The 115,343-nt window shown below is 40.8% G+C and carries 112 protein-coding genes, 1 tRNA gene and 1 pseudogene (1 of these 114 running past the window's edge); 40 read left to right on the top strand and 74 right to left on the bottom strand.

What is annotated here, in order from left to right; translation table 11 throughout:
• Together M9899_06305 and dnaK are read right to left on the bottom strand one after the other, a co-directional pair.
• Nucleotides 1–227: the 5' end (the start) of a GNAT family N-acetyltransferase gene (locus tag M9899_06305; GenBank protein ID MCO5113769.1), read on the bottom strand. The gene continues 262 nt to the left of window position 1, outside the view; only the first 227 of its 489 coding nucleotides appear in the window; it begins with the start codon at nucleotides 225–227; the stop codon falls past the left edge of the window.
• 77 nt (nucleotides 228–304) lie between these two features.
• Nucleotides 305–2,218: a molecular chaperone DnaK gene (gene dnaK, locus M9899_06300; protein MCO5113768.1), complete on the bottom strand. Its 1,914-nt coding sequence runs from the start codon at nucleotides 2,216–2,218 to the stop codon at nucleotides 305–307.
• A gap of 281 nt (nucleotides 2,219–2,499) precedes the next feature.
• Between dnaK and dnaJ the strand changes: the two genes are divergently transcribed.
• A complete protein-coding gene (dnaJ, locus tag M9899_06295) occupies nucleotides 2,500–3,615 on the top strand; it encodes a molecular chaperone DnaJ (protein MCO5113767.1) in 1,116 nt (371 codons plus the stop codon).
• Between the two features lie 292 nt (nucleotides 3,616–3,907).
• Here the strand turns inward: dnaJ and M9899_06290 are convergent, their stop codons facing one another.
• Together M9899_06290 and M9899_06285 are read right to left on the bottom strand one after the other, a co-directional pair.
• Nucleotides 3,908–4,594: a hypothetical protein gene (locus M9899_06290; protein MCO5113766.1), complete on the bottom strand. Its 687-nt coding sequence runs from the start codon at nucleotides 4,592–4,594 to the stop codon at nucleotides 3,908–3,910.
• A 494-nt stretch (nucleotides 4,595–5,088) separates the two neighbouring features.
• A pseudogene (locus M9899_06285) lies at nucleotides 5,089–5,208 on the bottom strand (prepilin-type N-terminal cleavage/methylation domain-containing protein).
• Between the two features lie 235 nt (nucleotides 5,209–5,443).
• On the opposite strand from M9899_06285, the gene M9899_06280 reads away from it, so the two are divergent.
• The 5 genes from M9899_06280 to M9899_06260 all read left to right on the top strand — a co-directional run bounded on the left by M9899_06280 (nucleotide 5,444) and on the right by M9899_06260 (nucleotide 12,061).
• Complete coding sequence (locus M9899_06280) at nucleotides 5,444–5,758, top strand: ATP-dependent Clp protease adaptor ClpS (GenBank protein MCO5113765.1); 315 nt, start codon at nucleotides 5,444–5,446, stop codon at nucleotides 5,756–5,758.
• Entirely contained in the window at nucleotides 5,759–7,924 is a 2,166-nt protein-coding gene (locus M9899_06275) for an AAA family ATPase (GenBank protein ID MCO5113764.1), read from the top strand. It abuts the gene before it with no gap.
• Nucleotides 7,925–8,251: 327 nt separating this feature from the next.
• Complete coding sequence (htpX, locus tag M9899_06270; GenBank protein ID MCO5113763.1) at nucleotides 8,252–9,148, top strand: protease HtpX; 897 nt, start codon at nucleotides 8,252–8,254, stop codon at nucleotides 9,146–9,148.
• Between the two features lie 38 nt (nucleotides 9,149–9,186).
• Nucleotides 9,187–10,095: a DMT family transporter gene (locus tag M9899_06265; GenBank protein ID MCO5113762.1), complete on the top strand. Its 909-nt coding sequence runs from the start codon at nucleotides 9,187–9,189 to the stop codon at nucleotides 10,093–10,095.
• A gap of 7 nt (nucleotides 10,096–10,102) precedes the next feature.
• Nucleotides 10,103–12,061 (top strand): lytic transglycosylase domain-containing protein, encoded by a 1,959-nt coding sequence (locus M9899_06260; protein MCO5113761.1) that lies wholly within the window; start codon nucleotides 10,103–10,105, stop codon nucleotides 12,059–12,061.
• 11 nt (nucleotides 12,062–12,072) lie between these two features.
• Here the strand turns inward: M9899_06260 and M9899_06255 are convergent, their stop codons facing one another.
• Together M9899_06255 and M9899_06250 are read right to left on the bottom strand one after the other, a co-directional pair.
• A complete protein-coding gene (locus tag M9899_06255; protein ID MCO5113760.1) occupies nucleotides 12,073–13,359 on the bottom strand; it encodes a S8 family serine peptidase in 1,287 nt (428 codons plus the stop codon).
• A 468-nt stretch (nucleotides 13,360–13,827) separates the two neighbouring features.
• Nucleotides 13,828–14,778 (bottom strand): hypothetical protein, encoded by a 951-nt coding sequence (locus tag M9899_06250; protein ID MCO5113759.1) that lies wholly within the window; start codon nucleotides 14,776–14,778, stop codon nucleotides 13,828–13,830.
• A gap of 188 nt (nucleotides 14,779–14,966) precedes the next feature.
• On the opposite strand from M9899_06250, the gene lnt reads away from it, so the two are divergent.
• A complete protein-coding gene (gene lnt / locus M9899_06245) occupies nucleotides 14,967–16,511 on the top strand; it encodes an apolipoprotein N-acyltransferase (GenBank protein MCO5113758.1) in 1,545 nt (514 codons plus the stop codon).
• Nucleotides 16,498–18,843 (top strand): Smr/MutS family protein, encoded by a 2,346-nt coding sequence (locus M9899_06240; protein ID MCO5113757.1) that lies wholly within the window; start codon nucleotides 16,498–16,500, stop codon nucleotides 18,841–18,843. Before lnt ends, M9899_06240 begins: the two co-directional genes overlap by 14 nt.
• Before the next feature lie 25 nt (nucleotides 18,844–18,868).
• Here M9899_06240 and M9899_06235 read toward each other — a convergent pair whose 3' ends face one another.
• Both M9899_06235 and M9899_06230 read right to left on the bottom strand, forming a co-directional pair.
• Complete coding sequence (locus M9899_06235) at nucleotides 18,869–20,179, bottom strand: hypothetical protein (GenBank protein MCO5113756.1); 1,311 nt, start codon at nucleotides 20,177–20,179, stop codon at nucleotides 18,869–18,871.
• A gap of 60 nt (nucleotides 20,180–20,239) precedes the next feature.
• Nucleotides 20,240–21,301, bottom strand: coding sequence for a hypothetical protein (locus M9899_06230; protein ID MCO5113755.1), 1,062 nt, complete (start codon nucleotides 21,299–21,301; stop codon nucleotides 20,240–20,242).
• A 636-nt stretch (nucleotides 21,302–21,937) separates the two neighbouring features.
• Between M9899_06230 and M9899_06225 the strand changes: the two genes are divergently transcribed.
• Complete coding sequence (locus M9899_06225; GenBank protein ID MCO5113754.1) at nucleotides 21,938–22,777, top strand: hypothetical protein; 840 nt, start codon at nucleotides 21,938–21,940, stop codon at nucleotides 22,775–22,777.
• Between the two features lie 201 nt (nucleotides 22,778–22,978).
• Here the strand turns inward: M9899_06225 and M9899_06220 are convergent, their stop codons facing one another.
• The 7 genes from M9899_06220 to M9899_06190 all read right to left on the bottom strand — a co-directional run bounded on the left by M9899_06220 (nucleotide 22,979) and on the right by M9899_06190 (nucleotide 32,576).
• Nucleotides 22,979–23,863 carry an ABC transporter permease gene (locus M9899_06220; protein MCO5113753.1) on the bottom strand — a complete coding sequence of 295 codons (885 nt, stop codon included), beginning with the start codon at nucleotides 23,861–23,863 and terminating at the stop codon, nucleotides 22,979–22,981.
• Nucleotides 23,860–24,954 (bottom strand): ABC transporter permease, encoded by a 1,095-nt coding sequence (locus M9899_06215; protein ID MCO5113752.1) that lies wholly within the window; start codon nucleotides 24,952–24,954, stop codon nucleotides 23,860–23,862. The genes M9899_06220 and M9899_06215 overlap by 4 nt, the downstream gene beginning before the upstream one ends.
• A complete protein-coding gene (locus M9899_06210; protein ID MCO5113751.1) occupies nucleotides 24,941–26,533 on the bottom strand; it encodes a peptide ABC transporter substrate-binding protein in 1,593 nt (530 codons plus the stop codon). The genes M9899_06215 and M9899_06210 overlap by 14 nt, the downstream gene beginning before the upstream one ends.
• Nucleotides 26,534–26,596: 63 nt before the next feature.
• A complete protein-coding gene (locus M9899_06205) occupies nucleotides 26,597–29,128 on the bottom strand; it encodes a transglycosylase SLT domain-containing protein (GenBank protein ID MCO5113750.1) in 2,532 nt (843 codons plus the stop codon).
• 388 nt (nucleotides 29,129–29,516) lie between these two features.
• On the bottom strand, nucleotides 29,517–30,629 hold the full coding sequence (locus M9899_06200; GenBank protein ID MCO5113749.1) for a hypothetical protein: 1,113 nt from the start codon (nucleotides 30,627–30,629) through the stop codon (nucleotides 29,517–29,519).
• A 117-nt stretch (nucleotides 30,630–30,746) separates the two neighbouring features.
• Nucleotides 30,747–32,267, bottom strand: a complete 1,521-nt coding sequence (gene glpK, locus M9899_06195) for a glycerol kinase GlpK (GenBank protein ID MCO5113748.1) — start codon at nucleotides 32,265–32,267, stop codon at nucleotides 30,747–30,749.
• A 39-nt stretch (nucleotides 32,268–32,306) separates the two neighbouring features.
• Nucleotides 32,307–32,576 (bottom strand): hypothetical protein, encoded by a 270-nt coding sequence (locus tag M9899_06190; protein ID MCO5113747.1) that lies wholly within the window; start codon nucleotides 32,574–32,576, stop codon nucleotides 32,307–32,309.
• Here M9899_06190 and M9899_06185 point away from each other — a divergent pair.
• Complete coding sequence (locus tag M9899_06185) at nucleotides 32,570–33,103, top strand: TlpA family protein disulfide reductase (GenBank protein MCO5113746.1); 534 nt, start codon at nucleotides 32,570–32,572, stop codon at nucleotides 33,101–33,103. The genes M9899_06190 and M9899_06185 overlap by 7 nt on opposite strands.
• A 19-nt stretch (nucleotides 33,104–33,122) precedes the next feature.
• On the opposite strand, the gene M9899_06180 is transcribed toward M9899_06185, so the two are convergent.
• The 8 genes from M9899_06180 to M9899_06145 all read right to left on the bottom strand — a co-directional run bounded on the left by M9899_06180 (nucleotide 33,123) and on the right by M9899_06145 (nucleotide 41,605).
• The gene (locus M9899_06180) at nucleotides 33,123–34,559 is read right to left on the bottom strand and encodes a tetratricopeptide repeat protein (GenBank protein ID MCO5113745.1); all 1,437 of its coding nucleotides are present in this window, start codon (nucleotides 34,557–34,559) and stop codon (nucleotides 33,123–33,125) included.
• Nucleotides 34,559–35,227: an energy transducer TonB gene (locus M9899_06175; GenBank protein MCO5113744.1), complete on the bottom strand. Its 669-nt coding sequence runs from the start codon at nucleotides 35,225–35,227 to the stop codon at nucleotides 34,559–34,561. The genes M9899_06180 and M9899_06175 overlap by 1 nt, the downstream gene beginning before the upstream one ends.
• Before the next feature lie 8 nt (nucleotides 35,228–35,235).
• Nucleotides 35,236–35,655 (bottom strand): biopolymer transporter ExbD, encoded by a 420-nt coding sequence (locus M9899_06170; GenBank protein ID MCO5113743.1) that lies wholly within the window; start codon nucleotides 35,653–35,655, stop codon nucleotides 35,236–35,238.
• A 3-nt stretch (nucleotides 35,656–35,658) separates the two neighbouring features.
• Nucleotides 35,659–36,141 (bottom strand): MotA/TolQ/ExbB proton channel family protein, encoded by a 483-nt coding sequence (locus M9899_06165; GenBank protein ID MCO5113742.1) that lies wholly within the window; start codon nucleotides 36,139–36,141, stop codon nucleotides 35,659–35,661.
• A 56-nt stretch (nucleotides 36,142–36,197) separates the two neighbouring features.
• A complete protein-coding gene (locus tag M9899_06160; GenBank protein MCO5113741.1) occupies nucleotides 36,198–37,544 on the bottom strand; it encodes a MotA/TolQ/ExbB proton channel family protein in 1,347 nt (448 codons plus the stop codon).
• A complete protein-coding gene (locus tag M9899_06155) occupies nucleotides 37,544–38,371 on the bottom strand; it encodes a DUF3450 domain-containing protein (protein MCO5113740.1) in 828 nt (275 codons plus the stop codon). The genes M9899_06160 and M9899_06155 overlap by 1 nt, the downstream gene beginning before the upstream one ends.
• A 44-nt stretch (nucleotides 38,372–38,415) precedes the next feature.
• Nucleotides 38,416–40,914 carry a TonB-dependent receptor gene (locus tag M9899_06150; protein ID MCO5113739.1) on the bottom strand — a complete coding sequence of 833 codons (2,499 nt, stop codon included), beginning with the start codon at nucleotides 40,912–40,914 and terminating at the stop codon, nucleotides 38,416–38,418.
• Nucleotides 40,915–41,443: 529 nt separating this feature from the next.
• Nucleotides 41,444–41,605, bottom strand: a complete 162-nt coding sequence (locus M9899_06145) for a hypothetical protein (GenBank protein ID MCO5113738.1) — start codon at nucleotides 41,603–41,605, stop codon at nucleotides 41,444–41,446.
• A 61-nt stretch (nucleotides 41,606–41,666) separates the two neighbouring features.
• Here M9899_06145 and M9899_06140 point away from each other — a divergent pair, with 61 nt between their 5' ends.
• Nucleotides 41,667–42,140 carry a hypothetical protein gene (locus M9899_06140; GenBank protein ID MCO5113737.1) on the top strand — a complete coding sequence of 158 codons (474 nt, stop codon included), beginning with the start codon at nucleotides 41,667–41,669 and terminating at the stop codon, nucleotides 42,138–42,140.
• Between the two features lie 125 nt (nucleotides 42,141–42,265).
• On the opposite strand, the gene hutI is transcribed toward M9899_06140, so the two are convergent.
• The gene (gene hutI, locus M9899_06135) at nucleotides 42,266–43,510 is read right to left on the bottom strand and encodes an imidazolonepropionase (protein ID MCO5113736.1); all 1,245 of its coding nucleotides are present in this window, start codon (nucleotides 43,508–43,510) and stop codon (nucleotides 42,266–42,268) included.
• Nucleotides 43,511–43,688: 178 nt separating this feature from the next.
• Nucleotides 43,689–45,338, bottom strand: a complete 1,650-nt coding sequence (hutU, locus tag M9899_06130) for a urocanate hydratase (GenBank protein ID MCO5113735.1) — start codon at nucleotides 45,336–45,338, stop codon at nucleotides 43,689–43,691.
• A 1,409-nt stretch (nucleotides 45,339–46,747) separates the two neighbouring features.
• Here hutU and M9899_06125 point away from each other — a divergent pair.
• Both M9899_06125 and M9899_06120 read left to right on the top strand, forming a co-directional pair.
• The gene (locus tag M9899_06125; protein ID MCO5113734.1) at nucleotides 46,748–47,755 is read left to right on the top strand and encodes an HNH endonuclease; all 1,008 of its coding nucleotides are present in this window, start codon (nucleotides 46,748–46,750) and stop codon (nucleotides 47,753–47,755) included.
• Nucleotides 47,756–48,089: 334 nt separating this feature from the next.
• Nucleotides 48,090–48,650 (top strand): hypothetical protein, encoded by a 561-nt coding sequence (locus M9899_06120; protein MCO5113733.1) that lies wholly within the window; start codon nucleotides 48,090–48,092, stop codon nucleotides 48,648–48,650.
• Nucleotides 48,651–48,690: 40 nt separating this feature from the next.
• On the opposite strand, the gene hutH is transcribed toward M9899_06120, so the two are convergent.
• From hutH to M9899_06095, 5 genes are all read right to left on the bottom strand, one after another.
• Nucleotides 48,691–50,301, bottom strand: a complete 1,611-nt coding sequence (gene hutH / locus M9899_06115; protein MCO5113732.1) for a histidine ammonia-lyase — start codon at nucleotides 50,299–50,301, stop codon at nucleotides 48,691–48,693.
• A gap of 110 nt (nucleotides 50,302–50,411) precedes the next feature.
• The gene (rpe, locus tag M9899_06110) at nucleotides 50,412–51,065 is read right to left on the bottom strand and encodes a ribulose-phosphate 3-epimerase (protein ID MCO5113731.1); all 654 of its coding nucleotides are present in this window, start codon (nucleotides 51,063–51,065) and stop codon (nucleotides 50,412–50,414) included.
• Nucleotides 51,066–51,115: 50 nt separating this feature from the next.
• The gene (gene fmt, locus M9899_06105) at nucleotides 51,116–52,051 is read right to left on the bottom strand and encodes a methionyl-tRNA formyltransferase (protein MCO5113730.1); all 936 of its coding nucleotides are present in this window, start codon (nucleotides 52,049–52,051) and stop codon (nucleotides 51,116–51,118) included.
• Nucleotides 52,052–52,636 carry a peptide deformylase gene (gene def / locus M9899_06100; protein ID MCO5113729.1) on the bottom strand — a complete coding sequence of 195 codons (585 nt, stop codon included), beginning with the start codon at nucleotides 52,634–52,636 and terminating at the stop codon, nucleotides 52,052–52,054. It lies immediately after the preceding gene.
• A gap of 260 nt (nucleotides 52,637–52,896) precedes the next feature.
• On the bottom strand, nucleotides 52,897–53,976 hold the full coding sequence (locus M9899_06095; GenBank protein MCO5113728.1) for an LptF/LptG family permease: 1,080 nt from the start codon (nucleotides 53,974–53,976) through the stop codon (nucleotides 52,897–52,899).
• Nucleotides 53,977–54,051: 75 nt separating this feature from the next.
• Here M9899_06095 and M9899_06090 point away from each other — a divergent pair, with 75 nt between their 5' ends.
• From M9899_06090 to M9899_06075, 4 genes are read left to right on the top strand one after another with little or no spacing between them, the layout of a single operon-like run.
• On the top strand, nucleotides 54,052–55,365 hold the full coding sequence (locus M9899_06090) for a response regulator (GenBank protein ID MCO5113727.1): 1,314 nt from the start codon (nucleotides 54,052–54,054) through the stop codon (nucleotides 55,363–55,365).
• Between the two features lie 2 nt (nucleotides 55,366–55,367).
• Nucleotides 55,368–56,222, top strand: coding sequence for a carboxylating nicotinate-nucleotide diphosphorylase (nadC, locus tag M9899_06085; protein ID MCO5113726.1), 855 nt, complete (start codon nucleotides 55,368–55,370; stop codon nucleotides 56,220–56,222).
• 25 nt (nucleotides 56,223–56,247) lie between these two features.
• Nucleotides 56,248–56,961 carry a hypothetical protein gene (locus M9899_06080; protein ID MCO5113725.1) on the top strand — a complete coding sequence of 238 codons (714 nt, stop codon included), beginning with the start codon at nucleotides 56,248–56,250 and terminating at the stop codon, nucleotides 56,959–56,961.
• Complete coding sequence (locus M9899_06075) at nucleotides 56,958–57,542, top strand: hypothetical protein (GenBank protein MCO5113724.1); 585 nt, start codon at nucleotides 56,958–56,960, stop codon at nucleotides 57,540–57,542. Before M9899_06080 ends, M9899_06075 begins: the two co-directional genes overlap by 4 nt.
• 192 nt (nucleotides 57,543–57,734) lie before the next feature.
• Here the strand turns inward: M9899_06075 and M9899_06070 are convergent, their stop codons facing one another.
• From M9899_06070 to M9899_06055, 4 genes are all read right to left on the bottom strand, one after another.
• Nucleotides 57,735–59,762 carry a hypothetical protein gene (locus tag M9899_06070; GenBank protein ID MCO5113723.1) on the bottom strand — a complete coding sequence of 676 codons (2,028 nt, stop codon included), beginning with the start codon at nucleotides 59,760–59,762 and terminating at the stop codon, nucleotides 57,735–57,737.
• Nucleotides 59,763–59,927: 165 nt separating this feature from the next.
• Nucleotides 59,928–61,097, bottom strand: coding sequence for a DNA topoisomerase VI (locus tag M9899_06065; protein MCO5113722.1), 1,170 nt, complete (start codon nucleotides 61,095–61,097; stop codon nucleotides 59,928–59,930).
• A 17-nt stretch (nucleotides 61,098–61,114) separates the two neighbouring features.
• The gene (locus M9899_06060; protein MCO5113721.1) at nucleotides 61,115–62,944 is read right to left on the bottom strand and encodes a DNA topoisomerase VI subunit B; all 1,830 of its coding nucleotides are present in this window, start codon (nucleotides 62,942–62,944) and stop codon (nucleotides 61,115–61,117) included.
• 83 nt (nucleotides 62,945–63,027) lie between these two features.
• Nucleotides 63,028–63,306, bottom strand: a complete 279-nt coding sequence (locus M9899_06055) for an HNH endonuclease (protein MCO5113720.1) — start codon at nucleotides 63,304–63,306, stop codon at nucleotides 63,028–63,030.
• Nucleotides 63,307–63,410: 104 nt separating this feature from the next.
• Between M9899_06055 and M9899_06050 the strand changes: the two genes are divergently transcribed.
• Both M9899_06050 and grxD read left to right on the top strand, forming a co-directional pair.
• Nucleotides 63,411–63,641, top strand: coding sequence for a BolA/IbaG family iron-sulfur metabolism protein (locus tag M9899_06050; protein MCO5113719.1), 231 nt, complete (start codon nucleotides 63,411–63,413; stop codon nucleotides 63,639–63,641).
• Between the two features lie 117 nt (nucleotides 63,642–63,758).
• Nucleotides 63,759–64,088 carry a Grx4 family monothiol glutaredoxin gene (grxD, locus tag M9899_06045; protein MCO5113718.1) on the top strand — a complete coding sequence of 110 codons (330 nt, stop codon included), beginning with the start codon at nucleotides 63,759–63,761 and terminating at the stop codon, nucleotides 64,086–64,088.
• 11 nt (nucleotides 64,089–64,099) lie between these two features.
• On the opposite strand, the gene M9899_06040 is transcribed toward grxD, so the two are convergent.
• On the bottom strand, nucleotides 64,100–66,496 hold the full coding sequence (locus M9899_06040; GenBank protein MCO5113717.1) for an SH3 domain-containing protein: 2,397 nt from the start codon (nucleotides 66,494–66,496) through the stop codon (nucleotides 64,100–64,102).
• Nucleotides 66,497–66,548: 52 nt separating this feature from the next.
• On the bottom strand, nucleotides 66,549–67,523 hold the full coding sequence (locus tag M9899_06035; protein MCO5113716.1) for a nitronate monooxygenase: 975 nt from the start codon (nucleotides 67,521–67,523) through the stop codon (nucleotides 66,549–66,551).
• Between the two features lie 234 nt (nucleotides 67,524–67,757).
• Between M9899_06035 and M9899_06030 the strand changes: the two genes are divergently transcribed.
• The 4 genes from M9899_06030 to M9899_06015 are packed head-to-tail and all read left to right on the top strand — an operon-like array spanning nucleotide 67,758 to nucleotide 71,198.
• Nucleotides 67,758–68,126, top strand: a complete 369-nt coding sequence (locus tag M9899_06030; GenBank protein ID MCO5113715.1) for a response regulator — start codon at nucleotides 67,758–67,760, stop codon at nucleotides 68,124–68,126.
• Nucleotides 68,123–69,454: a HAMP domain-containing histidine kinase gene (locus M9899_06025; GenBank protein MCO5113714.1), complete on the top strand. Its 1,332-nt coding sequence runs from the start codon at nucleotides 68,123–68,125 to the stop codon at nucleotides 69,452–69,454. Before M9899_06030 ends, M9899_06025 begins: the two co-directional genes overlap by 4 nt.
• Nucleotides 69,451–69,810, top strand: a complete 360-nt coding sequence (locus tag M9899_06020; GenBank protein ID MCO5113713.1) for an Hpt domain-containing protein — start codon at nucleotides 69,451–69,453, stop codon at nucleotides 69,808–69,810. Before M9899_06025 ends, M9899_06020 begins: the two co-directional genes overlap by 4 nt.
• A 14-nt stretch (nucleotides 69,811–69,824) precedes the next feature.
• The gene (locus M9899_06015) at nucleotides 69,825–71,198 is read left to right on the top strand and encodes an FAD-binding oxidoreductase (protein ID MCO5113712.1); all 1,374 of its coding nucleotides are present in this window, start codon (nucleotides 69,825–69,827) and stop codon (nucleotides 71,196–71,198) included.
• Nucleotides 71,199–71,543: 345 nt separating this feature from the next.
• Here M9899_06015 and serA read toward each other — a convergent pair whose 3' ends face one another.
• Nucleotides 71,544–72,770: a phosphoglycerate dehydrogenase gene (gene serA, locus M9899_06010; GenBank protein ID MCO5113711.1), complete on the bottom strand. Its 1,227-nt coding sequence runs from the start codon at nucleotides 72,768–72,770 to the stop codon at nucleotides 71,544–71,546.
• A gap of 160 nt (nucleotides 72,771–72,930) precedes the next feature.
• Here serA and M9899_06005 point away from each other — a divergent pair, with 160 nt between their 5' ends.
• The 8 genes from M9899_06005 to M9899_05970 all read left to right on the top strand — a co-directional run bounded on the left by M9899_06005 (nucleotide 72,931) and on the right by M9899_05970 (nucleotide 81,352).
• Nucleotides 72,931–73,866 (top strand): phosphatidate cytidylyltransferase, encoded by a 936-nt coding sequence (locus tag M9899_06005; protein ID MCO5113710.1) that lies wholly within the window; start codon nucleotides 72,931–72,933, stop codon nucleotides 73,864–73,866.
• 141 nt (nucleotides 73,867–74,007) lie between these two features.
• On the top strand, nucleotides 74,008–74,766 hold the full coding sequence (locus M9899_06000; protein MCO5113709.1) for a 1-acyl-sn-glycerol-3-phosphate acyltransferase: 759 nt from the start codon (nucleotides 74,008–74,010) through the stop codon (nucleotides 74,764–74,766).
• Nucleotides 74,767–74,777: 11 nt separating this feature from the next.
• A complete protein-coding gene (locus M9899_05995; protein MCO5113708.1) occupies nucleotides 74,778–76,598 on the top strand; it encodes a 2-oxoacid:acceptor oxidoreductase family protein in 1,821 nt (606 codons plus the stop codon).
• Entirely contained in the window at nucleotides 76,595–77,788 is a 1,194-nt protein-coding gene (locus M9899_05990; protein MCO5113707.1) for a thiamine pyrophosphate-dependent enzyme, read from the top strand. Before M9899_05995 ends, M9899_05990 begins: the two co-directional genes overlap by 4 nt.
• Nucleotides 77,789–77,806: 18 nt before the next feature.
• Complete coding sequence (locus tag M9899_05985; GenBank protein MCO5113706.1) at nucleotides 77,807–78,904, top strand: CPBP family intramembrane metalloprotease; 1,098 nt, start codon at nucleotides 77,807–77,809, stop codon at nucleotides 78,902–78,904.
• Nucleotides 78,905–79,030: 126 nt separating this feature from the next.
• Nucleotides 79,031–79,933, top strand: a complete 903-nt coding sequence (locus tag M9899_05980) for an MBL fold metallo-hydrolase (GenBank protein ID MCO5113705.1) — start codon at nucleotides 79,031–79,033, stop codon at nucleotides 79,931–79,933.
• Nucleotides 79,934–80,181: 248 nt separating this feature from the next.
• Nucleotides 80,182–80,667: a helix-turn-helix domain-containing protein gene (locus tag M9899_05975; protein MCO5113704.1), complete on the top strand. Its 486-nt coding sequence runs from the start codon at nucleotides 80,182–80,184 to the stop codon at nucleotides 80,665–80,667.
• Nucleotides 80,660–81,352 carry a nucleotidyl transferase AbiEii/AbiGii toxin family protein gene (locus M9899_05970; GenBank protein MCO5113703.1) on the top strand — a complete coding sequence of 231 codons (693 nt, stop codon included), beginning with the start codon at nucleotides 80,660–80,662 and terminating at the stop codon, nucleotides 81,350–81,352. Before M9899_05975 ends, M9899_05970 begins: the two co-directional genes overlap by 8 nt.
• A gap of 3 nt (nucleotides 81,353–81,355) precedes the next feature.
• Here the strand turns inward: M9899_05970 and M9899_05965 are convergent, their stop codons facing one another.
• On the bottom strand, nucleotides 81,356–81,664 hold the full coding sequence (locus M9899_05965) for a helix-turn-helix transcriptional regulator (protein MCO5113702.1): 309 nt from the start codon (nucleotides 81,662–81,664) through the stop codon (nucleotides 81,356–81,358).
• 566 nt (nucleotides 81,665–82,230) lie between these two features.
• Between M9899_05965 and M9899_05960 the strand changes: the two genes are divergently transcribed.
• Nucleotides 82,231–83,367, top strand: coding sequence for an ATP-binding protein (locus M9899_05960; GenBank protein ID MCO5113701.1), 1,137 nt, complete (start codon nucleotides 82,231–82,233; stop codon nucleotides 83,365–83,367).
• Between the two features lie 47 nt (nucleotides 83,368–83,414).
• Here M9899_05960 and M9899_05955 read toward each other — a convergent pair whose 3' ends face one another.
• Complete coding sequence (locus M9899_05955) at nucleotides 83,415–83,663, bottom strand: BrnA antitoxin family protein (GenBank protein MCO5113700.1); 249 nt, start codon at nucleotides 83,661–83,663, stop codon at nucleotides 83,415–83,417.
• A gap of 394 nt (nucleotides 83,664–84,057) precedes the next feature.
• On the opposite strand from M9899_05955, the gene M9899_05950 reads away from it, so the two are divergent.
• Nucleotides 84,058–84,858: a LicD family protein gene (locus M9899_05950; protein ID MCO5113699.1), complete on the top strand. Its 801-nt coding sequence runs from the start codon at nucleotides 84,058–84,060 to the stop codon at nucleotides 84,856–84,858.
• 25 nt (nucleotides 84,859–84,883) lie between these two features.
• Here M9899_05950 and M9899_05945 read toward each other — a convergent pair whose 3' ends face one another.
• A complete protein-coding gene (locus M9899_05945) occupies nucleotides 84,884–85,921 on the bottom strand; it encodes a CDP-glycerol glycerophosphotransferase family protein (GenBank protein MCO5113698.1) in 1,038 nt (345 codons plus the stop codon).
• Between the two features lie 87 nt (nucleotides 85,922–86,008).
• Entirely contained in the window at nucleotides 86,009–87,403 is a 1,395-nt protein-coding gene (locus M9899_05940; GenBank protein ID MCO5113697.1) for a bifunctional cytidylyltransferase/SDR family oxidoreductase, read from the bottom strand.
• A gap of 250 nt (nucleotides 87,404–87,653) precedes the next feature.
• Here M9899_05940 and M9899_05935 point away from each other — a divergent pair, with 250 nt between their 5' ends.
• Genes M9899_05935 through M9899_05920 form a run of 4 tightly spaced genes read left to right on the top strand, consistent with a single transcriptional unit; the run spans nucleotide 87,654 to nucleotide 91,673 of the window.
• Nucleotides 87,654–88,700, top strand: a complete 1,047-nt coding sequence (locus M9899_05935; protein MCO5113696.1) for an N-acetylneuraminate synthase family protein — start codon at nucleotides 87,654–87,656, stop codon at nucleotides 88,698–88,700.
• A complete protein-coding gene (gene neuC / locus M9899_05930) occupies nucleotides 88,700–89,839 on the top strand; it encodes a UDP-N-acetylglucosamine 2-epimerase (protein ID MCO5113695.1) in 1,140 nt (379 codons plus the stop codon). The genes M9899_05935 and neuC overlap by 1 nt, the downstream gene beginning before the upstream one ends.
• Entirely contained in the window at nucleotides 89,832–90,536 is a 705-nt protein-coding gene (locus tag M9899_05925; GenBank protein ID MCO5113694.1) for an acylneuraminate cytidylyltransferase family protein, read from the top strand. The genes neuC and M9899_05925 overlap by 8 nt, the downstream gene beginning before the upstream one ends.
• Nucleotides 90,537–91,673, top strand: coding sequence for a polysaccharide pyruvyl transferase family protein (locus tag M9899_05920; protein MCO5113693.1), 1,137 nt, complete (start codon nucleotides 90,537–90,539; stop codon nucleotides 91,671–91,673).
• A gap of 15 nt (nucleotides 91,674–91,688) precedes the next feature.
• Here M9899_05920 and M9899_05915 read toward each other — a convergent pair whose 3' ends face one another.
• The 5 genes from M9899_05915 to M9899_05895 all read right to left on the bottom strand — a co-directional run bounded on the left by M9899_05915 (nucleotide 91,689) and on the right by M9899_05895 (nucleotide 97,330).
• Entirely contained in the window at nucleotides 91,689–93,116 is a 1,428-nt protein-coding gene (locus M9899_05915) for a hypothetical protein (protein ID MCO5113692.1), read from the bottom strand.
• Nucleotides 93,117–93,298: 182 nt separating this feature from the next.
• Complete coding sequence (locus M9899_05910) at nucleotides 93,299–94,333, bottom strand: hypothetical protein (protein MCO5113691.1); 1,035 nt, start codon at nucleotides 94,331–94,333, stop codon at nucleotides 93,299–93,301.
• A 69-nt stretch (nucleotides 94,334–94,402) separates the two neighbouring features.
• Nucleotides 94,403–95,857, bottom strand: a complete 1,455-nt coding sequence (locus M9899_05905; GenBank protein MCO5113690.1) for a hypothetical protein — start codon at nucleotides 95,855–95,857, stop codon at nucleotides 94,403–94,405.
• Between the two features lie 439 nt (nucleotides 95,858–96,296).
• Nucleotides 96,297–97,229: a hypothetical protein gene (locus M9899_05900; protein MCO5113689.1), complete on the bottom strand. Its 933-nt coding sequence runs from the start codon at nucleotides 97,227–97,229 to the stop codon at nucleotides 96,297–96,299.
• A gap of 24 nt (nucleotides 97,230–97,253) precedes the next feature.
• Nucleotides 97,254–97,330 (bottom strand) — tRNA-Arg (locus M9899_05895).
• Between the two features lie 233 nt (nucleotides 97,331–97,563).
• Between M9899_05895 and M9899_05890 the strand changes: the two genes are divergently transcribed.
• Together M9899_05890 and M9899_05885 are read left to right on the top strand one after the other, a co-directional pair.
• On the top strand, nucleotides 97,564–98,088 hold the full coding sequence (locus M9899_05890) for a TIGR03546 family protein (GenBank protein ID MCO5113688.1): 525 nt from the start codon (nucleotides 97,564–97,566) through the stop codon (nucleotides 98,086–98,088).
• A gap of 1 nt (nucleotide 98,089) precedes the next feature.
• Nucleotides 98,090–100,063, top strand: coding sequence for a TIGR03545 family protein (locus tag M9899_05885; protein MCO5113687.1), 1,974 nt, complete (start codon nucleotides 98,090–98,092; stop codon nucleotides 100,061–100,063).
• A gap of 26 nt (nucleotides 100,064–100,089) precedes the next feature.
• Here the strand turns inward: M9899_05885 and M9899_05880 are convergent, their stop codons facing one another.
• The 28 genes from M9899_05880 to rpsJ all read right to left on the bottom strand — a co-directional run bounded on the left by M9899_05880 (nucleotide 100,090) and on the right by rpsJ (nucleotide 114,421).
• Nucleotides 100,090–100,488, bottom strand: a complete 399-nt coding sequence (locus M9899_05880) for a hypothetical protein (GenBank protein MCO5113686.1) — start codon at nucleotides 100,486–100,488, stop codon at nucleotides 100,090–100,092.
• Nucleotides 100,489–100,604: 116 nt separating this feature from the next.
• The gene (locus tag M9899_05875; GenBank protein MCO5113685.1) at nucleotides 100,605–101,075 is read right to left on the bottom strand and encodes a TlpA family protein disulfide reductase; all 471 of its coding nucleotides are present in this window, start codon (nucleotides 101,073–101,075) and stop codon (nucleotides 100,605–100,607) included.
• 371 nt (nucleotides 101,076–101,446) lie between these two features.
• Nucleotides 101,447–101,923: a 50S ribosomal protein L17 gene (gene rplQ, locus M9899_05870; protein ID MCO5113684.1), complete on the bottom strand. Its 477-nt coding sequence runs from the start codon at nucleotides 101,921–101,923 to the stop codon at nucleotides 101,447–101,449.
• Nucleotides 101,924–101,935: 12 nt separating this feature from the next.
• Nucleotides 101,936–102,988 (bottom strand): DNA-directed RNA polymerase subunit alpha, encoded by a 1,053-nt coding sequence (locus tag M9899_05865; protein MCO5113683.1) that lies wholly within the window; start codon nucleotides 102,986–102,988, stop codon nucleotides 101,936–101,938.
• Between the two features lie 11 nt (nucleotides 102,989–102,999).
• Entirely contained in the window at nucleotides 103,000–103,392 is a 393-nt protein-coding gene (gene rpsK / locus M9899_05860) for a 30S ribosomal protein S11 (protein ID MCO5113682.1), read from the bottom strand.
• 15 nt (nucleotides 103,393–103,407) lie between these two features.
• A complete protein-coding gene (gene rpsM, locus M9899_05855) occupies nucleotides 103,408–103,782 on the bottom strand; it encodes a 30S ribosomal protein S13 (protein MCO5113681.1) in 375 nt (124 codons plus the stop codon).
• Nucleotides 103,783–103,785: 3 nt separating this feature from the next.
• The gene (gene rpmJ, locus M9899_05850; protein MCO5113680.1) at nucleotides 103,786–103,899 is read right to left on the bottom strand and encodes a 50S ribosomal protein L36; all 114 of its coding nucleotides are present in this window, start codon (nucleotides 103,897–103,899) and stop codon (nucleotides 103,786–103,788) included.
• A 72-nt stretch (nucleotides 103,900–103,971) separates the two neighbouring features.
• Nucleotides 103,972–104,646 (bottom strand): nucleoside monophosphate kinase, encoded by a 675-nt coding sequence (locus M9899_05845; GenBank protein ID MCO5113679.1) that lies wholly within the window; start codon nucleotides 104,644–104,646, stop codon nucleotides 103,972–103,974.
• A gap of 1 nt (nucleotide 104,647) precedes the next feature.
• Entirely contained in the window at nucleotides 104,648–105,973 is a 1,326-nt protein-coding gene (gene secY / locus M9899_05840; protein ID MCO5113678.1) for a preprotein translocase subunit SecY, read from the bottom strand.
• On the bottom strand, nucleotides 105,973–106,413 hold the full coding sequence (rplO, locus tag M9899_05835) for a 50S ribosomal protein L15 (GenBank protein MCO5113677.1): 441 nt from the start codon (nucleotides 106,411–106,413) through the stop codon (nucleotides 105,973–105,975). Before rplO ends, secY begins: the two co-directional genes overlap by 1 nt.
• 95 nt (nucleotides 106,414–106,508) lie before the next feature.
• Entirely contained in the window at nucleotides 106,509–106,691 is a 183-nt protein-coding gene (rpmD, locus tag M9899_05830) for a 50S ribosomal protein L30 (GenBank protein ID MCO5113676.1), read from the bottom strand.
• 1 nt (nucleotide 106,692) lies between these two features.
• On the bottom strand, nucleotides 106,693–107,166 hold the full coding sequence (gene rpsE / locus M9899_05825; protein ID MCO5113675.1) for a 30S ribosomal protein S5: 474 nt from the start codon (nucleotides 107,164–107,166) through the stop codon (nucleotides 106,693–106,695).
• Between the two features lie 15 nt (nucleotides 107,167–107,181).
• Nucleotides 107,182–107,532, bottom strand: a complete 351-nt coding sequence (gene rplR / locus M9899_05820) for a 50S ribosomal protein L18 (protein ID MCO5113674.1) — start codon at nucleotides 107,530–107,532, stop codon at nucleotides 107,182–107,184.
• Between the two features lie 38 nt (nucleotides 107,533–107,570).
• Nucleotides 107,571–108,110, bottom strand: a complete 540-nt coding sequence (rplF, locus tag M9899_05815) for a 50S ribosomal protein L6 (GenBank protein MCO5113673.1) — start codon at nucleotides 108,108–108,110, stop codon at nucleotides 107,571–107,573.
• A gap of 7 nt (nucleotides 108,111–108,117) precedes the next feature.
• Nucleotides 108,118–108,507: a 30S ribosomal protein S8 gene (gene rpsH / locus M9899_05810; GenBank protein MCO5113672.1), complete on the bottom strand. Its 390-nt coding sequence runs from the start codon at nucleotides 108,505–108,507 to the stop codon at nucleotides 108,118–108,120.
• Nucleotides 108,508–108,517: 10 nt separating this feature from the next.
• Complete coding sequence (gene rplE, locus M9899_05805) at nucleotides 108,518–109,060, bottom strand: 50S ribosomal protein L5 (protein ID MCO5113671.1); 543 nt, start codon at nucleotides 109,058–109,060, stop codon at nucleotides 108,518–108,520.
• 8 nt (nucleotides 109,061–109,068) lie between these two features.
• Nucleotides 109,069–109,437, bottom strand: a complete 369-nt coding sequence (gene rplN / locus M9899_05800) for a 50S ribosomal protein L14 (protein ID MCO5113670.1) — start codon at nucleotides 109,435–109,437, stop codon at nucleotides 109,069–109,071.
• Nucleotides 109,434–109,721 (bottom strand): 30S ribosomal protein S17, encoded by a 288-nt coding sequence (gene rpsQ / locus M9899_05795; GenBank protein MCO5113669.1) that lies wholly within the window; start codon nucleotides 109,719–109,721, stop codon nucleotides 109,434–109,436. The genes rplN and rpsQ overlap by 4 nt, the downstream gene beginning before the upstream one ends.
• A 9-nt stretch (nucleotides 109,722–109,730) precedes the next feature.
• A complete protein-coding gene (gene rpmC, locus M9899_05790; GenBank protein ID MCO5113668.1) occupies nucleotides 109,731–109,922 on the bottom strand; it encodes a 50S ribosomal protein L29 in 192 nt (63 codons plus the stop codon).
• Nucleotides 109,923–109,924: 2 nt separating this feature from the next.
• Nucleotides 109,925–110,338, bottom strand: a complete 414-nt coding sequence (rplP, locus tag M9899_05785; GenBank protein MCO5113667.1) for a 50S ribosomal protein L16 — start codon at nucleotides 110,336–110,338, stop codon at nucleotides 109,925–109,927.
• Nucleotides 110,325–110,990: a 30S ribosomal protein S3 gene (gene rpsC, locus M9899_05780; protein ID MCO5113666.1), complete on the bottom strand. Its 666-nt coding sequence runs from the start codon at nucleotides 110,988–110,990 to the stop codon at nucleotides 110,325–110,327. The genes rplP and rpsC overlap by 14 nt, the downstream gene beginning before the upstream one ends.
• A 15-nt stretch (nucleotides 110,991–111,005) precedes the next feature.
• The gene (gene rplV, locus M9899_05775) at nucleotides 111,006–111,338 is read right to left on the bottom strand and encodes a 50S ribosomal protein L22 (GenBank protein MCO5113665.1); all 333 of its coding nucleotides are present in this window, start codon (nucleotides 111,336–111,338) and stop codon (nucleotides 111,006–111,008) included.
• Nucleotides 111,339–111,351: 13 nt separating this feature from the next.
• Nucleotides 111,352–111,621, bottom strand: coding sequence for a 30S ribosomal protein S19 (gene rpsS / locus M9899_05770; protein MCO5113664.1), 270 nt, complete (start codon nucleotides 111,619–111,621; stop codon nucleotides 111,352–111,354).
• Between the two features lie 10 nt (nucleotides 111,622–111,631).
• Complete coding sequence (gene rplB / locus M9899_05765; GenBank protein ID MCO5113663.1) at nucleotides 111,632–112,453, bottom strand: 50S ribosomal protein L2; 822 nt, start codon at nucleotides 112,451–112,453, stop codon at nucleotides 111,632–111,634.
• A gap of 2 nt (nucleotides 112,454–112,455) precedes the next feature.
• A complete protein-coding gene (rplW, locus tag M9899_05760) occupies nucleotides 112,456–112,734 on the bottom strand; it encodes a 50S ribosomal protein L23 (protein MCO5113662.1) in 279 nt (92 codons plus the stop codon).
• 1 nt (nucleotide 112,735) lies between these two features.
• Entirely contained in the window at nucleotides 112,736–113,362 is a 627-nt protein-coding gene (gene rplD / locus M9899_05755; GenBank protein ID MCO5113661.1) for a 50S ribosomal protein L4, read from the bottom strand.
• Nucleotides 113,363–113,378: 16 nt separating this feature from the next.
• Nucleotides 113,379–114,089, bottom strand: coding sequence for a 50S ribosomal protein L3 (gene rplC, locus M9899_05750; protein ID MCO5113660.1), 711 nt, complete (start codon nucleotides 114,087–114,089; stop codon nucleotides 113,379–113,381).
• Between the two features lie 8 nt (nucleotides 114,090–114,097).
• Complete coding sequence (rpsJ, locus tag M9899_05745; protein ID MCO5113659.1) at nucleotides 114,098–114,421, bottom strand: 30S ribosomal protein S10; 324 nt, start codon at nucleotides 114,419–114,421, stop codon at nucleotides 114,098–114,100.
• 268 nt (nucleotides 114,422–114,689) lie between these two features.
• Between rpsJ and M9899_05740 the strand changes: the two genes are divergently transcribed.
• The coding region (locus M9899_05740) for a serine/threonine protein kinase (protein ID MCO5113658.1) at nucleotides 114,690–115,343 on the top strand (654 nt) is incomplete at its 3' end.

Below are 115,343 nucleotides of genomic sequence, written 5' to 3'. Positions count from 1 at the left end.
TTTAGAGCGCAAGTCCCAATACATTCCCCTGTTTCTGTTAGCGCAAAAAATATCTGTCCACCATCTTTTAAAATATGCTCTTCAGGCTGTGACAACATCTCTTCGTCAAGGGCTTCCATTTTAAAATACTTCTCAATCCATTGCTTATTGAGTCGCTCAAATTCTTTAGCCCACTTAGGGCTGTAAGTTACAATAGAATAATTTTTTATTTCTAATTCAGATGACAACTTTACTTCCTTTCATACAAAAAAAGGGAGCTTAGTATCTCCCTTTTTTATTTCGTAACCGATTCAATTTATAATATTTAGTCGTTCACATCTTTAAAGTCTGCATCAATGACGTTGTCGTCATCACCAGCAGAAGCATCGTCCGTAGCGGTCTCCACATCTACAGGTTCAGCCGCAGGAGCCTCTTGTTTATTTTGCTCATACAAAGCCGCAGTCAATTTATGACTTAAACCTGTGAGCTTTTCTTGAGACGCATTGATTTGACCCAAGTCATCTGGTGTATCAGCTAAGACTTTTTTAGCCTCTGCTACAGCGTCTTCGGTATCTTTAACTTCAGCGGCAGGCAATTTGTCTTTGTTGTCCTTAATTAACTTTTCAGTTTGGTAAACTAGGCCATCAAGATTGTTTCTAGCTGTGATGACTTCTTTTTTCTTTTTGTCTTCATCTGCATGCTCTTCAGCTTCTCGGACCATTCTTTTGATCTCTTCTTCAGATAGACCTGATTGTGCTGTGATCTTAATGGCGTGCTCTTTACCTGTTCCTAAATCTTTGGCAGACACATTTAAAATCCCGTTGGCATCAATATCAAACGTCACTTCGATCTGTGGCACGCCACGTGGTGCAGGTGGAATTCCTACCAATTCAAATCGTCCTAAAGATTTATTGTAAGCCGCCATTTCGCGTTCACCTTGGAGCACATGAATGTCCACACTGGGTTGGTTATCTGCCGCAGTGGAGAACACCTGTGACTTTTTCGTAGGAATCGTGGTGTTCTTTTCAATCAATTTAGTGAAAACTCCACCCATAGTTTCAAGTCCTAAAGAAAGTGGGGTCACATCCAAGAGTAAAATATCTTTCACTTCCCCTGTTAAAACTCCACCTTGAACCGCAGCACCTAAAGCCACTACTTCGTCAGGGTTTACAGATTTACTGGGCTCTCTACCAAAAAAATCCTTCACCGCTTTTTGCACAGCAGGGATACGAGTAGACCCCCCGACAAGAACCACTTCATCAATCTCTGTCTTTGAAAACTTAGAATCCGTAAGAGCAATACGACAGGGCTCTAAAGTGCGAGCTACTAAATCAGCTACGAGTTGCTCGAATTTAGCTCTGGTCAGTTTAAGCTGTAAGTGCTTAGGACCACTGGCATCAGCTGTGATAAAAGGTATGTTGATCTCACGTTCGTTTAAAGAACTGAGTTCTACTTTGGTTTTTTCCGCTTCTTCTTTCAAGCGCTGTAATGCCATTTTATCTTTAGAAAGATCAATGCCTTGGTCTTTTTTAAACTCGGCAATCATCCAGTCTAAGACCGCTTCGTCAAAGTTATCACCACCTAAAGTTGTGTCACCATTAGTGGCTTTGACTTCCACAACGCCGTCACCGACTTCAAGAATAGAAACATCAAAAGTTCCTCCTCCTAAGTCATAGACCACGATCTTTTGATCTTTCTTTTTATCTAAACCGTAAGCTAAAGCTGCTGCCGTAGGCTCGTTGATGATTCTTTTCACATCAAGACCCGCAATGCGACCCGCATCTTTGGTGGCCTGTCTTTGAGCATCGTTAAAATAAGCAGGAACTGTGATCACAGCCTCCGTCACTTCTTGCCCCAAATAATCCTCTGCCACTTTTTTAAGTTTCGTTAAAATTGAAGCCGAGATCTCTTCTGGAGAGTACTCTTTGCCTTGGATTTCAAAGGCACAGTCATTGCCTTTTTTAATCACTTTGTACGGAGCCTTTGAACGCTCCTTTTCTACCTCTTCAAAACGCCGTCCAATATATCTTTTTGCGGAAAAAATGGTGTTCTCAGGGTTAGTGACCGCTTGGCGTTTTGCCACTTGTCCCACTAATCTTTCACCATCCTTTGTGAAGGCCACAACCGAAGGTGTCGTTCTTGCGCCTTCTTCGTTGACGATCACTTCGGGATCACCACCTTGCATCACTGCGACCACTGAGTTTGTTGTTCCTAAATCTATTCCAATCACTTTACCCATTAAATCATCTCCTTAACGTTTCTTCTTTTGGCATTCATAGCGCCATCGCATTCGCATGTAAAAAGCCGTTATAACACAAACACTATAACGCCTAAAATCTGAACCTAAGCCGACAGTTGTCAAGGAAAGTCCCTGAAATTCTTGGAATTTATCCCATAAAGATCAGACATGTCTCATTTTTAAGCAAGTTCTAGTTCTTAGATTGCCTCTTCCCTATGCTAATATGCGCTTTTTTGTTTGAGCCCCTTGACCTTTTGCAGAAAAAACCCACATTTAGCCTTATGGCAAAAGAAGATTATTACCAAATTTTAGGCGTAGAGCGCACCGCAGACGCAAACACAATTAAAAAAGCTTATCGCCAGCAGGCAATGAAGTACCATCCTGATAAAAATCCTGGTGACAAAGCTGCAGAAGAAAAGTTCAAACAAGCAGCAGAAGCTTATGATGTTTTGAGCGATCCGCAAAAAAAAGCCCGTTATGATCAATATGGTCATGCAGGAATGGGCATGGGTGGCGGTCCTGGTGGAGGTTACTCTGGTGGCTTTCACGATGTGTCTGATATTTTTGAAAGTTTTGGGGATATCTTTGGAGATTTTTTTGGAGGACAGACGGCGGGAGGCTCAAGACGCTCTTCTTCTCGTCGACACGGTCCACGTAAGGGCTCTGATCTTAGATATTTTTTAGACATCACGCTCAAAGAATCTTACCTTGGCCTTGCTAAAGATATTGAATTTGAATCTGAAAAAGACTGTGGCACTTGTAATGGGAGTGGGGCAAAACCTGGAACTTCTCCGCAAGTGTGCCAGTACTGTGGCGGCACGGGACAGCTTGTGCAAAAACAAGGTTTCTTCTCGTTTGCTACCAGCTGTCACCACTGTTCAGGCACAGGACAAATGATTGTCGACAAGTGCTCCACATGCCGAGGCACAGGTCGCGAAAGCTTTATGCGCAAACTGAGCATTGCCGTTCCCGCAGGCATAGAAGATGGAACGCAACTGCGTGTGACAGGTGAAGGCGATGCAGGAAAACAGGGTGGCCCCAAGGGTGATCTCTACGTTGTTTTGCGCGTGAAAGAAGATAAAAAGTTTTATCGCCAAGGCCTAGACCTTTACGGCGAGATCGAAATTTCTTATTTACAAGCCCTACTAGGTGTCGACAAAAAAGTAGAAACCTTTGACGGCGAACAAGTCCTAAATATCAAACCAGGAACTTCACCTAACGACATTTTAAGAATCAAAAAACGTGGCTTCCCTGCCCTACGCGGCAGCTCACGCGGCGACCTGATGCTAAAAATCAAAGTCAAATTCCCCAGCACTCTCTCCGCCAAAGAAGAAAAAGCCCTACGCGAAATCGCCAAAGACAAAGGCGAAGACATCAAAGGCAAATCCTGGTTCTAACGACGCCCATCTTTTCTGTCCGAGATCTAAGGAACTTTTTAGACTTAGACTTTCATTTAAGTTTAGACTTGAAGATTGAGATTATATCTTAGATTGCAACCTCCAGAGTCGAGCAATGCGTATCCGACACGCGTTGGCCTGTGGGGTCGCTAGGTCCCAGAGGGTGACGCGTGCCGAAGACGCTTTGCACCCGCTCTCTGCGAAGCTAAGGTATAATCTCAATCTTCAAGTCTAAACTTAAATGAAAGTCTAAGTCTAAAAAGTTCCTTAGATCTCGGACAGAAAAGGAGGGCTAGTTCTTGAGGGAGTCTTGGATTTTTTGGGTGCGGAGGCGGGTTTGCACTTCTTCGAGTCGAGTTTTAAGGGCTTGTTCCCATTCTTCGCCCATTTCGTAGTTTAACATGTCTTTTAAGATGCGCTCGCTGGTTTCTAGCTGACCGACACGACTGTAGAGGTTAGCAGATAGAGATCTGGTCCATAAGGGGGCGCCATATCTGGCGGCTTGATCAAAAAGTTGGGCTGCTCTTTCGGGATTGTCTAGTTCTAAGAGATAATGATAACCCGCTCGATAGTTAATCTCCCAATCGTTGGGATATTCGGCTAATCCTCGGTCAAATATCTCTTTGGCACCACGATCATCGTCCGCCAAAATACTTAAGTTAGTAGCTCCTAAACTGTATAACGATCTAAATTTGGGGGCTAACAGTGTAGCCTGCTTTAGTGTTCTATATCCCCAATCGTGCACACAGACTTTTTTTTGTGTGCATTCATAGGAGTTTTGAATGAAGTTGAGCCATAACAGGTCTGACAAGGTCTCTTCAAAACCAAAAGAATAATACTCCATCCCACCTGGTGGAGGCAGAACGCGTTCTTCTACTGCTTGCAGCATGCCTTTTAAAACAGAAGCGAAGGTAAATGCTATAGCAAGAAGCAGAAAGTATTTAAAGAGTTTTTGTTTTTGGAAAATCATCTTTTTCATAAAAAAAACACAACTCCATTTTCTGCGGAGTTGTGTTTTTTTTCAAGTTTAATTAGAGATTTCAACAGTATAATTTAGATACCTGGAGTATCGTTCTCAACCATTTTTTGCTCAGTGATACTCCACACGTCACAAACAGCACTTTCTCTTGGAGAAACCATTCCACTCGCAATAGCTCTAAACCGACTTAAACTAGTTTGAACTTCACCGTTTGCATCACATGTTTGATTGTTTGCAGGAGTGATCATCGAACAACTTGCATTATTCCTACAAATATTACGTAAGCGCGATTTATCTGTAGTTGAACTTCTATACTCAATTACTGGATGCTCTGGTGGTCCATCACCACTAGCAGAAAATCCTGCATCGTATAAAATTCGCCCATCAACAGCATAGCCAATAGCTTCTAAATTTCCGTAGTACCTGTTCCATTCTGCTTGGAATGACTTCATGGCCATATAGATACCTGATAAACTGGTTCTGGCTTCGGCTTGTCTGGCTCGGGCTTGGAATCTTTGGAACTGCGGCACACCTAAAGTGGCCAAAATCCCAATGATCGCCACCACGATCATCAGCTCAATTAAGGTAAAACCCTTTTGACTTTTTCGTTTCATATTTAAACCCCCCGCGTATACGTACAAAATAGTAGGTTATTTACGCTCATATACTATATCGACTAGTTTAAGCGAAAATACGAGCCATGTGGTAGTCCTCCTCGACCTTTATTCTAAAAATATTTGTGTTATAAGTTCAAAACGACGACGAGATATGTCTAGAGCAGATTAAATTCAAAACAAGTGCTAAAATAAACTGTGATGGTAGATATTGAGACAAAAGTAAGGAAGGTGTATGTCGAAAATTAGAGAACACTCTCAATCTGATGATCAAATTGATACACTTAGCAAAACCCGAACTCCTCGTTTTTATAAAGTGCTTCTGCTCAACGATGACTTCACACCCATGGATTTTGTTGTTCATATCCTAGAAAATATCTTCCAGCACAATAATGCTCAAGCGATTGCTATTATGACTGAAGTCCACGAAAAGGGCCAAGGTCTAGCTGGCAAGTACACTCGTGAAATTGCAGAGTCCAAAGTCCTTAAAGTTCAACGCCTAGCTAAAGAACACAAATACCCTCTAAGATGTAAAATGGAGAAAGACTAAATGTTATCTCATGACCTTCAACTTATTTTACAAAAATCTACGGAAAAAGCATTAGCTGAGCACCACGAATTTGTCACCCTAGAGCACTTTCTAGAACAGTTCTGTCTATCCAAAGAAGGCGCTTCATTCTTTTCCTGGTCATCGCTAAATATGCAGGCCGTTCTGATTGAAATTCAAGACTTGATCCAAAAACATAACCCTACAGTTTCGGGCAACACACCTCCTGAACCCACCCTCTCCTTGCATCGCACTTTAAACCGCGCCCTAAACCAAGCTCAAAATGCTGGAAAATCAAGCATCCAATCTTGTCACGTTCTTATCGCAAGCTTTGACGAAGAGGACTCTTATGTCCCTTATGTATTAGAAAAAAACGGCATAGACCCTTTATTATTTATGGATTACCTCTCACAACAAGGCGAAGAAGCCGAAGGGGCGGAGTCCTATGTCGAAAAGTACACCTTGCTGCTCAATGCTTATCTGAAAGACTACCCGCAAAAGTTCATTGGCCGCGCCGAAGAGATTCGTACTCTTTATCGCACGCTGATGCGTAAACATAAAAATCATGCCCTGATTGTGGGCGACACAGGTGTAGGAAAAACCGCCTTTGTGATGGGTTTTGTCCAAAGCTTAACTCAAAAGCCACCCAAGGCCTTAAAAAATGCGCAAGTGTATTCTCTGCAAATCGGGGCTTTACTTGCAGGAACTAAATATCGTGGAGACTTAGAAAGTCGTATTGATGGACTGTTCAAAGAACTTAAACAATTTGAAAACCCTATTGTGTTTATCGACGACGTTCATAACCTTGTGGGAGCGGGACGCACAACGGGAGGCAACTCTGATTTAGCCAATCTAGTAAAACCCTATCTAGAAAAATCCAATATTCGTTTTATTGGAGCCACCACCCCCTCTGAAATGCGCAAGCAACTTGAAAACGAACCTGCATTTGTCAGACGTTTCCAAAAGTTAGAATTAGACGAACCCACACGCGAAGAGTGTTATGATATTGTAGAAGGTTTAATTCAAGACTACGAAATTCACCACAAGGTCACCTATGATTTAGACACTATCGGTTTAGCCGTCGATCTTTCGGGTAAACATCTGCATGAGCGTAAATGGCCAGATAAGGCTTTAGACGTTATAGACGAAGCAGGAGCCATGGCCCAACTGTTACAAGAGACAGAAGTCAGCACTAAAATCATTGAACGAGTGGTCGCCAGAATGGCCAAGATTCCTGAAGAGACCGCAGAGATCAATGAACTGGATGCTTTAAAGAATTTAAAAGAACGCTTAAAAACTAAAATTTTTGGCCAAGACCCCGCCATTGAAAAACTTGTGGCCGCCATCCAATTCTCCCGTTCAGGCCTTGGTCCTTTGCAAGGACCCATAGGAAGTTTTTTATTTACAGGACCCACGGGCGTAGGAAAAACAGAAGTCAGTCGTCAACTTGCCCGTGAACTCAATATTCATTTTATGAAGTTTGATATGAGTGAATACATGGAAAAACACAGTGTCGCCAAACTTATTGGTGCGCCTCCAGGATATGTGGGTTACGACGAAGGTGGGCAGATGACCACTGCCATTCGTGAAAATCCTCACTCCGTCATTTTGCTTGATGAGATCGAAAAAGCCCATCCTGATCTGTTAAATATTTTATTACAGGTTATGGACTCGGGACAACTGACAGACTCTAAAGGTTTAAGTGTCAACTTTAGCAACGCCATTATCATTATGACCAGTAACCTTGGTGCACGCGAAGCCTCTAAAAATCTGATGGGCTTTCATAAAGAAAGCACCTCTAAATTTAGCGACGATGCCGTTAAAAAATTCTTCGCCCCAGAGTTCATCAACCGTCTCACAGGCATCATTAAGTTTGATCCGCTTCCAAAGGACCAACTGCTAGATGTGATCATAAAATTTATGAACGAACTTAAAACTCAGGTCGAAGCCAAAAACTTCAAACTCACCTGGACCCCAGAAGTGATCGAATGGCTTTACGAAAAAGGCTTTGATCCGTTAATGGGAGCCCGTCCTTTCCAACGCACCATCAACGAACACATCAAACCCTTACTTGTCGAACCTCTTCTTTTCGGAACTCGCAATGGCAAGAAAAAAACTGGTGCCACTTTAGCACTGAAAGTCGACAAAGACTTACTCACACTGAGCTAGCTAGTTTGGGAATAACTGAAATTAAATCATAAATCTTCAGACATTTAGATTTAGATTATACCTTAGATTGCAACCTCCAGAGTCGAGCAATGCGTATCCGACCTGCGGCACAAAGTGACGCAGGCCGAAGACGCTTTGCACCCGCTCTCTGCTGCGTTGGAAGCTAAGGTATAATCTAAATCTAAATGTCTGAAGATTTATGATTTAATTTCAGTTATTCCCAAACTAGCTAGTTGAAATTGTGGAGTTTTGTCGTCCATCATAGCTTGACCTGGTCTGAAAGAGCCCCATAATTGACTCATAATTATGAGAGGAGACAAAACGACTATGGCTACAATTAAAAGGTTCCTGTTATTTTTTGGTGTGAACATTCTGATGGTGATGACGGCCTCTGTGGCCATGTTTGTTTTACGTGAATATTTTAATGTCCCTCTTGATGGGTATTACGCTTATGTGATCACCTTTTATCTTATTCTTGGTATGGGTGGTGCGTTCTTTTCACTTTGGACCTCCAAGTGGATGGCTAAACGTCTTATGCGTTTAGAAATGCTTTCTCCTAACTCTTCCCACCCTACTGAAAAATGGTTGGTGGACACCACTTATGCTTTAGCTAAAAAAGCGGGCCTGCCCAAAATGCCTGAAGTGGCCATTTACCCAGCTAATGAACTTAACGCTTTTGCAACGGGACCCTCTAGGTCCAACTCCCTTGTGGCCGTGTCTTCTGGTTTACTCGAAGCCATGGACCGCGATGAAGTGGAAGGTGTGTTAGCCCACGAAGTGGCTCACATTGCTAATGGGGATATGGTCACTATGACTCTGATTCAAGGTGTAGTGAATGCGATTGTCATGATTGTTTCAAGACTGCTTGCAGATATTATAGCTTCAAAACTAGATGAAAGAGGCCGAGGGGCTGCACGCTTTGGAATTTATATGCTTGTGAGCTTTGTGCTTGCTCTTTTTGGTTCTATTTTGGTCAATTGGTTTTCACGTCGTCGTGAATTTCGTGCTGATTATGGTGGAGCCATGTATGCAGGTAAAAATAAAATGATCAAAGCTTTAGAAAAGCTTGCTATGGGATACAGAACTGTTTTACAAAGCAAACAAGATCCCGCAGTGGCTTCACTTAAGATTTCAGGCGTGTCTAAAAAAGGCATCAAGCACCTTTTCATGACCCACCCTCCTCTTGAAGAAAGAATCCATGCCTTAAAGGTCAATAGCCTTTAGGCCCTGCACCTAAATAGATGGGATCTAGAAAAGGTCCCATGAAAATAAATATGTCAGAAAGAAACCTCGGACTTCTGTTCGCTTGGATTACGGCCCTATGCTGGGCCGTTTTAGCTATTGGACTCAAGTACGCGCTTACATTTACAACCACCGCCAACATTGCAGCCCTTCGTGTTGTACTGGCTTTTGCAGGTCTGCTGCTCATCTATCTTCTTTTTAAACGTCAAGAGTTCGTAGTTTTAAAAAAGAACTTTCCATGGCTCGCTTTAGTCGCTGGGAGTTTTTTAGGTTTTAACTATTTTGGTTTTATGAAAGGAGTGGAACTCACTGGCGCTGGAAACTCCCAAATCATGATTCAGATAGGTCCTTTAAGTTTAGCTCTTGCTGGCGTCTTTCTTTTTAAAGAGAGTTTTACTCGCAGACAGATGTTAGGGATCATTGTGGCCTCTTTAGGTTTTATCTTTTTCTATTACGATAAAATAGGGCTAGCAGAATCTGTGTATATGACCAGTGGTAATATCTGGCTGATTGTCGCAGCCCTAGTTTGGGCGGCTTATGCTGTGATTCAAAAAATTTTAGGCGACCAGTGGAATCCTCAAACTCTTAATCTGGTGATTTATTTTGCCGCTGGGTTACTTCTTTGCCTAAATGCCGACCTAAAACAAACTCTCAGTTTAGGCGCATGGGAGTGGTTCATCTTAGTCCTTTTGGGTTTAAATACCCTTGTGGGTTATGGGTGTCTGGCAGAGGCACTTAAGCGTGCTCCCGCAAGCCGTGTCAGTCTTATTATTACGGTCAATCCTCTCGGGACTTTGGGCCTGATCTATCTTGGAAATTTGCTCAATATTTCTTGGATGCCTCGAGAGAACACCAGTTGGATAGGATGGGTCGGGGCCTTTTTAGTTGTGACCGGAGTGTCGTGGACATTGGTGCGAAAAAAGTCATAATATATGGATGCAAAAGGTTTTTTTTCATTCCTATTTTAATTCGTATGTCGCACCTCTTTTATCGACGGCTATCTTCTTATCTTCCCTTTTTATTCCTTTGGCTTCACAAGCTAGCTCCTCTCACACCAAAAAAATCACCGACTACTCTCCATTGATCTCAGCTATTCAAAACAATGATATCAGTTCCTTACTTGAGCTGATGTCTGATTACCCCTGGGTTGAAAGTTATATTCTTGATATTTTACAGACAGATTTAAGTTTTGTAGATAGTATTTCCAATTCAGACCACAAGATTAAAATTCTTTATAAACTTTTTGATAAAGCCGACTTTGCTCCCTTACAAAAAAGCCTTTTAGATAAAATCATTGAAACTCAAACCAGTATGAACATCTCTAATGAAGAGGCACAAAAAGCTCTTTATGAACTTACAAACGAAAAGATCAACCTCGAAGACTGCCGCCCCAACTTTGAGCGTGCACAAAAATTTCGTGAATTCAGAAAGTTTGAGTTGAGTTTAAAATTATTCGATGCCAACTTTAAATGTTCTAATGATGTTGAGGGCAAATTACGCGCCTTAAATCAAATTGTTCTCACCCATAAACTTAAAGAGCGCGGTAAGGTCTTTATCAAAGCCTCTGACCGACATTATAACTTTGCCCTTGAGCAATTTAAGAAAAAAAATATCACAGCCACACAGATGAACCGCATAGGTATCGCCCATGTCAGAACCTTATGGACCTATCAGTCACTTTCAAGTGCCGAAAAGACCCTAGATGAGCTGATCCCAATACTTAAACCTCACATCTCATTGCAAACTGCATATTGGATTAAGGCTCGTCTATTTGAAGAGCGCTCCAACCTTACTGAGTCGCTAAAGTACATTGATTTAGCTTTAGCAGAGAAATCTTTAAACTTAGATGACCTTTTAACTTTGCATTGGCAAAAGTTTTGGGACAACTATAAAAGCAACAAGCTCGATATCGCCGAACAAGCCTTGCGTGACGCCATTAAAGTGAACGACCCCGAGGACAGCAGGTCTCGTCTGTATTATTGGCTCAAAGAAATGCTACAAAAAAAGGAGCAGACTGAGGACATTAAAAAAGAAATCGCTGGCATCGAAGATCTACTTTTAAAGCGCTATCCTCTTTCTTTTTATGCAGCCCTTGTAAGAAAACACCGCAATATTGATTTTCCCTCTTCACAACTTGAAAACCTAGAATCTGCGGCTTATAAAAAACGCCCAGCCAGTTTAAACTTCACCCTTTATAAACAGCTCCACGAAGTTTCTGTGGTCGCTACTCAAGCCTATTTAAAAAGTTATTACAAACAGTACAAAAATAAAATTAGCAAAGCCGAACGTTTATTTGTTAAACGTTTGCTGGCCCGAAATGGAGACACTCACAATTTATTTTTGGACATCAAACTTAAACCCGAACTTTGTATGGCAAAGGATTCACCTTGTGCCGATCTCTTTCCTACACCTTACAAAACTCTAGTCACTCAATCGGCACAAAAGTATCAAGTTCCTGCCGAGCTTGTCTTTTCTATTATTCGCCAAGAATCTGTCTTTAACCCCATTGCCAAAAGTTGGGCTGATGCCAGAGGTTTAATGCAGCTTCTGCCCTCACTAGCAAAAGAGATCGCTCCTAAGGTGGGCGTGGAGTACAAAAACTCTTTAGATCTTTACCAACCAGAAAAGAACATCCAATTAGGAAGCTTTCACCTCAGAAGTCTATACAATCGCAATTCCCAATCATTGGTTATGGCACTATCAGGTTATAATGCTGACGAAAAGAAGGCCCAAGTTTGGTTTAAAACTAGATTTAAAGGCAATTGGCTTGAATTCATCGAAGAGATTCCTTATAAAGAAACCCGCAACTATAACAAACTAGTTTTAAGAAATTTTATTATTTACAGCTATCTTAACAACAATCCTATCGGAGAGTGGTTCCCCGCAGGATTATAAAACAAAAAATCCTACTGAATTTTTTGTAACAAGCTATTTGCAAAACTTTCTAGTGAACCTTCTTTTTGAGATTCACGACGAGCCTGTCTAGCTTGCTGCTGGCTACTAGGATTAAAAGTTGTATTGAGATTTGAAGAGTTTGTCGCAATCACACCTGTGGCACCCATACCCTGCCCTAAAATTGAAAGAGCACGATAAGAGTTGATTTTACGACTTGTGGCAGTCTTGTCCTTCAAACCATCAATCAAATCTCCTGTGTTCTTAAGATAAGCGCCAATTTGATAAGGTTTTAAATCTTGATGATGAGCTAAAATCAAAGCCGCCACACCACTCACAAAGGCTGTGGCCTGTGATGTTCCCGTCATATATCCATAGCGGTTATTAGGAAGTGTTGAGTAAATATTGTTTCCAGGAGCTGCGATATGCACCGTTTGCACACCATAGTTACTTGAAGGTAAAATCTGTTGCTTTTGATCTAAAGCAGTAACAGAGATGATATTATCTAAATCATAGTCCGCAGGATAATACTTCTTGATATCTGAATTTGATCTTTCATTACCCGCAGCTGCAACAAATAAAATTCCACGACGTCTTGCTCTTTCAATGGCGGCTTTTTCTTCTTCGCTGTAATCTAAACCACCACCCGAATAGTTAATAATGTGCGCCCCATTATCAATAGCGTAGTGAATCGCACGAATCGTATTTTTTAAGTTGTCTGAACCACGACTATTAGGATCGTAATACTTTAAGATCATAAGGCTCACTTGTGGAGACACTCCACTGATCCCCTTACCATTACCACCTTCAGCCCCAATAATACCTGCGATATGCGTTCCATGTCCGTGGTTGTCAGAAAGATCATTATTGTCATTCACAAAATTCCATCCATGCAGGTCACCCTTAGTAGGGTTGGGATTGATCCATAAGTTATTTTTAATGTCTTCTTGTTTAATATCCACGCCTGTATCAATCACAGCAACTACAACTTTCTTACTGCCCTGTGAAATCTTCCACGCTTTTTGTACATCTGTTTGTTTTAAACCCCAAGTGTGAGGCATCGCAGGGTCGTTCAAAAGAACATTGATCTCTTTTTTACTAGATTTTTTAGGGGCAATGTTAGCATCGGTCAAAACTGTACTTCTGATACCTGTTGGTGCAGCAACTACAGAGGCCCCAGTCGCTTGACTAAGGTCGTGCTCATTTAAAGAGCTGATTCTTTGACTTGAAATATGATCGCCTAAAAAGTAAACCGATAAGAGCAATAGTGAATACTTTCTGAAGCTCAATTGCTTTAACATCTTAATACCCCCGCCTACTTTTACTTAAGCAAACGTGATGCCAAGCCTATCGGCATAAAGTCCTGAAATCACTAGACTTAGTTTGAGACTTTCGTCTGTTTTTGAACAGAGCCTGAAAGCCTGTTTAAAAGTTACACAAACCACCCATAGGAATCTCAAACCTCCTCTTTTTTTCACAACAGATAAAAAAGCGTATCAACATGAGACGCTCTCTTTTTGCGGGAGCTTTTTCCTAATTCATTTTAGAGTTTGAGTTATACCTTAGCTTCCAACGCAGCAGAGAGCGGGTGCAAAGCGTCTTCGGCACGCGTCACCCTCTGGGACCTAACGGCCCCACAGGCCAACGCGTGTCGGATACGCATTGCTCGCCTCTGGAGGTTGCAATCTAAGGTATAATCCAAAACTCTAAAATGAATTAGGAAAAAGCTCCCGCAAAAAGAGAACTCAGTTGTAATTTTTTTGTGTGTGTTAGAGGTCGGATTCTTTGAGTAATGAGAGGGCGCCAGTAAGAAAGATCAGAGCGAAGCCCAAGCCTGCTAAATGATTTAAGCTTTCGTGGCTGAAGCCTGCCGCAACTAGGATTCCTGCCACACCTAGGGATATCCATGGTAAATATTTATAGTAGGATTTTAGACCCCTTTGTGTAGGTGATGTTGATATAGGTTTGTCTATGCTGTTGCTGCTTGTGGCGTACCTTTGTACCATGCGCTCGACTTGTTTGAATCTTGCTTTTGCGACAGGATCAAAAGAGTTTGCTTCTTTGATGTTTTTGTATTTTTCGTAGACTAATTCTAGGGCATTGAGTTTTTTGCCCTCTGAAATAAAGCCATCGTGAAAGGCTTTTACGTCATAATGATTGATCACTTTTTCCCACTCACGATCAATCAACCATTGAACGCTACCGACCTCGGGTGTATTTAAATATTCTTCTTCAACAAAGTCTAAGTCTTGTGGTCTCACAGGTCCTTTAACGCTTTTTTCATATTCAATCCCAAACTTCAAAGCACTGCGCTCTGAGTTTTCGTCTTCACTTGCCTCTTGATAATCTAATTTTAATTTTTCTGTTTCAAAGGACATCTTTGATAGCAAGTTAGATTCTAGTTCTTCTGCTAAGGCCAGTTCTGCCATCTCATCAGCAGTGGCTGAAACATTGTAGTTCTCACTCCATTCCACAGGGAAGGCCACCACTTCAGAAAACTCTAGGGCTTCAGGAAAGTTCACCCAAAACTTTTGTTCACATTGGGTGCATTGAAATTCAGGCTTGGGAACATAAATAGTTTTTGCATCCACAGCATAAAGCTTAAAACAAGTGGGGCAACGAAGGTGCATCTCCACAACTTGTTCAACACCATTATGTGCTGAGTTCGTAGTGGTCTTTTGATCTCCATTCGGATCCATTCCATGATACTTTGGTTCCAATGCCTTCTCCTCTCCCATATATAGACGACGTCGACTATATATAGTTATAGGCTACCAAACTCTGCCCCAGTCTCAAGCTAAAAATCTCATGGGACTTTATTTTTTGTCTTAGGCCAACTCCACTCTCAAACCCTAAACTGACTCGCTCGGTGTTGGCCTAACATGCTCTTTGTGCGACAATGCTCTTCATGAAAGTGATCGAAAGACTCAAACCTTATAGCCTGCCTATCCTTGCTGGTTTTTTTCATGGCACCAGTTACGTCCCTTTTCCACCATGGGCCTTATTCTTCTGTCTTGTGCCGCTCTGGCTATTCTGGATTCAGGCCCCTGCAAAAAAATTATTCTGGGGCACAAGCCTCTGTTTCTTTATCGGAACTTTGATCGGTTTTCACTGGATCGCATACACAGCCCACGAATTCGGCCATCTGCCTTGGGCCGTCTCCCTACTTGTGCTTTTGCTTTTTTGCATCTTTGCTAACATTCACTTTGCCCTTGCGGGTCTTGTCTGGAAGTTTTTGACTTACAAAACCCGTGGCCATTTTAAACTGATCCTTTTACCTCTTGTGACCGCTTGCTTTGCTTATTTCTTCCCCACGCTCTTCCCATGGAATTATGGGCACCCATGGCTATTTGGTCATCTTCCTGGCGTCCAACTGGCTGATGTGGTGGGCATAGACGGAATTTCCACTTTAACTATTGGCCTTAACTTCTTAATTTTTATGGCTTTTTACAAAAAGAACTACCAGGTATGGTTAGGAGCTTTTTTGCTGGCCTTTGCCTCCATCAACACTCTTGGGTTTTTCCATCAGTTTAATATTTCGCAAACCAGCCATAGCATCAATGTTCTCTTTGTTCAGGCCAACATCGGCAATTTAGAAAAACAGTATGCCCTTCACCAAAACCGTTATCGCGAAGTGGTGGTGAACAAGTTTTTAAATATGACTGAGACCGCTTTAGACAAGTCTGTCGTCAAACCAGATATGATCATCTGGCCCGAAACCGCCTATCCCAGCTACGTGGATAAAGACAATTTTTCAGTTCAAAATGCTGAGCTTTACGACATGGCTCAACGTTATTCTGCCAGCTTTATCACAGGTTTTTACGACTACACTCCTGGCTATGACCGCCCTTCAAATGCCATGCTGTATGTGAGCCGCGAGGGTCATCTGACCGATGCTCCCACACACAAAAGCATTCTGCTTGCCTTTGGAGAGTACCTGCCTGGGGCAGAGTGGTTTCCATGGCTTAAAAAACTCGCTCCCATGGTGTCAGACTTCCAACAAGGACCAGGCCCTGAAGTGCGAAAGCTAGATGAGTATGTCATCGGCCCACTGATATGCTATGAAGCTTTATTCCCTAACTTTGCTCGCAAACTGGCTCTTGACGGCGCTGATTTTTTTGTGAATTTAACTAATGACTCTTGGTATGGGAAGACCTTTGAGCCCTGGCAGCACCTTTACATCGCCGCAGGAAGAGCCATTGAAAATCGCATCCCGCTTTTACGGTCCACAAATACGGGCTACACCACTGCCGTGCTTGAAACAGGAGAAGTGCTTGAGCTTTCCACCTTAGGATCAGAGTGGGCTGAGGTTTTAAAGGTGCCCTATCATAAAGACCGCAAACCCACGGCTTTTCAAGTGTGGGGTTGGTATGCACACTGGATCTTGCTACTTTTCACTACTTTTGTTTTTGTGGTTTATGGATGGCTAAAATATTATTATGAACGAACTTGATTGGCAGGAACTGCTTTTACATATTGAATCCCAATGTCTTACCGACAGAGGTAAGGACTGGCTTGGCTCACAAAAGGCCTTTGACACCAAAGAGGCCGCATCACAAAGACAACAAGAGATTTTGCAATTTATAGCTACGGTAGAGGGCGCCTCGTTGACTTTGCGCTTACACGGTCTTGATCTGGTGCAAACTTGGCTAAGACGTGTAGAAAAAAACCAGGTTTTAAATCTTTTAGACTTAAAGGACTTACGACTTTTTCTTGAAGACCTCACCGATATTCACGAACAACTCCCACAGGTTGAACATCTTCCCTACTTCACTGCACTCCAGAGCCAGTTGCTCAACCCTGATTCTTTGCTCACCTATATCAACATCGTCCTATCAGAGAATGGCGAAATTCGTTCTGATGCAAGTGAAACCTTATTTAAACTTTTTAATGAGAAAAAATCTTTACAGAGCCAAGTCAAAAATATTTTAAATAAGATCGTCAAAGATCAAGACCTTGAGGGTATCTTGCAAGATCGCTTTGTCACCACTCGAGAGGGCCGATGGGTCTTGCCTGTGATCAGTGGCATGCGACATGATTTTGGTGGCATCATCCATGACTCCAGCCAAAGCAAACAGACCGTATTTATGGAGCCCCAAACGGCGATCCCTGTGAATAATAAAATCTCAGAGGTGGAACTTAAAATTCAAGCCGAGATTGAACGCATCCTCAAAGAACTTAGCGAACATATTCACCGCGAGTTCAAGTCCATTCACGCCTCTTATCTTTTGTTACAAGAACTTGATGGCCTGCATGCCATTGCTCTGTTTGCTGCCAAAGCCGAACTTAAAGAGTTTAAGTGGTCTGAAAATAACACCGAATTATTTTTACCTGAGTGCCGCAACCCTCTTTTAGTCATTGAAAGCCCCAATGTGGTCGCAAACGGTGTGGAACTGAACACTCGTCACCGTATTTTAATTTTATCTGGACCCAATGCTGGGGGAAAAACAGTTTTGCTTAAAAGCATTGGGCTGGCCTGCGAGATGGCGCGCTGGGGTTGGCCTGTGTGCACACAAGGCACAGCCATCATCCCTTTCTTTAACAATATCTTTATCTCCATTGGCGACGAACAGGACATCGAAGCCAGTTTAAGTTCCTTTGGTGGCCATTTAAAAAAACTCAATCACGCCACCTCTTTAAAGGGCCCAGACCAACTCTTATTGATTGATGAGATTTGTGGAGCGACCGAGGCGCAAGAAGGTGCGGCCTTAGCGCGCGCCTTTATTGAGGAGTATCGTCAGAATGAAGTGTTTGGTGTGATCACCAGTCACTTAGCTCCCTTAAGATCCCACTGGCAGGAAGGCGTGATCAATGGAAGCATGCAGTACGATCCGCACAAGTCTCAACCCACTTTTCGTTTTGTGATGGGGCTTGCAGGAGAATCTTTAGCTATTCCCACAGCTAAGAGATACGGAGTATCTGAGCATATCATTCAAAGGGCTACAGGTTACCTGACACCCGAAGCTCAAAAAAAGTTCTCTGGCCTTGAAGAGATTGAAAACACCAAGGCCCAACTTATAGAACTGCAAGCCGAATACAAACACAAACTGCAAGAGGTAAAGCAAACCGAAGACAGGCTTCAGCGTGCTAGGCAAGAGTTTGAAAGCGATAAAAAAACTTTCTTTAAAGACAACTTAAACGAGTATCAGAAGCAACTCGAAGACCTTATCAAGTTTGATGAGATCAAATCCAAATTTGACAATATTAAAAATCTTGAAAAACTGAAAAGCACTTTGCCTAATGTGGTAAAGTACTCCTCTCCCACACCTGAAGACAGTGGCCTTACACCTGAAAACTTTGAAAAGAAATGTCCACCAGGAACATCTGTGTTTGTTAAAAGTTTAAAAAAACAAGCCATCGTTCAGGGTAAACCTAACTCGAAACAAGAGGTTCCTGTTTTGTCGCAATCCATGCACATTCAAGTTCCTATTTCAGATATTGTTTTAGGCTCTGGTGGAAGTAGTAGCCCCTCACAAAAAACCTCTTTACAAGGAGCAGGGGCTCGGGTGTCGTACAGCCGCAAAGAGACCCTAGAAACAGAGCGCACGGTCGACTTACGAGGCAAGACCATTGATGAGGCTTTAGATATTTTAGAAGAAGAATTGGATCGCGCTGTATCTCATCAACTTTTAAAACTTAAAATCATTCATGGTCACGGCACACAAGACCGACTTAAAAAGTCCGTGCGTACCTATTTGTCTCGTAATACCTTTGTTAAAGGTTGGCTCTCAGGCCGAGCTTACAACGAAAGCGATGGTGTGACCATCGCCGAACTTCTTGTTTGAGTCTTTAAGGTTTTATAATTATATTTTAGTTACAATCAAATGTGGCGCACGTATAGGTCACACCGATTAAAGCGCCTTGAGGTGGCACCATACTTCCGTAAAATGTAACTTTGTTTGTAAGTATATCATACTGAAAACCATTGGTTGTATTGCGAGGCAAAGGGTTGTTACCATTTAAACCCTGCACATAAACTTTCAGAGTATCATCTCCGTTGGAGTCTAACTGTTCGCTCAATTCAAAACTTGAAGCCAAAGAAGAAATATGATCACTCAATTGTCCCAGTGGTGTGGCAAAATCATTACAGATACTGATCTCAAATCCATTAGCTATACTTGCCATATAAAGTTGAGGCCAACCAATTTGTGAAGCAGGGTCACAACCGCCTCCTGAACCAGAAGCCGTTAAATTTTGAATGGCATGAACAGACACTTCTGCAGAAGGCTCATGGGCTTCTAAAGCGGCAAGATAGGCCTCTACAACTGATTTATGTTCTTCAACATCCACAGGGTCCGCAGTGGCGCGCGGTAAGTCTGTAAGATTATTAGTGCTGGACGATGTACCTCTTCTTAATGATCCCGCCGATAAACCGTCGTTAGATGAAGTGCCCGCATCCCACTTTCCATCAGGCTCATCGCCTACATGAATCACCGCTAAGTGTGCTCCAGGTCTTGGAAAGGCCAAGTCAGGATCAGTAGACACCATACCACTAGAATTGTGTGCTCTTAAAACAGATTCTGCAGATTGAAAGGCTCGCTCATCACCCGAACCACATAGCCCCACATCCGCATTACGTTTAAACTTTGTAATCATATGAGATCGTGTATTATTGAAAGAAGATAAGATATGTTCTGTGGTGGGCCCAGGAGTTCCGTTTCCATTCGTTGTGGGTGTTGTACTATAAGTGCCTGTACATGCTTGTCCATAACTTTGAGTTCCTGCCCCACAATCATTGCCATAACCACATCTAAAGTACTTTACTGTTCTTCCCGCTTCATAGTAAGAGTTTCCTCCTGAAGTTTGCGCAGCAGACTCTGTTCCATAAGCCGAAGTTTTTGCTACAGCCACTCTGAAGTCAAAACCCTTATCATAAAAGTCACCAATAAAACTTTCAAAATTATCACGAAGATTATCTTGGACAGGCTTCATAGAACCTGAATCATCAATCACAAATAAAATATCAATCTTTACATCGGCATTTGTATGCTGTTGGAATTCATCTATAGAAGGTAAAACCGAGATTCTGGCTTTACCACCACCACAACCGACCCACAATGCACTTAGCAAACAGGCTACCGTAATTTTTAAAACATTATGCTGAACTTCCGATGCTCTCATATCCCCGCCATCATCACTAGTTTAGGTATAAGATTATTATCTTTCATTTTAAAACTGAGATTACAAACAACCTATGGTTGAGCATGTATAGTTCACACCAATCAGGGCGTTTTGAGGCGGAATCATAGAACCATGGAAGATGATACTATTAGTTCCTGCATCGTAGGTGTATCCATTTGTGGAGCTTTTTGGAATAGGATTGTTGCCGTTTAAGCCTTCCACATAAACCTTTAACGTTGCAATTCCGTTAGCATCTAACACTTCTGAAAGAGGAAATGCAGAAGCCAAAGAGGCAATACCGTCACCAAGATCAGATAAAGAGTTAGCAAAATTAGAACAGATACTTAAAGACATCCCACCAAATGACAAGTCTGCCATTTCAAACATCCTTGTTCCAGCTGTAGCGGCACTATGGATTGTACCATAGATTGAACTTCCACCATAGTATCCCGAACTCGCAGTACAATTAGGTTGACCCGTCACTTGAATAGCGTGGGTAGAAAAACCAGAAGCAGCTCTAACATTCACCAAAGCCTCTAGTTGATCATACCAGCTTTGCACTGTTCCACCTGATTGGTCATTTTCATCACCAATATAAATCACAGCTAAATGGGCCCCTGCTCTTGGAAAATTACGAGAAGAGGCTCGCTCATCAAGTATATCTTGTACTGATCTTAATGCTCTTTCTGAGCCAGAACCACTTACACCTACGCCAATGACTGTTTCCCCAAATAAATCGATCAAATCATAACTTTCTGCTTGAGCCGCTACAGAACCTAAAATATGACGGCCATGCCCTGGTGCAAAGAAGTCTGGGTTAGTTTGGCCATAAGCAGATGTCTTCCCTACAGCCACTCTAAAATCAAAACCTTTCTGATTAAAAAGTTCAATAAAGTGGTTTAGGTTGTCACGCATCGCAGTTTGTCCAGGAGCCATTGAACCTGAGTCATCTATCATAAAGAAAATATCAATAGCCACATCTGTAATATCATGCTGTTCAAAGGTTTCTGCAGAGGGCATAACAGAAATGGAAGACTTACCACCTCCACACCCCATGGCAAAAATAAAAACTAGAGCTGGTAATGTATTTTTAAAACCGTTTTTAAACCTACTCTCTTTCATTTTCTACTCCCTTAGAAATTGCTTCAGTATTTAATATACCTTGCGATCCGTCCCTAGGCTCGCTTAATAAAACATTAGGCCTCACCTTCTAGACTATCGACGAAAGCCCATCCTAGACGAACAAACAGGAGATTTTTAAAATTCTCAACTTAAGACAGTGAGACACAAAATCCCACTAAATTCAATTATACCGCCCCTTACAGACAATGAGACACTTTTTTAAAGAAAAAATGTAAAACTCTTAGATAAATTTTAAGCAAAACTTAGCCTTCACATCTTAAAATGAAACTCCAATTTTTATGCTCTTAGCAAGCAGAACGTAGCCCAAAATAGAGAGCACATTTAAAGTTAAGTTTCTTGCTTATAGATTTTAGATTACACCTTCGATTTCAACCTCAGAGGCGAGCAATGCGTATCCGACTTGCGGCATAGGTTTTAGATTGAGGGGGGACCCCAAAGGGGTTTCTCTCAATCTAAAAGTTATGACGAAAGCCGAAGACGCTTTGCACCCGCTCTGTTGCGTTGGAATTGAAGGCGTAATCTAAAATCTATAAGCAAGAACCTTAACTTTAAATGTGCTCCCTATTTTGGGCAACTGAGGACTCTGCTGGCGGTCTTGTGGGCATAGGGTTTGCTATGTTTGAGAATGTGATAAAGGGTTATATTTTTTATTCTTTTTTTGCGTTTTATTGGATGCTTATAGGAGTGAATACTTCTGTATGGGCTCAATATGGTCGCTGTGAGAAGTATTTAAACAATGTTCCTACTGCGCATCTTTATTCTACGTCTTCAACCCTTCTACAAAGCACCTATTTTGGTAATAACAATTGGGCCAAAGAGTTTGTAAATCTGGCCACTACGGCTAAGCTTCTTAATCAGTCAGACCCAAGACTTGGGGAGATGGGACTACTTAAAGAAGGCGGCGGGTTATGTGGTCCTACTTGTCTTGCTAATGCTTATATTGCCAAAGATAGCCTTATGTCTAAAACCCCTTCAGACTATTGGAGCCAAAATTCTCCGCAACTGGTCAAAAGTATTTTAGATAAATATTTTAACTATACTTTAAGCATTAAAGAACTTCCTTATATGGACCCTAGAGAAGGAACTTTTATTCAATACTACATGAGTGAAGGTAGTTTTATGCTTAAGGAAATGGGGCTTAAAGCCAGAAACCTAGACATCCAAAGCTCGACCCATATCTTTTACTTACTTAAAAGCCGTGACGCCTTAGTTGCAGGAAGTGTGAAGTTTATGGATGCCTCCCTCACAGACTCTCGCCATGCCATTCTGATTTTAGGCGCAGACTCCGCCAGCCAACGTCTAGTAGTGGCCGACCCCAACATGCCCCACCAAATCCTAGTCACCCCTTACGTCATCACAAGAGGCAAAATCCAATTCAGTCTCTGGAGCGAACTCTACGCAGGCTCCCAAAAAGTCGAACTCGACCAAGCCTACCTCTTCACCATAGAAAACTAAGCCTTCGACCCCAAGATGAAGAAATAAATTCCTTAGCTTTTTTTGTAGAAAGTTTGTAAGTAGATATCTCTATTGAGGCAGACCTCCAGCAAGCGGGACGCGCTTTGCCCAAAGGGCAAATGCTGGCAGAGCCCAGGAGGGGCGTGTCTGCCTCAATAGAGATATCTACTTACAAACTTTCTACAAAAAAAGCTAAGGAATTTATTTCTTCATCTTGGGGTCGAAGGCGTCTCTAAGGCCGTCACCAAAGAGGTTAAAAGCTAGCATGGTCACAAAGAGGGCTACTGCTGGTGGAAAGATCAGATAAGGGTATACTACAAAAGACGTGTACCCATCATTCACCAACACTCCCCAACTGCTAAACGGGGGCTGTAAACCTAAGCCGATGAAACTTAAAAATGATTCATATAAAATGTTAGATGGAATTTGAAACGTCAAAAGCACAATGATAGGACCTAAAATATTAGGCAAAATATACTTGATCAAAATTCTCCAACTCGGAGTTCCTAAGGCCCTTGCGGCTTCCACGTAGGTCAGCTCTTTGACCTGTAACACTTGACCTCTGACAATCCTAGCTAGAGACACCCAACCCACAATACTTAAAGCCAAAAGCATTGAAGTCAGTGCACGAAGTTCAGGATTTTCTACGATTTGTACAGAATCAAAAACCACTTTGACTAAAATCATAAGAATCAATGAAGGGAACGACATTAGAATATCCACAGTTCTCATCATCACCGAATCCACTCGGCCACCCATCCAGCCCGAGATGCAACCGTAAATGGTACCAAAAATCATAGAGATGAGTGCCGTAAATATCCCCACGGCCATAGACATTCTTGCCCCATAAATGGTGCGTGATAACAAGTCACGCCCCAAACCATCCGTACCCAACCAATAGGTAGAATTAGGTTCTTCATAAATCGCATCCATGTTTTGAGCATCAAAAGAGTAAGGAGCAATGTATTTAGCAAACAAAGCCACAAGGCAAATAAAAATTATGAACCACAAAGACACCATGGCGCCTTTATTTTTCTTAAGCCTCTTAAACGAATCATTCCATAAACTATTAGTTGATTTTTTCATCCTAAACGAATCCTTGGATCAAAGTAAGCGTACAGCAAATCGACAATAAGATTGGCAATCACAAGAACCGCCGAATACAATAAAGTTAAAGCAAGAATCAACGGGTAGTCCCTGTTAGTGACCCCTTGAACTAGATATTTCCCTATTCCAGGAATAGAAAAGAAGATTTCGATCACAAACGATCCTGTTAAAATCGCAGCCACCATAGGACCAGAGTACGTCAAAACAGGAATCAAAGAATTTTTTAACACATGTTTATACAGCACCACTCGCTCTGACAGGCCCTTTGCTCTTGCTGTTCTGATGTAGTCAGACCCAATCACATCCAGCACGCTTGAACGAGTTAAACGCGCAATAAAAGCAATGGGACGTACACCCAAACAGACTACGGGTAAAATATAGTAATACACAGAACCCCAACCCGAAGTAGGTAAAATCCCCCACTTTAAGGCAAAGAGCTGCACCAGTATGGCCGCGACCAAAAAGTTGGGGAGACTCACCCCACTGATCGCTAGCACCATAGACGCATTATCGGCAAAGCTGTTATGTCTTGCGGCTGCATAAAGGCCCAAAGGAATTCCTATCGCAAAGGCAATAAGTAAAGCATAAAACCCTAGAACAAATGATCCTGGTAAACCATCTTTTACAATTTCAGAAACGGGACGCCCCAGATACTTATAACTCTCACCCATGTCCCCTTTTAAAAGTCCACCCAGATAACTTCCATACTGCTGCAAAAGAGGTTTATCTAAATTGTATTTCTTTTCAATGTTGGCCTTGATTTCTGGTGGTAGCGCTTTGTCTTGATCAAATGGCCCACCAGGGATCACCCTAAGAAGCAAAAATGTCAAAGTGACAATCACCCACAAAACAACCAGAGCTTCCCCAAGACGTTTTAAGGTATAAAGAATCAAATCTTGTTTCACAACAAAGATCGCAAATCCCAAGCCTGCACTGAGCACCAACATCCAGATCACAAAGCTGGGAATAATATAGTCCAGCAAATGAGTGATGATGACCCCGATTACAAATACAAGCCAAATGTTTAAAAATTGACTTCCAATAAAAGAACTTATTTTATTTAGATTCATCTTTTAACCTAACTTTCTTAAGCGGATACCTGTCCATAGCATTGCTTGGAAAATTTAAAACTCTCGAGTCTACAAGATTATGACGTGTGCCAGAATAGATAGGCAGAACCGCAGCCCCCTCTACTAACAGCAACTGTCCTGCCCCTTGATAGTATTTAAACTTTTGCTCTTCGTCCTTAGACCTTAAAGCTAAGTCCAAATACTTATCAAATTCTGTGCTCTTCCAACCTGTATAGTTGTTATCCGACTTGGAATTCATCAGATCATAAAAATTATGAGGGTCTGGATAGTCGGCCACCCATCCCATACGATAGAAATTAGCAGGATTGGAACGCAATGTACCCAAGTACACTTTCCACTCTTCGTTCTTAATTTCAACACTCAGATTTAAGTTCTTCTTTAACTGGGCTTGAATATTTTCAGCCACTCTTTTGTGATCTTCATTGGTGTTAAAAGACAGAGAAATTCGAGGAGCAGGGTTTTCTTTACTGTATCCTGCTTTGTGATAATACTCTAAAGCTTTTTCAATATTAAATTTTAATCCTGCCTCATCATCAAAACCAAACATCCCCGTAGGAATCCAACCTGAAATGGGCCTTTGGCCTCCATCTAGCATTTTTGTAATCTGACTACGATCTACAGCTGAGATGATCGCACGTCTGAGATCTGCATTGTCAGTCGGAGGTCTTTTCGTATTAAAGCCATAGTAATACGTTGTAAGAATAGGAACCTGCGAGTATCCAGGCCATGTTTTGAGTTTCTTTAAAGCCGCAGAGGATAAGGTTCTTAGCGCATCCACCTCTTTAGATACATAAAGATTTAGGGCTGTAACGTCTTGCTCGATCACATAAGCTAAAATGTTTTTAATGATCGCCTTTTCACCATAGTACTTTTCGTTTCTTTCCAAAACCACAGCCTTGTCATGATCCCAAATTTTTAAATTATAGGCACCCAAAGTGACAATGTTGCTGGGTATAGTCCAACGCTCTCCATGTTTACCAATCACATCTAAACGCACTGGAAAGGTAGAGTGATGGGTCAGTAAATAAGGAAAATTTGTGGGAACTCCTAACTCTACAGAAATCGTGTCTTCGCTTTCAATCTTTACACCCACTTTAGAAAAATCTTTCAGTTCACCACTATTGTACTGCTGTGCATTTTTGATCGAGAATAAAAAGTAAGAGTATATAGAAGCGGTCTCGGGGTCTAAAAGTCTCTTCCACCCATCAAAAACATGTTGGATGGTCAAAGGCACACCATCATTCCAAAGAACACCTTTGCGAAGTTTAAACGTCCAACGGGTATTGTCAGAATTAGAAGTCCAAGATTCAGCTAAGGCAGGCTCAAGCTCTAGGGTGGGACTTGTGTAATCAAACTCCACGAGCCCTTCCATGATGTTCTCTTGCACAAAAGCGGAAGTGGTATCAGAAGACTTGGTCCAATCTAAGGTGGGGGGTTCTGTGGATAGAATCAAGCGTAAGGTGTCTGATTTATCTAACCCGTAACTGTTGGCTCCTATTTTTTTTTGGCAACCCGAAAGCACAAAAAGCAGTGCCGAAAAAAGAAGCACATATCGCATAATTCCTCCACCTTTAGAGGAGGAATTTACAATCTGCGGCCTGAGGTATGGATATTCAGCGCGTTATTCTGTGGAGTCCCACTGCTCTGTCATAGAGGGCACCCGAGTCAGCTGGAAGCCTAGAGGATTCTTAATATCTGCAAGGCTCATCGGCTGTTCTGCGTTATATAGGAGGTCATAAATCCAGTTGTAACGCATGACTTTCTTCACATAATTGCGCGTTTCTAAGAAGAGAATATGTTCAATAAACTCATCTTGTCTTAAGTGCCCAAAGCGACTCACCCACCACTCCACGCGATGTGGTCCTGCATTGTAACCTGCAATCGCTAAGATCTGGTCATTGTCAAAGGCCTTAAGTAGACGTTTCAAATATCTCACACCTAATTGAATGTTGATATAAGGCTCAAACAGTTCATCAGGCTGCACACCATCTTTTCCTAAAAGGTCCGCCACTCTGTTAGCAGTAAATGGCATCAACTGCAGAAGCCCTCTCGCCCCAGCCCCTGACATCGCCTGATGAGAGTAAAAACTTTCTGCACGCATGATCGAGTAAACTAAATTTTCTGGCACATGGAAGAGCATAGATGAAGCTTCGACCACCTTTTTATGAGGTTGAGGAAAAGTCGAAGACCATAAATAAAAAGGATCATGTTCAAAGCTTGCAGGACTCATTCTTTCCTGTTGGAAATCTAAGGTTAGAATTCGAGAAGCACGATGAGAGTCTTCCACTTGGTAATACAAAATGGCCAACGCTTTTTTCTGTTCCTTACTTCGTGCTTTCTTTTCCAATTCATAAAGTTCCCAACGCGCCTCTTTACTAAAACCCAAAATAGACAACAAACGGAAACGGTCAGCATAAGGCTGGAATCTCTCTTCAGAAAAGACTTTTAACAGTTCAGCTCGTGACATTGTGGCTGACACCATTTGTGGACGATCATCCTGAATGTTTTTCTCTAGAGTTTCTTGCACACTGTCGACAAAGCTTTGCGAGTTAAGATCCAGGTCCACTTCTTCCACCGCAACAGGTGTGGTCACAAGATTAGGAGCTTCCACAGAATTCAGCACACGATAAGGACCCGCCCAGGGTACACGCAAAGTCTGTAATAACGGATCAGACAAATCCGAAGTCTTACTGGCCACCACTTTTTTATTACTATTGACCTTGGCTTTACCTTTAGTGCGGTTTAAAAATGCAGCTGATAGAAAAGCATAGTAACCCAAATCTTGGGACTCAACGATTTCTCTAAAGTGAGCATTGGCCACCATGTCCTCGCCTTTTAAACGATAAGCATGGGCCAACCAGTACTTCACCCTTTCTTTGCTGTAATTGTCACGACTGCGAAGGCGACGTCTTTTGTTGATATGTTCTAATAAATCTTCAAAATGTTTAATGGCAAGATCATGGTTTTTTTGCAAATAAGACGTCCAACCTAAATACCAGAGCACATCCCCTTGATAAATGTTATTGGCATGAATTTGTGGGACAGCCATAAACGTATTATAAGCTTCGGCGTACTTTCCTAATTCATATTCTAAAAACCCTTTTCTAAAAACGGTCTGAGCCTTTTGAGTTGCCGTCTTAGCCAAACGGATTCTTTCATCATAGGTTTTTAATGCCGCATCATGATTTAAAGATCTAGAAGCCGCCTTGCCGTAAAGCTGAAGAAAGTCGTCATCATTTTGGAACTTGTTGTACTTTTCTGAAAGCAGCTTAAACGCCTTCTCGGGGTCACCCGCGCGCAACTCATACTCGGTTTTGTGATCTAACAGCTCTAGTTCAGGAATGTTGAGCGATGGATCATTCAACTCGTATTGCAATTTAGAGTACTGCCCTAAAGCGATCAGTTGGTGCACATGGGCTCTTCGATCACTAGCTTTAATGCTACAACCTAACTTCATTTTTTTATCTTTAACTCTCACCTGCCAAGACGTATCTGTCATTGTCCACAGTGTGGTTTCTGAATTGTATGTAGGGTAGCTGCGAAATAGGGTTTTAAACCATGTACAGACAGAATTCTTTTGCAGTCTTTGATCCACGACTAGCAAGTTCCACATGATATCTGGATAAAACTCTGTTTTGCGGAAAGAAGAACGCACACCCTCTAAATGGGCTCTGGCCTCAGTCAATCGGTTATGAGCCACTAAGGTCTTTGCCATTTCAAATCGAATGTGTCTTTGCAAATCCTGTTGGGGTTTATAATCCAGAGCTTTATTAAAATGAGACAACGCTTCTTTAGCGCTGCCTCCTTTTGCTGTTAAAATTTGTCCCAGATAAAAATGCACATAAGGGGCAAGTTCTTTGACTTCTAGACTTTTATTTAAAAACTTTTCGGCTTCAACATGATCACCACGCTGAAATGCTAAAACCCCATAAGTGTAATCCGAAAGCTGCTCTTTACGAGGTTCAAAAAAAGCTAAGCTTTCTTCTTGAGTGGCTTTGTCTTCAGTAGGTTTGGCTTGCAAAGTGTATTTGAGCTGCGACCAAATGGCTGGAGCCTGCAAACTTTGCGCATGAACCGATGAGGTGGCACAAACACATAAGCTTAATGTTGAAAATTTCAAACTGACAAATCTAAAAAGCTTTGAATTAAACATAACACCCATTGTACATGAAATTATTTAAAAATCCCTATTGGATTCTTAATTATTATCGACGGATTTCATTTTTTATTGCGTCTCAATGCAAACCACTTTGACCCAAAGCCACCCATCGCTTTTCACAATATAAATACACAACTTAACCTAGACCAAAGGCCTGTTAAGCGTGTTAGTGTCGATCTTCTTTTCAAACTTTAGTTTTTCATCGCAACATCCACATTGCAGTCACAAACAACACCATTCCCCATAAGACCTTACATGACTCTGCAATGATGTCTGTAATAACATTTAAAGTCTGAGCACGATTCATAAGACTGACATCAAGACAAAAAAAAAGCCGTTGTCTCAGCAACGGCTTTTAAATTTTTAATCATGAGTGTGTTTTCTATTTTGTCTTCACACGTGCGCGGGACTTCTCACGCCCTACTCCTGTGGCCGTCTCGTTGTCAGAGTTGCCAAGGTTAGAGTTAGAACCCGTGTCAGGATAAGGGTCGCTACTGCTGCTTCCACTAGAATCTGATGGACTGCCGTAGCTTGGCGGCTCAGGGTAAGTCGTGTTTCCACCACATCCAGGTTGACCTTGACACATGATCGGTCCACGTCCCACACCATCATCATCTTCTGGTGGGTCATCAACTGGTGGTGGCTCAACAGGTGGTTTTGAAGGTTTGTCTTTTTTATCTTTCTTCAATAATAAGAATAATAACAATGCCGCAGCACCAAGACCTAACAGCCACATCCAGCCGTTTCCACCACCAGCGGCGGCTCCTGCCATATCATCATCACAGGCATTTCGCTTACAAACCTCTCCATCCTTGTACTGCTCTTGATGACAACAAGCGGTTTTCGCATCATCAAGGGCCTTTTTACACTGTTGCTTTTCCTGTGCAGTTTTTGGTGGTTTACCAATCTCGGCCATAAAGATCTTCTGCGCCTCAACACAGGCATCAATAGGAGTTACAGCACCAGGCTCTAACGGCTTACCACTACCATCGCTTATACGCTCTTCACTCCCAGCAAAAACTTCTGGGGTGAATAGGTATGAAAAAATACCTTTCTTAGATAAGGCTTCGTTCATATAAGCCATAAATATTTTAGTTTGGACATTTTTGATATCACGATAATCGTCAAGAGTGATTTTGGTTTTATTTAACATGATATATCTTTGACCGCTTGGATCTGTCACCGCTCTTGCAAATAATTTGACTTTTCCTATACGCATATACACGTAATTAGGGCCCATCTTGACACCGTCAAACCAAACATTTGAGGCTTCTTTGCCTTTAGATAACTTCAAAGCCTCTTCCACCATCTTGCTAGGCAGAGAATCACCGAATTTGACAAACATCTGTCTGATTGATTTTTTCTCTTTGCTGTTAACGTACTTACGAACAGCATCGTAGTCCGCCGCTTGTGGTTTTGCCGAAGCCGCAGGCGAATATAACCCCAAACCGTAACACAACATTACAACCAAAAAGCTTGAAAAGTAACTCTTCATAGATAGTCCTATCATTAGTATAGATCGTCTCATGTCAAGAAAATCGGCTGAACTGAGACATATCTTTAGCTCATGTTAAGACACCTCAGTCCAGTTTTAAAATGTTGCAAAAGTGTATCATTTTAAACCAGCGCGAGACTTAGAGTACAGCTGCACTGATTTTACAGCTTGCTCCCACCCGCCTAGCCTTTGGGTTCGCCATTTTTTGTTTTTATGAGATGCAAACTCTGTCATCTCGCCTGCAATGATACCTTTAATATCAGCAATCGACCAAAGCCCTGCTCCATAACCTGCTAAAAATGCAGCGCCACGACTGGTGCTTTCAATCCAAGCGGGACGTAAAACCTTCGTTCCTAAAACGTCGGCCTGCATTTGCAGTAAAAGATCGTTGCTGGCGGCCCCCCCGTCTACATTTAAAGATTTCAACCTGAATTTAGCATCAGACTCCATAGCTGTGATGATGTCTGCATTTTGCAAAGCCATTCCCTCTAAGGTGGCATAGCACAGTTCTGCAATTCCATCCCCTCTAGACATTCCCAAAAAAGCGGCGCGCGCATCAGGATTCCAATACGGGGCTCCTAAACCAGAATAAGCAGGAACACACTGCACCCAACTTTCTGGGTTGGCCTTCTTAGCCCAGTCTTCCACATCTTTAGCAGACTTGATGAACTTCAGTTGATCGCGCAAAAATTGAACGGCAGCCCCACACACAAAAGCCCCACCTTCAAAAGCGTAGACTGGCTTTTGCCCTTCAAGTTGCCAAGCCACTGTGGTTAAAAGTTTTTTGCCAGAGAATTTTATTTTGTCACCTATGTTCATCAAGATAAAACTTCCTGTACCAAAAGTGCACTTAGCATCTCCTTGTGCAAAAGCACCTTGACCAAAAAGAGCGGACTGCTGATCCCCAATCAGACCCGAGATAGGAATCCCATCAGGCAACGGAGCAAAACCTTTCGTATGTCCTAACACGCCTGAAGAGGGGCATATCTCTGGCAGAATCTGACGAGGGATTTTAAAGATTTTTAACATCTCCTTATCCCACTCTAAAGTTTTAAGTGACATCAACTGAGTGCGAGACGCATTACTGACATCGGTGACATGCTTCTGTCCCCCAGTCAGGTGCCACACCAAATAACTGTCTATGGTTCCTACAATATCATTATTAGTGATGAATTTATTTTTTATCAGCCAAGCGATCTTTGAACTTGAAAAATAAGGATCTAGAACCAAACCTGTAGTTTTAAAAATCTTCTGGGCTAATTTTTTATTTTTCTTCAATTTCTCTGTGTACTCAGAGGTACGACGGCACTGCCAAACTATAGCACGATGTCTAGATTTTCCCGTTGTAGGGTCCCATCCCACAATGGTCTCTCTTTGGTTTGTAATGCCAATAGCGGCCACATGTTTAGCGTTCACACTACCTTGCTCTAGGGCAGAAGATATGGAACGTTTTACTGATGCCATAATGTCCCCAGGGTCATGCTCCACCCATGCAGGTTTGGGGTAATGCTGCGGGATCTCTTCATACCCCTTGGCCACAGCTTTTCCTTGCTGATCAAAGATCACAGCTGTCGTTCCCGTTGTCCCTTGGTCAATAGCTAGAATATATTTTTTTGTAGAATCTGGTGTTTGTGTCATAACACCATCTAAACGTGAGCCTCACCTTTGGGCAAGCTACTAGTTGTCAGGCATATCACTGACCACAGCGTTCACAAGAGCCATCCACTGCTGCACAATCAGTCCTGGAGTTCCACCCTGACCCACACCACCTCGGCCCACCATTAAAGTGATCAAAAGCATTCCAATGGTGGTCACCATGGCAAGAAGCAAAACATACTCAATGACCAATTGACCGCGCTGACCTTGTAAACGAGGGTCATTCGGGTCTCTTAGCACTTGAGTGCTTTGACTTCCTTTCACATTCGATCTAGGTTTTAAAGATGCCAAATTCCTCTCCTTGGAAACAGCCTTTTTTATGGATGAAACTCGTCGCTATACTTCTTATCGGCATAGTGGTGCTAAACCTTTGGTATCAATCGCAACTTCGGGTCAAAATCACCAAAATTACGACCAAAGATGAGCTGATCGAAAACATCGGTCCCACACCTTTTGAACCTCATTTAAAAAAGGTCAATCTGATCAGCTTCTGGGCCACCTGGTGCACCAGCTGCAAAACCGAATTTCCTGAAATCCAAAAGCTACACCAAAAATGGAAAGACAAAGGCTTTGAAGTCATCAGTGTGAATTGTGATCAAGAGGCAGACTCCACTAAAGCCACTGAAATGTATAAAAACTATGGCCTAAAGTTTCCTTTATTTTTCGATCCTGAAAATATTTTTGTAGAAAAGTTTGAACTAGAAGTCCTACCTTCTCACCTACTGGTCGACGCCCAAGGCAATATCCTTCTCAAAATGGAGGGGGCGACCCAATGGCAAAGCTCAAAAATCCAATCCCTCATCCAAGAACACTTTTAAACGGTAAATATTTATATATTTACTTTAGGTAGCTTAGCCATTTTGAGGCGGCTTCTTTTTGGGCTTTGTAGTTTACAGCGCGGTTGAAGTACTTCAGCGCACTTTCTTTATCGTCTTGGAAGTAAGTGGCCATTCCTAGACCAATCAGAGCGTGACCTTCACGTTGTTTGAGTTTGCCTTTTTTAAGAGCGGCTTTGAAAGATTTTTCCGCTTGTGTCCAGTCTTCTTTTTCAAGGTAGACTTGCCCTAGTAAAATATCAATTTCACCATTTTCAGATTTTTCACTGGCTTTTTGGTAAGCTGCAATGGCCTTTTCATATTCTCTAGCCATAAACCAGTTGTTGGCTAGGTTTTCATAATTCCTGCGATTTTTTTCAAGCTTTCCAGTGTCTAAACCATGTTCGATGATGGCTGCCGCTTTATAAGGGATCTCTAGGCCCGCAAATAACGAAGCTCGATTGTTGATCTCACCAGTGGACTTAATCAGTCCTGACTTTTCAGCCAACTCATAATATCTCAGAGCCTCATCTAATTTTTCTTGTTCAAATAAAACTCCGACTAAAGCCATCCAATAGTTTTTATTATTCTGACGTTTTTCTAAAAGACCTTTTAAAATGTTTTCCGATTTCTGATACGCTTTGTTTTTTGCAAATACTGCAGAAGCAAAAAACAACCATGTCTCTTGCGGTTCTTTAGTCAGTGACAAAGCTGTTTCTACTGATTTTTGCGCATCTTGAAACTCTTGTAATTCATACTGAATAGTCCCTAACATAATGTAAGCAGCAGGGACTTTTGTAGGCGCAATATGGATGTACTTCAAAGCATTCACTTGGGACTCTTTAAAGTTACGTGTGATCAATTGTATTTGAGCCAGAAAAAGCAAAGCATCACAAGCCTCATGATATCCTAAGCTTTCAAGTCGAATCGCTTCCACCACAGAGGCCTCTGCTTCGGCATTTTTAGTCTCACTCATATATGCTTGGGCCATCAGCACTAATGTTTTTGCTCTTTCATAATCTTCTGTGCTGGAACGCGACAGCACTTTGTCTAAAACTGAAATCGCTCCTTTATAATTTTTAGAAGCTAAATATTTTTGTGCCCGAAGCTGTCTTTTAGAGGTGGCTAAAGATACACTTCTAGGCATCTTTTTACTCCATCTGGCTTTAATCACCTCAGCTTCAGCTGCAATTTTTTTCTTCTCATCTTCTGAAACTTTATGCTTAACAATCTCTTCTGCGGTAAGAGACTTAGACTCTTTATTAGCACCAGACTTCGTCTGCGGCGAGTCTTTGTCCTGTGAAAGTGACCCTTCTGGTGCAAGTGGGTTCACAGCGTTTTCTTGACTCTGATCACTCTCATGGCCTTCACTTTGATCTTGGGCACCTGGTGCTTTTATATTCGCCCAAATGGGATTCGCACCCAATACAATAAGAAGACACACTAAGGCAGTTTTCATCAGTTCGTCTCCTTAGAGTAATCGAAAGTAAATGTAAATTGATTCCCATTTACTGCGATAGGTTTTCCATCAAGCATTTTAGGTTTGTATCTCCACTGTAACATGGCTCTGATGCAATTTTGATCAAAAACTCGAGCGGGTTTGCTATCCACCACTTCTACATGTTCCACCATTCCATTGGTATTCACATTATATCTGAGCGTGATAGAACCCTTAATTCCTTCAATTTTAGCTTGGCGAGGAGGATCGCATTGTACACGCACTAAAGGTGTCAAACCACTGTTACCTGTAGACACCCCTGCACCTGTCACACCACCAACACCACTCACAGCAACACCGCCACTAAAATCCGTGGAGTCAAAGGTTTCAAAAGATTGAAAATTTTGTGGCATTTGGCTTTGTTGAGTCTGTTGTACTGACACAGGCGGGGCCAAGGTCTCTTGATTAAGTTCTTGAGGTTTTTCTGGTTTTTTACGATCTAAAGCCTCAACTTGGGTCTCTTTGTAAGATCGCAAGAAATTGATATGAGTGTGTTTTGTCTTTTCCAAACGAAAATTAGGATCTTGAAAGATCAAAACTCCCATGAGTACAAACAAAGCTACCGTAATAACGGGTGCCATTACTAAAGCCGATGTTTTTAAGATTTTTAAACTCCACTTTTTATTCAAAGTCTGACCTACTCTTGTCTTTTAGCTGCAATAGAAATGTCTTCAATTCCTGCCATCTTCACCTGATCCATCACCTCAATTAAGGTATTGGTGTCTGAACCTTTATCAGCCTGAATGACAACCCCACCTTCGGGGCTCTCAGCACGTAACCGTTCGACGTTGGACCTTACTGCACGCAAATCTACTTGTCTTTGCTGAATCCAAACCTCGCCATTGCTGGTGATCGCAATCAGAATATGGGCATTGTCTTGGGTCTGGGCTGTCTTTGCAGAGGGCCTAGACACTTCAATCCCCGACTCTTTCACAAAAGATGTGGACACAATAAAAAAGATCAAAAGAATAAATACCATGTCTAACATGGGAGTTAAATCAATGTTTGTCTCTTCTTCTGCTTCACTATTTTTTATAAAATCAAACTTAATGGCCATAATCTAACCCTTTGTCTTTTTCGCCAAAGTCATTTTGTGCAAGTACTCGGTCACATCCGAAGTGCTTGCTCGAATATAATCTTTTAAAATTTTAATCACAAATAATCCGCCCAAAGCTCCAATCATTCCCGCCATAGTAGGTATCGTCGCTCTTGAAATCCCACTGGCCATAGCTCTAGCATTACCAGAGCCTACAGTAGATAGAACATCAAAAACCGAGATCATTCCCGTCACTGTACCCAATAGACCTAACAAAGGACACACCATCACCAGAACCTTTACAATAGACACATGCCTTTTGATCTTTTGTTGAATCAGTGAGGTTTCTTTTTGTACTTTGGCCTCATATAAAAATTCATTAGGGGCTGTGATCTTGGACAGTTTATTTTTAAACTCTTCAAAGTCTTTTTTAAAGCCGACTTTAAAGTATAAAATTTTTTCTGAAGCAAAATACCATAATAGCAAAAATTGAAAAAAGATAACCATAAGCACAGGTCCTCCCTTTTCAAAAATACTAATAAAGGCTTCAGATAACATATACATTATTTGCTTTCCTTCTCTGCTAACATTCCAGCAAGTTGTTCGTTTAGAAAAGTCACAATATTTAGATACTTGCCGTTCACATAACTATAAATTAACAAAAGTGGGATCGCACATGATAAACCTTGAACCGTAGTCACCAAGGCCTGAGAAATACCTCCCGCCATAAGCTTAGGGTCACCAGAGCCGAACATTGTGATAGATTGGAAAGTGACAATCATACCTGTCACAGTCCCCAAAAGTCCTAACAACGGTGCCACCGCCACAAAGGTTTTAATTGTGCTTAGTCCACGCTGTAGTCTTGGCATTTCATGCAAGATCACTTCCGAAAGTCTTAAAGAAATCACATCCGCAGACTCTTTATCTTTATACGTATTAAACGAGTCTAAAAGCACACCTAAAGGAGTACTCAAGTCTGGGTTACTCTTATTAGCAAGTTGAGTCTTCATCTTTTTTTCTTGTTGATGATAAAAATACAGACGTTCAGCAGAAATGACTATTCCAAAAGCTAAGATAAATAAAATAATGTAACCAATAAGCCCACCCTGATCCACTCTTTCCAAAAAACTAGGGGCTTGAATCAAAGTTTCAAGCAGAGCGCCTTTTGCTGGATCAAATGAAACTAAAGCCACATCACCAGCTTTAGCATCAGCAAATTTACTTAAACTTCTTGTGTATCTGGCTTCTGGCTGTCTTGGATACACTTCGATGACATTATTAAGACCATTATAGCTGACGAAGTTTTTGCCCGTAAATAAACTAAAGGCTCCGACACGTTGAAGTTCTTTCTGAGAAGCTACACCTTTGGCGTCAGTAACTTGTGCCGTAAATTGTGCGGTCTGCGCTTGCAGCGTCATCTCTTCTTGCAAAATAAACCAAAAGCTTTCAAGTTGGTCGTAACTGGGAAGAGTCTTGGTTTGCGCTAGAGATTGTAACGTCTTAAAACGATCGTGCTTCTGTGCTGATGTTGGTGAGTATTGAATTTGGGTAAAAAAGTCCCCAGACATCTGACGTACAACACCATAAAGTTCACCAAACGCACCCATAACTGTGCTTTTATTTTCTTCTAATTCGCGAAGTTGAGTTTCATTGGTTTCATATACTTTACTGAGTTGATTCCCAACAGCTTCGATATCTTTAAGTTCTTTTTTGGCTTTAGCCACTAGAGCTGCTTGTTGATTTTTTTCTTTTAAAAACTCGGCTTCTCGTTCTTTCCAAATCTGTGATTCTTCACTTCTTTCTTGTAAAACTTTTTGCAATAAAGAGTCTAACTTTTCATTCGACCAAGCACTGAAAGAAAACCCAGTAACCACAAAAATCAATGTTAAAAAACTAAATACTGTTTTCATTATTGCACCTCAGTCTGTGAAGAAGGGGTTAAAGACATGCTTTCTACAGCCACCTCTTTGGTCGAAGTTTTGTATACAGGTAATGTAAGAAGGCTGGGTGATGTTTGCTTTAAAGCTACTTTAAGTGCACCCTTGACATGGTTTCTCTGAGATGAGGTGAGGGGTAGCCATTTTTGGCTTTCAGGATTCCAAACGCCTCCTTTTTTACCGTCTTTCGTCAAATAGTATAAACCTATACGACCTACCTTTAAAAAATCCACAGTCACTTTAGTCCCATCCAAATCCATACTGTCTTTGTAAGCCTCTAAGGTTTGACCGTATTCACTTTCAACCAAATAAGCTTCCAAAACTTTTCTGTACTTTTCAGAAACACTCACTCCTGATTTTACAAAAAGCTCATCCAGATTTTTCAATCTCTTTTGACGCTCTTCTTGTAAAAATGGCAAATCAAGATTTACAAACTCTGCTAAAGAGTCCTTCATCTTGGTCATCAAAGGAGTAATATTACGAGTGGTGTCTTTGATCTTTTCGATATCTTCTTCGATCTGTGCCATCTCGATCTTTTGTGATTCAATCAGGTCACGAAGCTGTTGATTATAAGTTTTGTTGTTTTCAATGGCCTGTAAAATCTGACGATATTCATTTCTTAGAGCCTGAGATTCATCTGATATGGCGTTCACTGTCTTTTGTGAATCCTTAGCTGCCTTAATGTTAGTTCCTTGTTCTTCTGTCACACTTTTCACCGTACTGGCAAAAGTGGGAAGCACAACAAGCATTGCCAAAATCGCAACACACAGCTTATTTTTTCTACTATCCTTTAAATTCATCTTTCATCCCTTTATTAAACTCTTAACAAGTTTTAAAAATCTTCTTAAAAATGGTAAACAAAATTACTATAAACAACAGGACCTGTCTGAGAGTACAGACTCTCATTAAGCATATTGTTTGGGTCAGTCTCATCAAGAGGAGGTGTTAAGCGTAACAAGTTTTGAACCCCTAAAGTGAAACTGGCATTTTCAAATCCTGAATAATTGTAGGCAAAATCTAAACGATGGAACCCATCCACATATCCTGATTGCAGAGCGTTTAAGTACTTATCTGTTGAAACCACAATAAAGCCAAAATCATGCCCTGCTAGTTGATAACCCAAGCGCAACTGATTACGCCAACGGCTCACCCAGTGCTCTTTAACGTAATCACGTTCTGGTAAACCAGGGAAAGGGATTGTAATATCCCATAGACGATACGAAAATACTTCTGAAATCCTAAATACTCCCACAGGTGCAGGCAAAGCCCAGTTGAGTTCTAAATCTAAACCTGCTGTTTTCCTTTCTCCAATATTCATACTAGGAGCTATAATTGGATTTGTAGCATCCAAGTACCCTCCCGCAGTACGATTCATGTGGATTCCGTAAGCATCAGGCGTGATTCCTGCCAACTCTGCCCTTGTCACATCCTCAAGTGCTCCGCCACTTGCGCCCCAAGACAGTCCCTTCATCACAATCGACCAAAAGTCCAAGTTGATATCAAAGTTTGAACTGGGATTATAAACTAAGCCTGTATTATAAGAAAAACTGGTGATCTCTTTTAAGTTGGGATTTCCCCCATATACAGTTCTATACTGCTGCGGTGAGCACGATGGAGTTGCTCCACCAAGAGTTCTTTCTTGTTCACAGGCATACCAATCCACAAACGTAATATAACTTTCAGATTGTGAAGCGTATAAGGTCGCAAGAGCAGGCGCTTTATAACCTGTACCCACAGTCCCTCTTAACATCAGATCATCATCAATTCTGAATTTAAAACCAAATTTAGGGTTAAATGTATCCCCGAAATCACTAAATTTGTCGTAACGGCCTGATAAAAACAAATCCAATCGACTGAAAGGTTTAGCAGTCAGTTGTCCGTACGTACTGTGCACAGTTCTTTCTGCATAACCGTCAGATCCTGCACCCGTAAATGTTTCTTGTCTTTTAGAAAGAGCGTCCACACGATTGTCATAATCACGCTCCATATAGGATTGACCCACAGTTAAAACCACAGGCTTACCTGCAACTTCTAGAATTTCCCCTTCAAGCTGAAGGTCAGCCATATAAAAATTTGAAACCTGTTTTGACCAAGTTTGATAAACCGCAGAACTCACATCCCCTCTGGAACCCGCAGGTGCAAAAGGATTAAAGCTCCCATCTTGAATCAAACGTTCTAATGATGCCGCCACAGCGTTACCTACACCAACAGCATCATTTTTCTCTCTACCATAGGTTCCAGCCAGTTTAGCCGTCCATGTATCAAGAAAATCCCATTTAAAACCTGATGTTAGACCTAGAAAATTATTCTCTTGATCATCCACACGATTTCCAAGCTCCAACATTCTATACCGAACCTGAATGTCACTGCCTGCAATGTGGTTGGGTAAACCAAAACCATCCGCTACTGCACCTGGAATATTAAAAATCCCAGGAGCTGGAGCCATTACATACGTTGTACGGTTACGATTAAACAGAGCCTCAGTGTAGAACGTCATAAAATCAGATAAACGATGTTCCATACGGGCAAAAGCCGCAGTCTGAGTCAGTTTAGGCAAAGTGGTGGAGTATCTTGCATAATTAAAGGTACAGAAATTTCCTTGCGGGCCAGCATCCATGACCGTTGTACAATTAGGATCAGTGTACCACACTCCAGGGTCATTCACGTTCATATATGAACCTGGGCTACCCGTTGTACTCACACCTTCGCGACTCCATTCTCTTTGGTTAGCAAAGATCTCATTATTCTGACGATGAGAAAGTGAATAAAACGTACTGGTTGTCGCTGAACTTGATCCACCAATAATATTAAAATCGTATCTGTTTCCCCCACCTAATTCCGAAACAGTCACTCCGCCCGAAACTGTAAGGTGGTTGTAAGCATCGTGAGTGATCACATCCACAACTCCACCAATGGCGTCAGACCCGTAAATACTTGAAAGGTCATCTTTGATGATACGGATCTCTTTGACGATGGACACAGGGATACGGTTCATATCCACAGTATCACCGCCTGAAATGGGAGCCATACGCATCCCATTTAAAAGCACCAGTGTATTTGAAGCTCCCATACCGCGGATGTCGATTGTGGCAAGCCCTGCACGAGCAGCCAGTCCCGAAGTCTCTTTCGCTGCACCAAAAGAAGAAATAGGGTTATCACGAAGTAAATCAGAGATAGAGTTATAACCAGCTCTGGCAATATCAGCACCAGAGATCACCACTTCTGGGGAAGGGCCACCGATGTCCATTTTCTTTAAACGGCTAGAGATGACTTGTTCTGTTTCCACTAAGGCATCGGAATCTGAAGCATTTTGTCCATCGGATTGAGCGTGGGCCAAAGACACACAGAGACTTAAAAAAACGGTAAAACATATCAACACTGTTTTGATGTGAGCAAAACCATTCAGACAATAACATATTATGGTTTTAATATTTGTAAGAAAACCGAAAGAGTGACAATTTATTGCTTTAAAAATCAAACCCCACCTCTTAAAACTAAATGGTACTTATTAAAGCCTGTGATTTAACATAAATCAAACACAGCATGAATATACCCAACGCCCCAAACCCTGTACCGCTCTAATTTTAACCCCTCACTAAAGCTGCGGATTCGGTTAGCATTTCTTGTATATTTTTTGATAACCACTGTCTATTAGTTTTCAATACTGCTTTGGATTTTTTGAGATTTTTTCACCATTTGTCGCTCAATTTCAATGACTTAGATATCATCTACCCACTGAGACTCAAATAACCCTGAACGTACTGATTATCGTCCAAGGTTCTATTCACCCACAAACTCGCTGAGGCCCAAACCACTCTGAACGTTCAGAGTGAAAGATGGGCTTTTGGCACGGACGCGGGTTGGATTTGAGTCTAACCACCCTGAACATTCAGAGTGATTTGAATCCCAACAAGTCGTTCAAGCGGCAGCACACATGGGGTCTGTCTACACTCAGATGCAGCTTGAGCGCGTTGACGGAGGCTGCGATGGGCCACTGGGGGTTTTTCATTGATTTCTAGAGCAATATTCGCCATTAGAGGCATATCTTTAAGGCCGTTCTTGCCGTTTAAAGACAACATTCTTAGGGGAGAAAGTATGAAAAAATTAGTTCTATCGTTCGTTGTTTTATTTGGTTTTGCCACATCCGCTTTTGCAGCCAACCAAGAAGAAGTGCTTGTGTGTTCTTTCACTGAGCCCTTTTTCACCATTGTCTACAATGCAGATACTAAAGTTGTAAGCTACACAGGCGTCGACATGTACGACGAACTTAATGAAGAGTTTATGGTTTTAACATTGGCGACACAGGCCCAGTTTGTTGCGGTTCCTTATGTAGATCCAACTGATGGTGAGGAGTACATCTATCCTATGCAAGGCAGTGAGTTCCGCGTCCTTGACGACAATGGGGATGTGATTGTGACTTTGACTTTAAGCTACCAAGGCAGCGATGGCATGTCTGACTTTATTTATCCCTTTGACGCCATTCATTCTTCAGGACACGTTGGCGGTTGCTATAGCACTTCAGCCCCACTGGTTGATCCTCAAGACATTTACAACCAACTGAGCAAATAAGTTTTGCTGAATAAATAAACACTGACTTCATTAAATATTACATGTTTTCTTTAGGGCCACATCCAACAGGGTGTGGCCTTTTTTATTATAATGCCTAAGGTTAGACCTAATCCCTAAAAGACGGATTACAAAACATTCAACTGATCAGAAGAACCCACTTGATAAAACAAATCCGCCCAAGAGGATTCGGAGTGAAGAATGTCAGAGGAATATCCGTCAATAAGTGCTCCATATCGCTTCTGTTTCCCAAGTACTGAAGCCGCGTTAAAGGTATAGGCCGCAAGCACCTCGGCACGGCTCATCTGCATTTCAAGACGGGATAGCACTCCTACAAAATTCAAAGACTGAGTGGGACTTGTACCAGGATTGAAATCTGTGGCTAAAGCCACCTTGACCCCAGCATCTAACATCTTTCTTGCTGGGGGATACTTCATGCGCAAATAAAAATCGGCTGCAGGTAAAAGATTAGCCACTGTGGAGCTTTTTACCAGAGCTTTAATATCATCCTCTGACGCTTCCACGCAGTGCTCGACGGACTGTGCCCCGAGTTCTACAGCTTTACGGATTCCTCCCGAATGACTGAGCTGTTCTGCATGAACGCAAAAACTCCAACCATAAGGGCGAATAACCTCAACCAATTTTTCTAAATCTTGGGTGTCAAAATAATTTTTTTCCACAAAGATGTCGGCTCTTTGGCATAGGTGGTTTTGCGCCAGATAAGGAATAGTTTTGGTAAAGCACTCTTGTAAATATTCTGACTTGTCTTTACCTTGAGGTACACCATGCAACCCCAAATAGGTGGACACAATGTTCATGCCCTTAAGTTTCATTTTATGAATGGCTTTTAAAGACTTCACTTCCGTTTTGTGTTCAAGTCCATAACCACTTTTGCTTTCTAGCAGCACCACACCCTGAGCCTTAAACAGTTTGGCTCGGGTTTGGGCTGTTTGTTCCAATTCATCTTGAGAAGCCGCACGGGTTTGTTTTACAGAATAAGCAATGCCTCCGCCTTGAGCCGCAATCTCTTGATAACTTACACCTTGATTTCTGAGTTCAAACTCATTCTGTCTGTTACCTGCAAAAATGCTGTGAGTGTGAGATTCAACAAATCCAGGTAGTAAACTTCCACCATCTAAATGAATCTCTTTGAGCTTTTTCTTTTTCTCATATTCTTTGAATTGCTTTTTATTTTGTTTGTAATAGGTATCAAAGGTCTTTTCTGTCCCGACAAATAGCAGTTGTTTTTTATCTTTTACCACTACGGGTTTTGATAAAATGCCTAGGTCCTTTTCAATTACATGGCGTCCGTCTTTTTGCACGACACCTTTAAGGGTCAGAGCTTCCTCCGCTCCTCGAATCACTTGCATCATAAAAATTCACCTCTTAGCGCATGAAACTCGGCATCTTCCAAGCACATTTCAAATCCAAAGTCCGTCACGCCTCATGCCATCTCATATTCCTTAAGCCCAAAGCATATTCAATATTTTTTTAAATATGGTTGCACAACGCATATCCAATGTTTTTTAAATCTAGCGTGCCCAACGCCTCTTAAATCCAAAGCGACTTCACGCCACGTTCTTTAGCCACTTGCACAGCATCTTCATAACCTGCATCCACATGTCTGAACACACCCATTGCAGGGTCTGCTGTTAAGACTCTCTTTAGATTTTCTTCGGCAAGTGCTGTTCCATCTGCCACAATCACTTGTCCTGCGTGTTGACTGTATCCAAGGCCCACACCCCCGCCATGATGCAAACTCACCCACGTAGCCCCGCAAGCGGTATTCACCATGGCATTTAATAAAGGCCAATCCGAAACACAATCCGAACCATCTTTCATGGCTTCCGTTTCACGATTCGGGGACGCCACAGAACCACAGTCCAAATGGTCACGCCCAATCACAATAGGAGCCTTGACCTTTCCAGTGCGTACAAGTTCGTTAAACAATAGACCTGCTTTTTCTCGTTCACCATATTCCAACCAACAGATACGTGCTGGCAAACCTTGAAAAGCAATGCGCTCTCTGGCTTTTTCCAACCAATTGATAAGGTGAGTTTTATGAGGGAACAGCTCTTTTAAGGCCTCATCTGTGGTGTAAATATCTTGAGGGTCTCCAGAAAGAGCCACCCATCTGAATGGACCACTTCCCTTACAGAATAAAGGACGAATAAATTCAGGTACAAAACCTGGAATATCAAACGCATTTTCCACTCCCACATCTTGAGCCATGGCGCGAATGTTATTACCGTAATCAAACGTCACAGCTCCCATGTCTTTGAGTTTCAACATGGCTTTTACATGCTCACCCATAGATTTTTTTGAAAGCTCCACATATTTTTTAGGATCGGATTTTCTTAAGTCTTCGGCCTGTTTTAAGTTGTAACCCACAGGGATGTAACCATTTAAAGGATCGTGAGCTGAAGTTTGATCGGTTAAAATGTCTGGCACAAAACCATCTGCAATAAATTTTGGCAAAATCTCTGCCATATTTGCACACAGAGCCACACTGACGGCTTTGCCTTCAGAGTTATACTTTTGAATTCTGGCTTTCGCATCCTCATAAGAGGTGGCCACTTCATCCACATATTTTGTTTTTAATCTTTTTTCAATTCTTTCAGGGTCCACCTCTACGGCTAAAACATTACATCCTGCAAAGACTCCCGCTAGAGGTTGTGCTCCCCCCATTCCACCAAGCCCTGCGGTTAAAATCCATTTCCCTTTAAGATTACCGTTAAAGTATTTGCGGCCCGCTTCGACAAAGGATTCGTATGTACCCTGAATGATTCCTTGAGTTCCAATATAAATCCATGAACCTGCGGTCATCTGACCATACATCATTAGGCCTTTTTGATCTAACTCGTTAAACACATCCCAGTTGGCCCACTTAGGAACAAGGTTAGAGTTTGCAATCAAAACTCGTGGAGAATGAGAATGAGTTTTGATAATTCCAATAGGCTTTCCAGATTGAACCAATAAAGTCTCGTCATTTTCCAGGTCTTTAAGGCTGGCTAAAATTTTATCAAAAGACTCCCAGTTACGGGCAGCTTTACCTAGGCCCCCATAAACGATTAAGTCTTCGGGTTTTTCTGCCACAATGGGATCAAGATTGTTTTGGATCATGCGATAGGCGGCCTCTTGCAACCAGCCTTTGCAATTCAATTGAGTCCCCGTTGGTGCTTTCACAGTTCTTGCGGCCATAATTACTCCCCTTATAAAATTTTAACCCGCACAGCTTAAGCTGAGTCTGGCAGAAATTCAAAACGCAGTTGGTATTAAGTGAAGTGTGACGCAAAATATTATGTTGCGTTTGAAGGGAACCCCCTCTGGCTAAGCTATAAGCAGCATCCAAGGGTTGCGAAGGAAGCCCAAGGATTACTTTATAGTTAAATTCTGTCTTTAATTTGAGATATGATTTACTTAATGGATATAATTTCCAAACAGCTGACATCCATCGTGACTTCGCTGCCATGGGGTATGCTTTTTAAAAATCCATTTGGATCGTCAAAAACAATTTTATTTGAACATGCAACATTGTTGAAAAGCTCTTAGCCCAAAATACGGATTCGCCAACCTTCGCACTGTTGCCATTGATCAGTCGAATGGATTTGGATAACAGGTTTGCAATCAGATGAACTGAATATTGTTTCTCCAGCTATTGTGAGTTGTCGAACTTTGCGCTCTGAACCCGTATAGAGTCCTTCTACGGTCTGCTTAGGACATTCTGTAGCAAACACCTGTACTGAAAGCAAAAACACAAGAAAAAAAAACATTCATTCGTATCATCTGATTTCCTTTAAACCAGTTCAGGAAGCAAAACTCATACTCAATATCCATGCACCCGAAAGCCCAAAGAAATATAAAAGTGACAAAAAGTGTCTCATGCCGTGAAAATAGCTTTATTTTCGAGGAGTGTACAAAGCGTGACCGAGAGGGCGGAGCTATCGATAAAAGAACACGCAGGTATCGTTTCCCAAGTGTTGGTATATAAAGCCCGATCAAGAGGGCTGCTCTCCCGAACAACTGTGTAGATAATTTAACTACCCTGAACGTTCAGATACGCAAATAATTTAACTGCTCTTAACGTTTAGGTGCGTAAATAATTTAATTGCTCTTAACGTTTAGGCGTCTAAATCATTTAACTGTTCTTAACGTTCAGAGCAAAAAAAATGGAAGCCAAAATCACTTCTCGCCAATACTCGTAGTCATGTTTAAAATTGTGTCCGTATTTAAACATAAGTTAGCATCTATGTTAGTTCTCACTTTTGTTTCAAAATTATTTCTATTTTAAGAGTTTCTCCACTTGAGTTATAATTACATCTCATAAGGTACCGACGCAAAATATAAAATTACAAAAATAATTTGACACATTTTCTTGATCCCTAAAACCTCCGACAATAATTGCTATTTAGTTATCCCAAAACTTTTGTCTCAAGCATTCGGAGCTTCTTTAGAAGGGCTTTGTATCTCTTATATAATGGTGTTTACACTGCACTTCAAATCTTAGAAAATTACATTTTTAAAACTCGTGGTATATCTGTGTTGAATAGAAATAGAAAAAAACCCATTCACTAACCACAAAAAATATATTTAACCCTGGATACCAAATCATGAACTTAAAACACTTAACTGACGATCAACTGAATTCTGATTTAAGAAAACTAGTTGCAGAAGAAAGAACTCTCCTAACAACTATTCTGTATCATCTTAAAGAAGTAGAACATCGTAAACTTTTTGTGGAATATAAATGCAGTAGCTTATTTGATTATGCTTGCAGGGAACTTAAATACTCTTCAGATCAAGCCTATAGACGAATTCAAGCCATGAGACTTTTAAAGCAAATACCTGAAGTGGCTCCAAAGATTAACTCTGGTGAACTTAGTCTTTCTAATATCAATCAAGCTCAAAGGTTTTTTAATGAAAACAAAATCTCTACTAAACCCGAAAAGCTTCTAGTCCTTAAAAAACTCGCCAATAAATCTGTTCGTGAGGGACAAAAAGAAATTTTAAAGCTTTCCCCGCAAAAACCCTTGCCCCAAGAAACTCAAAAACAAGTCAGTCCCACACATACTCATGTGAGCTTTAACATGTCAGAACATTTAGAGCAAAAACTAGAAAGCCTGAAATCTCTATTGGGACCCAAAGCCTATAATATGTCTATGGCAGAGTTCATTGAAACCCTAGCTGATCTTGCCTCTGAAAAACTTCAAGAAAAGAAGTTTGGCAAAAAAAGAAGCGCCGAAGGCGTTTCTCATCAGCAATCTACAATTTCGAGTTCAACGACTCACGACACTGATTTAATTCTTCATAAAACAAGTTCAAGCTCTTGTAAAAAAACAACTCCTCCTACCCTGAACGTTCAGGGTGATTTGCAACAATCAACTTGTCATTATAAAGATCATTTTAATAAAAATCCTAGATATATTTCGCAAAAGATAAAGCACTATGTTTGGCATAGAGATAAAGCCCAGTGCACTCGATGTCATTCCACTACTAATTTACACTTAGATCATATCAAACCTGTGGCTCTAGGTGGGCAGACTCACGTGCATAATTTGCGACTGTTATGTTTTCACTGTAACCAGAGACATAGAATAAATATGAGACTTGGTGGCTGAGTTGAGCGTTGTCGGGTGGCTCACATGCCATTGATGTTTAGTATAGAACAAATTGCGGCTTGGTGGTTGACTTGGACATCATCAAGCTGCTCGCATAACATTGATATTTGGCTTAGAATAAATATGCGACCAGGAGGCTGATGGCACAGGCACTCTTAATAAAGAATTTACAAGGATACCCCTTGGAGCTTTTACTGGTTAGTTTTATTGAATATATTGTCTTGATGGTGGCAAACTTAAAAACTCTTGAGATTGGGTTAAATTAGTACTGTTTGCATAATATTTTTCTATATTGGTGCCGTTGTATAAATTATTTTTTCTGTATAGGTGTATTTTGTATAAATTCAAATATTTTCTATTAGGAATCTTTTTTAGTTTTTTTGTAGGCCAATGGTCGTACGCTCAGACCAATTCCTACGGCACCAAATTTTGGTTGTGGCCCAATTCAGCACAAATCCAAGTTTTTAACTTACAAACAGGAGCCACAGTGCTTGTGTATCTGTCCTATGATCCCTTAAAGCAGTACTTGGGCTCCTACGAAATGGAACATCGTGGGGCAGATCCCTTGCTTTCAGAAATCAAAGGTCCCAATGACTTTATTAAGATTCGAAACTTCATCGACATCAATACGGTGGAGCTGATTGAGCTGCATGGTCATCCTCGTTTTGGATCTATTGACGAAAACTTTATCAATCGGTCCATCTTTGGGGAGATGACAGAAAACACTAAGTATCGCCTACGCCTACGCACTCCAAAGGAATTAGATGTGTATCTGATCAATGTGTTGCTGCATCGCCTGTTTCACAATCCTGACACCTATAAAAATGCTAAAGATGTGACTCGGGCCCATTCTTGTAAACGCTTTTTAAGAAAACGCCCGACTGATCTCTTCTAAATTTTCAAGTTGCCCAGATCCACAACTTCACTGATCTTTTCTAAATTTTCAAGTTCCCCTGATCTACGGCTTCAACAATTTTAAAGTCTTGGATCATACAACGAATCTTCTGAATGTCTTTGGCAAACACCCGATCTTTATCAGCAAAAGGGACTTCTTTACGAACCACATCCATAGCCTTAGCCATCAGACCTTCTGGCTTTAAGGGAGCCAGCATATCCAGTCCCTGACAGGCACACAGAATCTCCATAGCCAAAACCTGTGTGGCATTATTGACGACCTTTTGTAGTTTTCTAGAAGCGATGGTTCCCATACTCACATGGTCTTCTTTATCAGCAGAAGTCGGAATACTATCTACTGAGGCAGGATGGGATAAAATTTTATTTTCACTCACTAGTGCTGCACACGCCACCTGCACAATCATCATCCCGCTATTTAATCCACCATCTGGAGCCAAGAAGGCAGGCAAACCACTCATAGCAGGATTGATGAGCTTTTCCACTCGACACTCTGACATACTGGCCATAGCACTTAAAGCAATAGCCATAAAATCTAATTGGAAGGCCACGGGCTCACCATGGAAGTTTCCACAGCTTAAAATTTTATTATTATCAGCAAAAACTAGGGGATTATCCGTACTGGAGTTCGCTTCTGTTTCTAATACTTTAAGTGCTGTTCTAAATGTATCTTTAGTAGCTCCATGCACCGCAGGAATACATCTTAAGGAATAGGCATCTTGCACTCGGTTGCACTGCTCATGGCTTTGTGCAATTTCTGAAGTAGGTCCAAGCAGGTATCTTATATTACTTGCGGTGATCGCCTCACCTGGATGAGGACGAGTGGCCGCAATAAGCGGATCAAAAGCATTTCTTGAACCTCTTAAAGCTTCAAGGGTAAGTGAGCCCGCAATGTCGGCTACTTTTAATAATTGTTCAATTTGATATAAAGCTAAAAGCCCCACCGCCGTCATCACTTGGCATCCGTTAATCAGAGACAACCCTTCTTTAGCTTTAAGTTCAAGATGGGTCACTGCCTTTTGTTTTAATACGGTTTGCACATCTAAAGGGTCACGACCTGCCTCATCCCATACTTCGCCCTCACCAATAAGCCCCAAAGCTAAATGAGATAAAGGAGCTAAGTCTCCACTGGCCCCCACGCTGCCTTGTTCAGGAATCACGGGGATGATGTCGGCATTTAAAAATTCAAGAATCTTTTCAATGACCACTAAACGAATACCACTATGACCACGCACTAAGGCGTTGGCTCTTAAAAGCATAATAGCTCTGCTTTGTTTTTTAGAAAAAGGAGTCCCCACACCACAACAATGAGAACGTATCAAATTTTTTTGCAGTTCAACTAAATCCGCATCACTGATTCTTACATCAGAAAAATGACCAAAACCTGTATTCACCCCATACATGACTTCACCACCAGCCATACGGTTTTCTAAATATTCTCGGGACTTTAAAACTTCGGCCTTAGCAGATTCAGAGATCTCTACTTTAAGTAAACCCTCCGACACCTTCCAAACATCTTTATAGTTTAAACTATGACCATCAATTTTTAACACTTCCATCATTCCCCCATTTATTTTAGAAACTTTCTCTTTGCTTCGCTTTTGCCAACCACTGACTCTATGACTTCTAATCATTCATCTTTACCGAAGACATGACTATTTTCTAAATGTAGTGACTCTTCAGAAAAGACTTCTCATCTTTTTTTGGTGCACCTAATTTCTAAACGCATCTCATTTAGACACTTTTAGTGTCTAGAAATGGCCTTTAACGCCGCGATATTTTTTTTATAATCCCCTTTAAAAATAAAGTTCCCCGCCACAAGCACATCGGCCTGAGTGCACTCTTTAGCAGTTTGGTCGTTGATTCCCCCATCCACTTCTATCAAATACGTCCAAGAGTTTGAGTTGCGAAGTTCTGCCAGCCTATTGATCTTTTCCACTTGATCCTGCATAAAGCTTTGTCCACCAAATCCTGGTTCGACTGTCATCACTAACACTAAATCTACTAAAGGCAAAAAGGGCACTATATCTGAAAGTGGGGTTTTAGGTCGAAGCGTGATCCCCGCTTTGACTCCTTGCTCTTTAATGCTCTTAAGCACGGCTGCAGGATCTTTAGTGGCTTCCACATGAATGGTAATACAATCAGAACCCGCTTTCACAAAATCAGGAATATACTTTTCTGGAGTCTCAATCATCAAATGCACATCTAAAATTGCACCTGTAGTGGGGCGCAAACTTTTGACCACAGGGGCCCCAATCGTCAAATTAGGAACAAAGTGCCCATCCATCACATCCACATGAATCCAATCCGCACCTGCATGTAAAACGTTCTGAACTTCTTCACCTAACTTGGAAAAGTCTGAAGACAAAATACTGGGAGCAATTAAAAAAGGTTTCATAGCCTCTTATAGGAAGGAACCCTCTATTTGGGAATACAAGATGCGGCTAATTAAGCTAAAGCCAGCCCTAATTCCAAAGGATTGCCTAACATGAAGGCTTTTACATCCATTTTGGATCTAGATTCGGGCTGAACTTCAAGCACTTGCAGTTGCCCTTCCCCTGTTTGAACACTGAAGGACTGGGCTTCGACCATCGAAATACATCCTAGCTTCTGATCTGAATTTCCTGAAATCACCAGAGCTTTATGAATTTTTAACTTTTTTCCTTTAAACATACAAAAGGCTCCAGGGCCCAATGCCAATCCTCTTAAATTCTGATGAATCTGTTTGGCTGGCAAATTCCAATCCATTTCAGACTCTGACTTTTCAATCTTATGCGCATAAGTCACCAAAGACTCATCTTGTGCCGTGGGAGCGATCTCACCCGCACAGTATTGCGGTAAAGTGTCTTGCACCAACCGCGCCCCCAATAAGGACAAACGATCGTGTAAAGAGATGGCATTTTCATTAGGTTCAATTAAAGTGGCCACTTCGCTGATCACATCCCCTGCATCTAATTTTTTGACCATGACTTGCAGACTCACACCCGTTTTTAAATCCCCCGCCATGATCGAACGCTGAATGGGAGCCGCTCCACGCCATCTAGGTAGTAGAGAGCCATGTAAGTTTACAAATTTCTGATCCAAAACATCCAACAGTTTTTGTGGCAAAATCTGACCAAAAGCCACAACCACAGCCAAATCAGCATTAAGAGTTTTAAAAAATTCTAGAAATTCAGGTGTATTGCACTTTTCAGGAGTGGTCACAGGAAGCCCTAACTCTAACGCTCTGGCCTTGACGATGGACGGAGTCAGCCGCATCTTTCGACCCGCAGGGCGATCAGGTTGGCTGATCACATGCACCACCTCAAACCGCGAGTCTTCGACTAAAGCTTCAAGAGTGGGAACAGCAAATTCAGGCGTACCAAAAAAAACGGTTCTGATCATCTAAGCTTCAGCTTCCTCTGCCGCCTCTTCATCAGGATCAGGATAACCATTCTTTTTGATCTTATTTTTCAAACGAGTGGCACGAACCACACTTAAACGATCAATAAAAAGCTTTCCATCCAAATGATCAATCTCATGTTGAATACAAGTGGCTAAAAGCCCATCGGTTTTGATATTGATCTTTTCCCCTTTCTCATTCAGGGCATTGATCTCGACATATTCTGGGCGTTTTACAGTTTCAAAATATCCAGGAATACTTAAACAACCTTCATCAAATGTAGACTCGCCTTTTTGTTCCACAATCTCGGGATTGATAATGACTAGAGGCTGAGCCACTTGCTTTTCAAGTTCAGTCATTCCATCTTGTTCATATCTATCTTTGTCATCACGAGGACGTGTATCAATCACTAAAATACGAATTTCTAAACCGACTTGTGTAGCAGCAAGACCAATACCTTTATACTGGTACATAGTCTCAAGCATGTCCTCAGCAATCTTTTGGATTTCAGGAGTCACTGCTTCAATAGGTTTAGCTTTTCTTCTTAAACGCGGATCTGGATATAATAATACTTCTAATACTGCCATAGGCTTTGTTGTAACAAAAAAACTGGGTCTTGTCTTTAAAAACCCGCACGCGAGCCTCCCGTTGGGTCTTTGGGGTTTGTTTTTGATTATATATATGGTCGAAATGCGAGTTCGGCTTGGCATTCTTTTGCGAACGCAAAAGAATGCCAAACGTCACTGTCTGAGCATTTTGAGTATATATAATCAAAAACAAACCCCAAAGACCCAACGGGAGGCGCAACACTGCATTGCGGGTTTTTACAGACAAGACTATTTTTGACTCACTTGAGGACTCTTTGAATCAACGCTGCTATTAAGATAAAGCCTAACATAGGGACCATAAAAGCGGCGGCAAAAGGTGGGATGAAACCGGCTTTTCCTATAGACAAGGTGGAGCTGTATAAAATCCAATAAGCAAGAACCATAAAGCCGCCGATGGAGGCTCCTAAAAAGGCGTTGCCTCCTCTGCGATCTACGGAAGTCATGGAGAGTCCTAGGAGTGGGAGGATTAAGGCTGTGAGGACAAAAGAAAATTTGCTCCAATAGATCACCTTAATGTCATGGTTTTGCAGTCCAATGCGTTCATTCTGTCGAATCAGATGCCGTAGGTCCTTCAGACTTAGGTTTTCTGTGGCTTCACCACTGACTTGCATGTCTTCGACTTGTGTTACTGCAGGCAGCACAGCCTCTTTGAAATCGCTCACCTGAAACTTTTCTGAGGTCTTGTCGTATTGCGATTTCTGCCCATCAGCCAGAACCCAAAACCCATCCTTGAGAGTCAGATTTTTGGCTTCGTAATGGCTTTGCAGCATCCAGCTTTCTGGATCAATAAAAAATAACTGCACCCCAGCCACATTATTAGGGCTTAAAATTTCATTAAAATGAATGATGGCATCTTCAGTTTTGTACCAGATGTTCTTCTGACGAGTTTTAGAATAACGATTAGGGTCTTTTTTCATCTCGACATAATAAATGTAATAACGCTTATCCATGGCTGTTGGCATCACTTGGTCGCCAAACCAAAACATTCCTACTGTAAGAAACACTAAAAAAACTAAGACCGACCCTATAATACGAAAAAGTCCGTAACCAGAGGCAAAGAGGGCGGTCAGCTCACTAGACTTTACTAGCCTTGTCATCAAAAAAACCATGGCTAACAAAGCAGAAATGGGGGCCATATGATAAGCGATCCAAGGTAAATAATTGATGTAGTACGAAAGCAGGATAGTTCCTCCCACCTCGAATCTATTAAGACTAGACATCAAATCCACAGATAAAAACAGCACTAAGAGCACACATAAAGAGACCGCAAAATAGGTCAAAAAGCTTGTCAGAATGTAGGTATCAATACGTTTAATCACAAAACCCAGTCTATATGATATCTTGACACTTTGTTATGTCTTGACTCTTTTTTTTTATAATCATTAACTTAGATTATGGCTTTACGCGTCTTATTAGCAGATGAAAGTTCTACGATCAAAAGGGTGTTTGAAATCAGCCTGAAGGATCTAGGTTTAGAAATCAAAACAGTTCAACACGGCATTGATGTGATTGAAGTGGCTGAGAGCTTTCAGCCTGATATTATTTTTGCCGATGTGCTCATTTCCAAAATGAATGGGTATGAAGTGTGCGCTCAGATCAAACAGCATCCACAACTTTCTGTGGTTCCTGTGGTCCTGATGTGGTCTAGTTTTATGGAGATCGACGAGGACAAATATCTAGCGTGCAGTGCTGATGGCCGTTTAGAAAAGCCCTTTTCCAATGACCAGCTTCGATCCAAAATTCAAAGCCTTGTTCCACGTATTTTAGATACAACAAGACCCACTAGTGCTGCACAACCTAAGACAGAACCCGCAGCGGCTCCCATGCGCAAGCGTAAGGACCCCACAGAGGATCTTTTATTTAAAGACGATCTCCCTATGGACCTCCCAGAAGAAGAGACTTCTGATGACTTCTTGGACCCTCAAGCCTTGGATTCAAGCTTAAATGATGACATGAACGAAAGTTTTCATTCTCGTTCATTACATGATGACATTGAACCTGAAGTCACCGATGTGGATTTAGAATTGAACTTAAGTGAAACCGATCCTGACCTTGATGCTCCCTTGGAATCCGACTTTGACGACGACTCCTTAAGTGAAGATTTAGGACTTGATGGATTTCAAGCTTTGGATATCACGGGCTCTTACGACGAAGACCTTAACGACCGTTGGGCTCAAAGTGGACCTTCTGAATTTGAGATGGGTGACGTGCAAGACGATGAAGTGCCTTTGGATTTCACTCCACCTCCTTCAGCTCTGGATGATCAACCTGATCCTAAAGATGACATCCTTCCCGAAGTCACCGCCATTCCAAGCCTTGAAGAAGAGGCCGAGCTTTTACAAATGGCCAAAGAGGACACCAGTATCAGAAACCATATTGTCTATCCTCATTCCGACAGTTCATCGACTTCCAATGCTACAAGCATTAAACACAGAAGTATTGATGAGTTGACGGATCCTGGGCTGATTGATGAGCTTTCTGCTGACGGTGGAGATTTACCACCTGTACCTCAAAAGACAGTGCATAATGATCCTAAGGCCATCACTGAAATTTTAATCAGCAAAGAAGAACTTCGGGCTTTAGTGCATAAAGAAGCCAAAAATATGCTTCAGTCCGTAATTTGGGAAGTTGTACCTGAACTGGCCAAACAGATGATTGATAAAGAATTAAAGAGACTTTTAGCTGAAGAAGAACCTCCACAAGCCTAAAGATGAAATTATCTGCCTTAGAAATCTTATCACAGGCACTTGAGGAGGACGCTCCCGAAGGTGACGTCACATGCTTGGCCTTATCAAAACTCTGTGCCAACATTCACCACAGATCATGTGGAACCATACTCGCAAAGCAAGACCTCGTTTTTTCTGGAGAAGAATTTTTAGTCGCTCTTCGTGAACTCCCACAAAGAGCCGCTCTGAGAGCTCCTATTTCTACCACTCTTTTTTATCACGATGGCGATTCCATAAAAAAGGGAGATAAGATGGCCACCCTTCAAGGTCACTACTCCGATTTATTATTAGTAGAACGAACTCTCCTAAATATTTTAGGCCGTTTGTGCGGGATTGCCACTTTAACTCAGAAGTTTGTCTCTGAGGTGGCCCATACACCCTGCAAAATTTTAGATACACGCAAAACGACACCCTTGCTACGAACTTTTGAAAAGAATGCCGTAGTTCATGGTGGAGGACAGAATCACAGAATGAATTTGTCTGATGCCATTATGCTTAAAGAGAACCATCTCAAAACCACCGATCTAGACATTAAAACTTTAGTGAATCAAATTAAAGAACTCTACCCTCGTAAAAAGATCATTCTGGAAGTAGAAAACGAAGAACAACTTGAGCAGGCACTCACCTCAAAGGTCGACCAAATTTTGCTGGATAATATGACCACCGAGCAGATTGCTACGTGTGTAAAAAAATTCCCACCTCATATTAAATCCGAGGCCAGTGGCAATATGAATCTTGAACGCGTGCGCGGAGTTGCAGAAACTGGGGTCCAGTTTATTAGTATAGGATTGATCACCCATTCGGTTCCATGTGCTGACATCAGTTTTTTATTAGATTAAACTGAGTCCAGAAGGAGCTACTACTATGATCAATGCAGCAACATCAACAAAAGACTGGGCAGAAAAAAACTCTATGCAAGTGTTTTATTCTGATAGTATCGACAGTACAAACTCACAAGCCAAACGCGATGGGATTCTAAACAACCATTTACCATGGTTGTATGTGAGCGGTGTTCAAACTAAAGGACGCGGACGTGGCAATAAAACCTGGAGCAACACAGAAGCGGACCAACATCTGCTCAGCACCTGGTGCTTTCCACTGGCTTCCGCCCCTCAGCCCATTGCAGTTCCGCTTTTTGGCTGGGCTGTCTTTCAAGCTTTAAGTGATGAGTTTGATGCCACTCTTAGCATTAAAGCCCCTAATGATATTTATTGTGACGATAAAAAGATGGCGGGCTTACTGATTGAATCCGTAAGTATAGGAAACCGTCATGGCATCTTTGTGGGTCTTGGTTTGAACGTGAACGATTCTCCTAGCGATGTGGGACCTGCCACAAGTATTGTAGAAGAAATATCTGCCCCGCTTTCTGATGAACGCTGGCATAAATTTTTGACTCAACTCAAATTACGATTTGAAGAAGTGGTTGCAGAGTGTACAAAACCTGAAATTTCTGTAACACTCCGAACCAAAATTCTAGCGGCCCTTCAAAAATGGCCTCAAAATGAAATTGAAAAATTGCTTTCCAATGGAGATTTGGTATTAAGGGATTCAACTCGCGTCCCTTGGAATCAATTATGAAATGGTTTTCTGGCACAGTAGCTGGATTTTTTTTAGGTATCATTGGTCTTCTAGTTTTTATCGCCTTTCGAGCAGGCTTCCACTTGCCTGTTCAAGTCGACGTCTTTACCGATACACCTTTTGGACCCCACAAAATTATATTTAAAGAAGTTGTGGGCCCCTATCACGAAGTGGCCCCACACATCACAGAGGTGGAAGAGTTTGCCAAAGCCCATGGAATTATTTGTGCACGCACCTTTGGATATTATTTAGATAACCCCAGCGGTGTAGATCATCATCGTCTGAGAAGTCATGTAGGTTGCTTATTAGAAAGCGCAACCGACCTCACACACCTGACTCAAAATCCTGAATTTGAAAGTCACAACTATAAAGTTGATGAGATCAAATTCAACTCCTATATTATGGGCGCCTTCGATGGTTCGCCTGCACTAGGAGCTATAAAAATTTATCCTAAGATTTTAAAAACCGCCCTAGAAAATCATCTTATCCTTAATGACAAAGCCTTTGAAATCTACGAAGTCAAAAGCAGCTCCAAAGTCCGCACCCTCGTCATCTTTGAAATCCTCCCCTCTGCGGGCTAATCACTTTGAGTCCATTCAGGATTTCTAGGTTCAGTTTATAAATATATAGTGCAAAAATGCTCAGACAGTGACGTTTGGCATGATTTTGCGTTCGCAAAAGCATGCCAAGCCGAACTCACATTTTCACACTATATATTTATAAACTGAACCTAGAAATCCTGAATGGACCACAAGGCTATCTCCGCACGGGTATTATTTCTTACAGTGAGGTAAGCTTTTAAGATGAGAAATAACTTTATTTCTTTTTCCTACTGTGACACTTACTAGTTGGCCTTTGTTGTTTCTGATTTTGGCTTGGTAGGGTTTTCTGAGAGTGGACCAGAATCTGTCCATGGCTCCACCACGGTATGAGCAGCCTTGTTGATTGCAGTTTGAAGGATAGGAACCATTAGCGATCTGTTTTCCTTCTCTGACCAAGTAAACAGATTTTCTGATGGCACAACGGAAATTGACTTGAGCATTTAAAAGGTCTGTCGCTTTAGATGCAGATTGTTTACAGTTGTTATAGTCCATCTGGAATAGCCCCATACTGGTTCCACCAGTCACTTCGACAGCTCTTGCGCCTGCATTAAAAGTCGACTCATAGAGTGCCATGGCCGAGTAAAGATATATCCACACATGCTTCTTATCTTCCTCTCCTAAGTTCCAATAATTAGGACAATACATCGTCGCATCACTTAAGTTTTTAGTTTGATATAAGTGAGCGCCGTAAGCCTTAAGTTCAATTTTACCATAACGTGTATAATTAGAACCTTGAGCGTATCCATTCCATAAATATTTGGGCTCTTGGAATTTAATAACTTTATTTTCTTTTTGCGCCACTGATGGAGTTTTCGTTTCAATTTGATCACGAATGGCCTGTTGATCTTTTTCTGTTAGAAATTTCGGTTTCTGTGCAGGCACAGGAACATTCTCAGGACCAAGTTCCTCTAAGGCTTCCGCCAGTTTGTCTTCGGCAGTGGCAGGTGGTTTTTCACCCTCTCGATCTGGTCGAGGCTGTGGAATGGGAATCTCTTGATTTACTCCATCAGGTAGAATCACTGTACCACCACTAGACTCATCTGTGGGTTCCGTAGGAGTAGTCCCCAAACCCTGAGCAGGAGGTGTTGTGTTAGGATCTTCTCCTTTTTGATCCTCAGGCTTAGTAGGAGGAACCGTAGCGGGGTCTTCTTTGTGTTGATCTTCTGACTGAGTGGCAGGGACAGTAGCAGGTTCTTCTTTTTTAGGTGGCACTTCAGTGGCACCACTGGCTGGCACTTGTGGCTCAGGTCTACCCGCAATCGGACTCTCTTTATCAGCAATGATCTCAGGAACTTCAGACAAATCTAAAGACATGTCTGGTAAAACCAGAGGTGGCAGTTTTGGTAAATCCACAGGTGGTTTTTCATCAATACGAATATAAGGTTCAGCACTGTCATCTGGTGTTGCCTCGGTGATTTTGCCTTCAATATTGATTTGTGTGGCATCTAAAAATGTTTTACGAGCTTCGACGGCATCCACCCAATAACAGTAAGGCTCTAAAAGTACTTTCATGCGTGCTAAAAGTTCAATCGGTAAAATGACCTGTCCAGATTCTAAAAAGTATTCCCCTACAGGGGTGACAAAGTAACAGGTCTTTCCCGCACTGTGTGCCCATTTTGCTAAAATTTCGAGAGCCACAAGTTCGTCCTGAAGAATTTTTGCATCAGTGATGTCTTTCAAATAAGCCCCAAAACTTAATACCACTTTAGATACATTCTCGTGAGCAAGAATTAAGGGTAACGCACGGTCTGTGCCTGCTTGTAAATTTTGAGTTAAAAATAGTCGACCTTCTTTGTATTTTACAAACGGTGCACTGTACAAGCAGCTGGCCTCAGCTCCAGACTTCCAACTCTGTGCAGTGGCATTACATCCAGATAAAGTCAGAGAAGCTTCTTCGTCTTCCACCAAAAGTTTTTGTAAAGCCAAACCCCAGTTGCCCTGTAGCGACTGATCCCCAATAAATAAAACCGTATTGTCTTTTTCAATTTTGGGCCAACCTGTAAGTTCACCGATGAGCATGGGATTCGGGTCCTCACCTACTGGCGTGGGCCACAAGCTGACATTGTAATCAGGATCGTTAGTCTGTCCCCCGCGCAGATCACCCAATGGAGATTCATCAGCACTGTTTAAAGCACAACCTGTTCCCAGCCAAAAACCAGAAATCAAAAACAAAATAAGAACGTTGAGCTTTTTATTCATCCCGTGCTCCTCCACCCCTTCAGAGGCAAAAAGCACGCCAAAAATTACCACACAAAACCCGTATAAATCCTTAAAGATCAAGGATTTACCAAATAATACGCCCTACCCCATCTAACGGGGCCAAAATTGGTCACTGATCCTAAAATCCAAAGCGCTCTAGGTGTTTTACACCCAAGACTTTTCTTTGATCTTCTTAAGAATGATCTTCTCGGGCATTATGGGGTCCTTGGGATCCACACTAAAGATCGCTTGCTGTTCGCAACGTATTCTATTTTTGATCAAAAAGTTAAGAATGCTTGCGACCTTTTTGTTTTTTGCATCCTGGAAAAAGGGGTCATTAGCAAGAACATCTTTGGCTTTTTTAAGAGCTCGCATTTCAGAAGCATCGTTAGACTTCACATCATAATAGTGAAGGTCGTATTTTTTAATATCTTCAGGCAAAACTCCTAAAAACTTTACATCTGGAGCGGAAAAGTCTTTGTTACGAATCAAACTCGCAGCCGATCCTGCTTTAAGAGTTCTGTAAATATTTTGCAGAGTGTACGCATCCAGATCTCCGAAGAAATAAATAGGAATCTTAAGCTGATCTTGAATCAATTTACACCAACCTCTGACCCCGTTACTAGGCACCCCTTGAGCACCCATCAGGATACACTTATTTCTTTTGGTAAACCCATTACTTACCAGAGTGTTCGCCGTACCTTCTGATTCTACAACCAAACAAAAATCAATTTTACTTTTAGCCTTTAATGTTAAGGCCTGTGGTTTGTTCTTGGGCTGAAAAGGGGTAGTACCTAATGAGCTCAAGTCAATAACAGCTTTAGTTCCATCATTTAAAGTTTCAGTGACCACAAGCTGTTGTGAGTAAGTTTGTCCCCCACGATCATTCGCAAAACAATTCATCTCTTCGCGATACACCTCAAGCATATCCGTGATAAAATCAATAATGGAGTCACTTTCATTCTGGTCATCAAAGTCTATGGGTTTAAGCTCTTTATCGCTTTTCACCAAACCTTTTGCCATATAGTACAGCTCTCTTTTGGTGTTCACACCACCTGTATTTACGTTGTTAAGTAAAATATCTAACATAAACACTGTACGTGCTAATTTTTGCACTGAAGACACATTTAACTCTGAGCGCACCATCTTTCCCGCTGGAGTCAAATACCCAAGCCTTGGGTCGTATTCTGAATTGTCCAAGCTGCACTTGATAGATTCCAAGACAGGGCGCTTGGCCTTTTCTAAATCACTTAACATGCCCTCACAGATGGCCTTTGCTTTATAAATGATGTCTTTCTGTGAATTCCCTGATCCTGCTACTCTTGCCTTTGCCATATCTTTTTATCTCCGAATTATTTTTTAGGTCTTGCTGCCACTTTCTTAGATGCTTTTTTTGCAGCGGCCTTTGTGGAAGACGCTTTCTTCACTGCCTTTTTGCCTGAAGTCTTACTTTTCTTCTTGTTGGGTTTTGAGCTCATCTTTCTTGAATCTTTATCGAATGATGAATCTAAGGACAGCTGTTCGCTCTCTGTGAAAGACTCTAAATCCTCGGACCCACTAGAATCAAAACCTTCTTTTTGTTTTAAATCCTGCAAGCGGCTCTCTGCGACCTCTAATTCTTTTTCTGCTACGTTGGTATCACGTCCCAATATCTTTTCTAAACCTTCAGTGGCTTTGTCGCGACGTTTGTCAGCCGCACCCACAATCTGCACAAGTCCACGAACCAAAATAGGTCCAAACTTTTCAATATGTTGAAGTTTTCGCTCTAAATCCGCAGCTTTAGCTTCTCGACGAATGTGTCTTGAAAGCTTTTGCCCTGTTTGCATCAGCGCGCGACGAATCTCTTCCACTAATTCATCACTAGAATCAATGGTCTCTTTAGATGCGTTTTTAAACTTAATAAACGGCGACGTTACACTGATCGCAAAAATGTAAGGACCCAAAGGCAAATTATTTTTGGACTGGTTCAGGCCATAAGAACGCCAGTTGACGGACTCCACAGCTTTAGTGATCGCACATCCTGCCTTATCGAATTGTAAAGGCACACGGTTAGCAAAACGTAAAAGCTGAATACTTTCGTCTTCCTTCCCACGATCTAAGAACCTCGCAATGGCTACTTCCACCACTACAGGCTTAAAGTCACATATTTTAGGTTTACGGGTGACAATACTAAAAAAGTCAATGGCACCTAAACGTTGAATACTGTTGGCTAAAGCCTCTTCCCCAATGGTAAGCACTGAGCGCGTGGTGGGGTTAGGCAGCTCTGTTTCTTGTATAGCCTTAAAAATATCCTTAAATTCTGACTCCGAAGTTTTTGATATAGGCTGAGCTAAGAATTTTTTAGGCATTCCATTTTTAACAAAGTCACTTAACGTACTATCAGTCACACGAGAAAAACCTGTTTTTAAAAATTTCTGCAAGTTTACGTTTCCAAATAAATGAGCATGGGTCATAAACTCACCCAATTTCATAGTATGAGGATGAGGTAAGGTTGCTGGCGGAGCCACAGGAACGTCTTCTGTTACGCGATCCACGTTCACATCAATGTCATCGTTGATCTTATAATGTAATTTTAAATGCGGGTTTACGAGTGAGGTTCCTTCAAGATACGTTAAAATCCCACCATCTCCATTAAGCTGCAAGCGACCATCAATCACAAACTCCACACGAAGACCATGGTCTTTGTCCCAATCCACAGTCTTTTTATCTTTCACTAGACCTTTATTCGATTTGATATCTACATCAATGCGCATTTCTATGGCTTTACGCATATTCTTTGTTTTACTTAAAACCTTGGCCCCAGCGGCATTGGTGAGCTGCGCCCATGTGGTGGCCGCAGAAATACCAATCCCCTGCTGACCACGAGAACAGCGACCACGTCCAAACTTTGAAGAGGCCAAGTACTCGCCAAATACACGTGGAAGGTCTTCTGGCGATAACCCTGGGCCATTATCTTCCACCATAATGCGTATTAAATCCGCACTTTTGGAACCCCCAGTGCCAATCTTTTCGATTTCAATCTTTAATTCAGGTAGAATCTTATGATCTTCGCAAGCATCTAATGAGTTATCCACTGTTTCTTTTAAAGTGGTTAAAACAGCTTTAGTCGCTGACGAAAACCCCACCTGTTGTAGGTTCTTTGCAAAATATTCGGCTGTACTGCTTGATGTAATCTTAGCCAATGAACACTCCTCCGCAGGTTATGTAGTTAAGGTCATGGGCTTTCATTTTGGAAAGGATTTTTAATTTAAGCAAGTCCTTCTATTCATTTGTCGCTTAAATATTCAACATCAGTAAGGTATTTCTTGTTGGAATTGCACGTTTTGCACGATGGCACGACATTGGATTTAGTGCTCTGGCCCCCACGAATGACAGGAATTTTGTGATCCATAGTCAGTTCGGCCTTAGAAAACTGCCCCTGACAATAGTGGCAAATCCCTTTTGAGATTTGCTGGTCCCACCATGGCGTTTTGCGTAATTCACGCGCCAAAGCCTTCTGTTTTTTTACATGTTCTGGGGGGGCGGGTACAAAAAAGTGTTCCATAAACCACTTTTACTTGGCTCACTGTCCCCTGACAAGCTGGGATAAAAACAATTCACACCCAAAGCGTTGGATTCTTAAAGATTTTGTTATATAGCTGAGAGCCTATGACACCTAAAGACATTGAAGCTCGAATCTTAGAAACCTATGCTGACGCCCAACTCTACGTGATTGATCAAACTGGTGGTGGCAATAATTTTGAAGTGCGCATTGCTTGTGATGCCATCAACGCCTTACCTCGATTGCAACGCCACCAAAAAATCTTAGAGCTTTTTAAACCCGAGTTCCAATCTGGCAAGTTGCACGCTTTAAGTGTCAGACCCATTCAATTAGATTGAATAAGGAAAACCATATTTAATGAGAGTTGAACAAGTTTTAAGGTGTAAATCGAATATTAAAATGCCTAAGACTATAAAACAAACGGCAAGATGGACCAAAAATTAAGAGGAGTGACCATGTCAGAACTTAACGAACAAACCAAACAAAAGATCGAAAACGAATTGAGCAAAAACGATATTGTTCTATTTATGAAAGGCAATGCAGCTTTTCCTCAGTGCGGTTTTTCGGCTCGTGCTGTGGCCATTTTACGTGAAATCGGTGTCGATAATTTCCACACCGTCAATGTTCTAGAAGACGAAGAAATCCGCCAAGGTATTAAAGAGTACGGCAACTGGCCCACCATTCCTCAACTTTACTACAAAAAAGAACTTGTTGGCGGCAGCGACATTTTAATGGAAATGTACCAAAACAATGAACTTGAAGATTTGTTTGGACTCAACGATTAAGAGGTTGAGCCCTAACAGAACCCCTCACAAAAATTACTAGGATCTGGTATACTTTCGTAAAGCTTAAGCATAATGGTCTTATTCTTAAATGCCTCAAAATCCATCGTTCTGATCTGTTGTCCTTCAGACTGTTGTGAATCAGGCTCACAGTCTACATACTTATCTCCACAATAATCTGCACGTCCACTTAATTTAGTGTCACTGCCAACCCATGCAGAAGGGAAAACATAATATTCACGAATAATATTATGAATTCTATCTTTATATTTCAACGTATTTAGGTCAGGAACAAAGGGCAACCAAAATTCTTGCTCATCTATCCTAGCTGTCAATTTCGAAGTGATATCTTTAGTTCGATAAGTACGACCTTGAATAGTAATAGTTCCCTTTTCAGCATCTATTTGTTCTATCTCATGCAGCTTCACTTCACTGAATGCATAATCACAAGGTTCTAGAACTAATCTCTCTAGTGGTGAATACTTCGCAAGTTTGTTTAGAATACACAAGGGGTATTTGGTTACTCCTTGCTTGAAACCTACATTAATATTGGTAGTGTATTTTGAATACACTGCCTTTTCGCCGTCCTTATCTAAAATCCTAACCACCTTATCTTTTTCAAAAAAAACTTGGGTTTCAGACTCTAGGACACGCCCTTGCCAACGGCTTCCTGGTTGAGCCATCGCCTGATATAAGAAAATAGTCTTCATACAATCCGATATATTTAGAATAAGTTTAGAATGAGGTGCTAATTGTATTAGCCCATATATATCCAGTGGTTTACTAATTTCTACTTCATTACCACGAATTTTAATAATCTGATCTTCTGATAAACCCAAAGCCAATATTTCTTTTTCTAGATTTACATAATTTATATTTGTTGTTACGCAACCTAAAGGTTTTTCATTAGCCGACGGACTATAACCTACAACAAAGTCTATACGTTGATTCATAAATTTATTAGCCCCAAAGTATTTAGAATTTGTGGCTCTAACTTCTTCTGTCACGCTAAAGGTTCTGGGCTCTAAACCCAAAGTTCCATGATCGTCATCATAAAATGAAATATAATGCGGAGAAATCGCATATAACTTACTTTTAATATTTATATTTTTAAGATCAAAAAACAAACCTTTTAAATCACTGAAGTTTTTTTGATCTATCGTGCGTGCAAACCCAAACTCGACATTGGCTTTTAATTTTGGGTACTTAGAACCAACATATAAGATCTTTACCAACTCATTAAGATCAACATATTCGCCTTTATATATTTTTATCTGATTTATCTCCATGTCTTCTTGTGCATAAATCGCACCTTTATACTGCATTCCTCTTGGTCCGCTTGTATTCGCATCAAACTTAATAACAAAAGACTTATATTTAATATTCAAATCCAAATCTTTGATCAGGCCACTGATTTTCATCTGATTTTCTTTTTTAGCACTGTCATAATAGGCAAATACTCTATTTTGATATCGATTTATATTATAGAAATAGGCTGCTTTGAGCTGCGATGTAAACAAGGGAGCATACTTTTCTATTTCGTTTTTACTTTTGTCGACTAGGTTTTTATTTTCAAAACTTGATACTTTATCAATTTCATCTATTAAAAAAGATTTCCTAGATTTTAATATACGCCCTAAGTCCCTGACATAGATGTCTTTATTAAGAACATCTTGTTCTGTTTTTTTATCAAAAAAATCAATAGCACAAATGTTACCAAAGAATGAATATCCTTTATGCTTATATGGAAACTGATCTAAGCTATATGTCTTCTTTAGTTTGACATTTATAGATCCCACAATGTCTTTTGTCATAAGATCGTACGAAAACCCATGAGATTTTTCTACACTCCTACCTGAGGACGCTAAAAGACAATATCCCATTTTGCCATCAGTAAAATGCAAAAGGCCTGAATTTTCTGATAACATGTCATAGACACCATAATGCCTACGGCCATAGAGCAAAAAGGAATACACTTGCACAAAATCAGTTGCTCTTTCTAGAGTTAAAGAGTCAATTGTCTTTCCACTATCTGAGATAGGCTTTACATTGAAAAACTTCTCGTTAAGAGCCTTATCAATAGCTTCTTTAAGTACATTTTCGTTAAAACTTCTTCTAGAGGCTTTAGCCTGCGTTGTATATCCAAGATCAACTTTTACATAATCACCGTGCGCATATTGATTAAATATTCTATACCACTCCCCGTGCATTTTATTTTCAAAGTAATAAGTTTTACCCTCTTTTAGAGCTCCTGATATTGGACAGTTTGTGTTTGGGCAAGAGCGTAAACGAAGGCCTTTCTTATCTTTTGTACTGACCACTCCAGCAATAACTGCTGGTTGAGCCGCCCAGCTTGAAAACCCCTCCTGCACAAAAAGCAACACTAAGATTAAAAGAAAAAACTGCTGCATATCACACCCTTTCGTGTATATCTCTGCTAAATTTCCTTACCACCCTGAACGTTCAGAGCGCATGGATTTTATTTAATTCATTAAACGCCAGTTGCATTTCATCCACAAGTCCTGCCATCACCACTTCACAAGATTTAATATCGTGAATCTGCCCCACAGATTCTCCCGCACTCCACACACTATTCCATGACCAATTATAGCCAGATATTTTTCGTAATTTTTTGCTGAAATTGGTTTTACCTTGATTCTTTTTTTCAATCAAATAAATCAACTTTTCCATGAGTGTCGGTGGCCTAAACATGGCTTCCACTTCAGGTGTACGAATGACGGAGGCGGGAATGCCTGTCATTTTAATACTTTTATGAATATTTTCTGTTTTGGCATTTAAAATCGCCTGCTTGTATTCAGGGCTAGCATTGGCTTCAGTAGTGGCAATAAATCGCGTACCGATACTTACTCCCGAAGCCCCTAATGCCAAACTGGCTAAAATAGTTTTTCCGTTAGCGATAGCCCCCGCAATCACAATAGGTTTATCTGTAAGCTGTTGCAATTCTGAAACCAAAGAGAACGGAGAGTGAGGTCCCGCATGTCCTCCTGCACCTGCACACACAGCAATAATTCCATCAGCACCCCCATCTAAGGCTTTTTTTGCATGTTTAATATTAGTCACATCGCAAAACACTTTTGCCCCATAAGGTTTTACTCTTTCGATCACACGAACTGGTGATCCTAAGCTTGTGATAAAAAAGGGAACCTTATGCTGAGCGCACACATCAAGATCAGCCTCCCATCTGGTATTGCTTTTATGAACAATCAGGTTAATTCCAAAAGTCTTTGTGGTTTTTGTACGCATCTCACTTAGACCTTGATCCAGAAGTTCGGTGCTGCGAAAGTTCAAAGACGGAATCGTACCCACTCCACCCGCATTGCTAATAGCAGCGACCATATCCACCGTGCCTACAATAAACATGGGAGCCCCAATAATGGGCCACTGGCAATTTAACATCTCCGTTAAAGCTGTTTTCATAAAAACTCCTGCGTACGTTTTAGTTTAAGGCACGACCATCCTCTAGGGCAAAGACTTCCAGAAAAACTAGATGATATCCATCCCCATGCCACAAAGCTTATAACCTTATAATTTAATAATAAAACTAGATGCTTAGCGTATTAAGATTCAAAGTCCCCACTCCGATGAAATTAAAGAGTAAACCCGCAAAGTTACGGGCATTTAACAACTGAGATGACACATAAGGAGTGAGGCTTGAAAATTCTGCTCGCTGAAGATGATCCAAATATCTCTCTTATTGCCAAAATGACTTTGGAAACAATGGCAGGTCACGAGGTCACCGCTGTAGATAACGGCGAAGACGCTTACCACTTAGCTTTAAAGGAACCTTTTGATGTAATTCTTCTTGATGAAATGATGCCTAAAATGAATGGCCTTAAGGTTTGTCAAGAGTTACGCAAAATGCACTTAAAAACTCCCGTGATCTTTTTAAGTGCTCGCTCACAAATGACAGACAAAGAGACCTTTGAAACCATAGGCACAGGTTTTATCCCTAAACCTTTTGACCCTTTGACCTTAAATGAAAAGATCCACGAGATTTTAAAGGAGACAGGTAATCTGTGAATTCCATTTTATTTAGAATCCGTTTTATAGTGCTTGTGGCCGTCATCAGTTTTGGTGGCGCACTTGTATTATGTATTGATTCTTTTTTAGATTGGAGAAACACCTACTCTGAACTGAAATCCAGTTGGGAAATTGAGGCCACTTTAAAATCTGCCAAGTACACCAAAGACTTTGCCAATGAACTTGTAGAGTGGAGAAAAAAACTCACTCCACAGTATCGACAAGAGGCTCTAAGTTCCATCATTCAGTCGATTAACAATAGAAAGTTCAATTCCATTCCCGATCGCATTAAATATTTTGTAGATCAAGAGACCAATTATCGTGATTATCTTTCAGCCAAGCTTGATGCTCATCGAAGTCGTATCGTTTGGTGTATTTATCTTTTAATCTCTTGTTTTATTGCCAGCACAATTTTTATTTCCATCTATATTCATCGGTCTATTTTTGAACCTTTAGATAACCTGTACCATCGAATGTTGGATTTCTTAAATGATCGTTACACTTACGAGTTCCAAGCTCCTGATGCCAATGAAATTGGAGACTTGCAATCTACATTTAATTCCCTGGCTCAACGAGTGATCAACAACATTGAAGAGTTAAAGACTTTGGATTCCGCCAAGTCTGAATTCTTAAATATTGCCAGCCACGAGTTAAGAACTCCTCTGACATCTATTAAAGGGTCTTTAAGTCTACTTAAAAATAGTGCTATTAACAGTCTTACACCTCAATCAGTAAACTTATTAAATATTGCGGAAACAGAAACTGATCGTCTGATTCGTTTGATTAACGATCTTTTAGACTTAGCAAAGATTGAAGCTAAAAAATTAGACCTCGATGAAAAATGGATACAAATTGAAGATCTATTAAATAAAACCTTTGGCAGCTTACAAGGTCTTTGCGAAACTGCACAGGTTAAACTGGCGATTCGTCAGCAAACACCCATTGATATTTTTATTGACCAAGATCGCATTCAACAGGTGCTCACCAACTTTTTATCCAACGCCATCAAATACAGTCCTGAAAATGGATATGTGACAGTGAATTACTTTGTAAATGCCCGACACCAATTGGTGATTGAAATCTCTGATCAAGGAAAAGGAATTGCTCCTGATGATCAAAAATATATCTTTGAAAAATTCAGACAAGCTACCAATAAACAAAATCCTTTGGTTAAAGGCACAGGTCTAGGGCTAGCTATTGCTAAAGCTATCGTGGAACAGCACGGTGGAGACATTGGCGTGAACTCGCTTCCACAAAAAGGAAGTACTTTTTATTTTACACTACCAAAATGGAAATATAGAAAACAAGGGTCTGGAGCAGCCGCATGAATTTAGATGAAATGTTAAAAGAGCTACAAAAAAACTACATCCAAACCATGCCTAACAAGCTGGAAGCGATGACCAAGCATATTGAAGCCAAAAACTTTCAATCTTTAAGGGAAGAGTTCCACAAGATCAAAGGCACAGGGAAAACCTACGGAATTCCTGAAATCTCGGATCTTGGGGCCGTTTTTGAAGAGATCCTGATTAAATGCGAATTCCATCCTGATCCCCAATGGACTATCGATGCCCTAGGTATTTTTAAAGATATCCACACAGCTCGTGTGGAAGGCCATGCTTTTGAGATATTTTCTGACGAACGCTTTAAAAACCTTCAAAACGCCTTGTCACAACTTAAAAAATAAGCCATTTTTTCATTATGGTTGAAAGTTTAAAATCTTTGCTGCCACCCGAGCAGCTTTTATTCGATAAAGACAGTCTTTCCTTTTACGGCCAAGATTGGTTAAAGCAGTTTACTCCCAATGCCCTTGCCGTGGCCTTTCCCAAATCCACCGAAGACGTACAGAAGATCGTCCTCTGGGCACGTGAAAACCGAGTCGGCCTTGTCCCCAGTGGCGGACGCACAGGTTTAAGCGCAGGAGCTGTGGCTCTGAATGGGGAACTGATTGTGTCTTTTGAAAAGATGAGTCAAATTTTAGATTTTAATGCTGACGACCAAAGTGTCACCTGTGAAGCAGGTGTTGTAACAGAAACCTTACAAAACTTTGCTAAAGATCAGGGGCTTTTTTTTCCAGTAGATTTTGCCGCTGTAGGCTCAAGCCAAATTGGGGGCAACATTGCCACTAACGCTGGAGGCATTAACGTCATCCGTTACGGCATGTTCAGACAGTGGGTCACCTCTTTGGAAGTGGTCACAGGTGCTGGAGAGGTTTTACACCTTAATAAAGGACTGGAAAAAAACGCCACAGGTTACGATTTTAAAAACCTTTTTATTGGCAGCGAAGGCACTCTGGGCTTTATCACCAAAGCCACACTCAAACTGACTCAACCTCAACGTAACCCTCAGGTTTTTTTGTTAGCCTTAGATAGCGTGGACGCCATCTTACCGACACTTAAACTTTTTCGCTCACTCACCCTAAATGCCTTTGAGATGTTTACAGACAAAGCCTTAAAACATGTTTTGCACCACAACCCCACTTTACAATTCCCTATTGCCGAGAAGACTCCCTACTATTTAGTCATCGACTTTGAAAGCGAAAACCAAGAAGAAACAGCACTGGGATTATTTGAAAAGGCTCTCGAAGAGGGGCTCATCACTGACGGCGTTTTAAGTCAGAACCACAGTCAATACAAAGAACTGTGGAAGTACAGAGAAGACATTTCTGAGTGCATTTCATATAAGTCCCCGTACAAAAACGATGTCTCAGTAAAAACCAGTTTAATTCCCAAATTTTTACAAACCACAGAAGAATACTTAAATGCCAAATACCCCAATTTCGAAGTTGTATGGTTTGGCCACATAGGTGATGGAAACTTACACATCAACATTCTCAGACCCGACGATATGCCACTCGACGAGTTCATCAACACCTGCAAAAACACCAGCCCCTACATGTTCAAAAAGATTCAAGAATTCGAAGGCAGCATCTCAGCCGAACATGGCGTAGGCTTAGTGAAAAAATCTTTTCTAAATTTCAGCAGATCCGAAGCTGAAATCCAACTCATGAAACAAGTCAAAACCGTCTTTGACCCCGACAACATCATGAACCCTGGCAAAGTCTTCGACCTCTAAAAGCTCCCCCAGACTCCTCCACAACTCTCACCCCCTAAGCTTTCTTGCCAGCGAAGAGTTAGGTTCTAAATTTATTTGAAGTTTAAGTTTTGTCTTTGAATTTTAAGTTTTCTTAGAGATACATCTATCGAATGGCAGACAGGCCGACTCGGGTGCAAAGCGTCTCGGCTTTCGTCATAACTTGAATTGAAGTTTAATTTAAGAGAAACTTCTTTGGAGCTTCCCTTAAATTAAACTTCAATTCAAAAGTTATGCCGCAAGTCGGATACGCATTGCTCGCTCGGAGCTGCCATTCGATAGATGTATCTCTAAGAAAACTTAAAATTCAAAGACAAAACTTAAACTTCAAATAAATTTAGAACCTAACTCTTCGCTGGCAAGAAAGCGGGTTTTGATGGAGGTGGGCAGATGGGCTATTGCATCTACGACTTTGGGGTCTACCGCGCCCTCTACGTCTACCGCTAAATACCCTATCTGTTCGTTGGTTTTTAGCTGTTGGCTTAAGATATTTATATTGTGGTGAGAGAAGATTTTATTTACTTCCCCTAGGACTCCTGCCACGTTTTTGTGAACGTTTAGGATTCTGTAGCCAGATTGCAGTTCAGATAAATACAGTTGTGGGAAGTTCACAGCCCCCACAGAATGGCCCGTTTTCATAAAGCGGATCAGGCTTTCTGTGACCTCCACTCCTATAGACTCTTGGGCCTCAATCGTGCTTCCCGCGATGTGTGGAGTTAAGATGACATTTTCTATATTTTGTAACTCATGGGCAAAGGTGCTGTTGTTTTCTTTGGGCTCTTCTGGGAAAACGTCGATCGCAGCACCTGATATATGCCCTGTTAATAAAGCATTTTTTAAAGCCTCTAAACGCACGACATGTCCTCGGCTGGCGTTGATAAATGCAGCACCCTTTTTCATCATGGAAAATTGTTTTTCGCCGATCATCCACTCTGTAGTTTTATCCAGTGGCACATGTAGTGTGACAAAATCGGAACGACTGAGTACGTCCCCCAAAGTCATCATCTCTTCAGCGTTTCCTAAGGGTAATTTTTTAATGGCATCGTAAAAGATCACTCTCATGCCTAAGCTTTCAGCCAAAATTCCAACCTGGGAGCCAATATGGCCATAACCCACAATGCCTAAAACTTTTCCACGGATTTCATTTGATCCTGCAGCTGACTTTTCCCAGATTCCTGCGTGCATCTTTTGGGATTTTGCAAACAAACCCCTCGCTAGACAGATGATCTCGGCTAGCACCATCTCGGCTACACTTCGAGTGTTACTAAAAGGGGCATTAAATACGGCGACTCCCAACTTGCATGCAGTTTGTAAGTCGATTTGATTTGTGCCTATACAATAAGCTCCTACTGCGGATAGATGGGGTGACTCTTGTAAGACCTCGCCAGTGAGCTGAGTTTTAGACCGTAAACCCACAATATCTTGTCCCTTAAGAAGCCCCACCAAAGGGGCCCCTGTTTCAGACGGACCGTGTTCGGTCACTTGAAAACCGTGGGCTTCGTAATGAGTTTTTGCGATGGAATGAATCTTTTCGAGCAGAAGGATATTTGTCATACCTCAAGATGATACTAAATAGAGAAGAGGTAAACTTTCTCGCCAAAATGACAAAAGGCATCAATATGCACACCTTCTGCCCGCCGCCTCTACACATCGTTTTCAATGCCGACTAATATCCCCTTAAACAACTTTATAGGTACGCCTCTGAGGGGATTTTGTGGACGGCTTTCTTTTTTCTAATGCATTTTATCTTGAGAATTTTGGAATCTTGGCTTTATTTTTAGCTCTATTAGGAATTTTGCTATTTTCCTCAAGAAACAAAGATATTTTTTATCAAACAGGTTGGTCTAGCCTTGTCAGTTGGGCTTATGTACTGCCCGTATTGTTTGTTGTTTTCGCGCTTCCAAAGCCATGGCCCTTAGTAGCACTTGCAATTTTTTCTGTACTTGCTAGCAAAACTTTTTTTCAAATGGTGGGGATGTACCACAGACACTGGTTTGTTGGTTTTGAGTACATTTTAATTGTTGTAACCGCATGGTTTTTACATGCTGGGGCCGATTACTTAAATGTATTTTATGCCCTACCAATGGTGGCTCTTTTCGCTTTTATTCTTATTCCCATCTTTATGAATAACGTCACCCACATGGTGCAGTACATTTCACTGTCTGTGATCTGTTACTCTTTATTTGGTTGGTTCTATCTTCATGGCGGCAGAATACTTTATTTAGACCATGGTCTTTATATCATCATCTACCTTTACACTCTTAGCGAACTTTCTGTAGCAGTGTGCGCCAGCCTCAGCTTAAAGTTTGGCAAAATCAATTTGCGCAACAGAATCAATTCCAAAATCAAACTTGAAGGTTTTGTTGTCGCAGCTCTTGTTACTCTGGCTGCGGCTTGGGGATGGCGCCGTATGCTGCCCGAACGAGACGAACTGGATTGGATCTGTGCAGGTCTTATTGCCGTGATCTTTTCTGTCATTGGGGATTGGACTCTGTCTATTATCAGAAAGGATTTGGGCATTAAAGATCAAGGGGTATTCATCATCGGTCGTGGCGATATTCTTAGCCGTGTTAGTAAAGTGATCTTTGTATATCCTGCTTACTACTATTTTCTACAGATACTTCCTTGGATGGAACGACAGCTTCAGTAAAGGACTTCACAGGCGCTCCCCGATCACTGAAGGCAGAGTCATACAATGCCATTGTCATAAAAGGTGAGACATAATGAGAACAAAACTAGATGCAAACGCCAGAGGCTGGCATATTTAGGTGGAGATTAAGAGGTTAAACTCATGAAGATGAAAAACTGGAACTACGAAAATGATCAGTGGACCAAGCTGCCTTCACACTTGAAGCATCTGCCTCTTTTTACGCGCCACTTTGATCTTTTGGCATGGCTTGTGAGTTTAGTCTGGGCCTTCTTTTTGAAAGGCTTGGGCTTTGGAATTTATATTCGCATTAAGGTGCATGGCTCTTTTAAAGAACTTTATCAAAAGCACCCCAAACTGCTGATCATCAGCAACCACTCCTCTCATTTGGATGCTACGTCTATCACCGCCGCTGTGCCCTTTAAATATTGGGGAGACCTTTATATTTCAGCAGCTAAAGATTACTGGTTTAGAAATGATATTTTTACCTTTTTCTCAAAATACTGCCTAGGTGCTATCCCTATTGATCGCCACGATAAAAAAGGGGAAGTGATCACGCTGATCAACAGTTTATTAAGTAACTTGGATCGAATTTGGTTGATTTTATTCCCCGAAGGCACACGTTCTGCTGACGGCTATATTAAAAATTTCAAAAGAGGCGTGAGCATCTTTTCTCAGACTAACGCCACTCCCATTTTATTTCTCTATATTGATGGGAACACCAAGCTGTGGCCCAAAGGCCGCCTGATCCCTTACCCAGGACGACTCAATATTCATATTGGACCTGTCATTGAACCCACTGGAGATATTGAAGTGGTAAAAAAGGCCTACAAAGAGTGGGTGCTCACCATAAATCCCCAAGCCTACGACCACGAACTTGACAGTCCCAAGACTGAGGCCTAATCCTTAAGAGCATGAGCGTCTCTTTTTTTGATTTTCAAATCATCATCGCCTCACCCAATGGAAGTGGAAGCCTAACCGCAAACCGCTTACTGCATAAGGCTCTGTTTCGTGAGGGCTTTCATGTTGTGGGAAAAAACATTTTCCCTTCTAATATTGAAGGTCTTCCCACATATTATATTCTGCGACTAAGCGAAAGTTACAATGGTCTAAAATCCCAAAATGATTTGTACCTAGGACTTAACCCTCAAACTTTTAACAAAGACCTGACTGACTTTACCACTTCAGAAAGTTTAATCTTTTTCAATCAGGATCAAAAGTCTTTAGCAGAAGACCGCCCTAAACAGTTCAGCGCTTCGTTTCGTGCATTAGGTAAAGACATAGAAGCGCCCATCAAAATTAAAAAACGTATTTCCAATCTCTATTATGTGGGGTGGACAGCAGCCCTTTTGGGTTTAAAACCTGAAACTTTTAAAACTTTATTACAAGAGACCTTTAAGTCATCTTCTGTTGTGGATCTTAACTTTCAAGCTTTTGAAAAAGGGTATGAGCTTTTTATCCAAGAGCATGCGTCTGAATTTACAGAACTCAGTGCTCATATCTCCACTCTCAAAAAAGAGCCACCTACAGATCAAATCCTCATCGAAGGCAATCAGGCTGCGGCCCTGGGTTGGGTGGATGCAGGTTGTACGGTGGCGACATGGTACCCGATCACACCGTCCTCTTCGTTGGTGGAGTCTTTTGAAAACTATGTGGAACATTTGCGTCCCAAAAGCTCTAAAGGTAAAAATCACTATGCAGTGATTCAAGCCGAAGACGAGATTTCTGCCGTGTGCGCTGTTGTCGGTGCCAACTGGGCAGGTGCGCGTGCAGCCACAGCCACCTCTGGTCCAGGCTTAAGTTTGATGAACGAAGCTATAGGACTGGCCTACTTTGCCGAAATTCCTACTGTGGTGTGGGACATTCAAAGAGTGGGGCCTTCAACGGGCTTACCCACTCGTACATCACAAGGGGATGTACTCAGCGCTTACTACTCCTCACACGGAGACACCTTCCATCCTATTTTACTCCCCAGCACAATCAACGAGTGCTACAATATGGCTTTTACAGCTTTTGATGTTTCTGAATACTATCAAACGCCTGTGTTTGTGTTATCTGACCTTGATCTAGGTATGAACACATGGGTAGGACCGACACTTAAGCAGCCCTCTAGTCCATTAAACCGAGGCAAGGTCCTTTCAGAAATAGACCTTGAGTCCCTACCTGATTTTCAACGCTACCTAGGCGATGAAGAGGGGGTACCCAGTCGCACCTTACCAGGCACTCATCATAAGCTTGCGCCTTATATGACTAGAGGCTCTGGACATAACACCGATGCCTCTTATTCCGAAAACCCCGATGTGTATGAAGACAAGCTTGAACGTCTGAAAAAGAAAGTGCTCAATGCCAGAGCCCGTCTGCCTCAACCTCGTATCGCAAATGCAAACAACTCTTTGGGGCTCATGTACTACGGCACCACCACTCAAATTTTTCCAGAAATTTTTAATCTGCTTAGTGGATATAAATTTGATTTATGCGAAGTCAAATCACTTCCCTTGCACGACGAGGTTCTAGAATTCGCAGCGTCTCATGAACAGATTATCGTCATTGAACAGAACAGGGACCTGCAACTGATGCAAATTTTAAAATCTCAACTTGAAAGCCCCAAATGTCAGGTAATGGGGGTCAGTACTTTTAATGGTTGGCCCATTCAGGCTGAAACTGTAGCTCACAAGATCAAAGCTCTATTAAACGTGCCCGCGCCCCAACACTCAGAACCCGAGGTCACGCCATGAGTGAAGACAACAAAAGCACACCTCCTAAATTAAGACCGCCTCAAGCTTCACCAAGCACCAAACCCGCAAGCATCAATAGTTCTGGAGTTTCCAAACCACCTGCAAGTGTCAGTGGCACTGAAGGCTCCAAGCCGCCTACAAATGCCAGTGGCGCTGTGACCCCCAAGCCTGCTGCCGCCATCAATAGTTTGGGATACACGCGTGCTGATTATAAGGGCCTCCCCTCTACTCTATGCACAGGTTGCGGACATGACAGCATTACTAATCAAATCATTGGAGCCCTCTATCAATCTGACATTTCTCCTTATGACATTGTGAAACTCTCAGGTATTGGATGTTCCTCTAAAACTCCAGCTTACTTTTTAAATCAGGCCCATGGCTTTAACTCTATTCATGGTCGGATGGCTCCTGTGTCTTTAGGGGTTCACCTCGCAAAATCTCAACTCAAGCTCATCGGCGTATCTGGCGATGGCGACACCGCAAGTATTGGTCTTGGGGGTTTTGTTCACATGATCAGAAGAAACATTCCCATTGTGTATATCATTGCTAACAATGGAGTTTATGGACTGACTAAAGGGCAATTTTCAGCCACTGCCGACTTAAATCATAAAACCAAAACTGGCGAGGCAAATGCTTTTAGCTCTATCGACACCTGTCGTATGGCTTTGGATTTAGGTTGTGGCTTTGTCGCCAGAGGATTTTCTGGGGATATGAAACAGATGGTGGCTCTTCTATCAGCGGCCTTAAGATATAATGGAACAGCGGTGATTGATGTGATTTCGCCTTGTGTGACTTTTGCCAATCATGATGGGTCCACCAAAAGTTATGACTACGCTAAAGAGCATTTAAGTGCTTACCAAGAAGTGGAATTTTTACCCCACAGTGAAATTCAAAAAGTGGATTACCCCGAAGGAGAGATCAAGGAAATCATGTGGCCTGACGGATCACAGCTGCTACTTAAAAAAGCCACCTCTGATCTATCCCAATTTAATGACCCTGACGCCAGTATTAAAGCCTTACGTGAGGCCGAAAATGCAGGACAGATTTTGACAGGTCTTTTTATGTGTAAACAGAATTTAGAACCTTTACAAAAACGTAAAAACTATGTAGACGACTTAAGTCTTCTATCGGACGAAGACGTGAGAATTCCCAAGGATAGGTTTAAGAGTTTTATCTCACAGTTTTCTTAGTAGATGAGGGGAAAATCTATGACAAGTCAGTCTGCTTTTCGTTTTATGCCGTGGACATTTGCATTCTTAAGTGTCTTTTTATCTTTATCCTCTCAAGCCCGTTCCTTTGAAGACTTTAAACCTCGTTTATATACATCATCATTGACTCTGGCATCCAATACGAACTCTATGCCCTCTTCAGAAGAAGACTTACGATCCATCACTTCAACGCCTGCGGAAGACACTTCTACACCTTTGCTTCTTTCTGAATCTTCTACTTTTTTTAGTTTTAAAAGTGTACGCACAAGAAAATACATTTTATTCCCTGCTTTAGGAAGTTTTGTTTTACCTGGACTGGATCAGTGGCTGACAGGACAAACTTCTGCTGGGATGTTTTATTCGGGCTACGCACTTGCAGGGTATGGGGCTACAGTTTGGGCCGCACAAAAGATCAACAACGAAGATCTCATAAATACAGAAACAGATTCAGAAGGGGGAATGCCCACCGAACCCACACACCAGTTACTTTCAGTAGCCGCCCAAGCCACAATGGCTGCGGGGTTCTTAAGTGCATATCACTCTTTTAGAACTTACGCCGAATCCTCAGGCGATACACGATATGCTTACATTAAAAATAACGGTGACACGATGGAAGGGGTGATGCTCGCACCGTTTAAGTTTAAGTTTTTAGCTCGACCGACTACGATTGTACCTTTGCTTTTAGCTGGTGCGCTTTTAGCTTCGAACGTAAAAGATGACAATGCCAGAAAAGTGGCCGCATCAGATACAGGTTTTTTGGCTGCAACGTCTTATCAAGCAGGTGTGGGTGAAGAGGCCTTCTTTAGAGGATTTTTATATCCCTATATGACCACCACCACTGATTCCGAGATCTGGGGTAGCATTATCAGTTCTGTCATTTTTGGTGCTGCACACATCAGCAGTGACAATCCTGTTCCAGTTGTGCAAACTCTTTTTGGGTTTTACGACGCCTACGTGACCCACAGAAACAACTGGTCCATTCAAGAAAGCACTTTCATCCATTTCTGGTGGGACGTTATCGTCCTTGCCGCCGCCTACTCGGCCGCCCCAGAAAGCCGTCTCCACTACAACAAAAACATAATCAATTTCGCGTTTTAAGTTGGATAAAGCTGTCTTCAAGAGATAGATTTTGTTATATTCATCGAAACAGCAGTAGTATTGTTAAAATAAATTTTGCGCTATTCATCAATAAAAAGAATATCACTCAAAAATGAGGAGCCCCTTATGACCACACCAGAAGCCCAGCCCATCTCCTTACAGATTGGTCCTTACAAAGCCTATAGTGTACCTACGGGGCTTTTTCGCCTTGATGGTGGGGCTATGTTTGGCACAGTTCCCAAGGTCCTTTGGTCTAAAACTAATCCCACAGATGAACAAAATCGAATTTTAATGGAATGTCGTACACTGCTGCTTATTTCTGATGATCGAAAAATTTTAATCGACACGGGAAATGGTTCTGATTTTATTGCCAAGTACGGAGAAGCTGCTGGAAGTAAGTTTGAACAGATGTACGGGGTCGACCAATCTGGGACTTCACTTTTAAATTCACTTAAAAAACATAACGTCACCCCAGATCAAATCACTGATGTCATCTTAACTCATTTACATTTTGATCATGCAGGTGGAGCAACGTGCGCTGACCCTCAAGGCCGTATCGTCCCTACCTTTCCTAACGCCACCTACTACATTCAACAGGCCAATGTTGATACGGCTCGTAAACCCAACCGCAGAGAGCGTGCCAGTTACCTCGCACCTAACTTTGAACCTCTGTTTGCTAGTGATGCCGTGAAAGTCTTAGATGGCCCTACAGAGATCGCCCCACATATTAGCGTCAGCCTTTCCAATGGACACACTCTGGGGCAACAGAATGTTTTAATCTCTGATGGCAAAACCAGTATTTTTTACTGCGCCGACCTTGTCCCCACCTCCACCCACGTTAAATTAGCCTGGGTGATGGGATATGACATTCAACCTATTCTTATTTTAGAAGAAAAAGAAAATATCCTAAAACAGGCCTCTAAAGACAACTGGTATCTGTTCTTTGAACATGACCCCTATGTGGAGGCGGCACAGATTTCCTTTAATGGGAAAGATTTTGAGATTAAGGAACGGTTTAAACTCAAGTAAGGTTCTCTTTATTTAAATTTTTTATCTACTTTGACTCAAATTTTTAAAATCCTTTTGTAATTTTAAAAGCACATAATCATGGCCAAACTCTTATTTAATGGCCACAAAAATGACCATTATTGCGTGTTACCCTAGGTAAGCTTAGCGCATTTTATCTGTTTTATTCTGAGACATAAGGATCCTTAACATAAGAAAAAACGCATCTCATTATAGACATTTTAATAAAAACCGATATAATGAGATACATTATGCCAGCAAAAGCACCGCCAAGTGGCCCTAAATTAAAAAAAACACTGCTCCATTTGGGGCAGCAGATACGTGCGCGGCGTAAAGGTTTAAAAATATCTGCTGTAGCCACTGCAGAGGCCGCAGGAATTTCTCGTGTGACTTTAGATCGGATTGAGCGAGGCGAAACCTCGGTCACAATAGGCGCGTACATGAATGTGATTTCAGTACTAGGACTCGAGCTTCAACTTTTTGATCCTAAGTTAAAAACACAGTCTACCTCCAAGCTTAATTTAACTCAAAAAAGTAAAATATCTTTGTCCAAATATCCCCAGTTAAAAAAGCTGGCATGGCAAATTAAACAAACTCAAACACTTAGTCCTGAAGAGGCATTGAATCTGTACGAACGCAATTGGCGTCATATAGACTTAAATGCAATGGAATCCAAAGAACTTAAACTGATTCAAGAACTTATGGCTTTATTTGGTACGGAGAAACTGCTTGTTTAAAAGAGATCATCATTTACGAATTGCCACCGTCCTCCAAGCTTTAGATGCTGAAGCACTCAGAGCACATGGGTGTCTTTTTGGTGGCGGAACTGCGATTGTCTTAACTCATGGTGAATATCGCGAATCTGTGGATATTGATTTTTTAATATCGGATTTAGAGGGTTATCGTAAATTAAGACAGCTAATTAAAATAAAAAACGACCTCTCACCCCTTATTCGCCAAGGTTTACAGATAAATGTATCTCGTGACGTCCGCACAGATCAATATGGGATTCGAACCATGATTAAGCAGGGTAATGTTGAAATTAAGTTTGAAATTATTTTTGAAGGAAGAGTCTCTTTAGACTCCCCTAACACTAAGGACATTGTATGTGGTGTACCCACTTTGACTCCGCTTGATATGGCAACAAGCAAGCTACTAGCTAACTCTGATCGTTGGTCAGACGATAGTGTTTTTAGCAGAGACCTTATTGATCTGGCCATGCTTACAATACCTTCGTCTCAGCTTCATCAAGCCATTAGAAAAGCACAACAAGCTTACGGGGAAAGCATTAAAAGCGATCTCACCAAAGCCATAGAAAGTTTAAAAGAACGCCGAGGCCGCCTTAACGAATGCATGTCAGCACTTAAGATGGATATCCCCGAAGCTCTTTTATGGGACAGGATAAGAAAGCTAAATCTCTGATTTTTAAACCGCTGTCATTTTTCTTGCTCTAGCTTCAATCTTCTGAATTTCTTTAGATTTTTCCCATTTGTCATTCGGGAATAAGATATCTCTAGGATGAACACCAAATGCTACGGCTAACATACTGGCTCTTTTTACACCAAGATCAACTTTATCGTTTTCAATAGCCGAAAGGTTGGTGATGGAAATGCCCGTTAGCTCTTGCACTTGTTCTAAGGTTAAGTTTTTCCCTTTTCTAAAAGCTCTCACCATTTGACCAATTGTGTACTCTGAATCATCTACATTTAATAATACATCTTTCATTCTTTTCATAATTTCGCACTTTCAAATCTGACTTGCCATTGACCCAAGTTGCCTATCCTTACAACTTATTAAATATAATAAGTAAAGATTTTTATTACCCTAGTGTAATCCAATATAAAGCGAGATCAGGTCAAAATCGGTAATTAAGGAGCCCAAACCGCTTCATAATGAGATGATATTTGGACCCATCTTTTCTATTTCGTATATAAAAGAGTCCAAACGAATCAAAACCAAGTCCTCGCAAAATCTGTACAAGCTTAAATCCAGCGCAATTGAAGCATCCACACAATGGATGCTGAGTTTCGGATATTTTTAGATAAGCTTGGAACCACCCCGTAAAGGCCTTGATAAAGTCGATTAGTATAAAATGCGGCCCACGATGTCTTATTTTAGAACAAACCTTATCATGAGTAGTTTAAAGTCAACTTTAAACTACTCATGAGTGTTTCAAAGTTGACTTTAAACTACTCATAACGCTAAAATAGTATTAAGTGTAGGTAATGGCACTGATAGCTAGACTACCTTCTCGCTATCATACCTTTATTAAACACAATCCTTAAAGGAAGAAGTCTTGAATGAAAACAAAAAGATACCTCAGCCCCCATATTCAATCCGCATTAAACAAAAAAATGGTTTTTATTGGAGGTCCTCGCCAAGTGGGTAAAACCACTTTAAGCTTAGCTTTTGTTTCGCCTTCAACCGTTAAAAACAAATCCTACTTAAATTGGGATGACACCTTAGATAAGTCTCTTATTTTGAAAAATCAGCTTCCTTTACAAGAAAAAATTCTCATTTTTGATGAAATTCATAAGTATCGAAAATGGAGAAACTTATTAAAAGGTTTATATGACAAACACAAAGAAGATCATCGGTTTATTGTAACTGGGTCAGCAAAATTAGATTATTTCAGAAAGGGAGGAGATTCCTTACTTGGCAGGTATAGATATTTTCGCCTTCATCCATTTTCTGCTTTAGAATACAAAAAAAACCCTTCCCCTAAAGACTTAGAAAATTTACTTCAATTTGGAGGATTTCCAGAACCCTTATTTGCAAAAAATGAGAACGAACACCGAATTTGGCAAAAAGACCGAATGCAAAAAGTTGTTTACGAAGATCTTAATGATTTAGAAAATGTTAAAGACACATCTCTTTTACTTTTACTCGCAGAGCTTCTCCCGTCTAGAGTCGGGTCCCCACTTTCTTTAAAAAGTCTCGAAGAGGACTTACAAGTCTCTCAACCCACTATTAAACGTTGGTTAGAAATCTTGTCTCACCTTTACTATTGCTTTTCGATAGCTCCTTATGGCGCAAAAAAAATCAGAGCCGTTAAAAAACTTCAAAAATATTACTTATGGGATTGGTCCCAAGTCGATGAAAGAGGATTTCGATTCGAAAATTTAGTGGCCAGCCAGCTTTTAAAATTCTGTCATTATATTGAAGACACCGAAGGTTATAATATGGAGCTTCGATATTTAAGAGACACAGATGGACGAGAAATAGATTTTGTAGTTTTAAAAAACAAAAAACCCATTTTTGCCGTAGAATGTAAAACTGGAGAAAAAAAGCTCTCGACACATATCCAATATTTTAAGGAGCGCACCGACATCCCCGCCTTCTATCAAGTTCACCTGGGAACACAAGACTACGGAAGTGCTCCTAACGGCAGGGTTTTGCCTTTTATCCAATTTTGTAAAGAATTAAAAATGCCTTAGAAAATAAATTTAGCTAAATGAGCTTCTTCTTAAAAAAAGCTAATTATTCATCCAGAGTTTTTAATTCTATAAACCTCTTCACGATCTATGAGCTCAGATTGTGCATATCTATGTAAAATGCTTCCTATCAATGTTTGGTAAGGAATCCCCAACCTCTCAGCTTCAGTTTTATACCAAGCAAGCAAGGAGCCATCCAAACGAATACTAGTCGGAACCTTCACAGTGTCTTCGGAAATTTGACGCTTTACACGCGAAGTACGTTTTGTAGCTCCAGAAAAATTATATTTTTTTTTCATAATCTAACACCTCTGAGCGACTCATCAAACCAAATGCCATGCTTTTTAAAGTTCCTTCTGTTTTTTGTCTCATCCCAAGAAAAATCCAAAACAACTCCTGTAGTGTATTGTATATACATAAAAATGTCAAGAAATTACCAAACTAAGGCCTTTCAAAATCCATAGCAGGGTCAAATATGATTTAATTGGGGAGATATACTGAAATATCTGGGTTACGGATATTTTTATAATAAAAGCCAAATTTTCTAAGCAGCCTCTTCATTCAGCACTAGGCCGACGCAAAGCAACAATCTTCAGTCAAAGCCACCATGACTTAAATCAAAATAAATCGTAACTTACTTACTCTATGCAAGCAGAGATCGAAATAGCAGAACTACAAAAAAGACTAAGCCCGATGTTTAAAGACTTAGTTACAATCTTAGACCAAAATAATGTCCAATATTATGCGGTTGGCGGAACCCTATTAGGTGCCATTCGTCACAAGGGCTTTATTCCTTGGGATGACGACATCGACATCTCGATCCCCAGACCCGAATACGACACCTTCATTGCTAATGCCCACAAAATGCTACCGCCTCATTATGTTCTTGAAACTCATCATGACAACGATACTTTTCCATATCACTATGCCAAACTCTACGACACAAGAACGACTTTAGTAGCAAATTTCACACAGCCTTTCCCGAGAGGTATCTATATAGATATTTTTCCATTAGACGGCATCACTTCTAATAAGAAGGAACAAATTAAAAATGTCAAAAAAATGCGCTTCTATTTAAAAGTGTATCGCAGAGTATTCACACTTAAAGCTCGCTCCCCTGTTCTATTACACAGAATGGGACATTACATTCTTGCTTCGATAGCAAAGTTATTTTATTCCAAAAAGACCATTTTAAAAAAAATTGATAACTTAGCCAGACTTATACCCTGGGAACAAGCCGAGTACATTGTAAATTATTTTGGAGCCTGGAAGACAAAAGAGATACATAAAAAATCATGGTATGACGAACGCATACGACTCCCTTTCAATGATTTTGAAGTGTGGGCACCGAAAGAGTACGAACAATTTTTAAGCTGTTTATACGGCAACTACATGGAATTACCTCCAGTAGAAACACGAAAATCACATCATAAAGTAAAATACTTAAATTTGGATCTACCTTACAAAGATTATATTAAGAATAATCCACAATAAAAATCTATGCTCTTTTGCTCAATAATTAAATTCGCCCAAACATCTTAATGATTTTGAGCTTCCTTAGAAGAGATATCTTTCTTGCAGATGGAACACCAAATTTAACAATATAGTCTTTAACAGCCATGACCATGCGCCGAGAAGAGTTTCCGTCTCGATAGGGATGAAATTGATCAAAGATATACTTACGATTCTCACGATACGGATCATCCTGCAGGTTGATGCGGACTTGTGTATCCAAATTTTTGTACTCTAATTGATTATCCCACTTAATATTACGAGAAATATTCTTAAACGTGATTACTGGCTTATCTAAAAGCAAAAATTCATAAATCACCGATGAGGTATCACTCACCATCAAATCTGCCATTAAAAGATACTTTAAAATACTGTGGTTCTTCTCGATTTTTATATTCTCATATTTTAAAGCCAATTCTTCATAAGTTTGAACCCACGATTTATCCATCAAATCATGAAACTTAATCAATATTAAATACTCTGGATATCGAGCTAACTTTTCCACTTCGCTTACCATATAAGGAGCAGAAGTCAGAGAAGGCGAAAAAGTGGGAGCATACAAAATTATCTTTTGGGTATTGGTTTCTTTTAACAAACGCCTCTTTTCTTCATCTAACTCGCTGTACTTATATGAATAAGGATCAAGCTTGGACCATCCTGTTTCTACCACTTCAAAATTACGGTAACGGTTTTTAAGAAATTCATAGTCCCGCGTATAAAGCGGTCCTGGTGTTAAGTATAAATCAAAATAGTGACGTATATGGAGATGGCCTTTCTTTTCAGATGCTAGGCCATGAAAAACCTGCGCTTTTACACCCTTCAAATAGTACGGTATTTCATTCCCTGGCACAAAATGCGCATCAGGAACAAAATCAGCCACCTCTTTTATAGATGTAGTAAAAACATCTTCTTTGTAAGGAAACTGTGCCAATAATCTTGATGGCACATACCACATATAGGTATCACCTTGTGACAAAAGTTCTTCTTTGATTGGGTTAAGAATGCCAAACGCATATGGATTTTGACAGAACAGTACAGCTTTCATTGTTCAGGATTATAAAATATGAAGAGCCAATACACCAAACAGATAGCCAGTGCCGTTCCGCATCAAGCGTGAGTCACACGCCAATACTCAGGGCTGTCTTTTAACATCAATCACAAGACCTGTTTCTTCCATACATAAAATCTTGATAGAAGCTTTAGCAACATCCACCGCACTTAGCAAAGTCATAGGATCTTCTTTACCAAAAGCCGCAATTCTCATCGGGGTCAACGTTCTTTCTGGGCTAACACAATTTACATTAACACCAAAATCACCCCATTCTTCAGCCAAAGCTTGCACAAGATTGACTATCGCCGCTTTACTGGAGCTGTACAGACTATAAAACGCTCGACCGTATGTATAAGAGCTTGATGTAAACAAAAGAAGCCCACCAGAACTTTGACTTAAGTATTGAAATCCCGCGTAAGCAATATTAACTGCTCCTAAATAGTTTATGGCAATTGAATTATGAATATCTTTGTAATCCATTAACGCCAACGATTGTTTCGGCAGAATACCCGCAGTATTTATAATAAAATCTATTCTTCCTTCTTTAGCATTGATTTCTTTTAAAGCAGCCTCTACAGACTCTATGGACGCAATATCACAACCTGTTTTCCTTGATATAGGATAAGACTTAACTTCTGCATTTTGTAAAATATTTTGAATCTCTTCGCCAATTCCACTTGTTCCGCCAAAAATGACAACCACTTTATCTTTTAAACCTTCTAAACATTTAGAAAATCCTTCATCCAAATTTGAGGTTGTCACCAAGTTCCTCTTCATTTGAAAAAGCTTATCTAAAATAGCGAGGTCTTCGTTATAGGTTAATTTGTGATTGTAAGAGCTTCCTTCCACTAAATATATTTTCTCTTCAGGTAGATATTTCATAACAATACCACAATCATCTGTAAAAACCTTATTAGGGTCCTCAATAGCTTTTTCATAGGCTTTCTTAATAACATTGTAGCGAAAGCCTTGTGGGGTTTGTCCATTACGCAGCTTAGATCTATCTAAAATTCTACCTATATAGTTATTTGAATCATCAACCTCAACAATCGTATCAACAGTGTTGATAACCACATCCACACAAGAATTTTCCGTCAGGGCTTTAACGACTCGTTCAACAATAAATTCATCGACTAGAGGGCGAACAGCATCATGAAAAATTAAATTTAGCTCCTCATTACTTGACTCATTTCGATAAGCACTAATGGCAGCCCAAGAGGATTCCCAACGCTCTCTACCACCTAGAATGATTTTTTTAACTTTTTTGTATCCCTCTTTATGAACTAAAGCTTCAATTTCAGTATAGCTATCTGGACTAGTTACAATGGCAATTTCATCAATAAATGAACTCACCTCAAAAGGCTTTATAGCGTGTGAAACAACAGGACGCCCTGCTAATTTTACCAATTGCTTAGGGGTATTAAAGCCACTTCTGACCCCAGAACCTGCCGCTAAAATTACAACTATATTTTTCAAAATAAGTTCCTTCTTAGTTGAAGATATATCCCGTATAAGCCCTCAATACTACATAAAGGCATATAGTTTCTATTGAACTCGGCAGACTTAACGCTTCGCGTCGTTTCGTGTCACGGTACCGATTTTACACAAATTCTACTGGAAATTTTCCATATATTTGCCAGATAACTATACTGCTTGTGCTTACAATGTAATATACAAATATTTGAATTTCCATAGTAGATTCATCTTAAAAAGCACTAGGAGCATTATGAACTACCCTCATTTTTTTATTGGTGATCGCCCCGTAGGGTATGCATACCCGCCAATTGTAATTGCTGAAATAGGTATAAATCATAACGGCTCTTTAGAAGTTGCAAAGCAAATGGTTGACGCTGCAATTTCTGGGGGCGCAGAGGTTATTAAACATCAAACACATATTATCGATGATGAAATGAGCACCCACGCAAAAAAAGTTATTCCTGGAAACTCCGATAAATCTATCTATGAAATAATGTCAAAATGCGCCTTAAACGAAGACGAAGAATACGAGTTGATGCAATATACACAATCTAAAGGCGCCATCTTTATCAGCACACCATTTTCAAGAGCTGCCGCTGATCGTTTAGCAAAGTTTGATATTCCTGCTTTTAAAATTGGTTCTGGCGAGTGTAATAACTATCCTCTAATTAAACATATAGCTCGCTTAGGCAAACCGATTATCTTAAGTACTGGGATGAATAATCTAGAGAGTGTCAGGAAATCAGTGGAAATTCTTAGGGAACACAAAACCCCATACGCTCTTCTGCACACAACAAATTTATATCCCACACCGTTTCACTTGGTTAGACTCGGAGCAATGACAGACTTAGCAAATGAGTTTTCAGACGCAGTTATTGGTCTTTCTGACCATACAACAAATAACTTAGCTTGTTTTGGAGCCGTTGCTTTAGGTGCATCTATTTTAGAGCGTCATTTTACGGATTCAATGGATCGGCAGGGGCCTGATATCATATGCTCTATGGATCCGACTACGCTTCGAGAGTTAATTGATGGTTGCAATATTCTGCAACAAGAACGAGGAGGCACAAAAAATAGCTTACTCGAAGAAGAACAGGTTACTAGAGACTTTGCTTACGCCACTGTCGTTACTATAAAAAGCGTTAAAAAAGGTGAGGCAATCACAACAGATAATATTTGGGTAAAAAGACCTGGAACAGGAGAAATTAAAGCCGAATTCTTCGAAACAGTACTTGGAAAGAAAGCAGCAAGAGATATCTCCAATGACGAACACCTTAGTTGGAAGGATATTGTTTAATGAAAAAACGAATACTATTCGTTACTGGAACCAGAGCCGATTTTGGAAAGCTAAAACCACTTATCAATTCAGTCAAATACTCTAACGATTTTGAATATCAAATTTTTGTCACTGGCATGCACACATTGAGTAAATACGGCAGAACACTTACTGAGATTGAAAAATCAGGGTTCGAGAATACATTTATATTTCTTAACCAAATTGAAAATGACAATATGGAAATTGTATTAGCTAATACAATCATTGGTCTAAGTCGATATCTTCACGAAAATCCCGTTGACCTTATTGTAGTACATGGAGATCGAGTCGAAGCCTTAGCTGGTGCCTCCGTCGGTGCATTACAGAATATCTTAGTTGCCCATATTGAAGGCGGAGAGGTCTCAGGCACAATTGATGAAATTATTCGACATTCTGTATCCAAACTCTCACATATACATTTTGTTGCTAATGAAAATGCAAAAAAACGTTTGCTGCAATTAGGAGAAGACAAATCTGCCATATTTAATATTGGCTCCCCTGATATTGATATAATGTTGTCCGATGACCTTCCCTCCTTGTCACAAGTAAAACGACACTATGACATAAAATTTGATGATTACTCAATTGCATTATTGCATCCAGTTACAACCGAAAACCAAGAAATTGCATTTAATAATGCAAAAATATTTGCACAAGCGTTGCTGGAATCAGGCAGAAACTATGTTGTTATTTATCCAAATAATGATTCTGGCTCCAATCATATTTTCAGAGCTTATGAGCTGTTTCAAAAAAACAGCAAATTTAAAATTTTCCCCTCCCTTAGATTTGAATATTTCTTAACCCTATTAAAAAATAGTAGATTTATTATCGGCAACTCTAGCTGTGGCATACACGAGGCCCCTGTTTACGGTATACCAACTATAAATTTAGGCACAAGGCAGAACCGTCGTTTTAAACATACGTCCATTGCCGACATTCCTTTTGAGAACAATCTTATACTTAAAACAATTGCTGAACATGGAAATAAACGCTTCCCAATCTGCCATCACTACGGATATGGAAAAAGCGCTGAACATTTTTTAAATACACTCAGTAATAACGTTTGGAATATCTCAAATCAAAAACAATTTATTGAACTATATCAAAACCCGTATGTATAAAAACAAAACAATTCTCGCGCTTATTACTGCCAGAGGTCAATCCAAAGGAATTCCAAGAAAGAACATAAAACAACTTGGCAAACATCCACTTATTGCGTGGACTATTGAAGCAGCAAAAAAATCCAAATATCTAGACGATATAGTCTTATCTACTGACGATAATGAAATCGCAGCCATAGCAGAACAATACGGATGTAAAGTACCATTTATTCGTCCAAACCACTTAGCGCTAGATACAAGCACAAGCATGGATGTTATTCTACACGCCTTAGAAGAAGTAAATAAACAATATGATTATTTACTTCTTCTTCAACCCACGTCGCCCTTTAGGTCATACCAAGATATCAATGGAATTATTGAGACAACCATTGATCAAAATGCTTTAATGTCTGTGTCTGTAATTAAACAACGTAAGCCCCCTCAGTACTCATTTATGATATGCGACAACAAGCTTAAACAAATTATACCCAGTACAACTCAACTGCGAAGACAAGATTTCCCATTAACCTATGAACACAATGGGTCACTATACCTTTCTGACACTAGTTTTTTAAAAAAGGAAAAAAATTATCTTAACAACAAAATAATCCCATTTATAATGGAAGGGCTCGGAGCCTCTGTTGATCTAGACACAATGGATGATTGGCTTTATGCAGAATTTCTAATAGAAAAAAATCTAATTAACATAGAGAATTAAATGACTAATATTTTACATATCGCTTCATTTTATGGAAATATTGGCGATAACGCCAGTCACATAGGATTCGAAAAAATATTAAAAGAAAATCTTACATATTTTAAAAAAACAAATCTTGAAATTCGAAAGTTTTATAAAAATTACCAAGAAGCTGATCGCATGGAATTCAATTCCGCGTTCATTGATTATATAAATACTTTTGACCTTTTTGTAATTGGTGGGGGTGGGTTTTTAGATTATTGGTTACCTGAAAGCGCTACAGGTACAACTATTGACATCAGTAGAGAAAATCTAAGTCGGATTAAAATACCAACTTTAATCACTAGCGTTGGATGCCACCCACATAAAGAAATACCTGATGGAAACATTGAAAAATTTAGAAGTTTTCTAGATGCATCCTTTGAAAATGCAAATATTCATATTGCCCTTCGCAATGATGGTTCAATTTTGAATTTAAAAAACAACATCGGTTTCAAGTATTTCGAAACTATTCCAGAGATACTAGATCATGGCTTTTTTTATACTAGTTCAGAGTCTAAACAAATACTAAAATGCGAAGAGCCATATATTGCTATAAATGTGACTGCTGACCAACTAAGCATGAAAAGCTCTCGCCGAACAGCCTTTGATATTCATGAATATTTAATAGAAATGCGACAAATACTAGACTACGTTATTAATATTTTAAAAATGAAAGTAATCTTTGTTCCACATATTTTCAGCGATATCGAAGCTATATGCGATATAATAAAGCCACTAAGTGGTTATAAATATCGATCCAATATTTTTATTGCACCACTTTTACAGGGCAACGATGGTACTAATATTTTGTTCTCTATTTATCGAGACAGTGCCGCAGTAATAGGAAGTCGATTCCACTCAAATGTATGCAGCCTAGCAATGGAAAAGCCCGTACTTGGCTTAGGGATATTAGACAGAGTGCACTATTTATTTACAGATTTAAATATAGAACATCGTTGCATTGATATTAATTCAAATTTTTCCGATAAGACACTTATAGCTTTAAATGAATGTCTTGCTAATAAGCAAAGTCCTTATCTAGAAGATTTAAAGAAAAAAAAGCTTCAAACTGTATCCTTTTATAAAAAGATATTTTCAATCTTAAACATGAAATAAACAGTATGTTTATCTTTATAAACTTATTTCTACCTTCTTATCAAGACCACCGTTCACCGCCTCACAAATACTACTTACAACACACTTTGCATTTTCTGCATCGTCATATTCTTCGACCATAGCTTTATAAGCGCTATTTATAACTCCCTTGTGCAAGTATTTTGTTAATGCTGAAAAGCCTTGCTCAAGACTTTTCCTTTCAATAGAACTTGATAGCTCCATTTCATCTATACTAACAATATCTCGGACCTTATATACACCACTTAGGTCCTGATACCAAACATCACCAAATAATAGAACCTTCTTTCCCATACGTAAGGCTTCCCAACCCGCAGTTCCTGTTATTGTTGCAATAAACTTGGAATATTTAATTAAATCAAAGGTATTAGAATGAACATCAACAATTTGCACATTTGGTATTGTTGCCAGCCTATAATAAAAATCATCTTCTCTCATAAATAAATTTTGCTTTGGATTTTCTTTACAATATATAATCCATTCTTTAGGAATCATGGATCTCAATTTTTCCACTGCATTTATTTGGTCAGCATATTGCATGCCCAAGCTATCAGTTGTCATTTCTGGTTGCAAGTGCAAGGGGAAATATACATATTCTCCTTCAGATTTGAACCGCACAGTTTTACTATAATCTCTAGTAAGTGGAAGCCTTTGAAAACTCCTATATAAGCCATGAAAAGTTTTTTTATATTTATCAGGATTAAAAATCCACACCAACGCAAGTGTTCTTAAAATAGTTTTAGAAATATTTCTTACCCTTAAATTAAATATAGTTTTACGATTCACAACGGTCTTCATGTAATGCGGCGATTTCACTTCGGGAATTACAAGTGTTTTCTCTTGCTTTGTTGTCAACATATTTTGTCTCTCAAAAAAAGTACCAAAACTCGCATTTTTAGTAATCCAAAAGCAGTTAGAAAATTGACTTTGATGACAGGCGATACACTCTAAACCCATTTCTTTAGCTAGCAAAAACAAAATAACTAGGGAGCCCTCGTGTGGAATCTTTGAACAAATAATACTTGTAATCTTATATTTAACAATAATATCTAAGTAATAATACAGCGACTTGTAAATATGATTATACATATCTACCCATCCCCATCGTGGTATTACAGAAAATCTTTCACCTTTATCTCTAATATAAAATCGACTGTATAGCCCATCTTCAATCAATAACTTAAAAACCTTTTGAATAAGATTTTGATATTCCACATTATTTAAATATTCTTCACGAGCAGGCCATTCAAATTTTGCCCACCTCATGACATCAAAATCCATAATACGCTGATCTTTATTTACTTTTTTTTTATATCTCGCATAATTTCTAAGGTAGAAGAATTCTGGCTGCATCCCCTGCGCTACAAATTCATTATAAATATCTAACTCAAAGTCTACCAATATAAATCTGTCCGCCTTATCCATTCCCAACCCCATTTTTGATGCCATGGCGGACACAATATAACAGCACTATAAATCTATAACTGCCTTTAACTCATCGCATATAAATAAGTAGCTAATTTCAATTCAAGTATAGAAATACGTGCCAGATCCTTCACGTGACACATAAATAAGCCTTAGAGCAATGTGCTTTTTTCGCCCAAAGCTTACACCATCACTTTCATAAACTCCCGAATTCCATCACCATATTCAGCGTCCCTACTCGCACCAATAAGTGATACTTTAGCTGCTGACTTATTAAGCTTAATTAACAAAAGAGAAATAGACGGGGCCATATAATAATTGAAGGATCTTTCCTCACCAAAGACAAAAAAGCACTCATCTGGTATCCCATTGGGAACAAACTTGAGTCCATGCCCAATATCTTGCTCTTTAATAATAATCTTGCCTTCAGAATGGTTTTTTATAAAAAACTTATGAGGGTACTTTTGCCCTGCAAATTTATGCAGCAGCTCTACCCTTATACCTGTAATTTCCTCTGCATTTATAATCTTTGGCAAAAAAATCAGAGTTTCGCGTTCAGTAAGATCAAAAAATTCTTCAAATTTTTCATTAAATAAAGACGCTGAAATATTTCTTAAATACGTATTAAAGAGGGCTTTAGCTTGAATCAGATTCACACGAGTCAGTTGCTTATATGATTCAAGCATAGCTTCAGGCTTTAAGCAGAATAATCCATCATATTTGCGCAACTGTCCCACTTGCACTAAGTCTTTTAGAAAAAAACCATATTTTAGTTTTTTAAAAAAATGCATTACAGCTGAGGTTTTCTTTTGAGCTGACGGGACAAAAAAGTTCATTTCATCTTGAACCAGAAAGGCTTTATCGGCCTTTTTCATAACCTTACTACTGATGTACTGGCTTTCCACCGTACGATCATCAAAAAAATAATACGAACCTGGTTCTTTTTTCTTCTTTAATTTTTTAATGACTGATTTTATCCTGCGCCCATAAACTTTGTCATCTTTTGCATCCCTTTTGGACCTCACTGGTCTCTCGCAAGGAAAACTCACTGTTATACCCATCTCCTGCATTTGGTTTCTAAAGAAATAAAGAAACTCTTTGTCTTGATTAGATCTTTTCAGATAGATAATGTGACTGTCCTTAAGTTCTTCTTGAACAATGACGGCCAATGATAAACATAAATTATTATGAGACCCTGCTAAAAAAAAATGCGCCATAATTTGAGTATGGCGCACTTCTAGTAATTGTGAAACAATCTACACAAATATTATATTAAAGTCCTATTTTTACTTCACAGCCAGTAATGACATCTGCAAACGTAAAGAATCTGACAATGTGAATATCTCAAACAGATCATATTTCATAAGCACTGACGTAGGGACTAGCTTATAGGCTTGGTAGACTGTCGAAGCAGGCACTCTGGCTGTGAGGTCTTTAGCATTAGTTTTGGCAAACCCCTTTACTACTGTTGCCAGTTGCTGCCTTCCCCCTTCAAGGTGTTCCCTAGCGTAGGCTTTCCATGCCTGCCCAGATGTGGCTCTATTAGACATCTCTTTGACCATTTGTGAGTAGTATTGTGTAGGTGCCGTAAATGTAGCTGATTTGGCTAACTTAAGAATATTGGGCACAGCACCCGTACCTATAATAAAGGCCATCAGCAGCTGATGAGCCAAAACCGAATTTAAATGTGATAAGTTCGAAGGGTCTACAAGTCCCGTTCGGACTAAAGGACTGATCCTGTCAATTTCAATCAAAGTATGTGCAACCATCACAGTCAAAGTGCCTAGTCCCAACGCTCCACAAACCCCCATGATCAAGGGTGCTGCCTGAGGTACAATAATACTGGTCGCAACACATCCAACTAGGGCCCAAGTCATGGCGTTCGTAAATTTATCCACAAAAGCTGTAAATAAATTTTTTCTTGCCAAGGCAAACGCACTTAATTTTTCATAAGATGCAACCATGTCAGGATTTTTTGCTAAAACTTGGCTGACCATTACAGGGAACATCATAGTGTCCACCACATTATCATCGGCAATAGCCTCTACAGTCTTTCTGCTTTTGGCTAAATTATTCAAAAACGCATTCATCTTGTCTACTATGGCTCGTTCAGAAAGCTCCGATTCTCGTCTCCCTACTTCTGCAAACATCACTTCATTAAACATAGGAATTGCGGCAAGCATCTGGTTCATTTGCACTTCATAATTATCAATAGCCATAAGTTCTAAATTATAATCTGTGTGATAATCTTCTCTGTAATCTTTCCTTTGACTAATGCCAAATTGATTTTTGAACTCTTGTTTGGTTTTATTATCATCTTCTATAATTTTAAAAATCCTGTTCATTTCAGCACGGCCATACTCGCCCCATGTTGTAAATCTCATTGCAGGTAAGCCAGCCATCGGGGATAAAAACGCCAGGTCTTGCACCTTAATAGATTCGTACATGTTTTTATTTCTTAAAGCAGTTAGGGTTCTAAATTTGGTGTGAAGTCTGCGAATCAGATTCAAAAGTTCTTGTTTGCTGTCAAAAACCATAGCAAAGGGAAGGTTTGAGCTATCTATCACATGAAATTTAGCATCACAGATATTGCGCTCTATACACGCTTTAAAAGCTTCAGTCACTTCAGTCTGATCTTGGACATAAGATAATGTCTCTTGTTTAACGGCTTTTAAAAAAGCCATATCTTTTGCATTTAAGCTGATCTCTGAAGCCGCATACACCTGCTGGCCCATTGTCACAACAGCCCACAAAATAAATATGTATACCTTGAAAACCACTGCACGTCCCATTTTTATCAGATCCTCCAAATAAAATCTTATCTGATATAGAGCAGGGCCTGTGCCATATTTGATCTTGTAATTATTGCTGACTTAAACGTAGCGCCTGAAGATTAAAATGATCGCGACAAAATAGCGGATAATTTTTTCTCTGTAATAAAGGAAAAAGCTTTGGACCTTTTTGGTCTCTTAGGTTTGATATTTATTCTTTTTTTAAAGCTAAAAAGAATTTTGACGGACTAAAATCAAGGATTTTACTAAATTTTGTGCCCATTCTTATCTAAAAACCCTTATATACAGCCTCTAATCCAGAATAAAAGCTAAACATGACAAAAAATGTCGTAGATTTTTTTCAAATTACGCTTACCTTATTAAAATATTCTGATTTTCGGGCGTTACTTTAAGGAAGTACGAATTCAAAGTCCAACGGATCTCTTTTGGCTTTCCACCTGCGATGAATCCAAAGCCATTGTTCTGGGGCATGCATAATAAGTTTCTCGATAGCATGTTGATAGTTTTGAGTATTTAACCACTCTTCTTTTTCCCATCTGGCTTCAGCACTTAACGTAGAATCAGTGACATGAATATATGGCAACTCTGGTAACAGCACGATATCATGATATCCGTCATCTGCACGCACAGCACACATGGGAATGATCTTACACTGGGTCTCTTTAGCTAGTTTGGATAAGCCACGAATACTTGCTGCTGGGACTCCAAAAAAATTAACTCTGATCCCTTTTTTGCCAGGCATGTGCTGATCCACCATAAACCCAACAAAACGCCCTTCCCCAAGATCCTCAGCCATTTTTTGTAGCGTTCCACCCGTATAGATGATCTTAAGTGCGGTTTCTTTACGTCGAGACTCAACCAGAGCTTGTGATATTCCTCCCGACATTTTTTTTGCAATCACAGAAACTGGAAAGTCTCTTGCCGATACTCCACAGGCAAACAACTCCCAATTGCCAATATGAGCACTGATAAACACAGCACCTTCTTTACTCCGCCTTAAATCTTCTAAAAACGCTAAGTCCTTCGGCGATATTCTTAACTCTTTAAGAATATCTTCTTTGGATAAAGAAAAATTCCGAACAATTTCTAAAAAAGAAATTCCGACATTCTCAAATACTTTTTTATGAAACTCTTCTCTCTCATCCTCACTCATGGTTTTTGCAAAAACCAAATCAATATTATTGCGAACTATTCGAGTCCTAAATCCTATTAAACGTAAAAAACGCCCAAAGCCTTTGCCTAGCTTTAGAAACCAAGAGTACGGGAGCTGATATAAACACCACGAGAGCATAAACAGAGGCAAGAGCAATACTTTAGCCAAAAAATACTCTCCAGATGTTGAAGATGGTGATGGCGGCAGGAGTCGAACCTGCGACCCACAGCTTAGAAGGCTGTTGCTCTATCCAACTGAGCTACGCCACCATAGAGTCGTAAAAACAAAAAACTAATGAATTAAGGCCTTTATAGCAAGGCAAATAATTGTTTAAAACTCTCATTTTGCATTGCAGAAATCAAGATTTTTAAGACCCCAGCACCCTAAAATCTCTCCTACCACCCAAAGTGCAGGCGTTTTAATCAAAACTCACCAAGCATCACAATAGCCAAACGCTTTAGCCTCTATTCAACGCAGCTCAACTGGTGCTACAATTTCATTCATGTTTATCATTCGACAACTCATCAAACTTATTAGGTTATTACATCAAAATGAAGGGGCCTTCTTATTGGCCTTTGGATTCAGCCTCGGAATCTTCACTGGTTTCTGTGGTTGGGTTTCAGCCCTAGGGGTCACCAGCGCTTTGATTGCTCTATTTTTCAGAGTTCAACTGGGTGCTTTCTTCTTGGGCTCCGCATTTTTTGCCCTCGTCTCCCTGCCTCTAATTCCCACCTTTCACAAAGTGGGCAAGTTTTTACTTGAGATGGAAGCCCTTAAACCACTCTGGACCACCATGTACGAGCATCCTATATTTCATTGGCTTAAATTCAATTATACCATCACAGCAGGGGCCACTCTGGTGTCTCTGGTGGTATTTCCTATTGTTTTTATTATGGCTTATACCCTTGTGATCAAATACCAAGAAAAGGTCCTCACGCGCCTTAAGCAGACTAGGCCCTATAAGGCTTTTATGAAATCATCTTTAGTGTTGCTGTACATCAAATACCTAGATCAAATCGAGGCTTAAAATGGCAAAAACAAAAAAACGTAAAGGCATTTTTAGAACAGAGGCCATCTTACTACTCGCCCTCATTTTTGGACTCTTAGCCGTTTATTACTTCTGTTTTTTAAATTTACACATCAAATACATCTTAGAAAAATCCATGACCAAAGCTTACGGAGCCGAAGTCAATATTGGCAGTCTGAAGCTTGATCTTGCCAAACCTAGTTTAGAAATTTTAGACGTGGATTTCACCAACCACGAAAAGCCCATGGAGAACTTATTTTCTATTGGAAAACTTGCCATTGAGCTGAACCGTAAAGACCTGATGTTCATGTCGATCACCAGCGACAATGCTTATCTTGAGGGCCTAAAGGTCAATTCTCCCCGCAAGAAAAAGGGGTATGTGTCTCCTGAAAGCCAGCGTTTGATTTCTATTTCTACAGACTTTAAGGGCAGCAAACAGCAGGCCTTCGACAAGAAATTTGAAGGAAGCATCTTTGAAAACCTTTATAATTTTTCAAAGAACAAAGACTACAATCAGGAACTGAAAAAGATCTCCCAGGACCTGAATCTTAAAAAACTCGAAGACGACTACAAAAATCTTTTGGACAAAAAGAAACTCAAAGCCAAAGAGATTCAGTCCCATTTTAAAAAAGAAAAGTATGAAGGCCTTATTGCTCAGGCCAAAAAACTCAACCAAACTCCCGACACCAGTGCGGAATGGATGACTGCACTTTCCGCCACCAAAAAGTTAGTCACAGAGGCCAAGTCCACTCGCGATGAGCTCAAAAATTTAAAATCTGACATTAAGTCTGAACTTGACGATATAAAAAACATCGAAGCCAGGCTGCAAAAAGACATTCAAAGTAAACTCTCTGAAGTGAAAGCTAAATTTAAATTTCCTGACATCAGTCCAGCCAGCTTTTCACAGGAGTTTTTTGGCAATCTATTCCAAACTCGTTTTTATCTGATCCAACACTGGATCACTCAAGCTCGTAAAAACTCTGAAAAGGCCGTCGAAGATCGCCTTGGCAGTAAAGCCACAGATGCCTTACGTGGCCAACTTGAATCTTCAGCCCGTACTGACACTGCTGCCACCACCGAGGAAGCTACCACAACTTTAGAAGCAGAATACAAAACTCTTCTTAAGCAGACCATTGCCGAAACTGGAGAGTACATTCACTTTGGCAAACATATTCGTCCCAAATTATGGATTAAGAAATTAAATATTGATGGCAAATCCAAAACCCACCAAGACTTACAAAATTTTAAAGGCCATGTTTTAAACATTGCTGACAACCAAAAAACCATTGGTAAGCCCCTTGAGATCTTCTTACGCGGAGATATTCCTCAGCATAAATTTGAAGATATAAATATTGATATTAAGCTCAACCATCACCTGCAAAAAATGGGTGAAAGCTTTAATGTGTCGGCTTGGTATCCCATCAGTTCATTTAAAATTTTTAATGACTCTTCTTTAAAATTGTTTCTTGAACAGGCTTCTGTTCATGGCGCTCTTAAAGGGAGCATCGCAGAACTCCAACTCTCTGATTTTGGGTTCTTTAATCAATTCAAAGATGCAAAATTTCTTTTTGAAAGCAGTAAGACGGATATTCAAAAGATCCTTCAGCCCATCTTTGCAAATTTGCCTAACTTTAATGTGGATGTGTTCTTAAAGGGAAATTTCCTTGATCCTGATATGCTGATTAAAAGTTCCCTAGGACAAAAGGTCAGCGACGGCATCAAAGGACATTTTTCTGGAGAGATTGAGCAGGTTCAAAATCAAGTCCAAGCTCTGGCTGACAACTCGTTGAAATCCATTCAAACCAAGTACATTAAACCCTACTTAGGAGACGTAAATCTTTTAGATAAAGAAAGCCAAAACATAGATCAGCTACTACAAACTGAACTTCAAAAATTAGAAGCAAAAATTAAAGACGAACAGGTAGATAAGATCAAAGATAAGGCTAAGGACGCATTAAAAAAACTGAAGTTTTAAATCGCGCCCTAATAGCCAGAAAAATTTTAGCGAATACGAACGTCAACCGATGGGAAGGTCACTTCTACATCGTAGGCATTTAAACCTTTCTTTTGAGCCTCGGCTTGGATCATATCTTTTAGGTTAACCTTATATGTAGGATATAAAAGTGCTTCACAGTAATCAGGGTTTGGAGTCACATCAAACACTTTCACTTCAAATACGTTACGGCTAAAGTAATCGTTGGGATCTGCAAGTTTGACTAGTTCTACACTGATGCGTGTTTCATGAGTCGCACAGCCACCACCTATACGGTAACCCACCGTGAGGTCTTGTCCATCAAACAACAATGTATTTAATCTTGTGATTTCATTGATTGTTTCTTGCGCACTTGCAGCCATTGAAAAGCCCATAACAGTAAATGCAATTAAAATTAGTTTTTTCATATTTTCCCCTCTGTTTTTGTTTGTACCCGAGTGCATACCATAGTGCCTCAGCTCCAGGTCAATCCACTGAAGTGTGCGTAACAAAAATATAACGAGAAAATTATTAACCCATAAGGTCAATCTTGATCAGTTAAAAACTTAAAGTAGTTCACAATCGTGTCAGAGGCCCAAGCCTCTATGCCCGAGACCTTTTTATCGACCTTAAAGTCTTTTTTGATGATGATAGATTCTGGCAGCACCTCAGTGCCGTACATGCGGGTGATATCCCCGTCAGGGTCCCAACCAAAGGTGATCTTGCCTCGTGACTCAGGAAAGGCTCGTATAAAGCCCTCTGCGTCCTCCTGTTGATTGTCACGGCTTATTGCTATCACAACTACCCCTGGCACCTTATTCACTAAGGAGATCAAGTCTGGGAACTCTTTAATACAGGGCTCACACCAACTGGCCCAAAAGTTTAAAAGGATCACTTTGCCTTTATATTGTGAAAGAGCCACTGGCTTGCCATCGATATCAGATGCTCCCACACCCTGTTTTGCAAAGGGATGGATCACTTTAAATTCAAAATCTGGTGCCCCTGAGGCTTGCATCTGCTTTAGCTTCTCTAGCGAAGACAAGGTAGAATCTATGCCTTTATAGCGTTTAGCATCCATAGACTCTTTAACAAACTTCATGACGGCATATCCACCCACCGTTGCAAAGATGAGGAAACTTAAAACCCAAATGGCCAACTTACGTGTTGATTTCATAAAACATCCCTTTATCGTGCACTTTTACACTTCTATCCCAAACTAGTGCGTTGTGCATTCTGCCGTTCTATCAAAGACTACAGGAAGATTCAAAAATAAAAAAAACGCGCTCTTTTAAGCGCGTTTTTTGTTTTATCGTGCGATCACCTGTTATGTTCTGCACTCTAAAAATCACAAGCAACACCTCTTAGAAGACGTGGTACTTTGTTAGATTATCGGTTCACGATTCTAGATTTTTCTTGAATCTTTCTTTTTCTCTTTCTAAGAGTTGTGGCCTTCTTAGCTGTAACCTCTTTTTGAGCCGCTACATCCACTACCTTTTTATCAGCAGGATTGTAATCTACAAACTCAATGTAGGCCATCGGAGCACTGTCACCAGTTCTTGCACCCAATTTAATAATACGTGTGTAACCACCTGGACGATCTTTAAATCTCTTAGATAGATCATTAAAAATGGTCTCTACAGTATTTGGGTTAGGGTACTTTTGTAAAACCACTCTTTTTGCATGAACTGTGTTCTCTTTGCCTTTAGTGATGGCTCTTTCAACTTTACCACGAATCACTTTAGCTTTTGTTAAAGTCGTTTTGATACGACCGTGCTCAACTAAAGCATCTACTAGACCTCTGATCAACGCTTTACGTGGACCAGGTCTTCTTCCAAATGAGTTTTTAACTACCTTATGTCTCATCACTTACCTCAATTAGTTCATATCTGTGTTATCTGCATTTTCGGCAGAAGGTCTGCTGATTACAGGTGGGTTATTAGGATCCCATCCTGGAGGCGGCCAACCTTCAATCTTCATTCCCAAGCCAAGTCCCATGCGAACCAAAATGTCTTTGATTTCATTCAATGATTTACGACCAAAGTTTTTAGTCTTAAGCATTTCGCCTTCAGAGCGAGTCACCAATTCACCAATGAAACGAATGTTGGCGTTCTTTAGACAGTTTGCACTGCGAACACTCAACTCAAGGTCTTCAACAGGTCTAAATAGGTTCTCATTCAAAGTAGGCACTAACTCTTCAGTTTCACTCACAGCAGGCTCAACACTTTCATCAAAAGTGACAAACACCTGAAGTTGCTCTTTTAAGATTTTAGAAGCTAAAGATAAAGCCTCATCTGGTCTTAAAGAACCATCTGTCCAAAGTTCAAGCTCTAAAGAGTCATAGTCTGTTCTTTGTCCTACACGGGCGTTGGCGACTTGGTAGTTCACACGCTTAATAGGACTGAATAAAGCATCCACTGGAATGAACCCTACATCTAAACCTTCACTGTGCATTTCCGCAGGCTCGTAACCACGGCCAAAAGAAACTACAATTTCAGCGTCAAAATTAGCGTTCTTACCAAGTGTCGCAATATGCTGAGCTGGGTTTAAAACTTCAACGTTAGAGTTAGTTTCGATATCCGCAGCTGTTACAGCACCCACACCTGACTTTCTAATTCTTAGAACTTGAGGCTCTGAGCTGTATTGCTTAAAACGGATTTCTTTTAAGTTTAAAATAATATCTGTCACATCTTCCATAATATCTGGAAGAGTGCTGAACTCGTGTAACACTCCACCAAGTTTCACAGCAGTCACTGCTGAGCCCATCATTGAGCTTAATAAAACTCGTCTTAAAGAGTTACCCAAAGTCATTCCATAGCCTTTTTCTAAAGGCTCAACCTTGAAACGACCATACGTCGCACTTCTATCTTCTGTTTCAAAAGAGCGAGGAGTGATTAAATCTGTCCAAAACTTATAATAATGCTGTTCCATTGATCTTCTCCTTATACGCGTCTTCTTTTGGGTGGGCGGCAACCGTTATGTGGAATGGGAGTGATGTCTCTAAAAGAGTTCACTTTGATTCCAACAGAAGCGATTGTTCTCACTGCAGGTTCACGACCAGCACCTGGTCCTTTTAGGTAAACATCTACAGCTTTAATACCTTGATCTTGAGCTTTTTTAAGTGCGTCCTCTGCAGTCACTTGAGCCGCATAAGGAGTTCCTTTACGACTTCCTTTGAAGCCTAACACGCCTGCAGATGACCATGCGATCACATTGCCCGCAGGATCAGTCACAGAGATAATGATATTACCAAAAGCCGCATTGATATAGCAGCGACCTACTGGAACGTTTTTCTTAGATTTCTTTTTGATTGCTTTGTTTTTATCAACAGCCATTATTTACCTCAAGCCTTAAACTGCTTTTTTCTTGTTAGCTACAGTTTTCTTAGGTCCCTTACGAGTTCTTGCATTCTGACGAGTGCTTTGTCCTCTTACAGGCAAACCTTTTTTATGTCTTAAGCCTCTGTAGCAACCCAAGTCCATAAGTCTCTTAATTGAAAGTCCAACTTCTCTGCGAAGGTCCCCTTCAACTTTGATTTTTTCTTCTAAGTAAACTCTAAGATCTGCAACGTTTTGATCTGTTAAATCATCAGATTTAAGATCTAAATTGATGTTTAAATCTTTACAGATTTCACGAGCTTTAACTCGGCCAATGCCATAGATATAAGTTAAAGCAATTTCCATTCTCTTGTTTCTAGGTAAATCTACACCTGCGACACGAGCCATTTATTACCCCTGCTTTTGTTTATGTTTAGGATTTTCACAGATCACACGGATGACGCCTTGGCGTTTGATGATCTTACATTTTTTACAAATTGGTTTCACTGATGGACGAACTTTCATCTGCCACTCCCACTAAAATTCATACAAGAACGCAGGAAATTAACACCCACGTCTGCTGAAGTCCAATACTTTTTAAAAATTTTCAACAATTTTAAGTATTCTTTTTTGAATCTCTTCGGGGGTCCCTTCGCCAGAGCAAATGGTCAATTTGCCGCGGCTTTCGTAGAATCCTTTCACTGGCAGCGTTGTGTCCGCATAGGTCTTTAAACGGTTGGAAATGACCTCAGCCGAGTCATCCTTACGTTGATAGACCTCTCCGCCACATTTGTCACAGACGCCCTCTTGAGCTGGAGGGTTAAAGGACATGTGGTATACAGCACCGCAAGATTTGCAGAGTCTACGCACTGTCAGACGTTCAAAAAGCACTTTATCAGGAACCTCTAGGAAAATAACAGCTTCCACTGCAAATCCTAGTTCCTCAGAAAGAGCCTCTAACTGTTTGGCTTGATTTAAGTTTCTTGGGAAACCATCTAAAATAAAGTTCTGATAGGTAAGTCCGCTATTTTTATCTTGTCCAGATTGTAAGGACCCAATCGCCTCTTTAAGCATACCTAAGGTGATGCTATCAGGGACCAGATCCCCTTTTTCAATGATGGCCTTAGCTTCAATACCAAGTGGAGTTTGGTTTTTGATGTTCTCACGGAACAGGTCCCCCGTGCTCAAATGAGCAAAGCCCTTGGTCTTCAAGAGCTCGGATTGGGTCCCTTTACCAGACCCAGGGGCACCAAATAGCAATAGGCATTTCATATCAGTATCTAACTCTTCTTCCGCGAACACGCATATTTTTCATTAGACCTTCATATTTGCTAGATAAAATATGAGTTTGTACCTGTTGTACAAAGTCTAAAGCCACACCGACCATAATCAGAACGCTGGTCCCACCAAAATAAAATGGCACTTTAAGGGCCTCAGTAGCAATCGTAGGCATAATACAAACTGCACTCAGGTAAATAGCTCCCACAACTGTCAGACGGTCCAAAACTCTTTTAATATATTCTGCCGTGCTGTTTCCCGCACGAACACCAGGGATAAAGCCTCCCTGTTTTTTAAGGTTTTCTGCCACGTCCTTAGGATTAAAGACAATTTCTGTATAGAAAAAGCAAAAGAACACCACTAAACCAATAAAGATAATATTATATAAGGCCCCAGTAGGCATGAAAGACTGCTGTAGGGAGACCAACCACGGACTATCAAAAAACTGAGTCATTGTAGCTGGGAACATCAATAAACTGGACGCAAAAATGGGTGGAATTACGTTTGCAAAGTTCAGTTTTAAGGGCAAGTGACTTGTGGGCTGTTGCATCGCCTGACGTCCTGTCCCTCTTTGTGAATGCTGAATAGGTAAACGACGTTGAGCCACTTCCATAAAAATAATAAAGGAGATCACCCCAACCATTCCCGCAAGAAGGATGAATGCCACTAAAGCCGCCATTTCGCCAGAACTGACTTGCTTCCATAAAGCGGCAGCGCCACCTGGAATACCAGACACAATCCCCGCAAAGATGATCAAGCTGATTCCGTTTCCGATGCCACGTTCAGTGATCTGTTCACCGATCCACATCAAAAAACATGTTCCTGCAGTTAACGTCATAATGGTCACCACTTGGAACGGCACAAAACCAAACATAGGAGTGATCACCAGAGGGCTTCCATCTGGACTGCTTTCTGAAGCCATCCAATTGGCCATGGCATAACCTTGCACAAAACAAAGTAAGATGGTGGCATATCTTGTATATTGACTGATCTTTTTCTGTCCTGCAGGGCCTTCTTTTTTCATCGCTTCAAGTGAAGGCACGGCAGCCTGTAAGATCTGGAAAATGATCGAAGCCGAGATGTAAGGCATTACGCCTAAGGCAAAAATACTGAATCTTTCTAACGCTCCTCCTGTGAAGGTGTTAAAAAGACCAAATAACCCACCACTTTGAGATTGGAAGAACGACATCACTGCCGCTCCATCCAAACCAGGAGACGGAACTTGAACCCCGATCCTGTAGATGGCAAGCATTCCTAAAGTGAAAAGAAGTTTGTTTTTTAAGCTGCTGTTTTTTGTTATGGCTTCAACCGCATTTGACACTAGATGACCTCGACTGTTCCTCCGGCTTTTTCAATAGCCGCTTTTGCTGATTCGCTAATTTTATGTACTTTCAAATTGAGGTTCGTCTTAATTTCGCCTTTGGTCAATACCTTAACCTTAACGTCACCTTTTTTAACCAAACCCGCAGTCTGAAGGGTTTCCAGTGTGACATCACCGCTAAATTTATTCAACTGACCTGTAGTCACGATTTCATAAACATTCTTAAACTGGGCGTTTGAAAATCCAAACTTAGGTAAACGTCTCATCAGTGGCATTTGACCACCTTCAAAACCTACACGCACTTTACCGCCAGATCTTGCTTTTTGACCTTTATGACCTTTACCTGCTGTACTTCCTTGGCCAGAACCGTCACCACGACCAATTCTTTTCTTAGAGTGTGTTGCACCTTTGTTAATTTTTAGCTCTGACAATAAAGACATATTCTGCTCCTAAATTCCTAAACCTAGATATTTATACCTACCGCTCAAACGAGCGGGCGACCTATACCTGCATAAACAGCAGGCATTAAAGCTGACTACTGTGGAGTCACCTTTAACAAATGTTGCATTTTAAAGATCTGACCACGGTTAGCTTCATTATCAGCCAATACCTTTTCAGACCCAATCTTACGTAAACCCATGGCGTCCAAAGTCGCAAGCTGAGTTTTTGTAGCACCATTACGGCTTTTTACTAATTTTACATGAAATGATTTTGCCATATTACACGTCCAATCTTTCTTTTAAAGTCTTATCAGTCAGTTGTGCTAAGCCATCTAAAGTCGCTCTTACTGCATTATGGGGGTTTCTTGTTCCCACACATTTTGTAAGGATGTCCTTAATTCCTACTGACTCTAAAACCGCTCTCACAGCACCACCAGCAATCACACCAGTACCTGGAGCCGCAGGGATCAATACCACCTTAGCCGCACCAAAAGTACCAATCACTTCATGAGGGATGGTTCTGTTTTCTTTCATTGTAAATGGAGTCGCATTCTTTTTTGCGATACGAGCTGCTTTGCTGATCGCCATTGGAACTTCGTTAGCTTTGCCTGTTCCAAAACCTACAGAGCCCGTTCCGTCTCCAGCAATCACAAGAGCCGAGAAGGAAAAGCGTCTACCGCCCTTTACCACTTTGGCAACTCTGTTAATCGCTACAACTCTTTCTTCAAATTCTTGATTTGTTGTTGTTTCCACACTCACCCTCGTTCCTTAAAATTGTAACCCAGCTTCTCTAGCACCTTCTGCTAAAGCTTTAACTTTGCCGTGATAAACATAACCGTTTCTATCAAATACTACTTTTTCAATGTTCTTACCTTTAGCAATCTCAGCAATCTTTGCGCCTACAGATTTAGCTGCATCGCAATTGCTTGTTCCTTTTAGGCCACTGATACCTGAAGAAGACACTGACGCTAAAGTTGCTCCATTCACATCATCCACCAGTTGCGCATAGATGTATTTTGAAGATCTGAATACAGTTAAGCGAGGTCTTTCAACAGTACCAGTTACTTTTCTTCTGATACGAATCTTGTTTTTTAAGCGAGCTTTTAATCTTTCGCTCATTGATTTGTTAATCTTTAATTTCATTTCACATACCTCTCTTATTTACCGCCAGACTTACCAGCTTTTCTGCGGATCACTTCATCATCATAGCGAATACCTTTACCAAGGAATGGCTCTGGTGGTCTGAATCCACGGATTTTAGCTGCAACCTGCCCTACCAAAGCTTTGTCAGCTCCTGTGATAGACACGTTAGTTTGTTTATCCACTTTAATCTCAATACCTTCAGGGATTGGGAAGCTAATGGGATGACTAAACCCAAGAGTTAGCTCTAGGTTTTTACCCGCAACGTTGGCTCTGTACCCGACACCATTAAGGATCAGGGCTTTGGACCAACCTTTAGAAACACCTGTCATAGCGTTCCCAATAAGTCTTCGGTAAAGACCGTGCAGAGCTTTTGTTTTTGGCTCATCATTTTCGCGAGTCACTTGGATCGCCCCATCTTTAAGTTCTACTTTGATAGGACCAGTAACACGAACTTCTTGAACTTTGTTTCCGTTTTTAATTGTCACCAAAGTGTCTTTGATCTCTACGTTCACTTTGTCTTCAACTTTAACAGGTAATTTTCCAATTCTAGACATTTTATACCTACCAAATCTTTAATAAAATTTCGCCACCCACATTACTGGTAGTAGCTTCTTCACCACTTAAAACACCCTTATTCGTACTTAGGATTGTAATCCCATAGCCAGAACGAACTTGAGGAATTTCAGTGCTTTTCACATACACACGCTTACTTGGACGACTCACTCTTTGGATGCTCTCAATTGCAGGGCGGCCTGTCTTGTCGTAATTTAAATAAACACGCATGAGTCCTTGCTTGCCATCTTGAGCCACACGGAATGTTTTAATATAACCGTGGTCCTTAAGAATACGAGCAATACCTTCTTTAATCTTTGAACTCGCAATATCCACTTTTTCGTGTTTTGCAAATCCAGCGTTTCTAATTCTTGTTATGAAGTCAGCAATAGTATCCATTATCACTCCTCTACTTACTTCTGAAAGGCATACCTAGCTTTTCTAAAAGCGCCTTTCCTTCTGCGTCGGTTTTTGCTGTGGTACAAATTGTAATGTTCATACCTCTTACTTTATCAACTTTATCGTAACTGATTTCTGGGAAAATAATCTGTTCTTTAACTCCCATATTGTAGTTACCACGTCCGTCAAAGCCTTTAGGAGAAATACCTCTAAAGTCTCTTACACTTGGAAGTGCTAAATGAACCAAACGATCCATAAATGCCCAAGCCTTTTCACGACGTAATGTCACACGCGCACCTAGCGGCATACCTTCTCTTAATTTGAAGTTTGCAATCGCTTTTTTAGCTTTAGTGACCACAGCTTTTTGGCCAGTAATTGCAGACAATTCATCTACAGCTACGTTTAATAACTTCGGGTTTTGAACTGCTTCACTGATACATGTGTTGATTACGATCTTTTCAATCGTAGGAACTTTCATGATGTTCTCAGTGTTAAGCTCTTTTTTAAGAGCTGGAACTACTTCTTTATCATATAAATTTTTAGTGTAACTCATCATATCTCCTACAGAACCTCAGGAGCTAGAGATACAATCTTAATAAAAGATTTTGCTCTTAACTCTCTAGCAACTGGTCCAAAAATACGAGTTCCAATTGGCTCTTTATTGTTATTTAATAAAACGGCAGAGTTCTCATCAAAACGGATATAGCTGCCATCTGGTCTGCGAATCTTGTGAATAGTTCTAACGATCACAGCTTTTGCTACATCCCCTTTTTTAACTTTAGAGTTAGGAATGGCCTGCTTAATAGAAACCACGATGATGTCACCGACTCCAGCAGTTCTTCTTTTAGAACCGCCTAAAACTTTAATACATTGAACTTCTTTTGCGCCAGAATTATCTGCCACATTTAAACGTGTTTGTACTTGAATCATCTCTGCACCTCTTTACCATCAGCTCCAAGAATTGCAGAAAGTTGCCATCTTTTCGTTTTACTCAATGGACGAGTCTCCATGATACGAACTTTATCACCAACTTTAGCAATGTTCTTTTCATCGTGAGCTTTAAATACAGACGTTCTTTTCACATACTTCTGATATTTAGGATGTTTTACATTTCTAAATATTTTTACAGAAATTGTCTTGTCCATTTTATCGCTGATCACTTCACCAACAACTTCAATTTTACGACCGCGTTTTTTTACTTCATTTTCACTCATAGCTCACTCCTACTTCGCCAACTTTTGGTTGATGGAAGTTTTCACTTTAGCAATGTCACGTCTTAAACCTCTTACTAAAAGAGGATTGGCAACCTGACCTAAAGCGTGCTTCATCTTCACCATGAAAAGTTCGGTTCTTAGTGACCCTTCACGCTTTCTTAGCTCTTCAACTGTTAAATCTTTAATTTCTTTGAACTTCATGATTATGCCTCTTCCTTCTCAAGAAACTTTGTTTTTACGGGAAGTTTATGAGCTGCAAGTCTAAAAGCTTCTTTAGCTTGTTCGCGAGTCACACCGTTCATTTCAAACAAAATGCGACCTGGTTTTACAGGTGCTACCCATAATTCCACACTTCCTTTACCCGAACCCATTCTCACCTCAGCAGGCTTTTTAGTAATAGGTTTATCTGGGAAAATTCTGATCCAAAGCTTACCGCCTCTTTTTACCGATCTACTGATCGCAATACGACTGGCCTCAATCTGACGAGCCGTGATGCGTCCCATCTCTGTAGTTTGTAAAGCGAAGTCTCCGAAGCTGATATCAGTTCCACGGGTGGCTTTACCTTTGATGCGACCTTTTCTTTGTTTACGCCATTTAATCTTCTTAGGACTTAACACGACCTGCCTCCTCGACTTCTTTCATAGAAAGAACATCTCCACGATAAATCCAAACTTTCATTCCGATAATTCCATAAGCTGTTAAAGCCTCTGCTGTACCGTAATCAATGTCTGCTCTTAATGTATGTAATGGAACGCTCTTTTCGTTGTACCATTCCGTACGCGCAATTTCTGCACCATCTAATCTTCCACTCACTTGCACTTTAATTCCACGAACACCACCACGAGACGCCGCAGCGATAGCTTTCTTTAAAGCTCTTCTCCATGAAATTCTTTTCTCAAGTTGCATAGCAATGTTAGAAGCCACCAATTGAGCATCCACATCAGGTTTACGCACCTCTTGAATGCTCACATGCACTTCACTTGTGGTTAAGGCTTGCAATTGCACTCTTAATTGATCGATACCAGAACCTTTTTTACCGATCACCACACCAGGACGTGCAGTTGAAACGATCACTTTTACTTTTTGTGCCGATCTTTCGATTTCAACTTTAGATACACCTGCGTGTTTTAATTGTTTTTTTACATATTCTCTTAATTTGTAATCTTCGTGTAAGTTTGTAGCGTACTCTTTACCTTTGGAATACCAGCGAGAATCCCAAGTTCTGATAACACCGACTCTTAAACCAATTGGATTAACCTTTTGACCCATGTTTTCCCGCCTTCCTTATCTTTCATCCAAAACGATGTTGATGTGACTCATTTTCTTCAAAATACCTGAAGCACTGCCCTTTGCTCTTGGTGTAAATCTTTTTAGCATTGGACCTTGATCTACTGTGATGGTCTTTACATAAAGATTGTCCACATCAATCACTTTCTTTTGCTCAGCATTGGCAACACCAGATTCGATTAACTTCTTAATCAAAACGGCACCTTTCTTTTCAGTGAAGGCCAAAGTTTGAAGAGCCTCATTCACGTCTTTACCACGAACCAAATCAGCCACTAAACGTGCTTTCTGTGTTCCAATTCGTGCATATTTTAAACTAGCTTTTACTTCCATTTTTTACTCCGACCTATTTACCTTTTTTATCGCCATGACCAGTGTATGTTCTAGTAGGAGCAAATTCACCGAACTTGTGACCTACCATATTGTCTTGAACGTAAACTGGGACAAACTTACGACCGTTGTGAACTGCAAACGTAAGACCTGTGCACTCAGGAAGTACAGTAGATCTGCGCGACCAAGTTTTAATCACTTTTTTGTCACCTGTAGAAATTGCGTTTTCAATTTTCTTCATCAGATGCTCATCAACAAATGGACCTTTTTTTAATGATCTAGACACAATCTACTCCTTACTTACTTCTTCTCTTAACAATCATATTGCTAGTGCGTTTATTTTTTCTAGTTTTGTAACCCTTAGAAGGTTGACCCCATGGACTCACTGGGTGATGTCCTTTACCCACACCTTCACCACCACCAAGTGGGTGATCAATAGGGTTCATCGCCATACCGCGAACTGTAGGTCTAATACCCATCCATCTTTTACGACCAGCTTTACCTAATTTAATATTTTCATGATCTGTATTGCCCACTTGACCAATTGTAGCCTTACAAGTGGAAAGCACTAAACGAACTTCACCACTTGGCAATTTAACTTGGCAGTATTTTCCAAGTTTAGCCACCAAAGAGGCACCAACACCTGCACCACGAACTAACTGACCACCTTTGCCAGGACGCAACTCCACGTTATGGATCGTTGTACCCGCTGGGATCACAGCTAAATCTAAGCAGTTACCTGGCTTGATATCAGCTTTGTTACTCGAGATCACTTTGCTTCCAACCTCTAATCCTACTGGAGCCAAGATATAAGCCTTGTCACCATCAGGGTAGTTGATCAGAGCAATACGGCACGTTCTGTTTGGATCGTACTCAATCGCAGCTACTGTACCTTCGATGTCTCTCTTGATTCTTTTGAAATCAATCACACGGTATCTTCTTTTATGTCCACCACCTGCATGGCGCATAGTGATTCTACCGAAGTTGTTTCTGGATGCTTTTTTATTTAAAGGCTCAGTCAAACTCTTTTCTGGAGTTGCTTTTGTGATCTCTTTAAAATCAGAAACAGAGCGATTTCTTAAACTGTTATGTCTAGGTCTTAAAACTCTAATTCCCATGCTTATGCTCCCTCAAATAGCGACAGTTTTTCGCCTTTTTTAAGTTTTACCAGAGCCTTCTTCCAATATTTGACTTTAGTTTGACCTTGCACAGTTCTTTTTGAACGTCCACGGCAGATTAAAGTTTTCACAGACTCTACTTTTACGTCGAAATTCTTTTCTATAAGATTCTTAACTTCTGTTTTTGTAGCTTTGCGGTCTACTTCAAAAGCATAAATGCCTTTTTCAGAAAGCATGGAGATCTTTTCAGTTACTAATGGTCTTTTAATTACACCGATCATTTTATGCCTCCGCTCCTAATTTCTCTTGGATCTTTTGAACAGAGTCTTTTTCAAGAACAACTTGGTCGTACTTTAAAAGGTCATACACGTTCATAGATTCCGCAGTTAAATATAAATAAGTAGGGATATTACGAGTGGCTCTTGCAAATGTAGCCTCTTTATCTGTTCCCACACATACTGCTTTTTTCACACCAATAGCTTGTAGGTTTTGAGCTGCTTCTTTTGTCTTTCCAGTAGACTCAAATTTATCAACCACTTTAAGCTTTCCTTCAGCATACAAATAAGAAAGAGCTGTTTTAAGAGCCGCAATTCTTTGCTTCTTAGGAAGTGTGTAAGAGTAATCTCTTGGTTGTGGTCCAAAAATCACACCACCACCACGAATAAGTGGAGAACGACTAGAACCTCTACGGGCATTACCTGTTCCTTTTTGTTTGTAAGGTTTTGCTCCACCACCACTGACTAAACCTTTAGTTTTAGTCATGTGTGTACCTTGTCTTCTTTTTGCCAACTGCCATTTCACAACAGTCTGTAAAAGATCTTTTCTTACAGGGCGTTCAAAGATATCAGCAGATAAATCTACTTGACCCACTTTTGAATTTTTCCAATTTAATACGTCTATAGTTGCCATTTTATCCTCGATCCTTCTACAGCTTCACGATTTTAACTAAACTGTTAGTTGCACCTGGTACAGAACCTTTTAATAAAAGAACATTCTTCTCAGGAATTACATCAACAACTTCCAAGCCTTTAACAGTCACTGGTTTATTCCCATGTTGACCTGCCATTTTTTTACCAGGCTGTACGCGACCTGGAAATTCACGGTTACCGATAGAACCTGGTTTTCTGTGGAAGCCAGATCCGTGAGAGGCAGGACCACCACCAAAACCGTAACGTTTCATCACACCAGAAAAACCTTTACCTTTTGAAGTCGCAGTCACTTTTACTGTCTGACCTTTTTCAAAAGAGGCTACAGTGACTTTTTGTCCCACTGCTACACCTTCAGGAAGCTCTTGGCGGATTTCACCAGAATGTCTAGGAGCAGAATCAAGTCCTGCTTTTTTCACATGACCTAGTTCAGACTTTAAGCTGTTTTTGGCTTTCTTAGGGTCACCAGAGATTTGCACTGCTGTGTAACCATCTTTTTCTTGAGTTTTGATTTGAGTGATTGTCCAAGGTTTGCACTCTAGAACAGTCACAGGAATTCTCTCGCCGCTTTCGCTATACACAGCAGACATTCCTCTTTTAAATCCAAAAAAACCTTTTAAATTTACTGAAGCAGAAGAATCAGAAGTTTGGACTTCTTGTGTTTGAGTCTCTTCAGCTACTACATTTGTTTCATTGTTAGTTTCTGACATGTTACCCTCTACTTCTCAACTTTGCTTAGTTTGATTTCAACATGTACACCCGCAGATAGATCTAATTTCATCAATTGATCCACTGTTTGTTGTGTAGGCTCAAGAATATCTAATAGTCTCTTATGAGTGCGGATCTCAAATTGTTCGCGAGATTTTTTATCTACGTGAGGAGATCTAAGCACTGTGTACTTATTGATTCTTGTTGGTAGAGGAATTGGACCTGTAACCTTAGCTCCTGTTCTTTGTGCCGTATCTACGATCTCTTTCGTAGATTGATCAAGTAACTTATGATCAAAAGACTTTAAACGGATTCTGATTTTCTGACTTTGCACGTTTGTCACCCTTCTTTCTGAGCATTTAATTAACTAAAGAGGCTCACTAATTACCTATAAATTCCAAATACTTACAGTGTTAATTGCAAAAAATTGGACACAAAAAAAGCGGCATTACAACTCTCTATCAGTTGGCCAGAGGCCCTTAACAGAATATTTGTAACACACACTAAAGGCTAAGTTCTGGCGATTTTTAAGCTTTTTGTCAACTAAGTTCTCTGTTTTTTTTGCAGCCTTGGGGGTGGGGGGGGGGGGGCGGCAGGTTATTGTGATCAAGGTGAGCGGGGGGGGGTGGGGGGTGGGGTGGCGGGCGCGGGACGATGAGCTGGGTCGCGACACGGCGTTGAAATTCCTGCCCGAAGTCGTGGCCAACGACCGGGCTTCGGTCGAGGATTTGAAGCGCGAGGTGCGACGGGCGATGGACCTCGCGCATCCGCACATCGTGAAGATCCACGACTTCGTGACCGACGGGCACACGGCGGCGGTGTCGATGGAGTATGTGGCGGGCGACACGTTGTCGTCGCTGCGGGTGGACGAGCCCGGCCAGGTCTTCACTCCGGAGAAACTGGCGCCGTGGGTGGAGCAGTTGTGCGGGGCGCTCGATTACGCGCACCGCTCGGCGCGGGTGGTGCACCGCGACCTGAAGCCGGCGAACCTGATGGTCAACCAACGGGGCGAGCTGAAGGTGCTGGATTTTGGGATCGCGGCATCGTTGAGCGAGAGCGTGACCCGGGTGAGCGCGCAGGCGGGTTCGTCGGGCACGCCGGTTTACATGAGCCCGCAGCAGATGATGGGCGAGGACCCGGCGGTAACGGACGACGTGTATGCGCTGGGGGCGACGCTCTACGAACTGCTGACGGGCAAGCCGCCGTTTTACTCGGGCAACGTATTCATGCAGGTGCAGCACAAGGTGCCGCCGACA

This window comes from Pseudobdellovibrionaceae bacterium (assembly GCA_023954155.1).
In the GTDB taxonomy this organism is placed as follows: Bacteria; Bdellovibrionota; Bdellovibrionia; order Bdellovibrionales; family UBA1609; genus JAMLIO01.
This window is presented reverse-complemented; position numbering and strand designations above follow the sequence as displayed.

Bases quoted from the DNA above. Each gene is read 5' to 3' on its own strand.
- M9899_05945 (MCO5113698.1), bottom strand. From the start codon at position 85,921: ATGAAAGCTGTACTGTTCTGTCAAAATCCATATGCGTTTGGCATTCTT.
- M9899_05960 (MCO5113701.1), top strand. From the start codon at position 82,231: ATGAAAACAAAAAGATACCTCAGCCCCCATATTCAATCCGCATTAAAC.
- M9899_06075 (MCO5113724.1), top strand. From the start codon at position 56,958: ATGAAATGGTTTTCTGGCACAGTAGCTGGATTTTTTTTAGGTATCATT.
- M9899_05935 (MCO5113696.1), top strand. From the start codon at position 87,654: ATGAACTACCCTCATTTTTTTATTGGTGATCGCCCCGTAGGGTATGCA.
- M9899_06125 (MCO5113734.1), top strand. From the start codon at position 46,748: ATGAACTTAAAACACTTAACTGACGATCAACTGAATTCTGATTTAAGA.
- M9899_06070 (MCO5113723.1), bottom strand. From the start codon at position 59,762: ATGAATAAAAAGCTCAACGTTCTTATTTTGTTTTTGATTTCTGGTTTT.
- def (MCO5113729.1), bottom strand. From the start codon at position 52,636: ATGGCAGTATTAGAAGTATTATTATATCCAGATCCGCGTTTAAGAAGA.
- rplN (MCO5113670.1), bottom strand. From the start codon at position 109,437: ATGATTCAAGTACAAACACGTTTAAATGTGGCAGATAATTCTGGCGCA.
- M9899_05910 (MCO5113691.1), bottom strand. From the start codon at position 94,333: ATGGCGCATTTTTTTTTAGCAGGGTCTCATAATAATTTATGTTTATCA.
- M9899_06280 (MCO5113765.1), top strand. From the start codon at position 5,444: ATGTCGAAAATTAGAGAACACTCTCAATCTGATGATCAAATTGATACA.
- serA (MCO5113711.1), bottom strand. From the start codon at position 72,770: ATGACAAATATCCTTCTGCTCGAAAAGATTCATTCCATCGCAAAAACT.
- M9899_06275 (MCO5113764.1), top strand. From the start codon at position 5,759: ATGTTATCTCATGACCTTCAACTTATTTTACAAAAATCTACGGAAAAA.
- M9899_05915 (MCO5113692.1), bottom strand. From the start codon at position 93,116: ATGGATAAGGCGGACAGATTTATATTGGTAGACTTTGAGTTAGATATT.
- M9899_05955 (MCO5113700.1), bottom strand. From the start codon at position 83,663: ATGAAAAAAAAATATAATTTTTCTGGAGCTACAAAACGTACTTCGCGT.
- dnaK (MCO5113768.1), bottom strand. From the start codon at position 2,218: ATGGGTAAAGTGATTGGAATAGATTTAGGAACAACAAACTCAGTGGTC.
- M9899_06020 (MCO5113713.1), top strand. From the start codon at position 69,451: ATGAATTTAGATGAAATGTTAAAAGAGCTACAAAAAAACTACATCCAA.
- rplF (MCO5113673.1), bottom strand. From the start codon at position 108,110: ATGTCTAGAATTGGAAAATTACCTGTTAAAGTTGAAGACAAAGTGAAC.
- rplE (MCO5113671.1), bottom strand. From the start codon at position 109,060: ATGAGTTACACTAAAAATTTATATGATAAAGAAGTAGTTCCAGCTCTT.
- M9899_06220 (MCO5113753.1), bottom strand. From the start codon at position 23,863: ATGAAAAAATCAACTAATAGTTTATGGAATGATTCGTTTAAGAGGCTT.
- M9899_06140 (MCO5113737.1), top strand. From the start codon at position 41,667: ATGAAAAAATTAGTTCTATCGTTCGTTGTTTTATTTGGTTTTGCCACA.
- M9899_05920 (MCO5113693.1), top strand. From the start codon at position 90,537: ATGACTAATATTTTACATATCGCTTCATTTTATGGAAATATTGGCGAT.
- M9899_06255 (MCO5113760.1), bottom strand. From the start codon at position 13,359: ATGTTAAAGCAATTGAGCTTCAGAAAGTATTCACTATTGCTCTTATCG.
- M9899_05875 (MCO5113685.1), bottom strand. From the start codon at position 101,075: ATGCAAGCCTCAGGGGCACCAGATTTTGAATTTAAAGTGATCCATCCC.
- M9899_05865 (MCO5113683.1), bottom strand. From the start codon at position 102,988: ATGGAACAGCATTATTATAAGTTTTGGACAGATTTAATCACTCCTCGC.
- rplQ (MCO5113684.1), bottom strand. From the start codon at position 101,923: ATGAGACATAAGGTAGTTAAAAACTCATTTGGAAGAAGACCTGGTCCA.
- M9899_06050 (MCO5113719.1), top strand. From the start codon at position 63,411: ATGACACCTAAAGACATTGAAGCTCGAATCTTAGAAACCTATGCTGAC.
- M9899_06015 (MCO5113712.1), top strand. From the start codon at position 69,825: ATGGTTGAAAGTTTAAAATCTTTGCTGCCACCCGAGCAGCTTTTATTC.
- M9899_06215 (MCO5113752.1), bottom strand. From the start codon at position 24,954: ATGAATCTAAATAAAATAAGTTCTTTTATTGGAAGTCAATTTTTAAAC.
- rplB (MCO5113663.1), bottom strand. From the start codon at position 112,453: ATGGGAATTAGAGTTTTAAGACCTAGACATAACAGTTTAAGAAATCGC.
- glpK (MCO5113748.1), bottom strand. From the start codon at position 32,267: ATGACACAAACACCAGATTCTACAAAAAAATATATTCTAGCTATTGAC.
- rpsH (MCO5113672.1), bottom strand. From the start codon at position 108,507: ATGGATACTATTGCTGACTTCATAACAAGAATTAGAAACGCTGGATTT.
- M9899_06035 (MCO5113716.1), bottom strand. From the start codon at position 67,523: ATGAAAACAGCTTTAACGGAGATGTTAAATTGCCAGTGGCCCATTATT.
- neuC (MCO5113695.1), top strand. From the start codon at position 88,700: ATGAAAAAACGAATACTATTCGTTACTGGAACCAGAGCCGATTTTGGA.
- hutU (MCO5113735.1), bottom strand. From the start codon at position 45,338: ATGGCCGCAAGAACTGTGAAAGCACCAACGGGGACTCAATTGAATTGC.
- M9899_06160 (MCO5113741.1), bottom strand. From the start codon at position 37,544: ATGAAAACAGTATTTAGTTTTTTAACATTGATTTTTGTGGTTACTGGG.
- M9899_06080 (MCO5113725.1), top strand. From the start codon at position 56,248: ATGATCAATGCAGCAACATCAACAAAAGACTGGGCAGAAAAAAACTCT.
- M9899_06240 (MCO5113757.1), top strand. From the start codon at position 16,498: ATGAACGAACTTGATTGGCAGGAACTGCTTTTACATATTGAATCCCAA.
- M9899_05990 (MCO5113707.1), top strand. From the start codon at position 76,595: ATGAGTGAAGACAACAAAAGCACACCTCCTAAATTAAGACCGCCTCAA.
- M9899_05985 (MCO5113706.1), top strand. From the start codon at position 77,807: ATGACAAGTCAGTCTGCTTTTCGTTTTATGCCGTGGACATTTGCATTC.
- M9899_05995 (MCO5113708.1), top strand. From the start codon at position 74,778: ATGAGCGTCTCTTTTTTTGATTTTCAAATCATCATCGCCTCACCCAAT.
- rplW (MCO5113662.1), bottom strand. From the start codon at position 112,734: ATGATCGGTGTAATTAAAAGACCATTAGTAACTGAAAAGATCTCCATG.
- grxD (MCO5113718.1), top strand. From the start codon at position 63,759: ATGTCAGAACTTAACGAACAAACCAAACAAAAGATCGAAAACGAATTG.
- rplR (MCO5113674.1), bottom strand. From the start codon at position 107,532: ATGAGCGAAAGATTAAAAGCTCGCTTAAAAAACAAGATTCGTATCAGA.
- M9899_06230 (MCO5113755.1), bottom strand. From the start codon at position 21,301: ATGAAAGAGAGTAGGTTTAAAAACGGTTTTAAAAATACATTACCAGCT.
- rplD (MCO5113661.1), bottom strand. From the start codon at position 113,362: ATGGCAACTATAGACGTATTAAATTGGAAAAATTCAAAAGTGGGTCAA.
- M9899_06155 (MCO5113740.1), bottom strand. From the start codon at position 38,371: ATGAATTTAAAGGATAGTAGAAAAAATAAGCTGTGTGTTGCGATTTTG.
- M9899_05925 (MCO5113694.1), top strand. From the start codon at position 89,832: ATGTATAAAAACAAAACAATTCTCGCGCTTATTACTGCCAGAGGTCAA.
- lnt (MCO5113758.1), top strand. From the start codon at position 14,967: ATGAAAGTGATCGAAAGACTCAAACCTTATAGCCTGCCTATCCTTGCT.
- M9899_06065 (MCO5113722.1), bottom strand. From the start codon at position 61,097: ATGGCAAAGGCAAGAGTAGCAGGATCAGGGAATTCACAGAAAGACATC.
- rpe (MCO5113731.1), bottom strand. From the start codon at position 51,065: ATGAAACCTTTTTTAATTGCTCCCAGTATTTTGTCTTCAGACTTTTCC.
- M9899_05975 (MCO5113704.1), top strand. From the start codon at position 80,182: ATGCCAGCAAAAGCACCGCCAAGTGGCCCTAAATTAAAAAAAACACTG.
- M9899_06170 (MCO5113743.1), bottom strand. From the start codon at position 35,655: ATGGCCATTAAGTTTGATTTTATAAAAAATAGTGAAGCAGAAGAAGAG.
- M9899_06265 (MCO5113762.1), top strand. From the start codon at position 9,187: ATGAAAATAAATATGTCAGAAAGAAACCTCGGACTTCTGTTCGCTTGG.
- rpsC (MCO5113666.1), bottom strand. From the start codon at position 110,990: ATGGGTCAAAAGGTTAATCCAATTGGTTTAAGAGTCGGTGTTATCAGA.
- M9899_06205 (MCO5113750.1), bottom strand. From the start codon at position 29,128: ATGTTTAATTCAAAGCTTTTTAGATTTGTCAGTTTGAAATTTTCAACA.
- rpmD (MCO5113676.1), bottom strand. From the start codon at position 106,691: ATGGCAAAATCATTTCATGTAAAATTAGTAAAAAGCCGTAATGGTGCT.
- rpsK (MCO5113682.1), bottom strand. From the start codon at position 103,392: ATGGCTGTTGATAAAAACAAAGCAATCAAAAAGAAATCTAAGAAAAAC.
- rplV (MCO5113665.1), bottom strand. From the start codon at position 111,338: ATGGAAGTAAAAGCTAGTTTAAAATATGCACGAATTGGAACACAGAAA.
- rplC (MCO5113660.1), bottom strand. From the start codon at position 114,089: ATGTCAGAAACTAACAATGAAACAAATGTAGTAGCTGAAGAGACTCAA.
- fmt (MCO5113730.1), bottom strand. From the start codon at position 52,051: ATGATCAGAACCGTTTTTTTTGGTACGCCTGAATTTGCTGTTCCCACT.
- M9899_06165 (MCO5113742.1), bottom strand. From the start codon at position 36,141: ATGGTTATCTTTTTTCAATTTTTGCTATTATGGTATTTTGCTTCAGAA.
- M9899_06200 (MCO5113749.1), bottom strand. From the start codon at position 30,629: ATGAAGAGTTACTTTTCAAGCTTTTTGGTTGTAATGTTGTGTTACGGT.
- M9899_05880 (MCO5113686.1), bottom strand. From the start codon at position 100,488: ATGAAAAAACTAATTTTAATTGCATTTACTGTTATGGGCTTTTCAATG.
- hutI (MCO5113736.1), bottom strand. From the start codon at position 43,510: ATGATGCAAGTGATTCGAGGAGCGGAGGAAGCTCTGACCCTTAAAGGT.
- M9899_06000 (MCO5113709.1), top strand. From the start codon at position 74,008: ATGAAGATGAAAAACTGGAACTACGAAAATGATCAGTGGACCAAGCTG.
- M9899_06290 (MCO5113766.1), bottom strand. From the start codon at position 4,594: ATGAAAAAGATGATTTTCCAAAAACAAAAACTCTTTAAATACTTTCTG.
- hutH (MCO5113732.1), bottom strand. From the start codon at position 50,301: ATGATTAGAAGTCATAGAGTCAGTGGTTGGCAAAAGCGAAGCAAAGAG.
- rpmJ (MCO5113680.1), bottom strand. From the start codon at position 103,899: ATGAAAGTTCGTCCATCAGTGAAACCAATTTGTAAAAAATGTAAGATC.
- M9899_05965 (MCO5113702.1), bottom strand. From the start codon at position 81,664: ATGAAAAGAATGAAAGATGTATTATTAAATGTAGATGATTCAGAGTAC.
- M9899_05885 (MCO5113687.1), top strand. From the start codon at position 98,090: ATGGCAAAAACAAAAAAACGTAAAGGCATTTTTAGAACAGAGGCCATC.
- M9899_06235 (MCO5113756.1), bottom strand. From the start codon at position 20,179: ATGAGAGCATCGGAAGTTCAGCATAATGTTTTAAAAATTACGGTAGCC.
- M9899_05890 (MCO5113688.1), top strand. From the start codon at position 97,564: ATGTTTATCATTCGACAACTCATCAAACTTATTAGGTTATTACATCAA.
- htpX (MCO5113763.1), top strand. From the start codon at position 8,252: ATGGCTACAATTAAAAGGTTCCTGTTATTTTTTGGTGTGAACATTCTG.
- M9899_06040 (MCO5113717.1), bottom strand. From the start codon at position 66,496: ATGCAGCAGTTTTTTCTTTTAATCTTAGTGTTGCTTTTTGTGCAGGAG.
- M9899_06055 (MCO5113720.1), bottom strand. From the start codon at position 63,306: ATGGAACACTTTTTTGTACCCGCCCCCCCAGAACATGTAAAAAAACAG.
- rpmC (MCO5113668.1), bottom strand. From the start codon at position 109,922: ATGAAGTTCAAAGAAATTAAAGATTTAACAGTTGAAGAGCTAAGAAAG.
- M9899_05950 (MCO5113699.1), top strand. From the start codon at position 84,058: ATGTTTAAAGACTTAGTTACAATCTTAGACCAAAATAATGTCCAATAT.
- dnaJ (MCO5113767.1), top strand. From the start codon at position 2,500: ATGGCAAAAGAAGATTATTACCAAATTTTAGGCGTAGAGCGCACCGCA.
- rpsQ (MCO5113669.1), bottom strand. From the start codon at position 109,721: ATGAGTGAAAATGAAGTAAAAAAACGCGGTCGTAAAATTGAAGTTGTT.
- M9899_06225 (MCO5113754.1), top strand. From the start codon at position 21,938: ATGTTTGAGAATGTGATAAAGGGTTATATTTTTTATTCTTTTTTTGCG.
- M9899_06145 (MCO5113738.1), bottom strand. From the start codon at position 41,605: ATGGCGAATATTGCTCTAGAAATCAATGAAAAACCCCCAGTGGCCCAT.
- M9899_06185 (MCO5113746.1), top strand. From the start codon at position 32,570: ATGCCAAATTCCTCTCCTTGGAAACAGCCTTTTTTATGGATGAAACTC.
- M9899_05980 (MCO5113705.1), top strand. From the start codon at position 79,031: ATGACCACACCAGAAGCCCAGCCCATCTCCTTACAGATTGGTCCTTAC.
- nadC (MCO5113726.1), top strand. From the start codon at position 55,368: ATGAAATTATCTGCCTTAGAAATCTTATCACAGGCACTTGAGGAGGAC.
- M9899_05845 (MCO5113679.1), bottom strand. From the start codon at position 104,646: ATGAAATGCCTATTGCTATTTGGTGCCCCTGGGTCTGGTAAAGGGACC.
- M9899_06210 (MCO5113751.1), bottom strand. From the start codon at position 26,533: ATGCGATATGTGCTTCTTTTTTCGGCACTGCTTTTTGTGCTTTCGGGT.
- M9899_06090 (MCO5113727.1), top strand. From the start codon at position 54,052: ATGGCTTTACGCGTCTTATTAGCAGATGAAAGTTCTACGATCAAAAGG.
- rpsM (MCO5113681.1), bottom strand. From the start codon at position 103,782: ATGGCTCGTGTCGCAGGTGTAGATTTACCTAGAAACAAGAGAATGGAA.
- M9899_06260 (MCO5113761.1), top strand. From the start codon at position 10,103: ATGCAAAAGGTTTTTTTTCATTCCTATTTTAATTCGTATGTCGCACCT.
- M9899_06180 (MCO5113745.1), bottom strand. From the start codon at position 34,559: ATGAAAACTGCCTTAGTGTGTCTTCTTATTGTATTGGGTGCGAATCCC.
- rplO (MCO5113677.1), bottom strand. From the start codon at position 106,413: ATGTCTTTATTGTCAGAGCTAAAAATTAACAAAGGTGCAACACACTCT.